Raw genomic sequence first — 113,417 nt, forward strand, 5'->3', positions numbered from 1 at the left:
TCGCCTACGTAACCAACCCCTTCCGGTGGTGCGACCCGCTCGGCCTCGCACCGTACGACCCGCTCCGTGAGGGCTACACCTCATCCCCGGGCTTTCAGAGGGACCCGTACCACCCTGACGTCGTCGAGAGACGCATCAAGGCGAATCGCGAGCTCTACGGCATCAAAGACCCCGATGCCAAGGGGATGATCGGGGCCAACGGCACCCAGATCACCAGCAAGACGTTGTGGAACCATGGACCGTACCGGATCGACGTGGAGAACCCGGACCCCGGCGGGCGACCGGGGCAGCTCCACTTCCAGGACCAGAGCAACAAGGGCGCGAAGTACCAGTACGACTTCGACACAGGCAAGTTTGAAGGGCTTCCCCGCAGCGTCGAGAAAGCCGTCGGAAGCAGTCCGGGCTTCATCGCAGGGATCAGAAAGGGGCTCGCCGCACTCGGCGAGGGATAGACATGCGAAGCAATCCACGGATGCGGGAGATCCTGCGGACGACAGATATCACCGACCTGAGCGATCGGGACATCCCCCCCACGTTCTTTGAGGTCATGGAGCGCGGGTGGTCCCTCACAGCCGCCGGTGGGCGCGTGCTGACCGACCTCTGTCCCGAGGCGCCCAGCACCTACGTCGACCGGCTCACGGAGGAGACGACGATCAACGGGAGAGGGATGACCGACTACGACCTCCCGGCAGCACCGGACGAACGTACGCCCCTTCTCGTCCGGAGGTGCCTGGCGTATGTGTGCGCCTGCCTTCGGAAAGCGCAGGAGGAGTTCGGTGACACTCAGGTGAAGGCGTACGTCTCCCTGTCCTTCGCCGATACCGAGGAGGCCCTCCTCACCTCCAACGTCACCTTCTGCACGCCGCTTCCCGACGTCCGCCCTTACATCCCGGACCTGGAGGCTGTTACGGACGCGGCCGTCGCGGAGATCTCGGTGGAGGACTGCTCGGCTTGGTCATGAGAGTCCCTTGCCCCCTTTCGCTCGTGCCCCATCTGTGCCCAGCGGAGCGGACAACAGCGGTCAGGTGCGGCTTCCACAGACCCTGGCCATCTCAACCGTCTCATGGGAAAGCGCAGGTCATGGCGTCTTGATGGCCCAAGCACCGCTGATTCCCAAGCTCAGAGCGCGAGTTCGATTCTCGTCACCCGCTCCACACTGAAGCCCCAGGTCGGAGACCTGGGGCTTCTTGGGTGTCAGGACCTGCTCACGGCCCTTCGTGGTCGTGTCGCCCGATTCAGCGCTGGGCCACGGCGGAACCCGGGCGGTTGTCCGCGATCAGATCAACGCGCGGGCCCTGCGCTCCCAGTCGGCGATTCGGGCCATCACGCCGCTGACCTGCTTGACCGCGGCCGTGAGGTCCCGGCCCGGCACCCGCAGTTCCCGGCTCATTTTCACCATCCACCGCATGCCGACCTCGATCTCTTCGAGCACGCCGACCACCTCGTGGGTGGACTCGGCGGTACTGATCATCTGCTCCAGGAAGCCGGTCGGCGAACCGGCGCGCTGCTCGGGCGGCATCGCCTCGATGACGTCGAATGCCGTCTGGACCGCCGCGTCCATCTCCACCATCTGCCCGGCGAAGCGGGTGCAGGCCTCCCGGAGACCGGAGGCCGGTTCGGCCATCGCCTTGGACAACTCGTGCATCGCCGGCAGCCACGCGCTCATCGGCGCCCCCGGCTGGGCGGCCCGCTCCATCACGGGACCGATCTGCACAGCAGATTCGGAGATCACCGTCATGAACCCGGCGATCGCCTCCGTGGTCTCGCCGATCGCCTCCGTCTGCGCCTCCACCCGGGCGAACTGATCGAACAGTCCGGGGGCCTCCAGGTCGTCCGGCTCCGCCTCGACCGCAGCTGCCGGTGGCGACGCCGCCGGCAGCCCGAACAGGATCCGGGCCGGGGTCAGCGGCTCGAACCGGTTGTCCAAGGCGCCCTTCAGCGCGGTCTCCAGGTCCCGTCGCGCACTGACCAGACCGCTCCGGCTGCGCTTGAACATGATCGTCCGGATCAGCGAGAGGTCGAACGGCAGCTGCCCGTGCTCGCCGATGTGGATGATCGGTTTGCCCGTCAGGTGCCGAATCCCGAGCTCGTAGGTGACGTTCGCGTTGCCCCCGGTGAGGTCGGCGATCACGATGTCGTCCTGCAACACATGGCGGCAGACCTGTTCGGTGATCTCACCCGTGTCGGCGATCCCGTCCGCCCTGACCGGGACGATGCCGTGCCTGGCGCAGGCGGGCAGGATCACCTTCTCGTAGATCTCCAGGTTCTCCTCGTACGCCAGGAGTTCCGGGCTCCCGTCCGGGGCGTGCTCATCACCGATGGGCGCGATGACGAAGCAGGTCGTCATCGGCGCTTCCTCGGGCTTCGGCTCGGCGACGGCCACGATGCTCATGCGTAGTCCTCCGTTTCGAACTCCGTTACGGAATCGCGCTGTTCCTGGAAGTCGGCACCGGCTCGCAGATCAGCCGGGTAGATGGGGCGCTCCTCGATCCCGAGCGCCCGGAGCAGGTCGGCGGTGGGAATCCGGTACTGCCACCCGAGGCGCAGGACCCGGCAAGGGAAAGCGCCCTGGTGAATGAGCTTGTACGCGGTACCTCGGCCGAGCCCGAGCGCCCGGGCGGCGGTGCGCAGGTCGACGATCAGCGGCAGGTCGAACGCCTCACCGAACGACAGCCAGGTCCTGGAACGTGGGGTCATCGTCGCCCTCCTGCCGGACGCAGCGACAGGGTGCCGATGCGGCTGCCCTCGCTCGGACGCCGCGCCCGGTGCACGATCGCTCCGAGACCCAAGTGGCCTGCCAGCTCGCCCAGTCGGAAGCTCTCCAGCCGGTCCGGCGCAACGCTGAACCGCACGGTCGCGGACAGGCCGTCGGGACGGGCGGGTGGCGACACCCGCAGCTCCCAGCCGTCGTGCCAGTCACCCGCCGGCGACTCCGCGGGAGACTCCACGGAGAGGTGAGCGGCGGCCAGCGCCTCGACATCCGCCACCGGTCGCTCCCGAGTGCGGGCCTCGGCGAACGCCCAGACTCGGTTGACGGAGGGGCGCAGCAGTGCGCGCCCCGCCTGCTGGGTCCGCAGGTCCGCGTCCGCGAGCACTGTCAGGAGGGCGAGCAGCGCTTCGGATTCGAGCTCCCGCCGGTCGATCGGCCACCGGATCGCGATCCGATAGAGGGCGCGCCGCATGGCGGGCAGGGCCAGCCAGAGCGCCAGCAGCCGTTCGGATCCGGCCGCGCCATTGTCACGCCGCGCCGCGTCGACGGCCCCGCTCCAGATCTCCTCGCGAAGCCGCGGATCCGACGGCCTGGCGTACAGCGCCCGCCTGGCCGTCAGGGCGGAGAGCCGGGTCGGGCCCTCGGCCGTCATGACCGGGAAGGGCAGTTCAGCGAGCCGGAATCGGTGCTCCAGCACATCGAACACCCGGTTGTAGGGGATCAGTCCCACGGTGAACCTCCCGAATCGTCACCCATGCTGTTCACGATGCGTGAGCAGGCCCGGGCGATCCGGTGCAACTCCTCGCGCAGCGTCTCGTAGGGGACCGGCGAGAAACCGGCCGTGTACCGCCTCGTGCTCGCGGCGGAGCGGTGGTCGCAGGCGGCGTAGTAGTACACGTCGCCGGTCCGGCCCTGGACCGAGAGGCCCTGGGTGTCCTGCTGGCGGTTGCCGCCTGCCGCGTTCCCGCACGAGGCGCAGCCTCCGGCAGGCGGGACGTCGTTCATCGGCCTGCCCCGCCGGGCACCACCCCGTGGACAACGGACCCGTGGACCACGCCCTGGACGGCGGTGCCGTGGACACCCTGCTGGACGAAGCTCGGCCGTTCCGCCTCCGCCGCTCGCGCCGGGGGCCGCGGCCCGCCCTCCGGGGCATCCGGCCAGGGCTCCTCCGCGTCCTGCGGGTCCACACCGGGCAACCGGACCCAGCCGTACCCGGCGAAACCCTTCTGCTCGACGTGGATACGGCGGTACTGCTCCGGGTCGTGTCCGTGGAACCCCGAGCGCACCACGTCCTGGTAGAGCCGGTCGGAGATCACCACGGCCAGGCTCGCCGACCCGGCAGCCGCCAGGGCCCGCTTCACCTCGGGTGCGTTCAGGTAGCGGGCCACAGCGATCGGGGCGGGGCCGGAGAAGCCCAGGGCTGCGGTGGCGGCCACGCCGGTGTCGATGGCCAGCCGAAGCCGCATCCGCCCGGCGGGCCTGCGGGTGGCGTTGTAGCCGCCGAGCTCGGCCGCGAGGTGGGTGACGTACTCACCCAGCACCACCTGTTCGGAGGTGCCGGCCGGGAGGACCGCGAACTCCATATCGCCCTGCGGCTGGACGGACCAGGTGCCGTGGTCCAGCCCGCTGCGTTCGGCTGCCGCCCTCAGTACCCGGGCGAGTTGAGCCTGTGCGGCCCGCTGGTCCGGGGTGTCGAAGCGGCTGTACTGCTCGATGTCCGCCGCCAGGCAGAGGCGGCGGTCGTCATTCGGCCAGGGCTTGTCCCCTGACCGGACGGTCGGCTGCGACGTCATGTGAACCATCACCTACTCGATGAGTTCGGATAGTCGGTGGTGCTGGTCGCCAACTGTGCTGCCGACGCGCTGGGCTCTCCGAACAGGCCGCAAAAATGCGGGATACCGGTTCCTGTCAGCGGCCGATGGGCGGCAGGTGTCCGATCGCCCGGAGGCGGTCCGGCTTGAGCACCCCGATCTCGCGGTTCCCGGTACTCACGATCCCCTCGTCACGGAACTCCGCCAGCGCCTGCTGCACCGCCCTCTCTCGCGATCCGATGAGCGCTGCGAGTTCGGCCTGCGTGAGCTCGACGCAGATCAGAGTGTGCGAGCCGATGAGCTCCCCGTGGTTCTCGGCGAGTTCGGCGAGCACCCGGGCGAGCCGTACGCGAACCGGGAACTCGCCGAACACGATGCGCCAGGAATTCGCGCTGTGCAGGCGACGGTTGCTGAGCCGCATGATGTGAAAGGTGGTCTCGGGATGCTTGCCGAGGAATTTCTGCACGGCTCGGCGTTGGATGACGTGTACGTCGATGTCCTCACCCGCCGTCACCGTGGCCGACCTGGGCGCGCCGTCGATCACGGCCATCTCTCCGACCACGTCTCCGCCGGCCCGGATGGCGATCAGGGCTTCATGCCCGTTGGCGCGCTTCCTGGTGACCTTGACGTAGCCGGTCTCCAGGAGCATCAGGCAATCGCCCGGTGCCCCCTCCACGAGGATCTTCGCTCCGGGCGGATACTGCCGCGGAAAACCGATACTCAGCAGTTCTTCCCTGGCCTCCTCCGACAGGCTGCCGAGGAAGCGGGAGGGCCGCCGTTCGCCGATACCATACGTACCACGCTGTGCCGTCCTCTGGGTCGTGCGCTCCATACCCCACCTCGTGGTCGAGTCCAAGTGCCTTCCCGACCAGGGAATCAGGCCCGGATTCGAGCGGAAAGAGCGTGCGAGGGGCAACCGATGTGGTGCGTGTGCACGGTGCGGCGCGGCGGGGCGAGGGCCTTTGTTGCGGTCGGGGCCGGACCTGGGTGTGGAGGCTGTGGGGACGGCTGGGAACTACGGGGTTGCCGCCGAGCGTGGCTTTCCAGCGTGTGCAGAAGTACGGCCGCGGCCGTCCAGGCTTGGGGAGAAACCCGAGCAAGCATGTGCATACTCCAGCATGCTGGCCTCCGAGGTCGCCGACCTGCACGGCTGCACCCTCGCCTCCACCAACAGTGCCCTGCATCGGGCCCGCGCCACTCCGGCCGAACGCCGGAGCAGGGCCGGCGGGCTCGGCTCCCCGGCGGTCGGCGGTGCCCAGCGGGTCCTGGCCGAGCGGTACGCCACGGCGTTCTCCCGGTACGACATGGAGGAGCTGAGGCTGTTGCTGCACGTCGACGCCACCCTGTCGCTGCCGCCGTACGCGAAGTGGATGCACTGAGTGGCCGACATCGAGTCGTGGCTGACCGGGCCGGCCGTCGGGTGCCGCGGATCGCGGCTCGTCCCGACCGTGGCGAGCGGGTCCCCCGCCTTCGGCCAGTGCCGGCCCCGTACGGACGGGACCGGCTACGAGCCCTGGGCGCTCCAGGTCGTCGAGTTCTCCGGCGACCGCATCGCGCGCATCACGGCCTTCCGCGACGCCACGCTCCTCTTCCCTCTGTTCGGCCTTCCGGAGCACCTGAGCGATGAAGCAGGCCTGGATGGCCCGGCCTGATCACTTGCCGCCCGCGGGAACGGCAGCCGACCGGTGGTCGGCCGGGGCGTCGGCCAGGCGGGCCGTCACCGCGCTCAGCCACAGCAGGCCGAGGCCGGCACCGGCGGTGAAAGCCAGCACCGTCGCGCCCGAGGCCATGAACCCGACGAGGACCGCCACGGTCATGGCACGCGACGCCACGGCCCAGCCGCGGAGTCCTCGGGCGGCGAGCGGGCGGGCCAGAACGACGAACGCGGCGCACAGGGCGAGGTAGCCGATCATTCCCGCGGCCATGTGGGCGGCACCGTGTCCGCTCATCACCGTCGCTTCGGGCGCTCCGGCGGGAAAGCCCGCCCCGGCGTCGGCCGGGAAGGCTGCCGCGGCCCAGAAGGAGACGCCGAACACGCCGACCAGGGCCGGTGCCCACGTCCCGGCGGGGCCGCCGTGCAGAGCCCGTCTCAGCCCGGCCGCACCGGCGAGCAGCAGCGCGCCGGTGACCACGAAGCTCAGCGTCTGAACCCAGCCGGCCTCGCCCAGGGCGAGTTGGCTGATCGCGTTCCGGGTGAAATGAAAGCCGTCGCGCGTGAGGCCTTGGGCGAGTCCGGCCGCGAGGAACAGCGGGCCTGCCACGACGCCGCCGGCCGTGAGCCACCACACCGTGCCTCGCGGCGTTGTGGCGACGGGACGGACTGCGCGGAGCGGGGTGAACGTGCTGGTCATCGGCGTGCCTTCCTCGTAACGACGGTGTCGTCCATATGACCGGCGCCAGGAAGCATAGTTATCGCCCTCGCGGGTGTGCCCTGGGTCACACTTGGGCTCGTTCGATTCTCGTCGGTATCAAGTCCGGGCTCTCCGCGGGACTGGCTGTACCGTTTCGACCCGGACGAGGACTCCCGGGGCCGGAGTGATGGGACGCCACTGTGGCCGGGTCGTCCCGCTGCCATCACCTCATTCCGGGAGAACCCATGACCGACAGCAAGAACATCAACAATCCCGTGGGCATGGGCGGAGGCCAGCGCAAGCGGCTGTCGCGCGCCGAACGGCAGAACAACGGGCCGCACCGCAATCTCGACCGCAAGAGCGCGGCCGAGCAGAAGGCGGAGCTGGTGCGCAAGATGCGGGAGAAGACGGGTGCGAGCGGGGGTGCCGGGCAGGCGGGCACGGCCGAGGGTGCCGGGCAGGCGGGCGATGGCAGCGCTCAGGGGTGACGCGGGCTCCGGAGAGCAGGGCGGCGATCGGCTTCCTGGTGGCTGGACCCTTGCGCGGGTCCGTGATGTCTCCGGGGACCGGGAGGCCGTGGTTCTCGACGCGGACCGTACGGCCACATGGCTGGGCGGCCCCGCGGGTGACGACGAGGCGCTGCGGCCGGAGATCGTGATCGGGTTCCACCAGCTCTGCCTGCTGAAGCCGATCGACAGCGACGACTGGTACATGGGCAGCCTCAACGACGACGGGACCGTCGACTGCTGGTCCGCCTACTCGGACTTCCACGAGGCGTTGAGGGGTTTGTAGCCCGGGGCGGGTGTCGGTTCGTCTTCTGCTGGGGTGAGGCTGGTGGCCCCTTCTCCGATGCTCCGCTCTGAACCCTCTGTACGGTCAAAGTCCTGGCAGGAAGGGGTTCCGGTGGCGAGCGGCACAACGGCGTGGACCGCCGCCGGCGGACGCGTGCTGACCAGCCTCCGGCCGGAGATGCCCGGTCGCTGACCTCCTCGCGGAGGACTGCCGGGCGTGGTGGTGACAGGAGTTCACGCTCACCGGTTCTTCATAGGCACCGTGTCCTTCGCCACCAGCCTGTCTCCCGACCAGCAGAGCCGGTAGAGGTCGACCTCGTCCAGCAGGTCCCGGCCCGAGCGGTAGAACTCGCATGTCGTGCCCGGTGGTTGGGGTGCCGAGCGGGCGTGGTCCGGGGGGTAGGGGTAGGTATGGTCCGGGAGCAGGGGAGCCAGTTCGGTGCGGGGTCGGCCCGGGGTCAGTTCGGCGAAACTGGACGGTGGTAGCGCGCTTGTCGTCAGTTGCCAGGCCAGGAGTACGGCAGCGGGTACGAAGAACGCGGCCGCTACGACCGGGGCCGCGATGGCGGCGGCGTACCGGCGGCGGGCCGCGCCTCGTACGGCGGCGAGCCGCCTCGCGGACTCCGGGCTCGGCTCGCGGGCGGCGCCCCGGTCCCGGGTGCGGGACGGGACCTGGTGCGGGAGGTCGGCCGTGACGCGGAACCCGCCTTCGTACGGGCCGGTCCGCAGGGTTCCGCCGAGGACCGTCACCCGTTCCCGGAGGCCCGTCAGTCCTCGTCCGCCGATGCCGGGCGGCGGTCCCTCCGCCGTCGTCACAGTACCTGTCGGGGCGTCGTTCACGACGCTCACGTGGGTACGGTCCGTCCGGTGGGTGATCCGCAGCCGGATCGCCCCGCCCGGCGCGTGCTTCAGGGCGTTGGTCAAGGCCTCCTGCACGATCCGGTACACGCCGCGTTCGACCAAGGGGGACAGTGCCGGGTCCGTACCTCGCCGCTCCCATCGGACCGGCACGCCGAAGGCGACCGCCCGGGCCACCAGGTCCTCCACCGTGTCGTGGGCGGGGTCGCCCGCAGCCGTACGGGTTCCCGGCTCCGTTCCCGGTTGCCGGTCCGCGTCCCGCGCGTCGTCGTGCAGGACCGCCACGGTCTCCCGCAGGTGTTCCACCGCGTCCGCGACCGTCCCGCGCAGCTCGGCCGGGTCGGCGCGGTCGCGGTCGGTGAGGTCCGGGGAGAGTTCCAGGGCCCCGGCGCGCAGGGCGACCAGGCTCAGGGCGTGGCCGAGCGAGTCGTGCATGTCGGCCGCGATGTCCGCCCGTTCGGCCAGCCGCGCCCGCTCCGCGACCAGGTGCTGCCGCTCCTCAAGCCGCCGGGCCAACTGCCAGCCCTCCCGTACGAGTTCGCGGCGACCACGCACGTACCGCCCGGCCAGCCACGGCAGCAGAAGCGCCGCGGGCAGCACGGCCAGCGTGTAGAACCACCACACGGGCTGGACCCGCAACACCGCGCACATCGCCACATCGACCGCGAGGCATCCGACGAGTACGAGAAGTGGGCCCCGGGCCTCGGCAACCCTGGCCCCCAGCAGGAAGCTCAGGGCGGCCAGCGACAGGACCTGGGCGTTGGCGGGCGTCGCCGCGTCGGCCAGGCCCAGCGCGCACAGCCCGTTGACCAGGACGACCGCGGTGCCCGGCCGAGGGCGCGACAGCGGCACCGCCACCGCCAGGACCGCCAGCGGGAGCAGCAGGTCCAGGAACGGTGACGGCGCGCCCGCGTCCCGGAACCCGTAGACGGTCGCGGCGGCGAGCGTTCCCCACAGCGCCACGTCGACCAGCACGTGCCTGGCCGGGGGCGTACCCAGGTGCGTGCGGATGTGCGGCATGGTGCGTCGACCGCCCCTTCCGATTCCGATGGGTCGCCTGGATCGCCCTAATGGGCCGAATTGCCCGAATCAGCTGATTCGGCTGACCTGTTCGGTCGATTCTGCGGGATCGAGCGCCTTGCCGGCTCCGCCGCGTGGTCCTCACGCGTCCCGGCTGCGCAGCACGTACAGGCCGGCCCCGTGCGCCACCGCCGCCCACCCCGCCACGATCAGCATCGCCACCACCGGCGCGTACGGGGCCTCGGCTCCGGCACGCATGAAGTGGTCCCCCGCACCGTGCGGCAAGTAGTCGTTGACGGGGGCGAGTTCCGGGCCGCCCAGCCCCAGGAGCACGGCCGGCAGCCCCCACAGCAGCGTGACGAGAATCGACAGCGCCCCGGCCGGGTGGCGCGTGGCGAAGGCCGTCCCGGCCGCCAGTACGGCGACGAGCGCCAGGTAGAGGCCGGCGGACAAGGCCTGCCGGAGCGTCGTACCGGCCTCGAACGAGGCGCGTCCGTCGAACGCTCCCCACGCCACCGCCGTGCCCACGACCGCGTACACGACACCCGCGGCGAACGAGACGACGGCCACCACCAGCGCCTTCGCGGCCTGGACCCGGTGGCGCCCGGGCACCCAGAGCAGCGTTGCCCGCACACTTCCCGTCGCGTACTCGGAGGTCACCGCGACCGTCGCCAGAATGACGACGGCGAACTGGATGAGGATGGCGGAAGAGGCCGCCGCGTTCCCGACGGGCTCCACCGGATGGGCGTTGATGCGGGCGATCGAGGCGTAGTAGAAGGTGAAGACCCCGGTGCCCGCCAGGCCTGCGAGGAGGCAGAGGTAGGCGGACCGGACCGACCAGAGTTTCGTCCACTCGCAGGCTACGGCCCCGGCGAAGCCACCAGGTGCCCCGGGGCTGGGTGTGCCGCCTGCGGTTCGAGGGGCGTCCGCCCGGCGGCCGGGGGCTGTCGTCGGCTCGGTCACGGGGTCTCCCCTTCGTGTGCCGCCTCGCTCGCGCCCGGCGTTTTCGTGGTGCTGGCGCCGGTGGCGTACTCGACGCTGCGCGCCGTCAGGTCCATGTACGCCTCCTCCAGCGAGACCCGGACATCGCTCAGCCCGTGCAGCCGGACCCCGCAGTGGTGGGCCAGGTCGCCGATCTCGGCGGCGGTGCGGCCCTCCACGGTGAGTTCGCCGGCCTCGGCCGTCCCGACTCTCACCCCGTCGGCCGCTGCCAGGCGACGGACGAGCGTCGCCCGCTCCCCGGGGTCGGGCACCACGGCGCGCGCCGACGCGGGAGACGCGGCGGCGAGGAACTCCGCCATGGGGGTGTCGCTCAGCAGCCGGCCCCGTCCGATGACAACGAGGTGGTCGGCCGTCAGCTGCATCTCGCTCATCAGGTGGCTGGCGAGGAACACCGTGCGGCCCTCCGCCGCCTGGTCGCGGACGAGCCGGCGGATCCAGCGCACCCCGTCCGGGTCGAGGCCGTTGACCGGTTCGTCCAGGACGAGCACCGGAGGGTCGCCGAGCAGCGCGCCCGCCACCCCGAGCCGCCCGCTCATCCCGAGCGAGTACGTGCCCGCCGGGCGGCGGGCCGCCTTTGCCAGGCCCACCGTCTCCAGCACCTCGTCCACGCGGCGTACCGGGATGCCGTTGGACCGGGCCTGGGCGACGAGGTGTGTACGGCCGGAGCGGGCCGGGTGGACGGCCCGGGCGTCGAGCATCGCCCCGACCGCGCACAGGGGGCGGCGCAGGCTCGCGTACGGTACGCCGGCGATCAGGGCTCTCCCCCGGGTGGGGTGGTCCAGGCCCAGGATCATGCGCATCGTGGTGGACTTCCCGGCCCCGTTGGGACCGAGGAAGCCGGTCACGCGGCCGGCCTTGATGTCGCAGGTCAGCCCATCCACGGCGACGGTTTCGCCGTAGCGTTTCGTGAGTCCTCGGAGGGTGATCACGGAGGCCCTTCGCTGGTGTCGGTCGCTTCGGTCGCTTCGGTTGCTGGTGCCGGTCTCTTCGGTCTCTTACGGAAGCGACGCTAGGAGGCCGCCGCGCCCACGCCCATCGGCCGGACGGCAGCGGTGTCCTGCCTTTCGTCAGGGGTGCGCTCCGCCCTGGGGAGGACCTGCGGGAGTTTCCGGTCCGTGCGGTGACACGTCGGCCCTAGGCTCGCTGTGCGGGAGCGAGGGGAAGGCGGCGAGATGATGTCGGGCAGTCGGCCGGTCCGGGTCCTGGTGGCCGACGACGAGGCGTTGGTCCGGGCAGGCGTACGGGCCATCCTGGCCAGAGATCCGCAGGTCGAGGTGGTCGCCGAGGCGGCGGACGGGCACGAGGCCATCGCTCTCGTACGTCAACACCGGCCGGACGTCGTCCTGTTGGACATCCAGATGCCCGGCCTCGACGGTCTGTCGGCGGTGGCACGGCTCCACCGGGAACCGACACCGGTCGGCGTGATCATGCTGACGACCTTCGGTCAGGACGAGTACGTCACCCGCGCCCTGGAAGAGGGCGCCGACGGTTTCCTGCTGAAGGCGGACGACCCGAGGGAACTGCTCAACGGGGTCCGGGCCGTGGGGGCCGGCGGGGCCTACCTGTCACCCAGGGTCGCCGGGCGGGTCATCGCCGGGATGCGCGCCCACCGGGCGGCCCATCCCCACCGCCCGCTGGAGCGGCTCACGGAACGGGAGCACGAGGTGCTGGCCGGGGTCGGGGCGGGGCTGTCCAACGCGGAGATCGCGGGGCGTCTGCACCTGGTCGAGGGCACGGTGAAGGCGCATGTCAGCGCGGTGCTGGCGAAGTTGGGCGTACGCAACCGGGTGGAGGCGGCGATCGCCGCCCATGAAGCCGGTCTGGTCGGGCCGCCGCCGGGGCAGCGCTGACTCTGTTCGCCGCTGCCCCGGCCGGGCTCGGCCGGGCCCGCCCCGGGCCGGCCGATTCCGTGGCGCCGCCCCCCCGTGGCGTTCCCGTGGCGTTCCCGTGCCCCGGCGGCGGCCCCCTCAGCCGTGCAGCGTCGCGTTGCTGTAGACGTACAGGCCGATCACCCCGACGACGCACAGGACGATCACCCACGAGCCGAGCCCGGTGTGCCGTCCCCTGCCCTTGCGGCGTGCGGCCTTTTCCTGGCGGCGGGCCCGGCCGGACCCGGTCGGCGTCCCGCCCTGCGGGGCCCGTGCCGCGTCGGACGCCGCCTCGGCCAGCAGGCGGCGGCAGGCCGCGGCGAGTACGTCCGTACCGGCGGAGAGCGGGACCACGGCCTCCGAGCGCGCCGGGGCGGTGGTGCCGCCGTCCAGGATGCGCCCGGCGCGTACGAGGATCTCGTCGCGGCCGCCCGCCGGGGCGAGGCTGATCCACCGCCGTACATGCTCGCCCCGGATGACCACTCCTCCGGACCGCTCCCGGTACACGGTGTGCTCGCGCCACAGCACGGCCGCCAATTCCGTAGCGGTGTCGCGCAGTTGTCCCCCCACGATCCCTCCCCCTCCGCTTCCCAGCGAATCGAACAAGCATCGCACTCTACTGGCGTGTGCAGGTTCTGTGTCCGTCAGGGGGCCAGGTGACCAGGGGGCCAGGGGATCGCGGGACTTCGTTCAGCGCACGGGGAAGCCGAAGGAGTAACCCTGCTCCTTCAGCCAGGGCAGGACCTCGCGCAGGGCCGCCACGGTCTCGGAGCGTTCGCCGCCCGCGTCGTGGAAGAGGACGGTCGGCCCGTTGGAGATCTCGCGCTTGACGGTGGCCACCATCGCGTCCGCGCCGGGGTGTTCGAAGTCCTTGGTGTCGACGTTCCAGCCGAGCGGCCGCATCCCGTGGGACGCGGCGAGGTGGCGGCTGTACGGGGTGAAGGCGCCGCCCGGGGCCCGGTAGTACTGCGACCGGACGCCCCCGGACGCCTTGGTGATCATGCGTTCGGCGTCCAGGATCTGCTGGGACTGGTAGGCCTCGGACTTGGTGTCCATGGTGGTGTCGTGCGAGACGGTGTGGTTGCACAGCCGGTGGCCGTCCGCCACGACCTTCTTGACCAGGTCGGGGTACGCCTTGGCCTGGGTGCCCACCATGCAGAACGTGGCCTTCACGCCTTCGTCCTTCAGCAGGCGCAGCACCTGCGGCGTCCAGACCGGGTGCGGTCCGTCGTCGATGGTGATGTTGACGCCCCGCGGGCCGCTTTCGGAGGCGTGCGCGATCTCCGCCGCCACCTTCTTGACCGGCCGTTCCTCGGCGGCCGGTGCGGAGTCGCCGCCCCGCGCCTGCCCGGCGGTGGTGTCGGCCTGGGCGGTCCACACCGAGGTGGCGGCGGCCAGCGCCGTCACGCCGAGCGCCGCCGCGAGGAGCCTGCTGTGCCAGGCCCGTCCCTTGTGCTTCGCCATGTCCGCCCGCCCCTTTTGCCGTCGCCACCCGATGTCGTGCACCCATCCAGACATGCGCGTGCCTGGATGGGATGCCTCGGTTACCGAGCGCGGACATGTCTGAAGGCAGGCGGCGACAAACGCCGAGCTTCTATGACTTCGGCGGTGGGGGCGGGCCGCCCGTGCGCGTCAGCGGGCGCTGTCCTCCGCGAGCGTGTGCGCCACCAGGGCGTTGGCGTGCCCGTGCCCCAGGCCGTGTTCGGACTTGAGCCAGCCGACCAGCTCCATGTGCTTGGTCAGCGGGGAGGCACGGATGAGGTCCTTCCACTCGGCGACCGGGCGGCCGTACTTCTTCTCGATCGAGGGGAAGTAACTGGCGGGGCCCTTCACGGCGTCGGTCATGGCGTGTCCCGTCTGTGGTGTGGATGTGGATGTGGTTCACATGGTGTCGCGCATATGACCGGTTCCGGGCTGCGAAGTCATCGGCGTCCGACTGTCGATCAGATTACGGATCGGTCTCGTCGACCGCCCCCGATATCCGCGCGCCCGTTCGACGCGGCTACGGCATGCTGTGCCGGTGTACGAAAGCCATCTGGCGGTCCTGTGCGAGGGCGACGAACTGCGCAGGCTGGAGCGCTGGGCCGCCCTCCGGCCCGAGGTTCCGCGCGACGACGCCGATGTGCCGAGGGGTGAACACTCGTATGAACCACGGCACTTCGAGCACCACGTGAAGCTTTCCCACGGTGGTGCCGGCCGCCGATCCCGTACACCCCTCCGCGGGGCTCGACGCCCGGCGCCCCTTCCTGGACGCCGTGCCGAGGGACGATGCTGCGGGTGATGGACGACGACGCCGTCCAGCGCACCGTCTTCGACCCCGCCCTCAAGCAGTTCCCGAACGCCTTCCGCACCACCGACCCCGTCTTCCCCTCCCCCGCGGCCACCCGGGCCTGGCAGCGTGCCCGGGCCACGGCGCTCGCCGCCGTACGGGACGGGGTGGCCGCGTCCCCGTGGGCCGAGGCGCTGGTGGTGCGCGGGAGCGTGCTCATGGCCCTGTGGTTCGGCGAGGAGGCGCGCGAGCCCGGTGATCTGGACTTCGTGGTCGCGCCCGCGTCGTGGCGGATGGAGGAGGAGCGGACCTCGGAGCTGCTGGCCGGTGTCGCGGCGCCGCCGAGGCGCGGGCCGCGCAGGGCGCTGGCGGAGTGCGGATCCGCGCCGCCGGGGCGGTGTGCGAGGACATCTGGACGTACGAACGGGTGCCTGGCCGCCGCATGATGCTGCCCTGGGAGGCTCCCGGCATCCCGGGCGGCTGGGTGCAGCTGGACTTCGTCTTCGGCGAGCAGCTGCCGGAGCCGCCCGAGCGGATCGTCCTGCCGTCCGGCGGAGTTCTGTACGGGGCCACCCCCGCGCTGTCCCTGGCCTGGAAGGTGATGTGGCTGATCAACGACGCGTACGCCCAGGGCAAGGACCTCTACGACGCGACCCTGCTCGCGGAGCGGCACCCGCTTCCCTCCGCCCTGCTCCAGGAGGTGTTCCGGCTGAGCGGGGAGTGGCCGGAGATCGGGCGGACACGGGTGGGGAGCCAGGATCTGGACGAGGCACTGGGCTACGTCGAGTGGCATCACTTCACCGGGGAGTACCCGCGGTTCGACGGCCGCGAGGAGGAGTTCGCCGGGCGGCTGCGGGCGGCGCTGGCCCCGACGTTCGCCGACGAACCCGAGTGCCCCTGAGGGCGGTGTCCCGGAGGGCGGTGACCCGGGGGCAGTGCCCCGGGGCGGTGACCCCGGAGAGCAGGGGCATCAGCGCCCTTGCTCACACTGGTACGGACATGGCGTACGGGCGAGCGGAGTGTGCTGCTGCGCGAGTACGTGTCCGCGTTCGCGGCGGATCAGGTACGGCGCGGGGCCTGCACGGACCTGAAGCTGCCGGAGAAGCCGGAGAAGCCGGAGCGGCCCGAGTCGGGGCGGGGATGAGTTCGGGGCGCGGATGAGTCCGGCGGGGATAAGTCCGGCGGGATGAGCCCGGCGGGGATGCGCCGCCCCCGAAGGGGCACCGGAGTCTGGCTCCGTTTTTTGCCTACCCTTTACCCGCATCCGGGGCGATGCCGGGATGGCGGCGCGGCTCAAGTGCGTTGGGGCGGGGTGACCACCCCCGTAACGGACAGGAACCCGACGTGACAGACGTGACAGACGTGACGGACCCGGCAGCCCCGGCGGACATGACGGCACCGGCAGGTGTGCGGGACACGGCGGACGAGGCGAGCGCCGCCGAGCGCGCCACGCGCGCCCTCTCCCGGCCGTTCTCGGTGCGCGGGCTCACCGCTCGGAACCGGATCGCCATGGCGCCCATGACCCGGCAGTTCTCCCCGGACGGCGTTCCGGGGCAGGACGTGGCCGACTACTACACCCGCCGCGCCGCCGCCGACGTCGGGCTGATCATCACCGAGGGCACCTACGTCGACCACGAGTCCGCCGGGACCAGCGACCAGGTCCCCCGCTTCCACGGCGAGGCCGCGCTCGCGGGCTGGGCACACGTCGCGGACTCCGTGCACCGGGCGGGCGGCGCGATCATTCCGCAGCTGTGGCACGTGGGCATCACCCGCACCGAAGGCGCCGGGCCCGTCCCGGACGCCGAGCCGGTCGGGCCCTCGGGGATCTCGCTGAGCGGCGAGCCCAAGGGGCGCGCCATGACGCAGAAGGACCTCGACGACGTCATCGCCGCCTTCGCCGACGCGGCGGCCGCCGCCGAGCGCCTCGGCTTCGACGGCGCCGAACTGCACGGCGCCCACGGCTACTTGATCGACCAGTTCCTGTGGTCCGGCAGCAACCGGCGTACCGACGCCTACGGCGGCGACCTGGTCGCCCGCACCCGGTTCGCGGCCGAGATCGTGGCCGCCTGCCGCGCCGCCGTGTCCGACGCCTTCCCCCTCTTCTTCCGGATGTCCCAGTGGAAGGCGGACGCGTACGACGCGAAGCTCGCCCGGACCCCGCAGGAGCTGGACGCCCTGCTCACGCCGCTGGCGGAGGCCGGTGTCGACGTCTTCCACGCGTCCACCCGCCGCTACTGGCTGCCGGAGTTCGAGGACTCCGACCTGAACCTGGCCGGGTGGGTGAAGAAGATCAGCGGCCGACCGACCCTCACCGTCGGCTCGGTCGGCCTGGACGGCGACTTCTTCAGCGCCTTCCAGGGCAACGGCTCCGACGTCACCGGCATCGAGCAGCTGCTCGACCGGATGGAGCGCGACGAGTTCGACATGGTCGCCGTCGGGCGGGCGCTGATCGCCGATCCCGAGTGGGCGGCGAAGACCCTGCGCGGGCGCACCGCCGACATCACCCCGTTCGGCGCGGAGATGCTGAAGACCCTCCACTGACGATCCCCAACTAGTCCGCTTCTACGCCCTGTTCGCCGCCGCCGGGAGTTCTGCCCGGATCGCGGCGATCAGGGCGCGGCTCGCCTCATGGGCGGCGGCGCTGCCCTCGGTGGGCGACGTACCGGCACGCTGGTGCAGCACGACACCGATGACCAGGCGGTCGGCCCCGGCGACCTTCTGCCGCGTGGCCCAGACGAGGTTGCCGCCCGCCGGGGTGGACGAGCCCGTCTTCAGACCGACGACCCCGTCGCGCCCGAGCAGCTTGTTCGTGTTGCGGAAGGTCACCCCGGCCCCCGGGGCCGTGACGGAGGCGGTCGCCACGATCCGCCGGAAGGCCGGGTCCTTCATCGCGGCGCGAGCCAGGGTCAGTTGGTCGGCCGCCGTGCTCCGCGTACTCGTCTCCATCCCGCTCACCCCGGTGTACGTGGTGGCCCGCATGCCGAGCCCGGCGGCGGTCCGGTTCATCTTCGCGACGAACGCCTTCTCGTCACCCGCGTCCCAACGGGCCAGCAGCCGGGCCACGTTGTTGCCGGACGGCACCATCATCAGCTCCAGCAGCCGCCGTTGGGTGTACTTCCGCCCGGCGAGCACCGGTGCCGTCGTCTCGACGGAGGAGTACGACTCGTCGGCCGCCCGCTGGTCGGCGACCACGGTCACGCCGGGCGCGTCGGCCCGCATCGGGTGGTCCTTGAGGATCACGTACGCCGTCATGACCTTGGTGACGCTGGCGATCGGAACCGGCTTCTGCTCGCCCCGGGTGCCGAGGCTGCCGATCCCCTCGACCGCCACGCTCGCCTGGCCCTCGCGCGGCCACGGCAGGTTCAGCGACCGGGCGAGCGGCGCCACCCCCTCCCCCGTGCCGCCGTCGCCGCCCGGCCCGACCGTGGACCGGCTGCCGCCCCCGGCCGCGTACCACCCGTACCACCCTCCCGTACCGGCCACGAGCACCACGGCGGCGGTCAGCGGTACGAGGACCGAGCGGCGGAGGAGGAGACGGAATCGAATCCGGTGTCGGAAGCGGGCACCCCTCCCAGGGGGAGCGGGGATAGTGGGCGCTGCGGGCATGGGTTCCTCCAGAGGGCACCGGTGCGGTTTCCCGTACCGGATTCACCTTCGAGGAGTCGTTCTTCCGGACCCGTACGGCACCGTTTCCACGGCCGCGAGACTGCGTTGCGGTTCCGTATCAGGCGACGGGTGAGCGCGGAGCCAGGTCGAGGGTCGCGACCGCTCCCCCGTCCGGGGCGTTCGCGAAGGTCAGCCGGGCGCCGAGCACCTCGGCCTGACCCTGGGCGACGGTCAGGCCGAGGCCGTGCCCCCGGCCGCGTTCGCTGGCACCGGTACGGAACCGCTGCGGGCCGCGCTCCAGCAGGTCGGGCGGGAAGCCGGGGCCGTGGTCGCGTACGGCGATCCGCGCGCCGGTCACGGTCACCTCGACGGGGGCCGCGCCGTGCCGGTGGGCGTTGGTGACGAGGTTGACCACGATCCGCTCCACCCGGCGCGGATCGGTCTCCACCACCTCGGCGTCCGCCGCGCCGACGCGGGTGTCCGTGCCCGTACGCCGCACCACGTCGGCGACCAGTTCGCCCAGCGGCACCGGATCGAGGCGGGCCCGCTCGGCGCCCGCGTCCAGCCGGGAGATCTCCAGCAGGTCCTCGACCAGCGCGTTCAGGGCCCGCAGCCGGTCCCGCACGAGATGGGCCGCCTCGTCGTCCTCGGGCAGCAGCCCGGCGGCGGTGACCAGGCCCATGAGCGGGGTGCGCAGTTCGTGCGCGACGTCGGCGGTGAACCGGCGCTCGTTCTCCAGCTTGCGCTGGAGGGCGGCGGCCATGTCGTCGACGGCCGCCGCCATCTCGGTGACCTCGTCGCGGGCCCGCCCGGCCGGGCCGATCCGGGCGTCCAGGTCGCCGTCGGCGATACGGCGGGCGGTACGGGCCCCGTGGCGCAGCCGCCGGTTGACCGGTTCCGTGGCGAGGGCGGCGAGCGGGACGACGAAGAGGAGGGCGGCGAGGACGGATTTCACGATGCTGCGGTCCAGGAGCTGGAGGCTGCGGACCTCGGTGCTCATGTCGTCCCGGACGACGAGGAACCGGTCGTCGGCGACGGCCACGGCACCCCACATCCAGTACCAGTTGGGGGGATCGGCGTCGTACCAGGTGGCGTAACCGCCCGTGTCCGGCCGGTCCGTCCCCGGCTGCTCCGCGAAGGTCGCGAGGTCGCGCGCCAGCGGTTCCGGCAGCTCGTCCCTGCTCCGTACGTCGATGTCGGCCGGAGCCTTCCCCGTACGGTCGTACTCGCGCTCGGCCGCGATCAGCCGGGTCAGCGTCCGGTCGGTGCCGACGCGCAGGCCGCGTTCCCGGGTCGCGTCGTGCACCAGGAAGCCGACGACGGCGGCGACCGCGCAGCACGCGGCGGCGGTCAGCGCGGCGATCTTCCAGCGCAGGGCGCGGGGGTTCAGCAGGGCGCGGGGGTTGAGGAAGTCCACGGCGGTCGGCGGCCGCTCAGCCGCGGACGAGCTTGTAGCCGAAGCCGCGGACGGTCTCGATCCGCCCGCTGCCGATCTTCTTGCGCAGCCGCAGCACGCACAGGTCCACCACCCGGGTGTCGCCCTCCCAGCCGTAGTCCCACACGTCGCGCAGCAGCCTGCGGCGGTCGAGGACCGAGCCGGGCGCGGCCGCGAACTCCAGCAGGAGCCGCAGTTCGGTGGGGGTCAGCGACACGGTCGCGCCGGCCCGGCGGACCTCCATGCCGAGGGTGTCGACGGTCAGGTCGCCGAAGGTCAGGATGTGGTCGGGGGCCCGGTCCCGGCCGGACTTCTCGGGTGTGGGGCCGTCCGGGCGGAAGGTCGCGCGGCGCAGCAGGGCGCGGATGCGGGCGACCATGACGGCCGTGTCGACCGGCTTGATCACATAGTCGTCGGCCCCCGCCTCCAGGCCCGCGACCACGTCGAGGGCGTCGCCGCGCGCGGACATCATCAGGACCGGGACGGAGCTCTCCTCGCGGATACGGTGGCAGAGGCCGATGCCGTCCAGCTCGGGCAGCATCACGTCGAGGATCAGCAGATCGTGCGCGCCCGCGCGGAAGGCCTCCAGCCCGCTGAGCCCGTCGGCGGCCACGTCGACCCGGTAGCCGTAGCGTTCCAGGGCGAGTTGGACGGCGCGGCGGATGGTGGCGTCGTCCTCGACCACCAGCACGCCGACGGGGGCGGGGCCGGGTGCCGGTCCTCGGGCTTCGGACACGCTGCCTACCTGGGCGTTCGAGGTCATCGGCCGGTCAAGTCGATCGGTCATCGGTCGGTCGCATCGTAGTCGGGGGAGGGCGGAGGACCCGGTCACCGGATCAGCGTGGCCGCGACCGGGAGGTGGTCGCTGCCGGTGGCGGGCAGGGTCCAGGCGGCGCGCGGGGTCATCCCCCGTACCAGTACGTCGTCGATACGGGCCACCGGGAACGCGGCGGGCCAGGTGAAGCCGAAGCCGTCGCCCGCCTCCCGTTGCGCGGAACGCAGCTGCGAGGTCACCGGGGCCAGCGCGCCGTCCTGATACGTACCGTTGAAGTCGCCCAGCACCACCACCCGGGGCGCGGGCTCCGCCCGGAGCGCGGCGGCCAGCTCGCGGGCCGCGTCATTGCGCCGGCCGGTCGTGAAACCGGCCGCCGAGACCCGTACCGACGCCAGATGCACCGCGTACACGGCGACGGGCGGCCCGTCCGGGGCCCGCACCGTGGCGCGCATCGCGCGGGTCCACGGCATGATCGGCACCTCCTTCACACCCGCCAGCGGGTGCCTGCTCCAGATGCCGACGCCGCCGAGCACGGCATGGTGCGGGTAGGCGGCGGCCAGCTCGCGGGAGTAGACGGCGGCCGACGCGTCGGACAGCTCCTCCAGCGCCAGGACGTCCGCCTTCGCATCGGCGAGCACGCGCGCGGTGCCGGCCGGGTCGGTGTTTCCCTCGTCCACGTTGTGGCTGACCACCGTCAGTCCGCCGGCGCCGGAACGCTTGTCGGGACGCTTGTCGGTGAGGGCTCCGCCGAAGAGCGTGACCCATACGACGGCGGGCGCGAGCACGGCCACGGCGGCGAGCCGGGACCGGAGTACGGCGGCGAGCACGAGCAGGACCGGTACGCCGAGGCCCGTCCACGGCAGCAGCGTCTGGAAGAGGCTGCCCGCGTTGACGCCCGCGTTCGGGATCCACGCGTGCAGCGCCATCGCCGCTGCCCAGACGAGGGCCGCTGCGGCGGCGAGCCAGGGGGCGGCGCGGCGGCGGGCGGCGAACCGAGTGGGAGCGGAGCCGTCGGAACCGGAGCCGCCGGGACCGGAGCCGGTGGAATCCGGCCCGGCGGGGTCGGAGCCGAGGTCGGGCGTCCTGTCCGTGGCAGGCACTGCGGCTTCCGGTGGGCTCTGCACGGCACTGGTCTCCTGACGGGCGGTCGCATACCTCGGGGATCGGGTACGTCGACAGCCTCCGGGAACGCCGCTTCCGGCCGGTCAGGGGCGTACTTCGAGCACCGCGCGACTCTGTTTCAGGTACGTATCGGTGCGGGGAGGCACCGGCCCGCGGGAGGCTCCAGCAGCGCCCGGACGCCGCGCACCGCGTCCTCCGTGCCCTCCGAACCCTCCCGGCCTCCCCGCTCCCCCGCCCCGAACGCCTCCGTGAACGCCGGTGCGCCCAGGACCGCCCTCGCCGCCGCCGTGACGCGGTCGACGTCGCCGCGTTCGGCGGGCGGCAGTGGGGCACCGGCCCGGCGGCGGGCGGCAGCGGCGGCGCCGAGGAGGCGGGCGGCGCAGACGGCGGCCGGTCCGTCCCCTATCAGGGCCGCCGCCCCGGCCAGGCCCTCCAGGGACAGGGCCAGGGCGCGCGGCTCGGCGAGGACGCGGGCGATGTCCAGGCCGCGCAGGTGGTGCGCGGCGGCGGCGCCCGCCTCGCCCCGGAGTTCGGCGATGAAGCCGAGCTCCGCGCAGAGCAGGTGGTCCCCCGCCCGGGAGGACACGGCGGCGAACCCGTCGCGAATGCGCAGGAGGTGTGCCTCGGCGGCGTCGAGGTCGCCGGAGCGGCGGGCGCCGAGGGCGAGGCCCATCCCGGAGTGGATCTCGCCGTACGTGTAGCCCTGCTCGGCGGCGATGCGCCGGGCCCGCTCGTGCAGATCGCGGGCCCGGTCCCAGTCACGGGCGAGCAGCGCCAGCCGGCCGAGCCCGGAGAGCCGGGCCGACACCTCGGCCTCAAGCCCCAAGTCCCGCGCTATTCGGAGCCCTTCGAGCTGGCGTTGCTCGGCCTCCTCGTACGCGCCCTTGATCTCGGCGAGCACGGCGAGCGGGGAGACCGTCTGCAACTCGCCCCAGCTGTCGCCCAGTTCATGGAAGAGCGCGGCGCTGCGCCGCCCGTCGCGGCCGAGTCCGTCGAGGTCCCCGCCGGTGAGTGCGAGCGTCGACCGGAGGCCGAGGGCGGCCGCGGTGCCCCACGGGTCGTCCTCGGCGGTGGCGAGGGCGAGCGCGCGGGCGTTCAGCGCCTCGGCCCCGGCCGTGTCGCCCGCACTGAACAGGCCGTACGCGCAGAGCCACAGCGCGCGGGCGCGGCGCACGGGGTCGGGGACGGCCTCGGCGACGGCCGCGATCCCGGTCGCGACCGCATCGGTGCCGGACACCCCTGTGGCACTGCCCGTCTCGCCCGTCTCACCCGCATCGCCCGTCAGCAGGGCGAACGCCCGGTGCAGGAGGACGAGTTCGGCGGAGTCCTCGGGCACGACCACCAGGACCGCGTGCAGGCTCCGGCGGGCCTCGGTGAGGCGGCCGCGGAGCAGCCACCACCAGGCCAGGGCCGTCGCCGACCGCACGGCCTCGTCCACCGCCCCCGGGGAGTCCGGCGCGCGGCGCACCGCCTCGTCGAGGGCGGCCCGCAGATTCCCGGCCTCGGTGTCGAGCCGGTCCAGCCAGCGGCGTTGCTCCGGACCGCGCAGCCGGGGTTCGGCGCGTTCGGCGAGGGTGAGGTAGTGGAGCAGGTGGCGTCGGCGTACGGCCGCGAAGCCATCCGTCGCGTGCAGGTGCTCCGCCGCGTACGCGGCGACGGACTCCAGGAGCCGGTAGCGCGGCCCGTCCGGACCGTTCGCCACGACCACGAGGGACCGGTCGACGAGCCGCCCGACGAGGTCGGGGACGTCCTCCCGTGCGACGCCGTCACCCGCGCACACCGCCTCGGCCGCCGCGAGATCGCAGCCGTCGCGGTGGACGGCGAGGCGGCGCAGGACGACGCGTTCGGGTACGCCGAGCAGCTCCCAGCTCCAGTCGATCATCGCACGCAGGGTCTGCTGCCGGGCCGGGGCGCCCCGCTGTCCGGTGGCGAGGACCCGGAAGCGGTCACCCAGCCGCTCCGCCAACTCCCGTACGCCCAGAGCTCGTACGCGGGTGGCGGCGAGCTCCAGCGCCAGCGGGATGCCGTCGAGGCGGCGGCAGATCTCGGCGACGGCCTCGCGTTCGGGCCCGTCCGGGTCGCGGGGGAAGCCGGGGGCCGAGGCCCCGGCCCGCTCCACGAACAGCCGGGCGGCCTCGGCGGGCGGCAGCGGGTCGACCAGGAACACGGCCTCGCCCGCCAGGCCGAGGGGTTCCTGACCGGTGGCGAGGATGCGCAGCCCGGGGGCCGTGCGCAGCAGCAGCTCGGCGAGCCGGGCGGCGGCGTCCACGACGTGCTCGCAGTTGTCCAGGACCAGCAGGGTCCGGCGGTCGCGCAGGACGGCGGCCAGCCGGTGCGGCAACGAAAGGTCCCCGGCGCCGGGGCCGGTACCTGCACCGGTTCCGACTCCCGCGCCCGGCACGGCGCTCGGGGCGTCGTCGCGAATACCGAGGGTGGCGGCGACGATCTGGGCGAGGTCGGCGGGCGTCCCCGTACGGACACCCGCGAACTCGACGAACCAGATGCCGTCCCCCGGGCCGTCCGCCGCGGGCCGGTCCCTCTCCGCGGTGGCGGCGGCGACCGCCAGCCGGGTCTTGCCGACCCCGCCGGGCCCGGTGAGGGTCACCAGCCGTTCTCCGACAAGGAGTTCAGCGATCCGGGCGAGCACGTCGTGACGCCCGACCAGGGGCGTGAGCGGAACCGGAAGGTTCTCCTGAGGACCAGGAACAACAGGAGGAACCGGAGGAACCGAAGGAACCGAAGCAACGGGAACGACGGGAGCAACAGCAGAAGCAACAGGCGGCATCAGCACCGGATCCTGCCGGAGCACCGCCCGTTGCAGGGCCGCGAGTTCGGGCCCGGGATCGACGCCCAGCTCCTCGACGAGGCGGCCCCGGAGGTCGTCGTACGACGCGAGGGCCTCGCTCTGGCGCCCCGCCGAGTACAGCGCCCGCATCTGCACCGCGCGCAGCCGCTCCCGCAGTGGATGCCGGGCCACGAGGTCGGCCAGCTCCCCGGCGAGCAGCACATGGTCCCCCGCCTCCCAGCGGGCCTCCGCCTGCTCCTCCAGCACCGACAGCCGCTGCTCCGCGAGGCGTTGGGCGGCCTCCCGGGCGAACGGGGCGTCCGCGAAGTCGGCGTAGGCGGGGCCCCGCCACAACGCGAGTGCCTGGGTGAGCAGTTCGGCCCGGGTGCCCGGATCCCGTACGGGGCGGGCTTCCGTCACCAGGGCACGGAACCGGTCGGCGTCCACCTCGTCCGTACCGCGCTCCAGCCGCAGCCGGTAGCCCGGGGGCTGCCGCACCACCCGGTCGCGGCCTAGCGCCCGGCGCAGTTGGGAGACCTTGGCCTGGAGCGCGCCCGCGGGGTTCCCGGGCGGCGCGTCGCCCCACAGGTCGTGGATGAGCCGGTCGGCGGAGACCGGGCCGCCGCCGTGGGCGAGGAGGTCCGCCAGCAGGGCCCGGACCTTGCGCTCGGGGACGGTGACGGTGTTCCCCTCGCCGTCCTCCACCACCAGTGACCCGAGCACCCCAAACCGCATACGCGCCACCGTACATGCGAGACATGCGAGGAAAACGCTGGTCGCGGGCGTTCCCGAAAGACTCCCGAAGGACTCCCGAAGAACTCCCGAAGGTTTTCCGAAGCCCTCCGGCGCACAGTCCTGCTCACCCGTAGAAGCCGATCACGTACCGGGAGACCAGGAGCCGACTCCATGAGCACCGCACCCGACACCACCACCGCCGCCACGTCTCCCGCGAAAGCTGATCCCCGGAACGGCAAGCTCCCGCTGCTCGCCCTGCTGGCCCTCGCCACCGCCGTCTTCGTCACCAGCCTCACCGAGACCCTTCCCGCAGGCCTGCTCCCGGCCATGAGCGACGACCTCTGGGTGAGCGAGTCCGCGACCGGGCAGACGGTCACGGTCTACGCGATCGGCACCGCCCTCACCGCGATCCCGCTGACGGCGGCCACGGCCGGATGGCGGCGCAAGCGGCTGCTGCTCGCCGCCATGGCCGGATTCGCCCTCGCCAACACCGTCACCGCCGTGTCGTCCGTGTACGAACTGACCATGGCGGCCCGGTTCGTCGCCGGGGTCGCGGCCGGGCTGGCCTGGGCGCTGCTCGCCGGATACGCGCGGCGGATGGCACCGGTTCACCTCCAGGGCAAGGCCATCGCCATCGCGATGGCCGGCATCCCGGTGGCGTTGTCGCTCGGCGTGCCCGCCGGGACCTTCCTCGGCGACGCGCTCGGCTGGCGGGTGGCGTTCCTCGCGATGACCGCGCTGACCGTGCTGCTCCTGCTGTGGATCTTCGCGGCCGTGCCGGACTTCCCCGGGCAGGGGCGCGGCGAGCGGCCGAGGATGCTGCGGACGCTGCGCATCCCGGGGGTGAGCCCGGTCCTGTTCGTGACGCTGGTCTTCGTCCTGGCCCACACCATCCTGTACGCGTACATCGCGGCGTACCTCGACGACCTGGGCCTGGGCGGTTCCACCGGGCTGATCCTGCTCGTCTTCGGCGCGGCCTCGCTGGCGAGCATCGGGATCACCGGCGTCCTGATCCACGACCGGCTGCGCGCCCTCACCGTCACGGGCGCCCTGCTGGTCGCCCTCGCCGCGGCGGTCCTGGCCGCCCTCTCCGACACCACCGCACTCGTCCACGCCGCCGCCGTGCTGTGGGGCCTGGGCTGGGGCGGGATCCCCACCCTGCTCCAGACCGCCGTGGCCGACGCGGGCGGCGAGTCCGCCGACGCGGCCCAGGCGATGCTGGTCACGCTCTGGAACGCCGCCATGGCGGCCGGCGGCATCGTCGGCGGGATCCTCCTCGACACCTTCGGCAGCGCGTCCTTCCCCTGGACCGTGCTGCTGCTCCTGCTGCCGGTGATCGCGGTGGTGCTGTACGCCCGCGGCGCGGGGTTTCCGGCCCGGCGGATCAGCGGGGCTCGGTGAGCGGGCCGTACGCGTCGGGGCGGCGGGTGGTCAGGAACGGGAACAGTTCCAGCCAGTCGCGGCGGGCGTCCAGGTCGAGGTCGGCGACGAGGACGGCGGGCTCGTCGCGGGGGGCCTGGGCCAGGACGCGGCCGTACGGGTCCACGATGAACGAGCTGCCGTAGAAGGTGAGGCCGTTCTCGGCGCCGATGCGGTTCGGGACGACCATGAAGGTGGCGTTGGCGATGGCGTTGCCGGTGATCACCTTCTGCCAGAGCGGCTGGGAGTCGAAGCCGGGGAAGCCGGGCTCGGAGCCGATGGCGGTCGGGTAGACGAGGACGTCGGCGCCGGCCAGCGAGTAGGCGCGGGCCAGCTCGGGGAACCACTGGTCCCAGCAGGTCGGCAGGCCGAAGCGGGCCTCGTCGACCTCGACCAGCGGGAAGGCGTCGTCGCCCGCAGGGCCGGCCCGGAACCAGTCGTCCTCGTAATAGCCCTCGGTGACCGGGATGTGGGTCTTGCGGGTGCGCTGGGCGAGGGTGCCGTCGGGGGCGACCAGGATCGCGGTGTTGTAGCCGAGGCCGTCGTCCTCACCGCCGGGCGCCGGGGCCTTCTCGTACAGCGAGGCGTGGACGTACACCCCGTGCTCCCGCGCGGCCTCGGCGGCGAAGGTGAAGGTGGGGCCCGTCAGCAGCTCCTCCGGGGCGGCCGGCTCGGGGTGGTCGGCGCGCCGGACGACCGCGAAGTACGGCGAGAGCGTCAGCTCCTGGAGGCAGACCACCCGGGCGCCCTCCGCCGCGGCGAGCCGGATGCCCTCCAGCAGGGCGGCGCGGTGCTCGGCCGGGTCGCGGTGCCACCGCTGCTGTACGGCCGCGACGCGCAGCGGGGCGCGCTCGGCAGGGCGGGTCCGGGTCGGGGAGGCGGGCGGGCTGTACGCGGTGATCAGACGCATGACCAGTTCCAGGGGCGAGGGGGGCGGGGGACGGGGAGGCTGAGAGCGGAGTGCCGGAACGTTCCGGCAACGGATCGAATCTAACTCTGCCGGAACGTTCCGGCAACCCTCCGGGCCGTACGGCCGCCGGCGTCGACGCACCCCCTAGACTTCACCCCCGTGACCTCCCGCACCGTGACCCTGCTCGACGTAGCCCGTGCCGCCGGGGTCTCCAAGAGCACCGCGTCGGACGCGCTCCAGGGGTCGGGGCGGGTCGCCGAGGCCACCCGGGACCGGGTCCGCGCGGTGGCGGAGCAGCTCGGCTACCGGCCCAACAGCGCCGCCCGACGGCTGCGGCGCGCCAGCACCGGGGCCGTCGGCCTGCATCTGCCGGCCACCGCGACCCGGCTGGACTACTACATGAACCTCGCCTTCGGGGCGGTCGAGCGCGCCCAGGAGGACGGGCTCGACATGGTGCTGCTCGCGCCGTCGGGAGCGGCGGGCGGGCGGATCGCCTCGCGCGTCGACGGGCTGCTGGTCATCGACCCCGAGGCGGGCGACAGCGCGGTGCCCGGGCTGCTCGACGCGGGCGTCCCGGTGGTGACCGGCGAGCGCTACCTCGGCCCGGCCACCGGCCCCAGCGCCGCCGTGATCTGCGACAACGCCGCCTCGCTGACCGCCCTCCTCGACCATGTCACCGAGCGCGGCGCCCGCCTCCCCGCCCTTCTCGCCCCGTCCGGGTCCTCCGCCTGGGCGACCGCCCTGCGCGCGACGGCCCGGTCCTGGGGGCGGGCCCACGGGGTGGAGGTGGCGCTGCGCACCGTGCCGTTCGCGGCGACCCCGGCGGAGGCCGAGGAGACCACCCGGGCCCTGCTCACCGCGGACCCCGCCGTCGACGCCGTGATCTGCGCCCCCGACGGCTCGGCCCCCGGCGTCCTGCGCGCGGCGGCCGCCCTCGGCCGGGAGGTCGGCGGCGGCGCGAAAAGCGGGAGCGGCCTGCTCGTCGCCGCCTGCGTCGACGGGCCCGCCACCCGAGGCGCCGAACCGCCCGTCACCGCCGTCGACCTGCGCCCCGCCGCGTACGGCCGCGCCTGCGCCGAACTGCTCTGCGACATCCTCGCGGACCGCGCCGCCCCCGACACCGTCCGCCGCCACGCCTGGTCCCTGGAGACCCGCGCCTCGACCGGGTCTCCGGGCTGAAGCGCCACGCGGCCGGCCGAACAGAGCATCACATCAGGCCGAACAGGCCATCGCCTTCTTGACCCGGGGAACGAAGTCGAGCATGAACGCCTCCATGTCGCTCCGCCTCTCGTTCACGTCCTTCGTGACCTTTTCGCCCACGATGAGGAACACCAGCAGGTGATCGGCCTTCGGCAGGCCGCACGGGGTGCTGATCATGACGTTCTTGTCGCCCATAGCGCCGGAGCCGTCGAACGGCAAGGGCTCCATCTTCTTCCGGTTCGTGAACCGGAAGCTTCCGAGCTCGCCCATCGGATCGTAAAACTTGTCGACCTGTTCAACAGCGAGCGAGACAGCCGGATAGTCATCGACGCTCAGGCCGCAGTAACTTCCACTGTTCGTCACGATGGAGTCACCGTTCACCTCGACCTTCTCACCATGAGGAAGAAGGGGCGTCAGCTCCTTTTCTCCCACTGGGACTCCGCACGCATCATTCGGTATCGCGTATTCCCGCGACGATCCGCACCCCGACAGGAGCAGAGCCAGCCCGACAGACACCACTGCGGCACACGCCCTGAGAGGTCCCCTCATCACTGGTCTCCCACAATCCCTTCGGCCTTGTCGTTCCCGTCGTTGGCAGCCGCTCCGATGGTGTCGTAGACGCCGAAGTCCTTCGAGTAACCCTCGTGGCTCGGGTCCTTGGCCCAGTCCTCGTTCGCCCGGTACCACTCATCAGCGATAGCCCGAAGCTGGCCGTTCCGAACGGCGTAGGCATCTTTGTGTTCCGCCTGGGAAGTTGCGTTGATCTCATTCTCCTTGTCCTTGACCCAGGCTGACGTGATGGCATCGATGCCTCGCTGGAGGGGGTCACCCAGAGTCCCGCCGCCGAGCGGCGTGAGGATGCCGCCCACGAGGTGGTACGTCCACATCTTCTTCCACGAAGCGTCGGTAAGATCTCCCTCCTTCTTGTCGTTGGTAGCCTGATATCTGGCCTCCTCCAGGAACCCAACAGTGCGGCCGGCCTTCTTGAGGCTGTCCTCGGGGCTTTTCTCCTCAGGGTCGGTCTTGGTTGCCTCGGTGTGGATGTCACCGAGGATGGCGATGTTCATCTGCTCCGTGAGCAGGCCGTACGTGTCCTTGTTACGGGAGATCTGCTTGCTCACTTCCATGAGCTGACCGGAATCGAGGCCCTTGGAACCCAGAGGATCGCTCATCGACTTGTGCACGGCTTCTCCGTGATTGCCCATGGCTCTGGCCATGTCGTCACGCAGCTCGGCCGGGAAGTCGTTCTTGGTCTGTGCGAGGAACTCCAGCGAGCGCTTCATCGCTTCGCTCTGCTCCGGGGTGTGATCCCCGAACCTCACACCGTCGACGTCCGGGTCGCTGACGCCCGAGACCGCCGCGAACATGGCCTTGCCCGTGGCCTCCAGCGCCGGATTGGGGCCATCGTCCAAGGGCGTGTCATCGAAGGACGGGCGTTCCTTGAGCACCCACTTCGCATTGTCCTGCGGTTCTTCGGTGTTGAAGAACTCCGTAGAGGCGTCCGGGCTGTTGGAGAGTGCCGTCATGAAGCCGGTCATCGGGTCGCGGCCGAAGTCCTTGTCGTCCATGAAGTTCATCTTCGGCATGTTCGGGCCACCGACCCCGCCGGACCAGTAGTTGCCCGGGGCCTTCATCTTCTTCTCGGTCTCGACCAGCGAGTTGCCGTACTTGTTCAGGAACTGGTCGTCGTAGTCCCCGACCCGCATCAGGTTGCTCATCAGCTGGAAGCCCCACACCTGCGAACCACGCGTCTGGTAGCGCTCGCCCGCCGACTTCACCATGTCGTTCTCCCACGCACGCATCGCAGGACTGTCCGACTGGGTGGCGCCGGCGAGAGTGAGGCTGAGGTTCTTCTGGAAGTCGCCGAGCTGGTTCAGTTGAGTGCGGGCGAGGTCGTTCGAGGTCGAGACGTCGGTGAGGTCCGCCCAGAAGTCCAGGGTTCCCTTCGCACCGAGGGTGGTAGCGAACTTCTCCTGGAACAAAGGGTCGTTCTTGTACGCGTCGAGGGTCGCGTTGAGCTTCCGAAACTCGGCGGGCGACATCTCATCACCCTTGTCCTTGATGACCTTCGCCGCCTCCTCCGCCTTCTTCAACGCATCTGCTGCGGAGTCGCGGTCCTTGTACTGCGCGCCGGAGAATCCCAGGTCGGCCTGATCGGCGATGGCCTTCAGAACCTTCGCGGCGCTGGTGTCGCTCTCGGTCGCCCGGTTCAGTATCCGCTGTACGTCGTCCCGCAGGTGGTCCACGTCCTGCTGCGAATGATCCGCGACCTCGGTGCCCTTGGCCGCCCGGTCGGGGTGGATGAGCATCGTGACGGTGAAGCCGCCGTTGCCGGTGGGCACCACCGTGATGTTCTTCTTACGGCCACGCTCCAGCGCCTGGTCCAGCTCTCCCTTGTACTCCACGAGCTCATCGCGGGTGTCCTTGAGGATGTTGTGGATCGTCGTCGCCTGGGTGTGGGCATCGCCGAACTCGCCCACGGTCTTCATGATGAACTCCCGGGACACCGTGGCGTTCACACCGGCCCAGCTCGCCTTGTCCGCCTTGGCCTTGAGATCGTCGCGGGCATCGCTCTCCAGCGTCTTGAGCTTGTCGACCACACCCTTCCAGGCACTGATGGCCTCGTTGAGCTTGGAGAAGTTCCCATCACGCAGCGTTTCGAGATCCATCAGCGCTGGGTCCTCTCGGTGAAGCCCTCATCGGCTCCCACTCGTCCCATGCCATCAAGCACCCTCCCCCGTCGGTAACGCCCCTCATTGAGCGATCTTCTTAACCTACCAATGGCTCCCGACCGCTCAGAGACTCCGTGCCGTACGGGAAATGCCCGAACTCCCGGCGAGGTCCCGGGCGGGGAACAACACCCCCCAGGGCGGGGGCGGAACCCGTCCCCGGGCGGGGGTGCCGCGCGGATCCGGTCCCTAGCGTTCAAGGGGTCAAGATCCATTCGGAACGGCCCGGCCCCACAGCCGCGCGCCGCTTCCTCGCGTGAAAGGTGTGAGCCTCATGGCGAACCCCAACGTCGGCATCCTCGAAGAGATCGACGACCAGAACCTCGACGCCGTCAGCGCCGCCGGTCAGGGCTGGGGAACCATCGTGTCCTCCCTGAGCTGCTACGGCGCCAGCTACGTCCTGGGGAACAACGGGAACTTCTGCACGGCCACCGCCGAGTGCCAGAACAACTGCAAGTGACCGTATGACGCCGGGACCCACCTCCCGGCGTCACCTCCCCCTCCCCTCCCGAGGGGCAGCCCTCCGAGGGCACTCCCCTCCCTTCCCTCCCGTCACTCCCCGCCCTCCCCGCCCCGTCCTGGATCCGGTGTTCATGAACAGTCACGACGTCTCCCCCGGCACCGCCGAAGCGCTGCGGACGTATCTGCCGGAGCTCACCGACCCCGAGCTGATCGCGCACGTCGAGGAACGGCTGCGGGCAGCGGCGGCAGCGGACGAGGGCGAGCAGGACCAGGAGCTGCCCGAAGCGCCCCCCGCCTACGACCCGTCCCTCGATCCCGACGGGCTCTTCCACGACTACTTCCGGCACTTCGTCGCGCCCTGGACCGGCCGTGTACGCCATGCCGCCGCGCAGTCGCCCACGATCGCCGCGCCGCAGCGGATCGTCGACGACTTCGTCACGCACCAGACCGGGCTCGTCTCCCGGCTGATGATCCGGACCCTGGTCGAGGAGCTGCACCGGCGGCGCACGGCCGGCCTGCTCGACGGCGAGACGCCCGAGGAGCGATACGCCGCCTTCCGGCGGTGGACCAACAGCCCTGCCGGGCATGGCGAGTTGACCGCGCGCTATCCGCACCTCTTCTCCCTCGTGGGCCGCCAGGTCGAGGCCTCCGCACGGTACGTCGTCGAGATCATCGATGAAATCGGTTCTGCCGCACAGCAGTTGGGCGCGCTCCTGTCGGACGGCGGTCCGGAACTCCCCCGCGTCGAGCGTCTCGTCCTCGGCGAGGGCGACACCCACAACGGCGGGCGCTCCGTCGCGCAGGTCCTGTTCACCGACGGCGGCCGTGTGCTCTACAAGCCGCACCCCATCGGCGCGGAGGCCGGCTACAGCTCCTTCGTGTCCTGGATGAACGGCCGGCTCGGCACCGATCTGCCGACCGTCGCCGTGGTCCCCACCGAGCACGGCGGGTTCGTGGAGTTCATCCCGACCGAGGAGTACGCGGGCGAGCAGAAGGACTACTTCGCCCGGATCGGCACCCTCGCGGGGATCCTCTTCCTGCTGCGGGCCACCGACATCCACTTCGAGAACATGGTGTCCTGCGCCGCCGGGCCCGTCGTCATCGACACCGAGACCCTGCTGTCGCCCCGGCTCAGTCTCCCCGAGGCGTACGACGACGGCGCGGCCTCGAAGATCGGGGCGCTCACGCTCCGGGAATCGATCATCGGGTCCGGGCTGCTGCCGCTCGTCGTGCGTTCGGGCAGCGACGACGAGGGCATGGACATCGGCGCGATCGGCTACGACACCGGTCAGCGTTCCCCGTACAAGTCGCTGAGCCTCCAGAACCCGGGGCGCGACGACATGTTCGTCGGGATGGTGACCACGACGACCACCGCCGCCAACGCCAACCTCGCCGTGCAGCGCGCCACCCAGCTGCCCGTCAACGACCAACGGGACATTGTCAAGCGCGAGTTCGGCCGGGTGCTGCGGTACGCGGCGGACCACCCCGACGCCGTCGCCCACGCCGTCGAGGAGTTCCTCGGCGATGTGCAGTTCCGGCACGTCAACCAGGCGACCATCTTCTACACGCAGTTGCTGCGCATGGCGACCCACCCGCACGCCATGGCCGACCCGGTCGTCCGCGCCGCCGTCCTGAACCGGGTCGTCCTGCGCACCGGCGACTCCCCCGAGATCGCCGACGCCGAGGTCCGGCAGATGGCCCGGGGCGACGTGCCGTACTTCTCGTACACCGCCAGGTCCCGCGCGCTGGGCTCGACGGACGGGACCGTACGGGCCGACGCCCTCGCCGAACCGCCGCTGACCACCGTGCGCGAGCGGATCCACGGGCTCGACGAGACCGTCATCGAGCGCGAACTGCGCCTGATCGACTTCTCGTTCGTCAACAAGCTGCCCACCGACCAGGAGGAGACCGGGTTCGTCCCCGTACGCCCGGCGGGGAAGCCCGCTGTCGCCGTGGACCGGGGCCGGTTCGTCGACGAGGCCGTACGGATCGGGGAGCGGCTGCTCGCGACCCGGGTGGCGAGCACCGAGTCCCGCCACCCGGCGACCTGGATCGCCCCGCAGGTCACCACCGACTCGCAGAGCCAGTGGAGCCCGGGGACCCTCGGCTACGACCTGTACGGCGGCAGCCCCGGCCCCGCCCTCGTCCTCGCCGCCCTCGCCCGCGAGACGGGCCGGGCGGACTTCGCGGCGGCGGCACGCAGCGTGCTGGACCCCGTCGAGGAGCAGCTGCGCGGCGGGCAGCTCGCCGAGCAGGGGGTGTCGGTGGGCGGGATGACCGGGATGGCCGGGACCGCGTACGCCCTCGTCGTGGCGCGCGGGCTGCTGGACGAGCCGGACGCCGGGCGTCTCGGCGAGCTGGCGCGGGAGCTGGCCCGCTGCTCGGGGGCCGAGGCCGGCACCGACTTCCTCAGCGGTATGGCGGGCGCGCTGGCCGTCGGGCTCGCGCTGCACGAGCGCGCCACCGACCCGGCCGAGCGGGCGGTCGTCGCCGAGGCGGTCCGCACGATCGCCGCCCGGGAGACCGAGGCGCTCGGCGGCCTCGGCCTGGCGGACCCGCGGGTCACCCCGTACACCGGTTACGCGCACGGGGCGATGGGCATCGCGCCCGTACTGCTGCGCTACGGAGCCGAGTTCGACGACCCGGGCGTGCACGGACTCGGCCTGCGGATCCTCGGCGCCGTGCTCGACGCGCAGGAGGACGGCGACCGCGACTGGCCGCGTGTCTGGGGCGAGCCGGAGCGCTCGTACGGCTGGTGCCACGGGGCCCCCGGCATGCTGCTGGGCGCGCTGATGAGCAACGAGTACGCGCCCGGCGCCGTCTCCCGCCCGGTCCTGGACCGGCTGGCCGGGCTGACCCTGGCCCGCGGCTTCGGCAACAACCCGACGTACTGCCACGGCGACCTGGCCTGCGCGGAGATCGTCGGGCTCGGGCAGCAGCTCGTCCCCGGCCTGTTCGGCGAGAGCAGCCGGGCGGGAAGCCACGGCGACGGCCTCGACGACCTGTATCCGCGGCTCTTCGACCAGGTCGTGGAGCGGTACGGGCAGCGCTCCGACACCAAGTACGCCTACACCAACAGCCTCATGGTCGGGGAGGCCGGACTCGCCTGGTCCGTCCTCCGCCACCTGGACCCGGGGAACCACCCTTCCCTGCTGCGCTTCGCCTAGGGCACGGCCACAACGCGACGGCGCACCCACGAACCGGGCCCGCATCCTGCCGGGCCCTGGCACCACCCATCCACGCAGGAAGAACAGAGAGGAACCGTCATGGGCGACATCGCCATGAACGACGCCACCGGATACGTCAGCGCCGACGAGCTCGTCGAGCTCGCGGACGCGCCGGACTCGCTGGCCGCGGGCATCACGCCCACCATCGTCCCGGCCACCGCCGTCACCACCGTCATCGTCGGCGCCAGCGCCGCGATGCAGGGCGGCTGCCCGACGAGCGGCTGCACCAAGCGCTGCTGAATCCGCTGAGCCGGTGCGGTGCGGGCGCCCCGGAACTGGTACTTCCGGGGCGCCCGCCCCCACCCTCCCACCTTCGACGACGGCAAGAGAGTCCCCGAGTGCAACTGAGCGACGCGTTCCTCGACGACCTGGTGCGGCGCATCACCGACGAGAGGTCAGACGTCTTCGGCGCGTTCTACACGCCGTATCTGCGGGACGGCGCCCAGCGCATCGCCGGGCTCGCCGCCACCCTCCGGGGCCCGGACACGATGGAGGACGTCGCCGACCTCGCCGGGGTCGCCGAGTCCGCGCTCCGCTCGCTCATGGGCCTCTGCGTCGAGACCGGCGTCCGCACCCTCATCGCCTCCTTCCGCGCCCAGGACACCGGGTACGAGGCGTTCCACGCCCACCTCGCCCAGGCCCCCGGCCGGCAGGCGGTGCTCGACCGCTTCCCCGAGCTGGACCGGCTGCTGCGCCTCGCCACCGCCCGTACCGCACGGACGGTGGCCGACGTGCTGCACGCCGCCGTCGCGGACCGGGCCGAGCTGGACGCGCTCCTCGGCGGACCCGGCCGGATCGTCTCGGTCACCCCGGGCCTCGGCGACGCCCACCGGGGCGGGCGGACCGTCTGCCTGGTGGTCCGCGACGACGGCGCGCGGGCCGTGTACAAGCCGCAGCAGGACAACTGCCAGCAGCTCCTGACCTCCCTGCGCACGCTCCTCGACGCCGACGGCTCGTTCTTCGGGCCGCTGCACCCCCGTACGCTCGTCCGGCCCGCCCACGTCTGGCAGGAGTTCGTGGTCCACGCCGACCTCGACGGCACGGCGGAGCACAGCGCCCGCTACTTCCGCCGCTTCGGCCGGTCCGCCGCGCTCCTGTCGATGCTGGGCGCCACCGACCTGCACCACGAGAACATCATCTCCACCCCGGACGGCCCGGTCGTCATCGACACCGAGACCCTGGTGTCGCTTCCCAACACCGCGCCCGAGCAGGGTCGTTCGGTGTCGGCCGCCGCCGCCCTCAATCTCGACATCGAGCACTCGGTGCTCAACACCCTGCTCTTTCCCGCCCGTTACGCCGGATCCAAGCTGGACGTCGACATCTCCGGGATCGGCTGTGTACGGCCGGGGGCCTCCGAGCACCTTCAGTCGTACCTGGTCGTGGACGCGGGCACGGACGACATCCGCTTCGACCGCAGCCAGGTCGTCGTCGAGCACGGCTCCAACATGGCCACCGTGGCGGGCGAGCCGCTGGACCCGCGCCGCTGGACGGACGAGCTCGTCGCCGGGTTCCGTGAGGCCCGCACCCTGCTCGCCGCCCACCGCGACGCCGTCGAGGCGGCCGTACGGGACTCCGCCGGCTGGGCCGTGCGCCAGGTCGTCCGCCCGACCTACGTCTACGCCCGGTTCCTGGAGGCCTCCACGCACCCCGTGCACCTGGGCAGCCGCCAGGACCGGGCCGACCTGCTCGGCAAACTGCCGCGCCACTACCGGGGCACCGCCGCCGAGTCGGCCGACGCCGTGCACCGGGAGGAGGTCGCCGCCCTGCTCGACCTCGATGTGCCGTTCTTCACCGTGGACTGCGACTCCGGGCTGCTGCGCGGCGACTTCGACGAGGAGATCCGCAGCGCCGCGCGCCTCACGCCCCGCGAGTCCGCGCTCGCCGCCGTACGGTCGTTCTTCGCCCGGCCCGCCGACCGCGACCCCCTCTACCTCCGTTACGCCCTGGCCGGTTCCGCCGACGACGTGTGGGAGCGGCGGGAGCCCGCCACCGGGCCCGCCCCGGCCGCCTCGCCCGTCCACCTCGCCGACCCGGCCGGCTGGCACGCCCTGCTCCGCGACCTCGTCGTCGGCGATGCGGACGCCCCGACCTGGCTGACGCCCCGCCTCCGGGGCGACGGGCTGCGCCTCGGCGGGATCGACGCGACGCTGTACGACGGCGGCGGGCTGCTGCTGCACCTCGCGCAGAGCGCGGCCCGCACCGGCACGTCCCCGGTCGGCGTGGATCTGGAGCGGGTCCGCGCCTCGGCCGTGCACTCGCGGCCGGCCGTGCTCGACGGTTCGCCGCTGTCGATGTCGCCGTTCACCGGCGTGCTCTCCGACCTGGTGACCGACTGGGAGATCCGGCGGCTGGCCTCGCCCGCCGCCCGGTTCCGCGCGGGCGACGAGCACGTCCGATTCCGCCCGGCCCAGGGCGCGTTCGACGTCGACAGCCTGTCCGCCGCCGACTTCGACCACCTCAACGGCTACGGCGGCTACCTCGTCCACCTCGCCGCCCACACCGCGCACGGCGCGACCGAGCTCACCGGGGCCGGGACCGAGCGGCTGCTGCGCCGCCTCGTGGCGGTGGACGGCGACCCGGCCGACCACCCCGAGGACGGCGAACTCGGTCTCGCCCACGGCAGGTTCGGCCGGATCACCGCTCTGTCCGCGATGGTCGCGGCGGGTCTCGACGAGGACAGCGGCGCCCGCGCCCATCTGGAGCGGTTCGCCGAGGCGTACGGCCGCCACCGCTGGCAGGACGCGGCCCTGCGCGACCCGGGAACGGGCAACGGCGGCTGGTGCAAGGGGTATGCGGGCATCGCGTACGCGCACGCCACTCTCCTCACCGCCCTCGGCGAACCCGTCGGCCGGATCGCGGAAGCCGTGGCCCCGGAGATCGATCGCGTCCTGGAGCCCGCCGGTTCCACGCGGAGCACCGCGATCGCCCCCGACCTCAGCCTCTGCCACGGGCTCGCCGGCCGCATCGCGGTCCTCTGCCATCTGGCGGACCTGCTCCACCGCCCCGACCTGCGCGAAGCCGCCGCCGCGCTGCACACCGCGTTCCTCGACCGGTACGGAAACGGCGGCTGGTCCTGCGGGATCGGCACCGAACCCCTCCTGCCGTCCTACTTCCTCGGCCTCTCCGGCTGGTTCGCCGCCCAGGCGATGCTCGACCACCCCGGAACCGGCCTTCCCCGCTGCCTCGGAGGCCGCTGATGGCATGGCGTATGCGCAGAGTCCGACGGGTCCGCGAGGTCCAGCAGTTCGCCCAGGCCGAATGCGGTCTGTGCTGCATCGCGATGATCCTCTCGGCGTACGGCTCCCGCGATTCGGTGGCCGGGCTGCGCCGGGACCACGAGGTGGGGCGCGACGGCCTCACCATCAAGCAGATCGCGGCCATCCTGCGCGGCCGTGGCTTCGAAGTGCGGGCGTTCCGGGCCGGGGTGGAGCGGCTCGATCAGCTGGCGCTGCCGCTCATCGCGTACTGGGACGACAGCCATGTCGTGGTCGTCGAGGAGATCGACGAGCACCGGGTGACCGTCGTCGACCCGGGCGGCGGGCGGCGCACCTACCCGGCGGAGGAGTTCGCCGAGCACTACTCCGGCCTCGCGCTCGAAGCCGTACCGACGCCGGAGCACCGGCCCGAGCAGCACCGGGAGCCCAGCGTCTGGCGGGAGTTCCTGCGCTCGCTGACCGGGGCCCGGAAGCCGCTGCTCCAGGCGTTCCTGATGTCGCTGGTGCTGTACTCGTTCACCATCTTCATGCCGATCGCCACCCAGTACGCGGTCAACGACTACGCGGGCTATCTGGAGAAGGCCCCGATCGCCCTCGTGCTGGTGGCGTTCACCGTCCCGATGGCGGTGTTCTTCCTGCTCTCGCTGCTCAGAACCGTGGCGCTGGCGTCCGTGATCCGGAGCCTGGGCGAGGCGATGATGGGGAAGACGTTCCGGCGGCTGCTGGACCTGCCGTACAAGTACTTCGCCAACCGCTCGCAGGGGGAGCTGTTCTACCGGCTCTCCAGCATCACGTCCGTACGGGACATGATCTCCAGCCAGCTGTCGGTCGTGCTGCTCGATCTCGGCAGCCTGATCGCGATCTTCAGCTATATGTTCTACCGCTCGTTCACCCTCGGTGCGACGGCGTTCGCGGTCTTCCTGACCATGCTCGCCGTGGCCGTGGCGACGTACCGGCCGATCCGGCGGATCACCGAGCGGGAGATCAGCGAGACGACGAAGTCCTCCTCGCTCCAGATGGAGGCGCTGTCCTCGATCGAGACGCTGAAGGTCTCCGGGATGACCGGCACGTTCTTCCGGGACTGGCAGAAGGTCTACGCGGCGGGGATGGAGCAGACCCGGCGGCGCATCGTCCTCCAGGGCGTGGCGACCAGCGGCTACGCGGTGTTCCAGGTGTTCGGGCCGCTGCTCGTGCTGGCGGTGGGGCTGTGGCTCGTGCTGAACGGTTCGCTGGACCTCGGTTCGGCGGTGGCGGCGCAGACGCTGACCGCGACGAGCCTCGGCATGGTGATGTCGCTGTCCGGCGCGTTCACCCAGCTGATCACGGCGAACGCGCAGGTGGCGCGGGTCGGCGACATCCTCCACCAGCCGGAGGACCCGGGGGCGTTCGGCGACCGGCAGGCCGCCGTGCGGGGCGCGGTGCGGCTGCGGAACGTGGGGTTCTCCTACCCCGGCTCCCGCACCCCGGCCCTGGCGGACGTCTCGTTCGACATCCGGCCCGGCGAACGGGTCGCGATCGTGGGCAGTTCCGGCTCGGGCAAGAGCACGCTGGGCAAGCTCCTCATGGGGCTGTACCCGATCCGGTCCGGTGACGTCCTCTACGACGGGGTGTCGATCCGCGAGATGGACGCCGACGCGTTCTACCGGAGCGCCGCGTACGTTCCGCAGGACATCGTCCTCAGCAACCGCAGCATCGCGGACAACATCCGCTTCGGGGTGCCCGACGCCACGATGGAGGCGGTCGTCGACGCCGCGCGCCAAGCGCATGTGCACGACGACATCGCGGCGATGCCGCTGGGCTACCACACCCCGGTCCGCGAGATGGGCAACAGCCTCTCCGGCGGCCAGCGCCAGCGGATCGCGCTCGCCCGCGCGCTCGCCCGGCGGCCCCGCGTCCTCGTGCTCGACGAGGCGACGAGCGCGCTGGACACCGTCACCGAGTCCCGGATCGCCGCCGCGCTGGACCGGCTGGAGTGCACGCGGATCATCATCGCCCACCGGCTGTCGACCATCGTGAACGCCGATCTCGTGGTGGTGCTGGAACACGGCCGGGTCGTCCAGACCGGCCGCCACGAGGAGCTGATCACCGAGCCCGGCCCGTACCGGGACCTGGTCCGCTCCCAGGTCGACCTCAACACCGTCTGAAAAAGGCCAGAGAGAAGGAGGAGGAGCCGTCGCATGGCACAGGACGAACAGCACGCACAGCAACAGCAGGTGATCTCGGTCCGGGATCTCCAGAAGGAGTTCCGGGGCACGAGAGCCGTCGACGGAGTCTCCTTCGACGTACGGCCCGGCCGGGTCACCGGCTTCCTCGGCCCCAACGGCGCGGGCAAGACGACGACCCTGCGCATGATCCTCGGGCTGATCCGCCCGACCGGCGGCAGCGCGCTGCTGTGGGGCCGTCCGTACGCCGAACTCGCCGCCCCCACACGGCGGATCGGGGTCGGCCTGGACGGCGGGGCGTTCGTCGGCCGCCGGACGGGGCGGGGCCATCTGCGCTGTTACGCCCCGGCCGCGGGCTGCGGTCCTGAGCGGGTCGACCAACTGCTCGCGGACGTCGGCCTGTCCGGGGCGGCGGACCGGCCGGTCGCCGGGTACTCGACCGGGATGAAGCAGCGCCTCTCCCTCGCCTCGGCGCTGCTGGGCGACCCGGAGCTGCTGATCCTGGACGAGCCGGCCAACGGCCTGGATCCCGAAGGGATGCTGTGGCTACGGGAGTTCCTGCGGGACTTCGCGGCCTCGGGCCGGACGGTGCTGCTCTCCAGCCATCTGCTCGGCGAGATGGAGCAGACGGTGGACGACGTCCTGCTGATGCATCACGGGCGGCTGCTGAACAGCGGCCCCCTCGACGGTCTGCTGGAGCCGGGCGAGCGCCTGGAGTCGGCCTTCCTGCGGCTGACACGGGCCGGGAACGGAGCACGGATATGAGCACGGGTACGAGCACGAGCACGGGTACGGTGGCGCGGACGGACCGGTCCGCGCGCCCGGCCACGGACTCCGGAGCCGGCTCCGGCGCGGTCTCCACGGCCGATCTCCTGCGGTCCGAGGTGCTGAAGCTGACCACGACCCGGCTGTGGTGGATCCTGCTGCTCGCCGCCCTCGCGGGCAGCGCGGGCCTCACCGCGCTGATCGTCTTCGGCGGCCTCAACGCCCCGCGCAGCCCGTTGAGTTTCGGCACGGCGGCCGACGCCGTACCGGCGTACAACATGGCGGTCGCGCTCGCGTACGTCTTCCCGCTGGCCATCGGCGTGATCACGGTGACGCAGGAGTACCACGCGCGCACGATCTCCGCGACGCTGCTGGCCGAGCCGCGCCGGGCCCGCGTCTACGGGGCCAAGCTCCTCGTCGGGCTGGGCACGGCGTTCGTGTACGGGACGGTGGCGGTGCTCTCCGGCGCCCTGGTGTCGGCGGCGCTGCTCGCGGGCCACGGGGAGCCGACGTACCTCACGGACGGCGCGGTGCTCGGCGCGCTGGGCGGCAGCATCCTGGTGATGACCCTGTGGGGCGCGATCGGCGTCGGCGTGGGCGCGCTGGTACGCAACCAGGTGGCGGCGATCGTCGGCATCCTGCTGGTCACGCAGTTCCTGGAGCCGACCCTGCGGATCCTCGCCTCCTCGCTCGGCAACGCGGAGCTGGGCAACCTGCTGCCCGGCGGGGCGGGCGACCTGGCGGGCGGCGGCACGATCATGACGGCCGCGGCGGAGGCGGACGGCGGCTCGCAGGGCCTCGGCTTCCTGGTCCTCGCCCTGTACGCGGTGGCGATCGGGGCGGTGGGCGCGGCGCGCTTCACCCGGTACGAGGCGTCCTGAGCGAGGCGTCCCGATCCACGAACGCCGGGGCCGCCGCACTGGTCAGGTGCGGCGGCCCCGGCGTTCTTCGTGACCGGTCCCCCCGGCCGGATCACTCAGCCGGATTCACTCGGCCCCGTGGGTCGAGCGCTCCTTCTTCTGCACCGTGACATTCACGCCCGCGAGCATCACCGCGAGCAGAAGCGGAATCACGACGCCGGTCGGGCTGTCCCCGAAGAGCGGCGCGATCAGCGCGAACACCAGCAGAATGACCACCGGCGCCCAGCGAAGGGCTTCCTTCTTCTTCCCCACGACGTTTCCCATGACGGTCTCCTTCATGTTGTGTGCGGCCGGTTCAGCCGGCCACCGGCATACGCGCCACGAGCTGACCGCGGTTACGGAATCCGGTCTTCTGCAAAATGTTCGACATATGGAACTTCACGGTGCTCTCCGCGATATAGAGGGCGCCGGCGATCTCGCTGTTGTTCATTCCCTTCGACACCAGAGAGACCACTTCGTACTCCCGTGCCGTCAGGGCCGGATCATGCGCCCGCCCCGGCCGCCGCGACGGCACGGGAACGGCGGTCGGCCGGAAGGCCCCCGCCGGTGCGGACGGCTGCCCGCGCAGCAGCGGGCGGACGAGCGTGGGCGAGATCCACCCGTGCCCGGCGGCGACCTCCTGCACGGCCTCCAGGAAGGCCTCGTCCAGGTCGTCCCGGTCCACGACCGCGCGGACGTCGGCTTTCACCGCGCCGAGCCGGTCGATCTCCGAGCCGTAGGTCAGCGCCACGACCGGTGTGGCGCCCCGTATCTCGTCGAGCCGGTCGATGTCGACGACCAGGACGTCGCACGGAACCCCGGACGCGACACCGGTCCGGTCGTCGGACGAAAGGAGCCCCCCGGCCCCCTCGCACGCGACGGCGTTCCAGCCACGATGGGCGAAGAGTCGGGTGAGTCTCCGCCGCAACGACAATCTGGCGACCATCAGCCCCACGGCTATACAGTCATCTGCCATTTCTGCCCTACTTCCCCCGTACGGCCGCCGGCGGGGCGGATCCGTCACGACGGCCCCCGCACGGCGTGCGCTGGTCAAGGCGCGCAGCGATCCTATCTTTCCCAGGGAAATGACAGCAAGCAGCCATACACTTAAGGGAGGCGGGTCCGAATTATCCGGCCAATTGACGGGGACACCCCCCGCCGGTCGGCGGGGTCCGGGATCACCGATCTCCTCCTGGAGAAGGACCGGAAAGACGGTTTCCGTTCCTGCGGACACACCCTCAGAAAGTCTGCCGGGACGGAAAGACCGCCTGGATCCGGAATCCGCCGTCCGGCTCGGGACCGGCCTCGAAGGTGCCGCCGAGGAGCAGGGCCCGTTCGCGCAGACCGATGAGACCGTGGCCGCCGCCGGGCAGACCGAGGGAGGCGGCGGAGCCGTCGTCGGCGGTGTTGCGGACGTCGACCCGCAGCCCGCCGTCCAGGGGCTGGACCCGTATGTCCACCGCGGCGCCGGGAGCGTGCTTGGTCACGTTGGTGAGGGCTTCCTGAACCGTGCGGTAGGCGGCCCGCTCCACTGCCTGGGACCAGTGGCCGGGGCCGTCCGGGGCGGCGAGCGTGACGCGCAGACCGCAGTCGCGGACCAGGGCGGGCAGGTCCGTGAGCCGGGGCTGCGGGTCGAGGCCGGGCGCGGGGCCACCGGCCGCGCGCAGGACGCCCACCATGTGCTGGAGCTCGGTGAGGGTCTTCACGGAGAGCTCGCGGACGATCCCGGCGGTCGACCGTACGGTGGCCGCGTCCGGTTCGCCGACCTGGAGCGCCCCGGCCTGGAGGCTGATGAGGCTGACCTGGTGGGCGACGACGTCGTGCATCTCCCGCGCCAGCCAGGCCCGTTCGGTGGCGAGGGTCCGCTCGGCGAGCAGCCGGTGCTCGCGCTCCCGGCCCTCCGCCAGCTCCCGCTGCCTCTCGCGCCGCACCCGGGCCGTACGCCCCAGGATCAGCGCCCCGGCGGCCAGGACGCAGGAGTCCATCGCCATGATCAGGGTCTCCCGGTCGACCGCGAGCTCCGGCAGGTCCGTGACCGGGTACGGCAGGAACTGCGCCAGGGCGACCGCGACGGCCCCCACGACTCCGACGACCACGTTGCGGCGGCGGTCGGCGAGGCAGTACAGCGCGATCAGCGGGGCGAACGCCAGGTGGCCGACGTACATCCCGGGCAGGCCGACGAGCAGCACCACCTCGGGGCAGCGCCGCCGCAGCACCAGCGCGCCCGCCGCGGCGAGCGCGACCCAGAGGCCGGGCCCGGGGCCGAAGCCGTTGACGAGGAGCCCGTCGACCACGGCGATCCCGACCGGCACGGCGGCACGGCCGAGGGCCCGCGTCCGGCGGGACGGGTTCCGAAAAGAGCCGGGGCGCCGGAGCGTACGGGAGAGGCGAAAGCGGGAGAAGCGCGGACCGGAGAGGCGCGGCGGTATGCGGGGGCGGAGGCGCTTCACGGCGCCCCGTCGATCAGGCCGGCCCGGTCGGCGAGGACCGCCGCCTGGACCCGGTTGACCCCGCCCAGCTTGGACAGCACCGAGCTGACGTGGTCCTTGACCGTGCCGTGGGAGAGCCGCAGCTCACGGGCGATCTCCCGGTTGGACAGGCCCGCGCCGACCAGCGCCAGCACCTGGCGTTCGCGGTCGGTCAGGGCCCCGGTGCGGTCGGCCGCACCGGTCTCCCGGCCCGCGGCGAGATAGCCCTCGATGACCGGGCCGACCGCCTCGGGCGCCAGGATCCGGCCCCCGGCGGCCAGTACGCGGACCGCGTGGACGAGCTGTTCCGGGGCAGTGTTCTTCATCAGTAAACCGACCGCGCCCGAACGCAGCGCGTCGTCGATGTGCCGGCCCGCGTCGAAGGTGGTCAGCATCGCCACGGCGGGCGGCGCGGTCAGCGCGCCCACCTGCCGCAGCACGGTCAGCCCGTCGACCTCGGGCATCCGGATGTCCAGCAGCAGGACGTCGGGGCGTACCTCCCGTACGCGGTCGACGGCGTCGACCCCGTCGCAGCAGGCGACCACCTCGATGTCCGGAGCAGCGCCCAAGATCAATTTCAGCCCGGACCGGACCAGCTGCTCGTCGTCCACGACGGCAACCCGAATCACGATGCGCCCCTTCACCCTGCCGACCAGGAATCACCGAAGGGTACGGCAGGAGCGGGGAGCGTTCCAGAGCAAGCGGAACGTTGAATTCCGGACCTCTCGGGCCGGCCTCGGGCCGACCGCCGGCCGTACCGGCGGCACCGTGAGCCCCTCCGCCACATCTCCGCAACGTGAACATTCTGCGTCAAGTGGCAACGGGCGTGGCGGCCTTGACATTTCGTCGCGCGGCCGATGATAAGATCATCTTACTTCCAGTGGGCTGATGGCGTATGGGGGCATTCCGGGAGGAATGGATTCCTCGGCCCCACCTTCGGAGGGGCACCTCCCGGAGCGGCGCACGGTCGTGGCGAACGAGGCCTGACTGCGTGCCGCCTGACGGGGTGTCAAGCCGTTTCCGCCATGGCACTTGAAGTGAGTCTCATGACATTTGCACAGGGCCCTGCCGTCTGGGCGCTGGTTGTCGTAGCCCTGGTCGCCGTGGGTGCCGTTCTGCGCGCTCGCGCGACCAACGTCAAGCTCCGCAGGAACCACGCCGAGCTGCGCCAGGAGCGCGACGCCCTCCTCCACCAGCGGGACGAACTCCACGTCGTCCACAACACTCTGCTCCAGCGTCAGTCCGCCGAACTCGCGGAGGTCCGCAAGGACGCCGAGGAGGAGACCAAGGCCGTCCTCAAGGCGGCCGTCCGGACCCTCCAGGGTCTCGCGGACGAACAGCAGGTTGTGATCGAGAAGGCCCAGCGCAAGTACGGCGACGACCCCGGGATCCTCGCCGACCTGATGGCCATGGACCACGCCAACAGCCAGTTCGGCCGGCGCGCCCAGGGCATCGCCGTGCTCTGCGGCGGCTGGCTCGGCCGCCGCGAGACCGTGGCCTCCGTCTTCGACGTGGCCCGCAGCGCCCAGGGCCGTATCCGGCACTTCGACCGGGTCCGGGTCAACGGCCAGGTGAACTTCTCCGTCGTCAGCCGCGCGGTCGAACCGGTCGCCGTGGTCCTCGCCGAGCTGCTCGCCAACGCCACGAACTACTCCGCCCCCGGCACCCCGGTCGAGATCAACATCCAGGCCGTGCCGACGGGCGTCTGCCTCATCGTCGACGACGCCGGTCTCGGCATGGGCCAGGAGGAGAAGGACCGCGCGGCGGCCCTCCTCTCCCCCCAGGCCGCGATCAGCGTCTCCAGCCTCGGTATTCCGCCGCAGTTCGGGTTCGCCGTCTCCGGGATGCTCGCCGCCCGCTACGGCTTCCGGGTCTCGGTGGACTCCGTTTCCCCCTATGGAGGCGTACGCGCGGTGGTCCTCATCCCCGACGAACTGCTCACCACCGAGGCGCCGCCCGCAGCCGCGCCGGCCGAGGCGCCCGAAGCGGCGCTCGCCCCGCAGCCGCAGGTCCGGCAGCCCGACCAGTGGCAGGCCCGGGCACACACCCAGGCCCAGCCCGAGCCCCAGCCCCAGGCGCAGGCCCCGGCCCCCGCGCCCACCCCGCTCTTCCCGCCCGCCCCCCGGCCGGACACCGCCACCCAGCCGCTCGCACAGATCACCACCACCGCCGGCGGGCTGCCGAAGCGTCGTCGCAAGAGCCCGGTCACCGCGGTGCCGTCGGCCGAACCGGGGCCCGTGCGCAGCAACGAGGAGACCGCGTCCCGGCTCGGCGCGTTCCAACGCGGCACCCGGTCCGGGCGCGACACGACGACGACGGAAGGACCCGAGTTCCAGTGAACCCCGATCTGTCCTGGGTACTCAACGACCTGCTCCAGGTACCCGGCGCCCGGCACGCGATCCTCGTGTCCGCCGACGGCCTGCTGCTCGCCAACTCCAGCGAGATCGGCCGGGACGACGCGGAGACCGTCGCCGCGGCCATGAGCTCCATGCAGTCCCTCAGCCGGGCCGTCGCCCCCTTCATCGGGACCCGTGATCCGGGCAGATGGCGGCAGACGCTCCTGGAGTACGAGGACGGCTGGATCTTCCTCATCGCCGCGGGCACCGGCGCCTACCTCGCCGCCACCGCCGCCGCCGACGTGGACATGGAGGCCATGTCCTTCCGGATGCAGCAGCAGGTCACGGCCCTGGGCAAGGCGATGACCACACCGCCCCGCCGCACCGCGGACAGCGAGATATGACGGCGCCGGGCGAGGAGCAGCAGGTCAGCAGCGGGTTCGTCCGGTCCTATGTCATCACCGGCGGGCGGGGGCTGCCCGACGCGGAGGATCTCTCCCTCGTCACGCTGGTCACCCTCGCTCCCGACCGCCAGCCGCCGCCGAATCCGGGCCCCGAGGTCAAGGCGATCTGGGAGCTGTGCTCCGGCGGCTATCTCTCGGTGGCCGAGGTCGCCGGCCACCTCGGCCTGCCGGTCGGGGTGGCCCGTCTCCTGCTCCAGGATTTACACCAGCAGGGACACCTCCTGCGCCGGAAGGCGCCGCCGCCGGCCCAGCTCGTTGACAGGAAGATCCTCGAAGAGGTGTTGCATGGACTCCAAGTCCGGTTCGGCTGAGAGCATCTATGTTCCGGAAGCGGTCCAGCGCGCGGCGAAGATCCTCGTCGTCGGGCACTTCGCGGTGGGCAAGACGACGCTGATCGGCACCCTGTCCGAGATCACGCCGCTGCGCACCGAGGAGCGGATGACCCAGGCCGCGGCCCAGGTCGACGATCTGCGCGGGGCGCCCGACAAGAAGACGACGACGGTCGCCCTGGACTTCGGGCGGCTCACCCTCAGCGACGAGCTGGTGCTCTACCTGTTCGGTACGCCGGGGCAGCAGCGGTTCGTGGAGCTGTGGGAGGACATGGCGCGCGGTTCGCTGGGCGCGCTGCTCCTGGTCGACCCGGCGCGGCTCGCCGACACGTTCCCCGTCATCGACCTGGTGGAGACGTACGGGCTGGAGTACGCGGTCGCCGTCAACAGCTTCGACCCGTACTCGCAGCACGCCGAGGACGAACTGCGCGAAGCGCTCGACCTGCTGCCCGACACCCCGGTCGTCTTCTGCGACGCCCGGGACCAGAAGTCCTCCGCGCACGCCCTGATCACCCTGGTCCGCCACCTCCTGACGCACGCGTCCTGACGCGGCACACGGTCCGGCGCGACACCACGACGCAGACGTAGACGTATACGAAGCCGGGGCCCCGACGGCCCCGCGATCACACCGAGGAAGCCGACATGGATCCGCAGCCGGGAGCCACCCCGTACAGCGCCCCCGCCGGGTGCCCCATGCACCAGCAGCAGACGTCGCTGTACGGACCGGAGTTCGCCGCCGATCCGCACCGCTTCTACGACACGGCCCGCACCCACGGCCCCGCCGCGCCCATCGAGCTGGCCCCGGGGGTGGACGCCACGCTGATCGTGCAGCACGAGGCGGCGCTGCGGGTGCTCCAGAACCCGGCGCTGTTCGCCCGCGACTCGCGGCGCTGGGCCGCGCTGCGCGAGGGCGCCGTCCCGATGGACAGCCCGGTGCTGCCGATGATGATCTACCGGCCCAACTGCCTGTTCACCGACGGTGCGGAGCACCTGCGGCTGCGCAAGGCGGTCACCGAGTCGCTGGCCCGGCTCAACAGCAGCCGGCTGAGCCGGGACGTCGAGCGGATCGCCGACTATCTGATCGACCAGTTCATCGAGCGCGGCACCGCCGACCTGCTCAACGAGTACGCCAAGCTCCTGCCGCTGCTCCTGTTCAACCAGCTCTTCGGCTGCCCCGGCGACATCGGCGACCGGCTGACCCGCTCGATGTCCGCGATCTTCGACGGCGAGGATGTGCTGCGCGCCAACGCCGAGCTGACCGAGTGCCTGATGGAGCTGGTCTCGATCAAGCGCCGCCAGCCCGGCGACGACATCACCTCCTGGCTCATCCAGCACCCGGCGGGGCTGCGGGACGAGGAGCTGAAGGACCAGCTGGTGATGCTGATGGGCGCGGGCGTGGAGCCGGAGCGCAATCTGATCGGCAACGCGCTGCTGCTGATGCTCGCCGGGGAGCAGCCGGGCGCGCCCGAGCGGCGCGGTTCGGGGATGCTCGTCGAGGACGCGCTCGACGACGTCCTGTGGAACAACCCGCCGATCGCCAACTACGCCACGCACTACCCGGTGCGGGACATCGAGCTGGACGGGGTGGTGCTGAAGGCGGAGACGCCCGTGCTGATCAGCTTCGCCGCCGCGAACAGCGACCCGGGGCTCACCGACGCCCGCCAGACCCTCAGCAAGGGCGCCCATCTCGCCTGGGGCGCGGGCCCGCACGTGTGCCCGGCCAAGTCGCCCGCGACGCTGATCGCGCTGACCGCGATCGAGAAGATCCTCAACACCGTCCCGGACCTCTCGCTGGCCGTGCCCGCCTCGGGGGTCGCCTGGCGTCCGGGCCCCTTCCACCGGGCCCTGATCGCGCTGCCCGTACGGTTCACGCCGACGGCCGCGCGGCGGGCCTCGGCCGGGGTGCAGCCGCCGGCCCAGACCTCGGCCCAGCTCCCCGACCCGTACCGCAACGCCCCCTCCGCAGGCCCGGTGACGCCCCGTCACACCCCGGAGCCGGCCAAGAAGCAGAGGGGCTGGTGGAGTTCGTTCCTCGACGTGTTCCGCGTATGACTCACAGCCCGACAATTCGCTGGTGACAACGGGCATTTGTGACGATCGCATGTGACGGGGGCAACAAAGATCGATGCTTGGCGCAGATATCCGGAGGGGTAGGTTCAGTTCGGTAACCATGGGCCTAGGTCAAGGAACTCTGCGTGAGCATCACTGGCGGTACAGGCAGGAACCCGGACGGCCGTCGTGCGGTCATCGCTCTGCTCCGCAGACTCAATTCACCCGAAGGACAGGCCGAGCCGTACGGAATACTCGCGGAGCTGCGGACGATGGGTGACGTCGTCCGCGCTCCGTGGAACGGCTATTTCGTCACCGGATTCGACACATGCAGCACGGTGCTCCGGGGCCGTAACTGGCTCGCACCGGACCTCGCCTGGCAGGAGCGGCAGGACGACTCCAAGCAGTGGGACGCGATCGCGACCCGGGAGATGACCACCACCCTCGCCCGGCTCAACGCCCCCGAGCACACCTGCCAGCGCCGCTCGCTCGGCAACCTCTTCGACCGCTCCACCATCGAACGCCTCGCCCCCGACGTCGAGCGCGACGCCGACCGGCTGCTGGACGAGCTGGCGGAGAAGCTCCGCTGGGGCGAGGCCGACTTCGTCTCCACGGTCAGCGAACAGCTGCCGGTCAGCACCGTCGGCTCCTGGCTGGGGATCCCGCCCGAGGACTACCCGCACATCCTGGAGATCACCCACAACCAGGTGTACGCCCAGGAGTTGCTGCCCACCAAGTCGCAGCTGGCCGTCTCCGCCGAGGCGACCCTGGCGCTGCGCGCCTATTTCACCGAGCTGGTCGCCCGCCGCCGGGCCGAGCCCCGCCACGACGTGCTGACCGAGTGGATCCACACCTGGGACGCGATGGAGCCGGACCGGGAGCGGGCGGACGAGATCCTCTACCGGCTCACCATGTTCGTCACCATCGCCTCGCTGGAGACCACCGCGACGCTGCTCACCTCGATGACCCGTCTGCTGACCGAGCCCGCCCGGTGGGCCTGGCTGCGGGAGCACCCGGAGCACGTCGACGCGGCCGTGGACGAGGTGCTGCGCTACGACCCGCCCATCCACATCAACACCCGGATCGCCGCCGAGGACACCGTCCTGGCCGGGGTCCCCATCAAGAAGGACAGCATGATCCACGTCCTGTACGGAGCGGCCAACCACGATCCGCGGCGGAACCCGGACCCGGCCGGCTTCGACATCCTGCGCGGCGGCAGCCACCTCACCTTCGGCGGCGGGGTGCACTATTGCCTGGGCGCGGCGCTGGCCAAGCTGGAGGCGCGGACGCTGCTGGCACGGATGCTGGACCGTTTCCCCACCCTGCACACCGTCGCGCCGCCGGAGTACGCCGCCCGGATGGTCTTCCGGCGCATCACCTCGCTGGGCGTGGCGCTGTGAAGCTCTCGCTGCCCGACTTCCTGACCTCGAACGACCGCGCCACGACGGTACGCACCCGGCGCGAGGGCGCCGTCCTGCACGTGGAGCTGAACGCGCCCGCGAGCGGGAACGCGGTGACCGAGGCGATGCTCGACGAGCTGCTGGCCGTCGTCGCCGCCCCGGACCCGGAGGTGCGGGTGCTGGTGCTCGGCGCGGCGGGGGACGACTTCTGCCTGGGCGGGGACCGCACCGAGTTCGGCCAGTGGCTGGAGGAGGACCCGACGGGCCGGGGCATCCGGGTCGCCGGGGAGAAGGCCCGCCGGGTCTGCGAGGCGCTCTCCGGCGGCCGGGCGGTGACCATCGCCCGGGTCCAGGGCAAGGCGGTCGGCGCGGGGTTCGCGCTGGCCCTGGCCTGCGATCTGCGGGTCGGCGCGGAGAACGCCTCCTTCCGGCTGCCGGAGCTGGCGCTCGGGCTGCCGACCGCCTGGGGCGGGCTGCTGCCCCGGCTGATCCACGAGGTGGGCGCGGCCCGGGTTCGCGAGCTGATCCTGACCGGCCGGGCGTTCGGCGCCGCCGAGGCCCGCGAGCTGTCCGTGCTCCAGCGGGTGGTGCCCGCTGCGGAGCTGGACGACGCGGTCGCCGCCTGGGCGAAGCCGGTGGTCCGCCGCCCGGAGGCCGCGCTGCGGGTCACCAAGGCGCTGCTGAACTCCTATGCCGCCGCCACCCGGCTGGCCGACCCCTCGTTCCTCGACGCGGAGCTGATGGCCTCGGTGGCGGCCGCCACCCGGCGCTCTCCGGCGGGCGGCGGGGGAAGGGGCGGGTCACACTCGTAAAAACCCGAGTGAGAGGTCTCCGGCGTGGACGTACCGGTGTGGCTGTGGATCGTGTTCGCCGTGACCGTGATCGTCTCGCTGACGGTCGACCTCCTGGCGCACCGCAAGGCCCATGTCATCGGCTTCAAGGAGGCCGGGCTGTGGAGCGCGCTGTGGGTGGGGCTCGCACTGGTCTTCGGCGGGGTCGTCTTCCTGACGCTCGGGACGACCGCCGGAACGGAGTACACGACCGCGTGGCTGCTGGAGAAGAGCCTGTCGGTCGACAACCTCTTCGTCTTCGCGCTGATCTTCGCGTATTTCAAGGTGCCCCGGGAGTATCAGCACCGGGTGCTTTTCTTCGGCGTCATCGGCGCCCTGGTGTTCCGGGCGCTCTTCCTGACCGCCGGTGTGGCGGTCGTGAACCGCTTCACGTTCGTGCTGTTCGTCTTCGCCGCGATCCTCTTCTACAGCAGCTACAAAATCCTCAGCGGCCAGGAGGAGAATTTCGACCCGGGCAAGAGCTTCGCGGTGCGGCTGCTGCGGAAGGTCATGCCGGTCCAGGACGACTATTCCGGCACGCATTTCATCGTCCACAAGGAGGGGCGGCGCATCGCCACGCCGCTGCTCGCGGTGGTCGCCGCGATCGAGGCGGCCGACCTCATCTTCGCGGTCGACAGCGTGCCCGCGGTGCTCGCGGTCAGCGACGACCTGTTCATCGTCTACACCAGCAACGCCTTCGCGATCCTGGGGCTGCGGGCCCTGTACTTCCTGCTGGCGGGGCTGCTCGACCGGTTCCACTACCTGAGCCACGGGCTGGCGGTCATCCTCGCCTTCATCGCGGTGAAGCTCGTCCTCCAGGCCTGCCACAAGATGATCAGCACCTCGATCCCGGAGATCCCGTCGCCGGTGAGCCTCGCCGTGATCGTCGTCATCCTGGCCGTTTCGGTGACCCTGAGCCTGCGCCGTCCGCCGCAGGACAAGAGCGGTCCGGACGCCTCCGGCACCGACACGAACGCGTAAGACGAAGGCAAAGCACAGGGAAAGACTTTCCCAAATCCTCCGCCGGACCTATCGTGAGTAAATGGACAGGAAAAAGCGTGACCTTCACCAGCGGGCCGCTTTCATGTGCCCCACGTGCAAACAGCCCGTCTCCTCGGAAATCCACCGCCACAAGTCCCTCGGGATCTTCGTCCCGGTATGGCGCGCGGGCCCCTGCGAGAACCCCGAGTGCCCGGAATACGCCGCCGCCCGGGAGTGGCGCGCCCGGCACCGCTCCCGCCACTGACGCTCCCGGCCGGTCCGGCCCGGTCCGCCCGACGCGCGGACCGGCCCCCGGCTGACTAGCGTGGGCCGTGACGGGTGGGGGCCGAAGACAGAACTCGGGGACCGAGGGAAGGACCGGCACGCCATGGCTGTACAACCCGAGGGCACCCCGTGCTGGGCGGACGCCATGTTCGCCGACGTCGAGAGCGCGAAGAGCTTCTACGCGGACGTGCTCGGCTGGACGTTCGGCGAGAGCCAGGCGGAGTTCGGCTACTACACACAGGCGTACGCGAACGGCCGGGCGGCCGCCGCCGTCTCCCCGCCCATGCCGGGCGAGGAGGGCACCCCCTCCTCCTGGTGCCTCTACCTCGCCTCGCGGGACACCGCCGCGTCCGCCGCGAAGGTCCGCGAGAACGGCGGCGAGATCCTGGTCGAGCCGATGGAGGTCGGTGCGTTCGGCACGATGGCCCTGGCCCGCGACCCCGGCGGAGCCGTGTTCGGCATCTGGCAGGGCAACACCCACGAGGGGTTCGAGACGGAGATGGGCGCGCCCGGCGGGTTCTGCTGGAGCGAGGTCTTCACCCGGGACGCGAAGGCGGTGGACGCGTTCTACCCGGCGGTCTTCCCGTACACGGAACAGAAGATGGACGAGGCGACGATGGACTTCGCCGTCTTCGAGGCCCAGGGGCAGCCGGTCCTCGGCCGGATGGTGATGAACGGGGACTTCCCGCCCGAGCTGCCCCCGTTCCTGATGGTGTACTTCGCGGTGCCGGACTGCGACGCGGCGGTGGCGAGGGCGACCGGGCGCGGCGGGGTGCTCCAGTTCGGGCCGACGGACAGCCCGTTCGGCCGGTTCGCGGCGATCACCGACCCGCAGGGCGCCGCGTTCTCCGTGATCGACGTGACCACCACCAAGGGCGAGATGCCCGGGATGAGCCCGGTGAGCTGACCCGGGCCGACAGCCGCCGAGCGGGCCGCGACCGGAGGAGGACCGGCGCGGCCCGTCCGCCTGCCCGCTGCCCCGTCGACCGCCGCGCGGCGGGCCCCGTAGATTCCTCCGACGCCCCTCGCATCTGCGATGGAACATCGTCCAGAGAATGGCACCTGCCACCCGAAATGGCCTAGCGTGTCGCACATGCAGTCCTACACAATCGGCCAGGCAGCCCGGCTGCTCGGGGTCAGCCCCGACACCGCCCGCCGCTGGGCGGACGCCGGCCGGGTCGCGACCCATCGCGACGAGGCCGGCCGCCGTCTCATCGACGGCCGCGCGCTGGCCGCCTTCTCGATCGAGGTCGGCCAGGGTGCGGGCGGCGAGGACGAGGCCCCCTACACCTCGGCCCGCAACGCGTTCCCGGGCATCGTCACCGCGGTGAAACTCGGCGACGTCGCGGCCCAGGTCGAGATCCAGGCCGGGCCGCACCGGCTCGTCTCGCTCCTGACCCGGGAAGCGGTGGAGGAGCTGGGCCTTGAGGTCGGCATGCAGGCGACCGCCCGCGTGAAGTCGACCAGCGTGCACATCGACCGCACCTGAGCCCGGCCGCCGGGCGCCGGCGAAGGCCCGCCGCCGCCCGCCCCGTACCGCACCCGCCGCCGCCGTTCCGTACCGCACCCGCATGTACGCACGTACGTCCATGTCCTACGCCCACGCCCCACGCCCTCGTATCCAAGGAGCCTCACCCTCATGTCTCTCCTGCTCACCCGCCGCCGCGCCGCCTCCGCCGTCCTGACCGCCGCGCTCCTCGTCCCGCTCGCCGCCTGCGGCAACGACGACTCCGGCACCGCGAAGGACAAGGAGACGGGCAGCGGCTCGGGCACCGCGTCGGCCGCCCCGAAGGCCGACCTGACCGTGCTGGCCGCGTCCTCCCTGACGGACGTCTTCAAGGAGGCGGGGGCCGCGTACGAGAAGGCGAACCCCGGCACCAAGGTGACGTTCTCCTTCGCCGGCTCCCAGGAGCTGGCCGCCCAGGTCAAGCAGGGCGCCCCCGCCGACGCCCTGGTCACCGCCGACACCAAGACGATGGACGGCCTCTCCGGCGACACCGGCAAGCCCACCGTCATCGCCAAGAACCGCCTGGTCATCGCGACCGGCGAGGGCAACCCGGAGAAGGTCGAGAACCTCAAGGACCTCGCCGACCCGAAGCTGAAGGTCGTCCTGGCCGCCCCCGAGGTGCCGGTGGGCCGCTACAGCCAGCAGATCCTCGACGCGCAGAAGATCGAGGTGAAGCCGGTCTCCCAGGAGCCCAACGTCCGCGCGGTCCTCAGCAAGGTCGAGCTGGGCGAGGCGGACGCCGGGCTCGTCTACAAGACCGACGCCGCGACCGCCACCGACAAGGTCGACGCGATCGAGATCCCCGACTCGGAGAACGCCATCGCCTCCTACCCGGCCGCCACCCTGAAGGCGTCCAAGCACAGCGAGGCGGCCGCCGCGTTCGTCGCCTGGCTCTCCACGCCCGAGGCGCAGAAGATCCTCCAGGGCGCGGGCTTCCAGCAGCCGTAACCGCACCCGCCCGGCGGCCCGCACGCCGCCGGGCGGCCAGGCCCGTCCCGGCGGGGGCCCGTACACCGCCGGAAACCCCGTACGTCCCGGCGGGGCCCGTACCGTCCTACGGGCCCCGCCGGGCACCGTTCACCCCCGCCGCCGCCCGACGAGGTCACCATGAAACGACCGGCACTCCGCCGTACGCCCGGGGCCCGCGCGCCCCTGCTGCTGACGGTGCCCGCCCTGCTGGCCGTGGCGTTCCTGATGCTGCCGCTCGTCGGGATCCTGGTCCGCACCTCCTGGGGCGAGCTGGGCGACCACCTCACCGCCGAGGCCACCACCCAGGCGCTGCGGCTCTCCCTGCTGGTCTCCGGGTGGGCGCTCGGGCTCTCCCTGCTGCTCGGGGTGCCGCTGGCCTGGCTGCTGGCCCGGGTGCCGTTCCCCGGCAAGGCGTTCGTCCGCTCGCTGGTGCTGCTGCCGATGGTGCTGCCGCCCACGGTCGGCGGCGTCGCGCTGCTGCTGGCGTTCGGGCGGCGCGGGCTGCTCGGCCCCTGGCTGGAGGACACCTTCGGCATCACGCTCCCCTTCCACACCTCGGGGGCCGTGCTCGCGGCGACGTTCGTCGCGATGCCGTTCCTGGTCATCTCGCTGGAGGGCGCGCTCGGCGGACTGCGCCCCCGGTACGAGGAGACCGCCGCATCCCTGGGGGCCTCCCCGATCCGGGTGTTCCTCACCGTGACGCTGCCGATGGTCGCCCCCGGGCTGATCGCCGGGGCCGCCCTGACCTGGGCGCGGGCGCTCGGCGAGTTCGGCGCGACCATCACCTTCGCCGGGAACCTCCCCGGCACCACGCAGACCCTGCCGCTCCAGGTCTATCTGCTGCTCCAGGACTCGCCGGAGGCCGCCACCTCCGTGTCGCTGCTGCTCCTGGCCATCGCGATGATCGTGCTCATCGCGCTGCGGGGCCGCTGGACCGGCACCCCGGGCGACCACCGGAACCTCGCGAGCCGCGCGGCGGCCGCCCGCCCCGACGACCCGGCCGGCACGGCCCCGGACCCGCTCCCCGAACCCACCGCCGACCTGGTCAAGAAGAGCCCGCCCGAGCCCTGGCCGCTGCACGCCGACGTCACCGGCTTCACCCGCCTGACCCTGGACGCCGGACCCGGCACCACCATCGCGGTGGTCGGCCCGAACGGCGCGGGCAAGACGACGCTCCTGCGGGCCCTCCTCGGCCTCACCCCCCGCGCCCACGCCGAACTCCGCCTCGGCGACGACGACGTCACCGGCCTCCCCCCGCACCGCCGGGGCGTGGCCTGGGTCCCCCAGGACGGGGCCCTCTTCCCGCACCTGAGCGCCCTCACCAACACGGCGTACGGGCTCCGCGCCCACGGTGTGCCGCGCGCCGAGGCCCGCCGCGAGGCCCAGGGCTGGCTGGACCGGCTCGGGGTGGGCCACCTCGCCCACCGCAAGCCCGCCCAGCTCTCCGGCGGGCAGGCCCAGCGGGTCGCCCTGGCCCGCGCGCTCGCCGCCCGCCCGCGCCTCCTGCTGCTGGACGAACCGCTCGCCGCCCTCGACCAGACCACCCGGGCCCGGGTGCGGCACACCCTGCGCGGGCACCTCGCGGAGTTCGGCGGGGTCTGTCTGATCGTCACCCACGACCCGGTCGAGGCGGTCTCGCTGGCCGACCGGGTCCTGGTGCTGGAGGACGGCCGGGCCCTCCAGGACGAGCCGCCCGCCGAGGTCACCCGGCACCCGCGCTCGCCCTGGGTGGCCCGGATGCTGGGCCGCAACGCCTGGCCCGGCACCGCCACCGCCGACGGCCTAGCGCTGGAGGGCGGCGGCCATCTCGTGGTCGCCGAGCCCCTCCCGGCAGGCACGGACGCCCTCGCGGTCATCGCGCCCGAAGCCGTCTCCGTACACCGGGAGCGGCCCACCGGATCCCCGCGCAACGTCTGGCCGGGCACGGTCCGCGAGATCACCTCGGGCGGCAGCCGGCTGCGGCTGCTGATCACCTCGGCCGAGGCCCCGGACCTGGTCGCGGAGATCACCCCGGGGGCCGCGGCCGAGCTGGGCATCGCCGACGGGAGCGCCGTCTGGACCAGCGTGAAGGCGACGGAGGCGACGGTCGTACCGCTCTGAGCCCGCAGCCGGGTCCGGGGCGCGAGGGAACCATCGCTGCTGTCGGCGCGTACTTCTGTACGTACGCGACAACCGGGAAACGGGGACCTCATGGCACTGTTCGGCAACGCCCACACGATCAACCCGGCCACCGCCCAGCAGGACTACGCGAAGCTGCTCGGCCAGGGCGAGCAGGTGCACGCCGCGTTCCTGCTGATCCGCGACACCATCCTGTTCACGGACCGGCGGCTCATCCTCGTCGACAAGCAGGGCATCACCGGCAAGAAGACCGAGTACCACTCCGTTCCGTACCGCAGCATCACGCACTTCGCGGTCGAGACGGCCGGGACGTTCGACCTCGACGCCGAGCTGAAGATCTGGATCTCGGGCAGCGCGACCCCGCTCCAGAAGACGTTCACCAAGGGCGTCGACATCTACGAGGTGCAGGCGATACTCACGCAGTTCGTCGCCCGGTAACCCCGCGGCTCAGAGGGACGGGCGCAGCCGGGCCGCCGCCGAGTGGCCGGGGACGGCGGCGCGCAGCCTCGCGGCGCGCTCCCGCAGTTCGGGCAGCAGCGCGTAGAGCGCGTCGCCGGGGCAGCGGGTCTCGAAGCTGTCGCGGTGGCCGGAGATGACATGCAGGTGGGCCACCTGCCCCTCGTCGAAGCGGCTCTCGTCGTTCGTCGAGACCAGGTCGACGCTGCCCAGCGGGTCCGCCCCGGGCCGCAGCTTCCAGGCGGCGAGCTTCACCAGCGCGTCCATCATCGGCTCCGGCACCTCGGCCCCCTCGCCGAAGTTCCCGATCGCCGCGATGCCGACCGTGTCGGCGTTGAACCCCTTGGTGTGCGCGCCGAGCACCGAGCGGCCGACGCCGCCGGCCCGGCCCTCGTAGATGGTGCCGCAGCGGTCGACGAGGAAGTTGTAGCCGATGTCGTCCCAGCCGTCCTGCCGGATGTGGTCGCGCTGGACGGCCCGGATCAGCCGGGGGGCGTCCGCGCAGTCGTAGTCGTTGGGGTTGCCGGTGTGGTGGACGAAGACCGCCCGCGCCGCGCCCGTGTAGTGCGGCCCCTCCCGCACCAGCTTCTCGTCCGCGTGCCAGTCCCGGCGGCTGACGACGGCCGGCTGCGGGAGCCCGCGCGGCGGCCGGGGTCCGGTGGCCGGCTCCGACCCCGGCGTACGGAACGCCGGACCGTCCCCGAACACCAGGAGGGCCAGGGGCAGAACCAGAGCGCCCAGGACGAGTCGGCGGGACCACATGGACTCCACCCTGCGCCCTGACCTCCGGGTTCGCAGAGGAGCGGGCCGATCGGGTGACAGGGCGCCGGGCCTGCGCGCCCCCTCCCGCCCTCTCCCCGGACCCTCCCCGCAGCCCGGTCGATCCATCCGGAATGCGCGTTATGTCGGGTGTTCTTACGATGAGATCCGCATCATCGCCCGCTCCCTGCGGGGATGCCCGGCGGAGCGAGGAACCATGGCCCACGACCGTGTGCTCGACAAACCCGATGTCGGCCTCAAGCCGAACGCGATCGGATTCGTCGACGCCCTTGTCATCGGTCTGAACGCGACCTCTCCGGCGTACTCGCTGGCCGCCGTCATCGGCCCGATCGTCGCCCTGGTGGGGATCTACGCCCCGGGCGTCATGTTCGCCTCGTTCGTGCCGATGCTGCTGATCGCCTCCGCGTTCTACTACCTGAACAAGGTCGACCAGGACTGCGGTACGACGTTCTCCTGGGTGACCCGGGCGATGGGCCCGTGGGCGGGCTGGCTGGGGGGCTGGGCGATCACCATGACCGGCGTCCTGGTGGTGGGCTCGCTGGCCGATGTGGCGGTGAGCTTCACGCTGCTGGCGGTGGGTCTGGACGGCTGGGTCGAGAACGACTTCGCGCGCCAGGCGCTCACCGTGCTGCTGATCATCGTGATGACCGGGCTCTGCGTCATCGGCACCGAGCTCTCCGCCAAGGTGCAGAACGTCCTGATCCTCCTCCAGATCGCGTTCCTGCTGGTCTTCGTCGGGGTGGCGCTCTACCGGGTGTACGCGGGCACCACCGGCTTCGACTCGATCGAGCCGGCCATCGGCTGGCTCGACCCGTTCGGCGCGGGCGGTGCCGCGCTGACCGGCGGGCTGCTGCTCGGGGTGTTCATCTACTGGGGCTGGGAGTCCGCGGTCAACCTCACCGAGGAGACCGAGGACTCGGCCAGCGCGCCCGGCAAGGCGGGCCTGTGGTCCACCGTCGTGCTCCTGGTGACCTACCTGTCGGTCGCCATCGCGGTCGTCGCCTTCGCGGGTACGGCGTTCCTGGCGGAGAACGCGGGCGAGGAGGAGTTCATCTTCGCCCAGCTCGCCGGGGACGTCCTGGGCGGCTGGGACTGGATCCTGCTGCTGGCGGTGGCCACCTCCGCGATCGCCTCCACCCAGACGACGATCATCCCGGCGTCCCGGACCGCCCTGTCCATGGCCCGACGCCAGGCGCTGCCGCAGCACTTCGGGCACATCAGCCCCCGGTTCCGTACCCCGGACGTGAGTACGTGGTGGGTCGCCGGGATCGCCATCGCCTGGTACCTGGTCGTCAACCAGATCTCCACCAACGCCCTCTTCGACTCGCTCACCGCGCTGTCCCTGCTGATCGCCTTCTACTACGCGCTCACCGGGGTGGCCTGCGCGGTCTACTACCGGCGTCATCTCACCGAGAGCCTGCGCAACTTCCTGCTCATCGGGCTCGGCCCGGTCGTCGGCGCCGGACTGCTGACCTGGCTGCTGGTGCGGTCGGTGATGGACATGTCCGACCCGGCCAACTCCTACAGCGGCACCTCCTGGTTCGGCCTCGGCCCGCCGCTCGTCATCGGCATCGCGATCTCCGTGGTCGGCGTGGTCCTCATGGTGGTGTGGCGGCTGTGCGACGCGGCGTTCTGGCAGGAGCGGCCGGGGGTCGCGGACCCGGACCTGGTGCACGCCACGACCCGGAAGGGGCCGTGAGATGTCGGTCGTCCTCGGTTACGACGAGTCCCCCGGCGCCGCCCGCGCCCTGCGCATCGCCATCGAGGTGGCGGCCGCGTACGGGGAGGAGCTGGTGATGGTCTACGGGGCCGCCGCCCCCGGGCTGCGCGACGGCGCGGAGTACCGCAGCCACTACGACGCGATCCGGCAGGCCGGGCGCACCGGCCTGGAGCACGCGCTGACGTCCGCCGAGGAGGCGGGCGTCCCGGCCTCGGTCGAGGTGCTGGACGAGAAGCCCGCCCAGGCCCTGCTGGACGCCGCCGAACGGCACGGGGCCCGGGTCATCGTGGTCGGCACCTGGGGCGAGAGCCCGATGCGCGGGGCCCTGCTGGGCTCGACCCCGCACAAGCTGCTGCACATGTCGACGGTCCCGGTGCTGTGCGTACCGACGGAGGAGGACCCGGAACAGCCGCAGCCGTAGGCGACCGTACGGGCCGGAGCAGCCACAGCCGTAGGAGGCCGGGTCACCACACCTCCCCGTTCTCCGCCCCCCGCCCCGGAACGGCCCTGCCTCCGTCGCCGCCGGCCTCCTCCCCGCGCAGCAGCCGGAACGCCAGCAGCGGGAACACCAGCACGGACACCATCGCGCCCGCGACCAGGGCCGCCGCCTCCCCCGCCCCGATCACCTTCTCGTCCAGGCCGATCGCGGTGATCGCGACGACCAGCGGCAGACACGTCGAGGTGAAGAGGCCGAGCGCGGCCCGCGGGGCCCGCCCGGTCAGGTCGCGCGGGGCCAGCAGATACGCCGGAACGCCGCGCACCAGCAGGAACAGCAGAAGGAAGACCGGCAGGAGCGCCAGCGGGCGACCGCCGTCCAGGAGCGCCGCCAGGTCGAAGTCGATGCCCGTGACGATGTAGAAGAACGGCACGAGGAAGCCGAAGCCCATCGCCTCGACCCGCTCCAGGATCGCGTCGCTGCGCTCGGGCACCGCCCCCTGGAGGACGAGCCGGGTCAGCATCCCCGCCGCGAACGCGCCGAGCAGCGTGTCCAGGCCGAAGACATGGGCGAGCCCCAGCATCCCGGCCAGCAGCAGCATCACGAAGCGCACGGCGAACTGGCCGCTGGAGTGCAGGGTCACCGCGATGATCCGGGCGAACCACGGCGGCCTCGGCCGCATCGCCCAGAACACCGCGCCCGCCGTGACGACCGCGAACACGGCCAGCACCGCGCTCGCCGCCCCCGGGCTGCGCCCGCTGAACAGCAGGGCCATCGCGATGATCGGCCCGAACTCCCCCACCGACCCGAACGCCATCACCACCGACCCGAACCGCCCCTCAAGGCGCCCCGAGTCCCGCAGGATCGGCAGCACGGCGCCCAGCGCGGTGCTGGTCAGCGCGGTACCGATGACGAGGCTCTTCGCCAGGTCCGCCCCGCTCAGCAGCAGGGCGACGCCGAGCCCGGCGGCGAACGACAGCACCCAGGCCCCGCCCGCCCGGCGCAGCGTGTCGCCGCGGACCTCGGCGAACTTGATCTCGTACCCCGCCAGGAAGATCAGCATCGAGAGCCCGAGGTCGGACAGGGTGTCGATGACCTGGTCGTGATGGGCCCAGCCGAGCACATCGGGCCCGACCAGGATGCCGAGCACGATCTCGAAGATGACGACGGGGACCGGCAGCCACCGCCCGGTCGCGTAACCGAGCAGCGGGGCGAGAACCGCCAGGGCCATGATCAGAACGAGGGTGCCCGGGTGCTCCATCGCTCGTGTATAGCAAGGAACGCCCCGGAATCACCCGCTATGACACCCTCGGCCGGCCCCGCCCCCCGTCACCCGTTCTCCCGCACCGGAGTGCCGGCCGGCGGCCGGGGCCGTTGAATGCGAAGTCAGCGAGCCCCCGAAGGCGTCCCTGCCGGGAACACCGTCGCGACCAGGGCGGAAGGCAGGAGAAGCAGATGCCGTCGTCACAGGCCCGCACGGCCCGGGAAGCCGCCCCGCGCCGCCGGGGAGCGCTGCGCGCCACCGGCGAGTGGTGCGCCCGGCACTTCGTGACCGTCCTGGTCCTGTGGGTGGCCGCGCTCGCCGGGCTCCAGGTCCTCCAGCACGCGTACGGCGGCGACTACTCCGACGACTTCTCGCTCCCCGGCACCCAGTCCCAGGACGGCCTCGACGTCCTGAAGGCGCACGCCCCGCAGGCGGGCGGGTACAGCGCTCAGGTCGTCCTGCACGACCCGGACAAGCCGCTCACCTCCGTATCCGACCAGGTCGCGACCGCCGTCACCGACATCGAGAAGCTGCCGGACGTGCTGTCGGCGCAGAACCCGCTGCCGTCGTCCGGGTCCGCCCCGCCCCCGCCGCCCGACCCGAACACCGGGCCGCTCTCCACCGACCAGAAGACCGCCTACATCACCGTCCGGTTCAGCGTGCAGCCCTCCACGCTCGACCCGTCCTATCTGGACGGGGTCGACGACGCGGTGCGGCCGCTGCGGTCGGCCGGGGTGACGGTGGAGTACGGCGGTTCGCTCGGCGAACTGGCCCGGCCCGAGCCGAGCGACCGCACCAGCGAGGCGATCGGCTTCGGGGTGGCGATCGTGGTCCTGCTGATCGGCTTCGGCAGTCTGCCGGCCGCCGTGCTGCCGCTGGTCACCGCGCTGGTCTGCGCCCTGTGCGGGCTGGCGCTGCTGGGGCTGCTGGCCGCCGCCGCGACCTTCGCGACCGTCTCCCCGACGCTCGCCACGATGATCGGGATCGGCGTCGGCATCGGCTACGCCCTCTTCCTGGTCACCCGGCACCGGCAGAACCTCGTCGACGGCCAGGACCCGGTGACCGCCGCCGGGAACGCCGCCGCCACCAGCGGGCACGCCGTGCTGCTCTCCGGCTGCACGGTGATCATCGCGCTGTCGGGCCTCTGGGTCTCCGGGATCGGGTTCATCGGCAAGCTGGGCCTGGCCGCGGCGGTCACCGTCGTCACCGCGGTGGCGGGCGCCCTCACGCTCGTACCGGCGGTCCTCGGTCTGATCGGCCGCCGTATCGACCGCGTACGGGTACGGAAACCGGTGGCCGAGACCGTACCGGCCCCCGAGGGCGCGGAGCCCGGCGGCTGGCACCGGTACGCGCAGCGGGTGGAGCGGCGGCCCTGGTGGTTCCTGGCCGGCGGGGTGGTGCTGCTGGCGATCCTGTCCTTCCCGGTCCTCTTCATCCAGCTCGGTCACATCGGGGAGGGCGCGGACCCCAAGTCGTTCACGGACCGGCGCGCCTACGACCTGATGTCGAGCGCCTTCGGCCCCGGCTCCAACGGCCCGCTGACCGTGGTCATCGACCAGAGCAAGGTGTCGTCCGGCGACCGTTCCGCCCTCGCCGACCAGGCGCAGAAGGCGCTGACCGGGGTGCCCGACGCCGAGGTGATCACCCAGCTGACCGCCACGTCGGACGGCGACGTGCTGACCGCCACTGCCTACTCGGTGGCCGCCCCGCAGGACGAACGGACCACCTCGCTGACGAACCGCCTCACCGACGACGTCCTGCCGCAGGCGGTCTCCGGCTACGACGCGAGCACGTACGTCACCGGGACGACCGCCGCCCAGGTCGACTTCCTGGACATCGTCTCCAGCAGGCTGCCGCTGATCATCGCGGTCGTCGTGGGCCTGGCGTTCCTGGTGATCCTGGCCGTCTTCCGGGGCCTGCTCGTCGCGGTGAAGGCCGCCGTCCTCAATGTGCTCTCGATCGCCGCCTCGTACGGGGTCGTGGTCGCGGTCTTCCAGTGGGGCTGGGGCGGCCCGGCGCTGGGGGTGTCGGGGAAGGTGCCGATCGAGAGCTATGTCCCGATGATGATGTTCGCGATCGTCTTCGGGCTGAGCATGGACTACGAGATCTTCCTGCTCTCCCGCATCCACGAGGCGTGGGTGCGCACCGGGGACGCGCGCGCGAGCGTGGCGCACGCGCTGGAGATCACCGCCCGGGTCATCACCTGCGCGGCGCTCATCATGGTGAGCGTCTTCGCCGCGTTCATCATCAGCGACAACATCGTGGTGAAGATGCTGGGCCTGGGGCTGGCGGCCAGCGTGCTCATCGACGCCACCGTCGTCCGGCTGCTGCTGGTCCCGGCGGTGATGACCCTGCTCGGCCGGGCCGCATGGTGGATCCCGGGCCCGCTGGACCGGATCCTGCCGCACCTGGACGCGGAGGGAAGCGCGCAGCCGCCCCGTACGCGCACGTGATGCGGGACACAGTGGGTTGAGGGAACCTCCTGGCGTTCTAGGGTGTCAGGATGTCTCAGCCGCCCCCCACAACCACCTCCGAGCAGCCGCGCCCGATAGCCGCTGCCGGCGCCCCCGAGACCGGAAAGCCCTCTTCCGGCGGCCGGGATCACTTCTTCGACAACGCGAAGTATCTGGCGATCGTGCTGGTGGCGATCGGACACGCGTGGGAGCCGCTGCCCCCCGGCCGCCTCGTGGAAGCCTCGTACACCTTCATCTACACGTTCCACATGCCCGTGTTCATCCTCATCGCGGGCTACTTCTCGCGGAACTTCGAGCTGCGGCCGGACCGGGTGTGGAAGCTGGTCACCAGCCTTCTGGTGCCGTACGTCCTGTTCGAGGTGGCCTACACGCTCTTCGAGCGGGCGACGGACCGGCCGGACTACTCGCTCTCGCTGCTGTCGCCGTACTGGCTGCTGTGGTTCCTGCCCGCCCTGTTCTTCTGGCGGCTGTCCACCCCGGTCTGGCAGGCCGTGCGCTTCCCGGTGCTGGTCTCCCTCGCGCTCGCCGCCCTCGCGACGCTGTCCCCGGCCGCCGACGGGTCCCTCCAGGTCCAGCGGATGCTCCAGTTCCTGCCGTTCTACGTCCTCGGCCTGCGGCTGCGCCCGGAACACTTCCAGCTGGTGCGCTCCACCTGGGTGCGGGTCGTCTCGGTGCCGCTGTTCGCCGTCGGGATGCTCGTGGCGTACTGGCTGGTGCCCCGGACGTCCACCTCGTGGTTCTTCCGCAAGAGCAGCACCGACCGGCTGGACACCGCCCAGTGGACGGGCCCGACCGCCACCGTGCTGCTGTTCGTGGCCGCGCTCGTGCTGGGCGCCTGCTTCCTCGCCTGGGTGCCGAAGGGCAGGAGCTGGATGACCGTGCTGGGCACCTGCACGCTGTACGGGTATCTCCTCCACGGCTTCGTCGTGCGGGGCCTGGAGTACGGCGGCCTCTACGACGACCCGTTCTTCGACACCACGCTGGGCACGGTCGCCGTGACCCTGAGCGCGATCGCCGTCATCACCCTGCTCTGCACGCCCCCGGTCCGGCGGCTGCTGCGCCCGGTGCTGGAGCCGCGCATGGCGTGGGCCCGGCAGAAGCCGCCGGCCGCCGGGGCGTCCTGAGACGCACCGGACGGCCGGGCGCCTGAGCCGTACGGCTCAGGCGGCGCGGTTCTTCCGGCGCTGCGCGGCGGCCGCCCGGGCCTCGGGCGTCGGCGTTCCGGGGCGGCCGCGCCGGGCCGGGGCCCCGCCGCCGCGCTGCGTACCGCGGCCCATGAACGCGCCGCCGCCACCGCGCCCGGAGCGCTCCTTGGGCGGGGCGATACCGGCGACCGGGACGCCGGAGGGCGCCTGCGCACCGGTGATCCGGCTCAGCTCGGCCTCACCGGAGCGGACCTGGGCGATCTGCGGCCTGATCCCGGCATCCGCCATCAGCCGCGTCATCTCGCGGCGCTGGTTGGGCAGCACCAGCGTGACGACGCTGCCGGACTCCCCGGCCCGGGCGGTGCGGCCCCCGCGGTGCAGGTAGTCCTTGTGGTCGGTCGGCGGGTCCACGTTGACGACCAGGTCGAGGTTGTCGACGTGGATGCCGCGCGCCGCGACGTTGGTGGCGACCAGCACCGTGACCTGCCCGGACTTGAACCGCTCCAGGGTGCGGGTGCGCTGCGGCTGGGACTTGCCGCCGTGCAGCGCCGCCGCCCGGACCCCGCTGTGCAGCAGATGGTCGGTGAGCCGGTCCACGGCGTGCTTGGTGTCCAGGAACATGATCACGCGGCCGTCGCGGGCCGCGATCTCCGTCGTGGTGGCGTACTTGTCGGCGCCCTGGACGTACAGCACGTGGTGCTCCATCGTCGTGACCGCGCCGGCGGCCGGGTCGACGGAGTGCACGACCGGGTCCTTCAGATACGTACGCACCAGAAGGTCGACGTTGCGGTCCAGGGTGGCCGAGAAGAGCATCCGCTGCCCGTCCGGGTTCACCTGGTCGAGCAGCTCGGTGACCTGCGGCATGAAGCCCATGTCGGCCATCTGGTCGGCCTCGTCGAGGACCGTGACGGTGACCCGGTCCAGCTTGCAGTCGCGGCGCTCGATCAGGTCCTTGAGGCGGCCCGGCGTGGCGACGACGACCTCGGCCCCGCCGCGCAGCGCGCTCGCCTGACGCCCGATGGACATGCCGCCGACGACGGTGGCGAGGCGCAGCTTCAGCGACCGGGCGTACGGGGTGAGCGCGTCGGTGACCTGCTGGGCCAGCTCCCGGGTGGGGACGAGGACCAGGGCGAGCGGGCGCTTGGCGTCGGCGCGGCGGCCGGCCGTGCGGGCCAGCAGCGCGAGGCCGAAGGCGAGGGTCTTGCCGGAGCCGGTGCGGCCACGGCCCAGGACGTCCCGGCCGGCCAGCGAGTTCGGCAGGGTGGCCGCCTGGATCGGGAAGGGCACGGTGACGCCCTCGGTGGCCAGTGCCTTCTTCAGCGGTGCGGGCATCTCCAGCTCGTCGAAGGTCTCGGCGGCGGGGAGGGCCGGGGTGAGCGTCACCGGCAGGGCGAACTCGCCCTTGACGCCAGAGGCGGAACGGCGGCCGTGGCCACCGGACCGGCGGGGGGTGCGGGTGTGTTCGCGATGCATGCAGAACCTTTCCTCGATGAGCGCGTATCGGATGGGCGCGTATCGAGGGATTCTTTTTCGGGAAGCGAAGATGAACAGCACCCGGAATCGCAAGAACGAGCCGATGAAATGACAGAGAAAACGGAGCCGGGGCGCCGGGAACAGGATCCGGCCGCGGCTCCGCCGACGGCCGCGCGCGGCGGCCCCCCGAAACGACAACGAGCTGGGGCCCGCACCCCAAGGTGCGGGCCCCAGCTGCGTCGTGCTGCCCGAGTGATCAGGCGGGGGTGATGTTCTCGGCCTGCGGGCCCTTCTGGCCCTGCGTGACGTCGAAGGAGACCTTCTGGCCCTCCTGGAGCTCACGGAAGCCCGAGGCGTTGATGTTCGAGTAGTGGGCGAAGACGTCGGCGCCGCCGCCGTCCTGCTCGATGAAGCCGAAGCCCTTTTCCGCGTTGAACCACTTCACGGTGCCGGTAGCCATGTCGTATCTCCTTAAAGGGCGCAGAGCCCGTGGGCCCGCACTGTGCGGACCCCACGTCGCCGCGATGATTACCCCGTCCGGAGGAACACATGAACACCGGAAAGACAGAAATGCGCCCACCGACATCCGGCCGGCAGGGGCACTTGAAGTTTCGGGAACCACAACTGCAACTGCGATCAAGCCTAGCACGATGACCCCGGACAGGTGGTGCTCAATATCACCGGCCGGACCGGAACATAAAGAGGCGTCGCCGCACATTGACCGAAATTCTGTGCCACCGAATGCGGATATTCGGCGGGGGCGGACGGCGGCGCGCAGCCTGCGGCGGGGCCGCCCGCGGGGCCGTCGGCGGTGGCCGCGAAGGGCAGCGCGGATCTGCCCTCGCGGCCCTTCCGCGGATCACTGACCGACCGGTCAGTTGTCGTCGGGAGGACCGCGGGGCCATAATGCACGCGTAGCCCTTCACGCATCCCCCGTCGTGAAGGGCTACACCCCTGTCGGGGCACAGGATCGTTCACGGGCAAGGGACTCCCCTCGTGGTCCCCTGCCCGTGTTTTTTCGAGTTAACAGTGACGTAGAGTGTTTGCGCAAGCTCAGTTCCGACTCCGAGGTGATCGTGGAGGCCCGGATGGCCATGGACGACGGCGACGAACGCGGTCCGGAACCCGTCGGCGCCCCCGCCCCGGACGAGCTGCCCCGCCTCGACTCGCTGCGGGAAAAGGTCGAGTACATGGTCGAGAAGACCTTCCCCGGCCAGAAGATCTCGGGCCGGGTCTTCGCCGAGCTGGTCCGCGACCGCGGCGGCTCGCTGTCGCACAGCTACTTCTCCAACATCCTGGCCGGCAAGGTCACCCAGCCCTCCGAGGACATCCTCAAGGCCCTCGGGCTGGGGTTCGGCGTGGACTGGCGCTTCTTCAAGGAGGAGTCCGAGGTCGTCGACGACGTCGTCGCCGGGCTCCAGTTCCTGGCCAAGCGGCGCACCGGGGAGATCAGCGGCCTGGCCGGCCGGGGCCTGGACGACGACGGGCTCCCGCCGGAGCTGCTGCGGTTCGCCCTGTCCCTGCTGGAGGACGCCGCCCGCGAGAAGGACGGCCCCGGGAACGGGGGACCGGGCGGAGCGGGCGGGGAGATTCCGCGGTGAGGCACCCTCCCGCGGGCCCGGCAGCGTAGCGTCGTCGTCATGTCCCTGCGGAAACTGCGGAAAGAGTGCGAGGCCGGGCTCGCCGACCTGCCCATCCCGGTTCCCTTCACGGTGGACGGGCTCGTCGCGAACATGGAGGAGGCGAGCGGGCGCACGATCCGGCTGCACGAGATGCCGGACCGCCTCGCCCGCGTCAACGCCGCCTGCGGACTGCGCCTGAAGGCGGGCGCCACCAGCCTCGTCCTCTACCGCCGCAGGCCGACCGCCTACCAGACCCAGCACGTGATCCTGCACGAGCTGTGCCACGAGTGGTTCGACCACGGCACGACGCTCGACGCGGAGCAGCTGCGCACGCTCCTCCCGGTCTTCGACACCTCGCTGATCGCCCGGATGATCTCCCCGGCCGCCGCCGCGTCCTTCGCCTCCGGCGGCGGCACCGTCCAGGCCCGCGCCCAGTACGACACCCACGACGAACGCATGGCCGAATTCGGTGCCTCCCTGATCCCCCGAATGGCGCGGGACCTCACCACCGATGACATGGTGGGGCGGCTGGACAACTCCCTGTCCCGCCCGGTGGCCCACCGGCGGCGCGGCCTCTTCCCCGGAAGACGGTCCGGCGACACCTGACACGTGCCACCGGCCTCCGCCCGCGGGCCCCACCCCCGCACCCCCGATCCCGAGGACGAACACCGCCGTGACCCCCCTCGATCTCGCCGGCTACCTCATAGCGGGCCTGATGACGACCGTTGCCCTGTGGCGTATGCCCGCCGCCCTGTGGGGAGACGAGGAGGACCGCAGACGCCGGGCCCTGTGGGGCTGCTACGCCGGATTCGCCATCGCCCTGTGGACGAAGACCGAGGCGGTCCGCACCGGCCTCAACAACAGCGCCGTCACCGACCTCGCCGTCCTCATCAAGCACTACACCGCCACGGTGGCAATTCTGGCCATCCTCAGCTACATCGTGGCCATCTACGGCAGCTACCCCGAAGAGGGCGCGGTCCCCCGCCACGTACGGTTCGCGCGGCTCGTCCAGAAGCTGGCGGCCAAGGCCTCCGTCGCCACGCTGATCCTGCTGACCGTCCTGTTCTTCACCGTCGTCGACCGCTCCGAGCCCTCGGACCGCTTCGTCTCCGACCACGCCGGGGAGTGGGGCGCCACGCTCTACATGAGCGTCTTCTACCTCTACCTCGGGGCCGCGTCCGCCGTCTGCGCCTTCCAGTGGGCGCTGGCCACCCTCGACGCCCGCCGCCGCCATCTGCGCATCGGGCTCGGGATGATGACGTTCGCGATGTTCATCGGCGTCGGCTACACCGTCAGCCGCACGCTCTTCCTGTGGATCAGCGTGGCCGACGAGCCGACCGAGGCGTTCGCCCTGCGCTTCGACCAGATCACCGAGGCCGCGCAGCTGGTGCTGTTCGCCTTCTTCGCCCTCGGCGCGTCCGTCCCGGCGTTCGCGGCCGGGGCGCGCCGGGCCAGGCTGTGGCGGGCCCAGGTCCAGCTGCACGCCCTCTGGTACGAGTTGATGACCGCGTTCCCGGAGCAGCCGTTCGACCCGCCCGCGCCCCTGGCCCGCGAGCTGACCCGGTTCAACGTCCCGGCCGACCTGCGGGTGGACCGCTGGGCCGCCGACATCGCGGACGCCGCCGAGAAGCTGCGCCACTACGTGCCCGACGGGCTGCTCGCCGCCGCCGGCCGGGCCGCCGCCCGCGACACGGACGACCCGCGCCGCGCCGCGTCCCTCACGGACGCCTACTGGATCCGGGCCGCCCTGCTCGCGAAGGAGTCCGGCGCACCCGCGGGGAGCGCCGCGCCGGTCGCCTCCCAGCACGCCGCGGACCAGGACGGCGAGGTGGCCCGGCTGGTCCGGGTCGCCGCCGCGTACCGCACGGTCGACGCGGAGCGCGCCCGCGCCGTCCTCGCCGCCGCGACGGCCGAACCCGCGCGCACGACGACCACGCCCACGACGGAGACGAGCGCATGACCGGCGGCACGGCCCGAGGCACGGACACGACGCACCCGACCACCGGCGAGGGGATCCCCACCACATCCCCCCGCACCGCGTCCGTGGCGCGCACCGTCACCGACGCCCTCCAGCCGCGCAACGTCCTGCTGGCGGGCATGCTCGGCATCGGCCTCGCGGCGGCGGGCGGCGACTGGACCGGGCTGCTCTGGGGCTTCCTCGGGGCGCTCTGCGCCGGGCTGATCCCGGCGGGGTACATCGAGTGGGAGCGCGGACGCGGCACCTGGGGCGACCGCCATGTGGTGGACCGTACGAAACGGGCGCCGATCTTCTTCGTGATCCTGGGCTCGATCGGCGCCGGCTCGGTGGTGATGGTGCTGGGGAACGCGCCGACCGGGATCCTCGTCGCGATGCTCGCGCTGTGGCTGATGACGATCGGTCTGCTGGCCGTCAACACGGTGTGGAAGATCTCGGTCGACTCGGCGGTGGCCTCGGCCTCCGTCTCGCTCCTCGCCGTCGTGCACTCCCCCTGGTGGACCGCCGCGTACGCGCTGACCGCGGCGGTCTGCTGGTCCCGGGTCGCCCTCGGCTACCACACCGCCGCCCAGACCCTGGCGGGCGCGGGCCTGGGGGCGGCGACGACGGTGGCGTACGTGTTCGCCTGAGGGGTTGTTCAGCTTGCGGCGTTGCCGCTGAGCACCACCGGTCCTTCGACCGTGTTCGCGGTGCAGCCCGGCCCGCCGATCCGTACGGGCCCGGAGCTGCGGGTCACCACGACGGGCCCGCTGACGCGCGAACCGCACAGGTGGACCGCCGTCGCCCCGTCGGCCTGGAGCGGGCCGTCCACCGTGGACCCGGTGACCACGAGGGCCGCCCCCGGGCGGACGACGACGGGCCCGCGCTGGGCGGCCCTGTCCAGGCAGGTGACGCCGGCCGACACGACCAGGGGCCCGTTGCGGGGCCCGGTGACCGTGGTGGTGCAGGCGGGCAGCGGCAGGACGCGGGCCTTGTACTCCAGGGCCTCGGCGAGCTTGCCCGGCTTGGGGTCGCTCAGCGGCTTGCCCAGCTTGGCGAACTCCCCGCCCGTCTCCTTCTTCCCGCCGTTCCACTCGTCGATCCGGCCGAGCTGGGCGGCGGTCTTCCCGTCGTCCACGACCGCGTCGGCGTCCAGCGCCGCCATCGACTTCGAGGCACGCTTCACCAGGTCGAGGTAGGGGCCCGGGGCGGTCAGGTCGTACGCGGACACGTCGTGCTCGCCGCGCAGCCACGACCCCCAGGAGAACTCCAGGAACTCCGTGGCCCCGTCCGGGACTTCGTAACCGATGTCGCGGGTGAAGTAGACGAGGCTGCGGTACGGGTCGTCGCGGAAGTGCGTGATGCCGAGCCGGTCGGGAAGCTGCTCCACGCCGAGCGGCCGGTTGTTCTCGTCGCGCAGCCACACCTTCTTCTCGGCGGTCATCCGCTGCCAGAAGGCGGCCGGGGACAGCGAGCTGAAGTTGTCGGTGACGCGGAGCCGGATGTGCAACCGGGGCGAGCCGTCGGGGCCTTCCAGGAAGGACGTCAGCGTGTGGTGCCCGTCGGTGAGGTACAGCTTGCCGCCGGGCCCGATCACCGCCGTCTTCATCGGCGCGATCGTCTCGGCGGTCTCCTGCCCGACCGGCACGGTGCAGGTGAAGCTCGACGGGTCGTCCAGCCGGGCGCCGGGACCGGCCGAGGCCGCCTCCTCCTGGCCGTTGGTCTCGCACCAGTCGTCGAAGCGCTTGTTGACGTCGCCCGCCGCCTCGTCGCGGCCGCTGCCGTACCGGCCGAGCTTGTAGAAGACCTGGTCGAAGCCGAGTACGGCCTGGGTGGGGTGGAGTTCGCCGAGCGTGACGTCGATCAGGTCCCCCGGCTGCGCGCAGGCCCGCGGCAGCGGCCCGCTCCCGGCGCACGGATCGGCCGCCGCCGCCCCGGTGCCCGCCCCGGCCACGACCGTGCCCGCCGCCAGCGCCCCGGCCACCAACAGCGCTTTCGATCTGTTCATGAACGTCCCCTCCCGCGAAATGGTCTTCCGCCGGGGACCATCGCAAGGCCCGACGACCCCCGCGCGGACGCCATGTGAACGAGGGATGGCGCCGGGGTGCCGCACCGGGAGCTCCCCCCTTCGCGGGGACGGCCCGTCAGGACCGGTCGCGCGTTTGCGGGGGTGGCGGACACCCGGTTACGTGGACGGGGAGGGCGCGCCCGCGAACGGACGGGCCCCACCGGCTGGAGGTGTCCCGATGGCGAAGAACCGGTCCGCGACGCCCGCGAAGGGCCCGCGCGGCAGCACGGCCGGGCTCGTCCTGAGCCTGGGCAGCAGCGCGCTCGCGGTCATCAGGGCGTCGAAGCAGGTCCGCCGGGCCAGGAGCACGCACGACAGGCTGAACACCGCCGACGCGGTGGCGGGGCTGCTGCCGCTGATCACCTCGGCCGCGCTCGTCCTGCGGCAGCTGCGCGACCGGAAGCAGGAGACCCCGGAGGCGGCCTGACGTACACCCGAAAGGCCGGAAATCACCCTGCTTCCGGCCACTGAACGAGGCCTGTCCGGGGTACGAAGGTGCCGTGCCGAACCCTTTCGAGATCACCGCGGACCACCCGGAGGGCTTCGCGGTCACCGCGGCCCGCGCCGAGGACATCGTGACGCTGGGCGCGTGGGCCCACGAGGAGGGCTGGAACCCCGGCCTGCACGACGGCGGGGTGTTCTTCGCGACCGATCCCGGCGGCTTCCTGTTCGGCCGGCTGGACGGCGAACCGGTCACCTCCGTCTCCGTCGTCCGCTACGGCGGCGCGTACGGCTTCCTGGGCTTCTATCTGACCCGCCCCCACCTGCGCGGACAGGGTTACGGGCTGCGGACCTGGCAGGCCGGCACGGCCCGCCTCGCCGGGCGCACGGTCGGCCTCGACGGGGTGCCCGCCCAGCAGGACAACTACCGCCGCTCCGGCTTCCGTACCTGCTGGAGCAACGCGCGGTACGAGGGAACGCCCCCGCCGGACATCGCGCCGCCGCCGGGGACCACCCTGACCGACGCCCGCAGCGTGCCGTTCGACCTGCTCGCCGCCTACGACCGCCGGTACTTCCCGGCCGCCCGGGACACCTTTCTGGCCGCCTGGATCACCGCCCCCGGCCGTACGGCCCTCGCGGCGGTCGGCGACGGCCGGCTCCAGGGCCTCGCGGTGCTGCGGGCCTGCCGCGCGGCGTCCCGGATCGGCCCCCTGTACGCCGACTCCCCCGCCGTGGCGGCGGCCCTGGTCAGCGCGGTCGCGGCCACCGCACCGGAGACCGCCGTCGCCGTCGACGTACCCGACATCAACCCGGCGGCGGTGCGGCTGGCGGAGGAGCTGGGCCTGACCCCGTCGTTCGACACGGCGCGGATGTACAAGGGCGCGGAACCGGCGATCGACCGGCCGGGCCTGTACGGCATCACCAGCCTGGAACTGGGCTGAGGCCGGGGCCCTTACACCGGATCACTCCGCCGGGCAGCGAGAAGCACTCCGCCGGGGTCACTCCGCCGGGGTCGGCCGCACCACCGGCGGGCCTTCCCGGATCCGGGAGGCGAGGACGGCGATGTCGTCCTCCGCGTCCTCGCCGAACCGGTCCAGCACCCGGTCCAGCAGGTCTTCCAGGCGCCCGCCCGGCGGCATGGTCAGCGAGGCCAGCCGCCGCACGGACACATCGATGTCCTCGCCCCGGCGCTCCACCAGCCCGTCGGTGTACATGAACAGCACGGTCCCGGGACCGCAGGCGACGGAAGCGGTCCGGTATCCGCCGAACCCGGTGCCGAGCGGCGGCCCCACCGGCACCGGCACGACCCGGGCCCCGGCGGCGCCCGGGTCGATGAAGACCGGGGGCAGATGGCCCGCGCTGGCCACCTCGCACACCCCGCCGAACCGGTCGACGACGGCGAGCAGACAGGTCGCCGCCCGGTCCAGGCCCGACCGCTCCACCATGGTGTCGAGCTGCTCCAGGATCCGGTGCGGCGGCAGGTCCTCCCCGGCCAGCAGCCGCAGCAGCGAGCGGTACTGGCTCATGGCGACGGCCGCCTCCACGCCGTGGCCCATCACATCGCCCATCGCCTTGAGGTGCCGGCCGTCCTGGAGCGGTACGACGTCGAACCAGTCCCCGCCGACCAGGACGCCCCGGTCGGCGGGGAGGTAGCGGGTGGCGATCTCCACGTGCGGGTGGGGCCCCCAGGGCTCGGAGAGCAGGGAGCGCTGGAGTTCGCGGGCGATGCTGTGCTCGTGGTCGTAACGGCGGGCGTGGTCGAGCCCTACGCCCGCCCGGACGGCGAGTTCGCGGGCGACGGCCACGTCCTGGTCGCCGAAGGCGGGGGACCCCTCGGCCCGGATGAGGCTGAGCGTGCCGAGCGGCCGGCTCCGGGCGGTGAGCGGGACGACGAGCGCCTGGCGCAGCCCGAACGCCCGGGATGCGGCGATCCGTTCGGCCGTGAGGGCGCTGCGCTCCTTGTCACGGTCGTCCCAGTCGTCGATGACCGGCTCGTTCTCCGTCAGGCAGCGGGTCACCGCGGAGTCCGCGGCGAAGTCGACGTACTCGCCGGGGTGGCCGAACCGCTGCACCTGCTCGTCGAGTGCGCCGTCGCCCCGCAGCGCGGCCCGCCGCAGCCGTACGACGCCGGGGGCCGGGCGGCGTACGGCGTGCCCCACGTCGGCGGGGAACACGTCGACCACCGCGACGTCGGCGAAGTCGGGCACCACGAAGTCGGCCAGCTCCCGGCAGGTGGTGTCCATGTCGAGCGTGGTGCCGATGCGGACGGCGGCGGTGGAGAGCAGGGCGACATGGCCGCGGGCCCGCTCCAGCTCCTCGCGCTGCCGGGCGATGTCGGTGATCTCGACGACGATCGCCATCAGCCCGCAGCCCTCCCCCGCCACGTCGAGCCGGTGGTACGTGGCCCGCCAGAGCTGCTGCTCCTCCTCGGTCGGCGCCCAGGTCCGCCCGCTGATCGTCACTTCCCGGGGCGTGCCGTCGGTCAGCACGTCGCGCAGGGCGGCGGCCTGGCCGTGCAGCCCGGGCAGCACCTGGGAGAAGGTCCGTCCGATGTGGGAGCGGGCGGGGAGGCCGTTGAGCCGTTCGAGGGCGGGGTTGACGTAGGTGTAGCGGAGGTCGTGGTCGAGCACCGCTACGGCGGCGGGATTGCCGTCGAACAGGGCCGCGACGGTCTTCGGGTCGAAGAACGACGGCATGCCGTCGTCGCACGTGTCGGCCTGCAAGAGCATGCCTCCCACCGTTCGTCGGCTCCCGAACCTCCATCGTCGGTTGCCCGTTCCCGTACCGCATCCGCAGGACGGCAGGCGGGTCCCTCCGGGTCAGTACGCCCGGGAGCGCGTCCGGACCCGGGCCCGGAACCTCCCGGGATCCGGCCCCGGACCGAGGCCTAGATCGAGGCCCAGATCGAGATCCAGATCGAGGGTGCCGTCGGTGGCCTCGGCGGTGGGCGGCAGGGCGAGGGCCGCGCCGACGGACCCCGGCAGACTGCCGGAACCCAGCAGTCCGGTGACCAGCCCGGTGGTGAGCCGGTGCCAGGCGGAGGCCCGCCGGATCATGGCGTGGTCGCCGCCCCGGACGGTGACCATGCACGTACGGGCGCCGGCGCGGCGGGCCCGGGCGGTGAGGGACTTGGTGGCCCGGGGGCTGGTGAGCCGGTCCCGGTCGCTGTGGACGAGGACGATGTCACGGCCGGCGAGCTGGGTGACGGGGTCCTCCGGCGGACACCAGGGGGCGAGCCCGACGACGCCCCGTACGAGGGGGTGCCCGGCGGCGCGGAGGGCGGCGCGCGCCCCCATGGAGTGGCCCAGGAGCACCACGGGCAGCTCGTCGCCCGCGTCCTCCCGCAGCGCGTCGAGGGCGGCCACGGCGTCGTGGAAGGGGTCCGCGCGGTCGCCGTTCCAGCCCCGGTGGCCGTACCGCACCTGCGTCACGAGGACGTCGCCACCGGTGGCGCGGGCGGCGCGCTCGACGGCCCGGACGAAGGGGCGCATGCGGGTGCCGGGCAGATTGAGGAGCCCCGGCGGCGGGGGCTCCGTACCGTTCTCGCGCCCTCCGTGCAGAACGAGAACCGCTGCCGACGGCGGTCGTTGGGCCACGCGTACCTCCAGGTCCGGGGGGCGGGGTGCGGTGCCCCTCTCCCCGTATTCGGCGCCGGGACCGCTCCGGATGGGTGCAGTGCCGTCCACTGTACGGTCACGGCCACGGAACCATCCGTGCCGTCCGCGCCATCCCCGTATACGACACCGAAGGAGCCTTCCATGGCATCTGGCCCTCAACTCAACAGCACAGCACCGGACTTCACTCTCCCGGGCGGAGTCCTGTCCGCCTCGGGCGACACCTTCGAACGCTCCGAATACCGGCTGTCGTCCGCCCGTGGCCGGTCCGTGGTCCTGGCGTTCTACCCGGGGGACAACACCATGGTCTGCACGAAGCAGCTGTGCTCGTACTCCTCGGGCATGGAGGCCTTCGAGGGGCTCGGCGCCGACGTCTGGGGCATCAGTCCACAGGGTGTGGACAGCCATGAGTCGTTCGCCCGCGCCTACGACCTGCGCATGCCGCTGCTGGCCGACGAGGGCCGGGAGATCGCCAGGGCGTACGGAGTCTCCGCGCCGGGCATCGGGGTGCGGCGGGCGGTCTTCCTCATCGGCCCGGACGGGGTCCTGCGCTGGAAGCACGTGGCGTTGCTGGGAGCGACCTTCCAGTCACTCGACACCCTCACGAACCATCTGTCCGGCATCAAAGACGCGTAAAGATTGCCGTATCCCGGCAGTGACCGATGCGGGTGGCGTATGGGATCATCCAGCCAGATCGACGAAAAACACTCGGGGGAAAGTCGACAAGCAGGGGAGTGATCGCGTGACCTTCTTTCTCGGTCTCGGCATTGCGGGAGTCGTCCTGCTGGCCCTCTCCCTGATCTTCGACGGGGTCCTCGAAGGACTCTTCGACGGTGTGGTGGACGGCCTCTTCGACGGGCTGCTCTCGCTTCCCGTGATCGCCGGTTTCCTCTCGATGCTCGGCTTCGGCGGGGCGATCGTGCTCGGCGCGACGAGCGCCGGACCGCTCGTGGCCACCGTGGTCGGCGTCGGCGCCGGCCTGGCGGCGGGCTGGCTGACCTGGAAACTCAGCAAGGCCCTGATGCGCGACCAGACGCACGCGACGCCGCGCGGCTCCGACCTGGTCGGCACCTCGGGTTCCGTGGTGACGGCCATCCCGGCCGAGGGCTACGGCGAGGTGCTGCTGAGCCTGGGCGGCCAGCCGGTGAAGTACGCGGCCAGGTCGGCCACGCCCGTCGCGCGCGGCACCGAGATCTGGGTGGAGGAGACGCTGTCGACCACGTCGGTGGCGGTCCGCCCGGTGGAGCGCTGACCACGCACCACGGACGCCGCCCGAGGCCCCACCCCCACAGCCCCACGCCCACCGACCCATCCGATCAACTCCACAGCACCGCCCGCTCCACAACGATCTGCCGTCCCCCAAGGGAGGCAGGGGGGACAAACCCATGAGTCCAGTAGTCATCGCCGTCATCGGCATCGTCGTACTCCTCGTTCTGCTCGGCCTCGTCGTCATCACGCGCTACAAGGTGGCCGGGCCCAGCGAGGCGTTCATCATCACCGGCCGCCGCGGCAAGAAGTCGACGGACCCGGTCACCGGACGTATCAGCATCGACAACAGCGGCCAGAAGGTCGTCGTCGGTGGCGGCGTCTTCGTCGTGCCGTTCGTCCAGCAGAAGTTCACCCTGGACCTGTCCAGCCGGCACATCCCGGTCGCCGTGCGCGGCGCGGTGACGCTGCGCGGCGTCAAGTCGAACCTCGAAGGCGTCGCGATCGTCAAGGTCGGCGGCAGCGAGGACGCGATCCGGGCCGCGGCCCAGCGCTTCCTCCAGCAGCAGGACGGCATCGTCGGCTTCACCCAGGAAGTGCTGTCCGGCGCGCTGCGCGCGATCGTCGGCCGGATGTCGGTCGAGGACATCATCCGGGACCGGGCCGCGTTCGCCGGCCAGGTCGCGGAGGAGGCCGAGGCCAGCCTCTCCGGCCAGGGCCTGATCCTGGACGCGTTCCAGATCCAGGACATCACCACCGAGGGCTCCTACCTGGAGGACCTCGGCCGCCCGGAGGCCGCCCGCGCCAAGCAGGAGGCGGACATCGCCGAGGCCATCGCGAAGCGGGCCTCGGAGCAGGCCCGGCTGAAGGCGGCCGAGGAGATCGCCATCGCCGAGCGGACGTACTACCTGAAGCAGGCCGAGATCAAGGCCGAGACGGAAGCCGCGGCCGCCAAGGCCAACGCCGCCGGTCCGCTCGCCGAAGCGGCCCGCCAGCAGGAAGTCCTCACCGAGCAGGAGAAGGTCGCCGAGCGCCAGGCGGCGCTGACCGACCGCGAGCTGGACACGAAGGTCCGTAAGCCCGCCGACGCCGCCCGCTACCAGGCCGAGCAGGAGGCGGAGGCCCGCCGCATCGCCCTGGTCAAGGAGGCCGAGGCCGACGCGCAGCGCTCGCGCCTGACCGGTGAGGGCGAGAAGCTGCACCGTTCGGCGCTGGCCGACGCGGTCCGCATCGAGGGTGAGGCGGAGGCCGCGTCCATCGCCGCCAAGGGTGCGGCCGAGGCCGAGGCCATGCAGAAGAAGGCCGACGCGTTCGCGCAGTACGGCGACGCGGCCGTCCTCCAGATGCTCGTCGAGGTCCTCCCGAGCGTCGTCGCGAAGGCCTCGGAGCCGCTGAGCGCCATCGACAAGATGACGGTCATCTCCACGGACGGTGCGAGCCAGCTGGCCCGCACGGTCACCGACAACGTCTCGCAGGGCATGGAACTGCTCAGCTCGACGACGGGCGTGGACCTCGCGTCCCTCCTGGAGAACCTGAAGAACCGCACGACGACGGTCCCGGCCCCGACCACGACCCCGGACGAGTCCGCGGCGAACGGCGAGATCGAGATCAAGGGCTGACGCGCAGCACGAACCGCGCACCCGTGCCCGGGAGCCACACGGTGGCCCCGGGCACACCCTTGTCCGCCGGACACCCCCTACGCCTCGGCGGCACCCCGGGCCTCGTGCAGCGCAAGGATCTCGTCGAGGTCATGGGCCACCATGACCTGCGCCAACCGCCCGGCCACGGCTACCACTTCTCCCCACCCCTCGACGCGCAGCATCTCCTCGTCGGATCCCCCCGGAGCCTGAGCCTCGGCGACGGTCAGGGCACGGTCCAACTCCCGCAGGAGCACGACCTCTTCCTCACCGCGCAGACCGATCCCGAGATAGCGCTCAGGGTGCTCGGCATCGCAGAAGTCGTCGAACAGTGTGTGGATGACCGACCCCAAGTCCTCGAACACCTCCGGATCCAGCCACACATCCCGCTGCCAGGGCGGATTGGCCAGCGCCAGCACCGCAGGCACCAGATGCACCCGGGCCCGCGCCATGATCACCCTGTCGTCGTCCACGGAACGGACCCTACGCGTCCTCGGACGGGTCCGTGACACGTCGGGCAGTCACCAGGTAGCCCGCGAACTCGACGTCCGGCCGGGCCTTTGCCCAGCCGGTAGCCCGGTCGACCGGAAGCACCACGGCCGTGCCCGGAACCGGACAGTTCACCTTCTCCGTGGACCCCGGAGGCGCCGCGTAACGGCAGTGCACCTCAGCGATCGAGAGCACCTCCAGCGACGTGGGCTCCCGCTCCTCCCGGCCGTGGTGCTCCTCGTGGAAGTCGATCCCCTCCGCACGTTCTTCACCGACGATGTCGGCGTAGTCCTCCGGATCGGCCTCCACGAGCGACCAGGAAACAAGGCCCCCGGGCGCGAAGTCCTCGCCGCAGCACTGCATCTGCCAGTCATCGACCCAGATCGTCACCGTCACGGCGCCATTGTCACCGACAGCCCTCGGCGCAGGCACTCGGTGAGGCGGGCTGCGATCGCCCCTCCGGGGTCCCGGCGGGGGTTGAAGATCGTGACGTCCAGCCCGACGGCTCGCTTGTCGGCCAGCGCGGTCCGCAGCACGCTCTCCAGTTCCGCCCAGGTCAGCCCGCCGGGGAGGCGGTAGTCGACCGCGGGCATGATCGCGTCGTCCAGGACGTCGACATCGAGGTGGACCCAGTACCCGGCACGTGAGCCACCGGTGAGCCGGTCGACCGCGTGACGCGCTGCCGTCCGGGCCCCGGCCGCCCGCACATCGTCGAGGCCGGTCGCGCGCAGTTGGGGCGGCAGCGGCTGCATCCCGTCCTTGGCGGACTCCGCGGAGTCGCGGAAGCCGAAGGCGACGACATCCTCGTCCCGGACCAGGGGCCCACGGCCTTCGAGATCGGTGAGCACCCGAGGCCCGCGGCCCGTGGCCAGGGCGAGTTCCATCGAGGCCGCCTCACCGGCCGGATCGGCCGACGGCTGGTAGAAGTCGGTGTGCCCGTCGAGGAACAGCAGGCCGTACCGCCCCCGGCGGCGCAGGGCGAGGAGGTTGCCGAGCAGGATGGTGCAGTCACCGCCGAGGACCAGGGGAAAGCGGCCGGAGTCCAGGACGCCGCCGACAGCGTCGGCCAGTCGCACGGAGTACCGCGCGATGCCGTCGGGGTTGAGGATCCCCGTGTCGGGGTCCCGCGTCGCGTCGTACGCCGGCGGCTCGACCCGGCCGGCCCGGACCACTCCGGGGTGGTCCGCCAGACCGGCGTCGAGCAGAGCCGCCGGAAGGTCCTGGACACCGGACGGCCACAGCCCGAGCACGGACGGCGCCTCGATGACCGCGATGTCCCGCACGCTGCGCTCCTTCACCCGCGACCGCCTGCCGAGCGGCGCCGGCCCCGGCACACCTCTCCGGCACGGCTCAGCCATCACCGCCCCCACAAGGACATAGTGCCGCATAACGGGCACGACGCCGAGCCGACCGGGGCGGGTGCAGCAGCCGCCCGATGTGAGCCACACGGCCCCGGGACAGCTACGCCAACGGAAGCGTGAACACGTAGGCGCGCTGCGCGGCGCATCCTTGGCAGGTGCCGGCGAACCGGGAGAGAAGGTGACCGTCCACCCGGGAGAGGTTGTTGCGCCAGAAACAGCGGAACTCCCCGCAAGCACAGGACCGGTGGCTGACATCGATGAACGCGCTGGTGTTGGAGTCGTGACCGCCCTCGGCCGCCGCCCGCGGGAAGGCGTCGCCGCTGTCGTCATCGGACAGTCCGTACCGCCTCCGCTTCCACGAAGCCTCCTCGGGGGTGAGAAGTCCCTGCCCGGCGCATTCGATACACCGGCCGGGCCCCGCGTTGTTCGCCGCACACCAGCATCTCCCGTAGCCGCCGCTGCCGCCGCTGTAGGGCCTGCCTTCGCAGATCATGCACACCCCCCACCCGTGGCAGTCGGCGCACAACACACCACGGGACGTGCTGCGGGTGAAGGGCGGCTGACCCAGCCGGCCTTCGGTGTACACGACCGGCGTCCATCCGGTGAACGACAGGATTCCGGGCCCCTTGCCCTCGTGGATCCTGGCCTCGAAATCTTCGCGCCGGACCGTCGCCGCACTCTCGCCGGGGTGGTCCGAAGTCCGTCGGTGCAGGTTCCATCCGGCCGCATCGAAGGCGTTCAGGGCGTCGTCGAAGCCGGGAGACGAGAGGTGATCGTCCCTGCCGGCGCAGACGAGGAACAGAAAGCGGTGGCCGACCGGCGCCGGGTCGCGCAGCCGTACCGGGTCGGTCCACTCACGGACCACCACCGGGCGGCGGTCCGGATACAGCGCGGAAGCGATCTCCAGCAACTCCCCTTTGAGCCACGCCGCGCTTTCCGGGACGGCAGGCGCGCCCTCATGGCCCGGTTCATCGGCCGTACCGGTCATGGTGGGTGCCACCCCTCTCCCGCTCGGAGGAGTTCATGATGGCAGCGGACGGTGGTTCTGGGGGGGACTGGTCCACACCCATGCGGTGTCCCTTGATCCGACGCCGCCTTCAAGGTAGTTGACCGTCAAGGCATTTGACCGTCAAGGTAGTTGACCGCCCCCTCAGCACTCCCCCCGGTCCCGCCCCGCCGAGTACAAGTAGCTGTCCCGGAACTGCTCCGCGCCCAGCGTGCGGCCCACCATGATGACCGCCGTCCGGATCACCCCCGCCGCCTTCACCTGTTCGGCGATCGAGTCCAGCGTGCCGCGCAGGACGATCTCGTCCGGGCGGGACGCCATCGCCACCACCGCCGTCGGGCAGTCCGCCCCGTAGTGCGGGAGCAGTTCGTCGACCACGCGGTCCACGTACCGCGCCGCCAGGTGCAGCACGATCAGCGCGCCGCTGCGGCCCAGGGTCGCCAGGTCCTCGCCCTCCGGCATCGCCGTGGCGCGCTGGGCGACGCGGGTCAGGATCACCGTCTGGCCGACCGTCGGGACCGTCAGCTCGCGCTTCAGGGCGGCGGCGGCAGCGGCGAACGCGGGGACGCCGGGGACCACTTCGTACGGTACGCCCGCCTCGTCCAGGCGCTTCATCTGCTCGTTCACCGCGCTGAACACCGACGGGTCCCCCGAATGCAGCCGCGCCACGTCATGGCCGTCCGCGTGGGCCCGGACCAGCTCCTCCGTGATCCGGTCGATGTCGAGGTTCGCCGTGTCGATCAGGCGGGCGTCCTTCGGGCACTCGGCCAGCAGTTCCACCGGGACCAGGCTGCCCGCGTACAGGCAGACCGGGCTGGCGGCGAGGATCCGGGCGCCGCGCACCGTGATCAGGTCGGCGGCGCCGGGGCCCGCGCCGATGAAGTACACGGTCATCGTCTGTCTCCCATGTGCGAACTTACGTCTGAGGATGAGGGTTTGGTCACCGACCACTGCGTCACCGGCATCGCCTGCCGCCACCCCGTGAACCCGCCGACCGGCACGGCGTGCGCGACCGACAGCCGCACCAGCTCGCCGCCGTACGCCGTGTGCCGTTCGGCCAGCAGCGCCTCCGACTCCAGCGTCACCGTGTTCGCGACCAGCCGGCCCCCCGGCCGCAGCGCCTCCCAGCACGCGTCCAGCAGGCCGGGCGCGGTCAGCCCGCCGCCGATGAACACCGCGTCCGGAGTGTCGAGTTCGGCCAGGGCCATGGGCGCCGGGCCCGTGACGACGCGCAGGCCGGGGACGCCCAGGCGTTCCGCGTTACGGGTGATCCGCTCGGCCCGCACCGGGTCCCGCTCCACGCTCACCGCCCGACAGGACCGGTGGGCCCGCAGCCACTCGATCGCGATCGAGCCCGATCCGCCGCCCACGTCCCACAGCAGCTCCCCCGGCGCGGGCGCCAGCGTGCCCAGGGTGGCGGCCCGGATGTGCCGCTTGGTGAGCTGGCCGTCGTGCTCGTACGCCGCGTCCGGCAGACCGGGCACCGTACCGAGCCGCAGCGCCTCCGCCGACGCCCGGCACTCGATGGCGATGACGTTCAGCCGGTCCCCCGGCTCGTGCGCCCACTCCGACGCGATGCCCTCGACGTACTCCTCGCCCTCACCGCCCAGCTGCTCCAGCACCCGCAGCCTGCTCGGGCCGAATCCCCGGTCCGTGAGCAGCGCCGCGACCGTGGCCGGAGTGCTCGCGTCCGCGCTCAGGACGAGCAGCCGCCGGCCCTCGTACAGGGAGGCGGCCAGGCGCGCCGCCGGGCGGCCCACCAGCGTCACGACCTCCATGTCCTCCAGCGGCCAGCCGAGGCGTGCGCAGGCGTACGAGACGGAGGACGGATGCGGCAGCACGCGCAGCCCCTCGGGCCCCAGCTCCTCCGCGAGCGCGCGCCCGATCCCGTAGAACATCGGGTCCCCGCTCGCCAGCACCGCGATCCGGCGCTCCCCGTGCTCGGCGAGCAGCCGGGGGACGGCCGGCCGCAGCGGGGACGGCCAGGCCACGCGCGCCCCGGCGCACTCCGGCGGCAGCAGGTCCAGCTGGCGCGCCCCACCGATCAGCACCTCCGCCCCGCACAGCGCCTCCCGCGCCGTCCCGGACAGCCCGGACCAGCCGTCCGCGCCGATCCCCACGACGGCGACGGGGTACGGAAACGGGGCTGGGGAGGGCGATGCGGGCACGGGCCGGAACCTCGTCGTTCGGAGGGGAGGAAGCGGGCGCGACGAGCGGAAACGAGGCGCAGCCGCACTTTACTGAACGGCCCGCTCCGGCCACCCCGCCGGGTGAATCCGAGAAAACTTCGCGCGTGGTGTCGAGAAGCCCGCGCCGGCCCCGACGTCCCCTGTGTAAGAGGAAGAGCAACCACAGAGCGACCGCAGAACACCCACGAACGAGCGCACGAGCGATCAGGAGGCGACGGTCATGAAGTATCTGGTGATGGTCCAGGGCAGCCAGGCGGACTACGAGGCGCAGACCGGCAAGGGCAACGCCACCAGCCCGGCCTGGGACGAGAAGGCCATGCAGGAGATGTTCGCCTACATGGGCAGCATCAACGACGACCTCGCCGAGTCGGGCGAGCTGGTGACCGCGTACGGGCTCACGGAGCCCGCGCAGGGCCGGGCCGTGAGCGTCGACGGCGAGGGCCGTCCGGTGATCTCGGACGGGCCGTACAGCGAGACGAAGGAGCTGCTCGCCGGGTTCTGGATCCTCGACTGCGAGAACCTGGAGAGGGTGACCGAGATCGCCGCCCGCGTGGCACGCTGTCCGCAGCCGCCCGGGGCACCCGAGTACCCGGTGCTCATCCGCACCATCGGCGGCGGGATCGACTAATCGACTAGGAGCGACGGCTGAAGCCGGACCGTACGACCGACGACGACATCGAGGACCTGCTGCGCCGCCACGCGCCGCAGGTCCTCGGCGCGCTCGTCCGCCGGTACGGGCATTTCGACCCGGCCGAGGACTCCGTCCAGGAGGCCCTGATCGCGGCCGCCGAGCAGTGGCCCGGGGACGGGATCCCCGACAACCCGCGCGGCTGGCTCATCCGGGTCGCCTCCCGCCGCCTCACCGACCGGCTGCGCAGCGACGAGGCCCGGCGGCGGCGCGAGGAGACGGCGGCGGCCCTCACCCCGGCGGACGCGTTCGTCGCCCCGCCACCCGGGGAAGACCACTCCGGAGCGGGCCCCTCCGGCCTGGGCCGGGCCCCCTCCGAGGACGACACGCTCACCCTGCTCTTCCTCTGCTGCCACCCCGCGCTCTCCCCCGCCGCCCAGATCGCGCTGACCCTCCGCGCGGTCGGCGGCCTCACCACGGCGGAGATCGCCCGCGCCCATCTGGTGCCCGAGGCGACGATGGCGCAGCGGATCAGCCGGGCCAAGCGGACGGTGCGCGGTACGCAGTTCCGGCAGCCGGACGCCCAGGACCGCGACCAGCGGCTCGCCGCCGTCCTCCAGGTCCTCTACCTGATCTTCAACGAGGGCTACACCTCCACCGCGGGCCCCGACCTCCACCGCACGGACCTGGCCCGCGAGGCGATCCGGCTGACCCGCGCCGTCCGCCGGCTCCTCCCCCACGAGGGGCGGGTCACCGGGCTGCTGGCGCTGATGGTCCTCACCGAGGCGCGTACCCCGGCGCGCACCGGGCCGGACGGCGAGCTGATCCCCCTCGACGAACAGGACCGGGCCCTCTGGGACCGTACGGCCGTCGCCGAAGGCACCGCCCTGGCCGAGGAGGCGCTCGCCCAGGGGCCGGCCGGGGACTACCAGCTCCAGGCCGCGATCGCCGCCCTGCACGACGAGGCACAGCGCGCCGAGGACACCGACTGGCCGCAGATCCTCGCCCTGTACGACCTCCTCGTGCGGCGCTCCCCCGACCCCGCCGCCGCCCTGGGCCGGGCGGTCGCCGTGGCCATGGTGCACGGGCCCCGGGCGGGGCTGGCCGCGGTGGACGCGCTCGCGGAGGCGGAGGGGACGGCAGGTGCGGCGGCGACGGCCGGGCAGCGGAACTACCGGCTCGACGCCGTACGCGGCCACCTCCTGGAACGGGCCGGGGAGCCCGACGCCGCCCGTACCGCCTACCGCGCGGCCGCCGACGCCACCCTCAGCGAACCCGAGGCCCGCTACCTGCGCCGACGCGCGGACCGGCTGGAGCACCCCGACGGATAGGGGGTTACTCCCTTCGGCCGACAGGGAAGAGGCCATCGGCGCAGTCCCGGTCGCCGCCGCCCGCCGCGCTCGCGATGATCGGCAGCATGACCACGAGCGGCAACGGCAGCGACAGCACCGGCGGCAAGGGCAAGGGGACAGGGAAGGGCGGGGCCAAGGCCACCACCCTGCGGATCGCCCAGAATCCGGAGGCGGACGAGCTCCTGGGCCGCAGCCCGCTGGCCGCCCTGGTCGACATGCTGCTGGACCAACAGGTGCCGATGGAGTGGGCGTTCACGGGCCCGTACACCCTCGCGGAGCGGATGGGCTCCGACGATCTGGACGCGGGGCGGATCGCCGCCTACGACCCGGACGCCTTCACCGAACTGTTCACCACCAAACCGGCCCTGCACCGCTACCCCGGCTCGATGGCCCAGCGGGTGCAGCAGCTGTGCCAGTTCCTGGTCGCGGAGTACGGCGGCGACGCGAGCGCGGTGTGGCGGGACGCCGCGACCGGCGACGAGCTGCTGGCACGCCTCAAGGCCCTGCCCGGCTTCGGCGCCCAGAAGGCCCAGATCTTCCTGGCGCTGCTCGGCAAGCAGTTGGGCGTACGTCCCCCGGGGTGGCGGGAGGCGGCGGGCCCGTACGGGGAGGCCGGATCGCATCGGTCGGTCGCCGACATCACGGGCCCGGAGTCGCTGGTCGAGGTGCGTGCGTACAAACAGGAGGCCAAGGCGGCGGCCAAGGCGGCGGCCAAGGCGGCCAAGGCAGCCAAGGCGGCGAAAAAGCCTGGTACTTCACGGAAGAAGTAACACGGATCAGACATCACCCGGGCGGGCGGAAGTGACATGCCCATGCACTGGAACAGGCCGACACCCCCACCCCACCGATCAGAATCAGCCACATCGGTTCACAGGCGCCACCCCACTCGCTAGCTTTCGCAGCACATTCGTTCAGCCGTTCAGCCACTGAGCCGTTCGAAGTACCGGCGGCTCGGGGCCTCAGCCGTTCAGACCGGAAGGACTCCTGTGCACGCAACACGTCGCAGAGCCATGGCTGTCGTGGCCGCCACCGCCCTGGCCACACCGCTCCTCCTGGCCGCGTCCCCGCACCACGGGCGCCCCGCGCCGCACGACCCCGGGAAGGAAGCGGCCAAGCTGTCACGGGAGTTGGTGAGGACCGCGTCCGCGCGCGACGCCTACCGCCACCTCCAGCAGTTCCAGGCGATAGCCGACTCCGCCGACGGCCACCGCGCCGCCGGCTCGCTGGGTCACGACGCCTCGGCGGCGTACGTCTACCGGCAGCTCCAGCGCGCCGGGTACAAGGTCTCGTACGAGAGCTTCCGCTTCACCTACACGGAGACGCTGGCCGAAAAGCTCGCCGTGGTGACGCCGACGCCCCGCGACGTGACGATCAAGGCCATGACGTACACGCCGTCGACGAAGGAGGGCGGCCTGACGGCGGCGCTCGTCGCCGTGCCCGTCGACGACACGACGGGCTGCGAGGCCGACGACTACGCCGCCGCGGACTTCACCGGCAAGATCGCGCTGATCAAGCGCGGCGGCTGCACCTTCGCCGAGAAGCAGGCGGCCGCGGCCGACGCGGGCGCGGCCGGAGCGGCCATCTACAACAACGTCGAGGGCGCGCTGTCCGGCACGCTCGGCGAGGTCGCCGCCGGGAAGATCCCGACCGGCGGACTCACCCAGGAGGAGGGCGAGAAGCTCGCCGCCGACCTCGCGGCCGGCGAGGTCACGGTCTCCTTCGAGATCCGCGAGCTCCAGGAGGACCGCCCCACCCGCAACGTCATCGCCGAGACGCCCGGCGGGAGCGCGGCGCGGACCGTGATGCTCGGCGCCCACCTCGACTCGGTGACCGAGGGCCCCGGCATCAACGACAACGGCTCCGGTTCCGCCGGTCTGCTCGACGTCGCCCTGAAGCTGGCGAAATCGAAGAGCAAGCCGGCCAACAAGGTCCGGTTCGCCTGGTGGTCGGCCGAGGAGAACGGCCTGATCGGCTCGGAGAAGTACGTGGAGGCGCTCTCCGAGAAGCAGCGCAAGCAGATCAAGCTCTATCTGAACTTCGACATGATCGCCTCGCCGAACGGCGTCCAGTTCGTCTTCGACGGCGACGACTCCGACCAGGTCGGCGAGGGCCCCGGCCCGGAGGGCTCGGCCCAACTGGAACGGGACATCAACGAGTTCCTCGACCGCAAGGGCAAGCCGCACGAGGGCACGGACTTCACCGGCCGCTCGGACTACGGTCCGTTCATCGAGGCGGGCATCCCGTCCGGCGGTACGGACACCGGGGCCGAGGGCATCAAGACGGCGGCCCAGGCCGAGGTGTTCGGCGGCGAGGCGGGGATCGCGTACGACCCCTGCTACCACGCGGCCTGCGACGACCTGGACAACATCGACATGGGTCACTTCGACACCAACATCGACGTGATCGCCAACGCCGTCGGGACGTACGCGCACGACCTGCGCTCGCTGACCCGCCCGGTCGACCCCGACACCGGCAGCGGAACGCCCGGCAGCGGAGGCAGCGGAGGCGGCCTGCGCGAGGGCCACGGCCACGTCACGGAGTAGCGACCCGCTTGCGGGCTCCGGGGACCGGCCCCGGAGCCCGTAAGCACGCGGGGCGGAAACACGCGGCGGAAAGCCGTGGCGGGAGCGGGCAGAAGCGGTGCGGGAGCGGACGGGAGCAGGCCGGAGGCAGGCCGGGAGCGGACGGGAGCAGGCGGAGGCGGGCGGGAGCCAGCCGGACGGAAGCAGGCGGAGGCGGGCGGGAGCAGGCTGGCCGGAAGCCGCACGAGAGCACCCCTGCCCCGGTATCCCGCCCTATCCAGCGCTATACGCCCTTTGCCCCCGCCCAGCGGTGAGCTTCCGTGGCTGCGCCCGGTGGCTCTTGACCGGTAGGCTTTCCGTGTGATCTTCAAGCGCATCGGAAATGGGAAGCCGTACCCCGACCACGGCCGGGAATCCACCCGCCAGTGGGCGGATGTCGCGCCGCGTCCGGTTCGCCTGGACCAGCTCGTGACCACCAAGGGCCAGCTGGACCTGGAGACCCTCCTCGCCGAGGACTCCACGTTCTACGGGGACCTGTTCGCGCACGTCGTGAAGTGGCAGGGCGACCTCTACCTGGAGGACGGGCTGCACCGGGCGGTCCGCGCCGCGCTACAGCAGCGCCAGGTACTGCACGCGCGCGTCCTCGACCTGGGCTGACAGGCTCCGGGACCGGGACCGGCGGCCCTCCGCCGCGGCACCACACCCCACTGGGGTTTACGCATCTCGAGGCGTCCCCCCGAGACCCTGATTCGGGCTTTCGGGTGCTTTCACGCTCATCCGGGTGCCATACGTTGATCATTTAGTACGCATCATCACCGGGTCGCATTACGCTGCCTCCATGAGCATGCTCACTCCCCCCGGCATGGGCGGAAAGTACCGCATCACGGGCGACACCTACCCCCGCATGCGCCGCCCCCGGCACCGCCGCAGGCTCGTCCTCGCGGGCATCGGAGCCGTCGTCGTCCTCGGCCTCGTCGGCTGGGGCACTTTGCAGCTCATCGATGTGTTCACCGGCGGCGACAAGAGCGCCAGCGCGGCCGACCACAAGCGGGACTGCCCCACCGCGAAGCCGTCCGTGGCCCCGGTCAAGGCGCTGCCGAAACCGGCCAAGATCAAGGTGAACGTCTACAACGCGACGACGCGCACCGGACTGGCCAAGGCCGCCGCCGAGGAGCTCAAGAAGCGCGGTTTCACCATCGGCGAGGTGGGCAACGCGTCGAAGGAGTACGACAAGAAGGTGCCGGGCGCGGGCGTGCTGCTCGGGGCGCCGGCCGCGAAGAACGGCAGCTTCACGGTGCTCGGCACCCAGCTGGCGGGCACGGTGCAGAAGACGGACACCCGGAAGACGGGCGAGGTCGACCTGATCCTCGGGGAGAAGTTCAAGGCGTTCAGCACGCCGAAGGAGGCCACGGCGGCGATGACGGCCCTGACGAAGCCGGCCCCGGCCCCGTCTCCCTCCTGCTGACGAAAGCGCCCCGTTCCCGCGCGTACGCACGAGGCCGTGCGTACGCGCGGGAACGGGGCGCAAAGCCGTAAAAGAAAGTGGCGCGGGGGCCCTAATCGGCCGTCCCGTACATCCGGTCGCCCGCGTCGCCGAGGCCCGGCACGATGTACCCGTGGTCGTTGAGCCGCTCGTCGACGGAGGCGGTGACGACGGTGACCGGGGTCCCGGCCAGCTCGCGCTCCATCACCTCGACGCCCTCGGGCGCCGCGAGGAGGACGACGGCGGTGACATCGTCGGCGCCGCGCTTGATCAGCTCCTGGATGGCCGCGACGAGGGTGCCGCCGGTGGCCAGCATCGGGTCGAGGACGTAGACCTGGCGGCCGGAGAGGTCCTCGGGCATCCGGGTCGCGTACGTCTCCGCCTGGAGCGTCTCCTCGTTGCGGATCATGCCGAGGAAGCCCACCTCGGCGGTCGGCAGCAGCCGCACCATGCCGTCCAGCATGCCCAGCCCGGCCCGCAGGATCGGCACGACGAGCGGCCGGGGGTGCGAGAGCTTGACGCCCGTCGTGGGCGTCACCGGGGTCTCGATGTCGACCTGCTCGGTACGCACATCCCTGGTGGCCTCGTAGGCGAGGAGGGTGACCAGCTCGTCGGCGAGCCGCCGGAAGGTCGGGGAGTCGGTGCGCTTGTCGCGCAGCGTGGTGAGTTTGTGCGCCACCAGCGGGTGGTCGACGACGTGGATCCGCATGCGTCAACAGTAACCGCGCCGCCCGGCACTCTGCGCTGGCATCAACCACCTGTTCGGGGGGAAGGTGGGGGCATACGGACCCAGCACTGGGGTGGTGTGTCGATGGCTGACGGGGATCTGCGGGACGACCGGGCCTCGCGCGGGCCGCGCGAGGGGCGCGACGCCGAGGGCTTGGCGGGCGCGGCGGGCGATGCCGAGGACGCGCAGGAGAGTGACGCGGCCCGCCGCCGCCGACGCGCCCAGTTCCTCCGTGAGCTCCATGAGGCCAAACAGCTGCGGGACCGGGTGCAGCCACGCCGGGCGAGGGCCGCCCGGATGAGGCAACAGATGCGGATGCGTACGTTCCGCTGGTGACCGGCGGAACGGCGACGGGCGGACCATCCGCCGCCCCCCCTGACGAAAGCCCTGACGAAAAGCCCTGGTGAACCCCGGGCGAGCCCTCCGAGTACCACCGGCGCACTCCCCCGCCGGTCGGCGCGTCAGGGTGAGGGCCGACCAGGCACTCCTGGAACTGATGGACGACGCAACGGTCGAAGAGGTCTCGGACAGCGCTTGTTTCTGCCACGATGCCGATTGGGCGGGGCTCAGGACGGACGGATCACCGTTCGCCCTCCCGTCGGACCGATTCGCCTATGACCAGTGGGAGAGTCACGGTGTACTTCGCCGCACTGCTCGCGCGCACCGAAGACGGGTGGGAAGCGAGCGATACAGAGCTCGACGATGTGGAGACCCTGTCCGATCTGACGGATCTGGCCCGGGAGGCCTCGGTGGACGAGGACACGGTCCTGGTCTACATCGAGCAGGAGGACGCCTGGTTCGGCGTCGTCCGGGTGGACGGTGAGGAGGACCCCCGAATCTACGTCTCGGACGCGTCCGCCGCCGCCCGCTCCTCCTACGGGGAGATCCTGCTCACCGACGAACTGCTCGGCCGCGAACCAGGGGCCGAGGACGAGATCGCCGCCCTGGAGGAGCTCGTCGACCTCGACGGCACGGAGGACGGCGAACCGGAACGCACCGCCCCCGCGGCCGACGACCAGGACGACGCCCCCGACCCGGACGCCGTCCCGGCGGGCCCGATCGGCGAGCTCGGAGTCCTGGCCGACCTCGGGATGTCCGAGAAGGAGCTGCTGACTCTCCAGACCGACGCACTCGCCGAGATCGCGGAGGCAGTGGGAGCGGCGGAGGTCCTGGAGTCGGTCCGCTAGGGCATGTCCGGCCCTGATCCGCCGGACACGCCCTAGGGGCGCGCGAGCCCCTGCCAGGCCCTGAGCCCCACCCCTCATCCATCCCCCCTCTCCCACAACCCGCCCCACACCACCCCGTCCGCTAGGGTCCGCGAGTGACCGCACGACCACCGGACCCCTCACCCGACCCCACCTCCGAGCCCGCCCCGGATCCCGATCCCGTACGCGATCCCTGGCAGGCCCCGATGCGCCGCGCGCTGGCCGAGGCCGCGCGAGCGGCGTCGGCCGGCGATGTGCCGGTCGGCGCCGTCGTGCTCGGCCCCGACGGTACGGAGCTGGCGACCGGACACAACGAGCGCGAGGCCACCGGCGACCCGACGGCACACGCCGAGATCCTGGCCCTGCGCCGGGCGGCCGAGGCGGTCGGCGAGTGGCGCCTGACCGACTGCACCCTGGTGGTCACCCTGGAGCCCTGCACGATGTGCGCGGGCGCCCTGGTCCAGTCCCGCGTGGCCCGCGTCGTCTACGGAGCCCGCGACGAGAAGGCCGGCGCGGCAGGCTCCCTCTGGGACGTGATCCGCGACCGCCGCCTGAACCACCGCCCGGAGGTCATCGCGGGCGTCCTGGAGCGGGAGTGCGCGGAGCAGCTGACGACGTTCTTCAGATCTCTCTGACCAGGTGAGACGTGGCTGCCTGGCCACGCTGGGCTCCTCCCCCGAGAACCGATTTCTGTCCACGCCCCGGGATGGTCTAAGCTCTCTCTCGGTAGCGTGTCCGAGCGGCCGAAGGAGCTCGCCTCGAAAGCGAGTGTGGCGTAACCCGTCACCGTGGGTTCAAATCCCACCGCTACCGCTGGTGAACGAAGGGCCCGGCTCAATGAGCCGGGCCCTTCGTCGTCGCTCTAGGAGCTGCGCGGCCGGACCCTGCCGAAGTCACCGGGCCGGTGGCTCGGGGTCCGATCGGAACGCGGTTGGGGGATCTCGTGGGTGTTGGTGGACGCAGACCGGAGAGAGTGCGCATCGCGCGCGACAGCATGTTCGTCGCTGCTGGGTTCGTGCTGGTGTGGGCTGTCGCCGACGTGACCGGCTTCTTGCATTGGCTGGGCATGGGGTGAGCCCGAGCCCCGGCGCTCAGGCGGCGGATGCGTTGAGCCGACCGGTGAGGCGGTCTGCCATCCGGTGCGCCTCGCTCTCGTGATCCTTGAGCTGGCGGTCGTAGCGGCGCTCCTGTCCGCGGCTCACTGACTGGGTGCCGCCCTTGCCACCCACGTGACCTCGTTGTCCGACAACATCTGTTTTTGCAGAGCTGGGGTAGGCGCCTGAAATGACGGAACCTCAGCAGAACGGCAGAAGACCGGTTGCGTCGTGGCGTCGACGTGGGTGGCGGCGTTGGCTCGCCCTACTGGTCTTCTCAAGCGTCGTCTTCGGGTTGTGCACCGTGTTCCGGCATGTGGTGCTGGAGCGGCCCTGGGAGGATTCGTTCACTGCGGCACTGACCGCCTGCCAGGCCGGATGACCTCGCTCGGCTTCCGGAGCCATACCTGCTGCCCTCGGCCGGTGACGGTGAGCCCGAACTGGTCGGCGTCGGGCCGCCCGGCAGCCTCGTACTCCCACCAGGTCTGCTCGATCTCCTCCCACAGGAACCCGGGCCCGTACTGCCATACCTCTTCTCCGGTGGCGGCTGTTGCGGCGCTTCCGTTCTCGCGGGTCACCCACACCTGGACACCTTCGTCGGTGTTCTGGTGGATGAGCCGCACACCGGGCAGCCGTGCCCCGGCGTACAGGGCGAACCCGAGGTCGAGGAGCCGGGCGGGATCCAGGCCGGCTGCCCGGGACCGTCCCTTTCCCCGTACGTCGTGGAGGTCGGGGACGCGATGGGCGCGCATCGGCATGTACGTCGCCCCGCCGCAGAACCGCCCCACAGCAGTGCCGTCGTCCTGAACCCGGAGCTGAACCAACGCTCCGGACCAGAACTCCCGTGCGAGCGGGGCCACGACGATCCCGCCGGGCCGGACCTGCCGCAGCAGGGCGTACGAGACGTACCGCAACGCACACGTGGCGATCAGCCGGTCCACCAAGCCCAGGCCGGGCCAGGGCTGTTCACCGTCCCCGACCCGCAGATGCGGCCGATACCCGGCTTGCGCGAGAGCCTCGGCCGCCTGCCGCGCCACAACCGGATCCAGCTCCACGCTGTGGACCAGGTCGCCCCCGAGCCGTTCGCAGAGCAGCGCGGCGACGTATCCCGTGCCGGTCCCGATCTCCAACACCCGCTGCCCGTCCTCAACCTCGAGCAGCCCGAGCATCCGGGCCACCATCGACGGCATCGAGTTCGACGACGTCGCCACACCGGGCCCTCCCTCGGCCCCGTCGTCGAGCTGGGTCACCACCGGCTCGTCGCTGTTCACCAGCGCAAGCCAGTCGCCCACCCCGACGACCGGCTCACACCGGTCCGAGAGTTGCCGCCAGACATCGGCCGGTACGAACCGGCTGCGCGGCACAGCCTCAAACACCTCCCGCCACCGGCCGGTGAGCAAGCCCCGATCAGCGAGATCCCGCACCAGATCCGGGTACGTCGGTGCCTGCGATGCGCCGCTCACGACTGCGGCACGAACTGGGGACGGCTGCCGTCCGGCGACGGCTTCGGCTCCTGCGGCGGAGTCCACGGCTTGTCCGACGGAGCCCCGCCATGCTTCCCGGCCTCAACCGAAACGTAAGTAGTGGTCATCGTCCAACTCCTCTGATCGGCAATGCTGTTTGAGTGTCATCCGGCGTTCCGGCGAGCGGTGGCCGCCGCATGGCACGGGCAGGCGCACCCCGGCAGGCGGCACAGGACGTGCACGTCGGCCAGGTCCGTCACCAAAGCACTTCGGCAGACAACGCTGCACGGCTCATCCGGCCCCGCCGACAGGGCGTCCAGGGCAACGACCGGCCCTCCGGCCTCCTCGGCGATGGTGATCGGATCGCCCCGCCACAGCAACGTCACCCCATGCTTCACGCAGTAAGCCACCGGCTGGTCCTCGACGGAAAGCTCGTGCGCGTCCCTCTCCTCCTCGTAACACCTCATCCGCGCCGCGCCTCCCGCCAAGCACGCCCCAAACGCACGGCCGTCGGACAGGAGACTCCAGCGCGACAGGAAGCACAGGCCGTGGTGTGGCCAAGGAGTCTGCGGTAGGCAGCTTCGGGCCTGGGTGAGGGCATGGTCAGTGCGCTCATAGCTCTCCTTCGCGCAGATGTGGGCAGGGACGCCACGCGTCCGCGTGGCCGTGACCAGCACGTTAGAGAGCTGCGGAAGGAACGCGCTGGGCGATTGCGTCGGGTTGCGAATACCGGGCACCGGGTTGGGCGCAGTTGTTCAATCTCGCTCCAGCGACGCCCGCGCGCGGGCGATCAAACGCCGCGCCTGCGGCCCCTGGACCGCTGCTTCGGCCATCAGATCCCACGCCCGCTCATAGAGAACGACGTTCTCCTCGTCGTCGAGCCACATCTCGGTGTTGATCGTCTCGACGATCACGCGACGCCGGTCGTAGATCCAGAACCCGTGGCCCGGCGCACGTCGCAGTTGCACGCCGAGGGGAAGGACGCTGATCTCGACGGTGTCCAGGCCGATCAGCCCGGCCAGGCGGTCCAGTTGTACGGCCATGACCTCGCGGGGGCACGTCAGTACGTACAGTGCCGCTTCCCACACCACGAACCGGAAGAGCTTGCCCGCCTCGTACAGCGCCTCTTGACGGCGCATGCGTGCCCGGACCGCTGCCTCGATGTCCCGAGGGATCCGGCGGAACTCCGCGTTCGCCTCGAACGTGTGCCTGGCGTAGTCCGCAGTCTGGAACAGGCCCGGGATGCGGGACACTTCCACGCCTCGGATGAGCTGCGTAGTCGTCGTCTCGGTGACGGCCAGTTCCTGGCGCGCCCGATGACCACCGGCGAGCTGCCTTCGCCAGGACCGGTACTGCGATTCCAGTCCGACGAGCCGCCCCCGCAACTCGGTTGCCACGTCGGGCCGCCCCACCGCCTGGGACCACTGCGTGAGGTCGCTCGCGGTGGGGGTCTGCTTTCCCGTCTCCAGGCGCGAGACCTTCGAGCGTTGCCAGCCGAGCGCCTCGGCCACGCCCTTGCCGTTGAGACCGGCTTCGCTCCGTAGCTCGCGGAGCCGTGCTCCGAGAGCGACCCGCGCAGTCTGGAAGTCGGTGCTCACCCGGCCGAAGCTACCGCCTTGACGAAGTCCGCGGTGCGCGTCGCGTGGTGCCAGGCCGCGTCTCGCGCCTGGCATGCGAGAGCGACCTCGGCCGGGTCCTCACTCAGGACGACGCCGAGGGTCGTGTCGTCCTCGTCGAAGACGAACCGGGCGACCAGCCGGGAGTCGAACAGCCAGAAGTCGTGGTCCGGCAGGCCAAGTCGGTCCGCTTCGGCCCGTGGCAGGTTACGGATGTCCTCGCCGGCGGCCACGTTGCTGTGGCCGCTGGCCAGAAGGAACTGCTACCCCTCGGTCAGGGGCTGGTCGACCAGCCGGACCCGCTCGAACCGCTTGCCCTCAGCTGTCTGCGCCCGGACGTTCTCGCGCCACGCGTTGTCCGGCTCGGCCGAGATGTCCGCACCGCTCTTCCACCGCCCCCACTTCGGACCGTTGCGGTCGGAGGCGTATCCGCGCCGGGTCTCCAGCCGGAACGCAGTGTGCTTGAACTCGCGGAACAGCGAGGCGATCTCGGAGAACGGCACCATCCCGGGAGCGGTGGCGCGTGGGGAGAAGCGGACCAGGAGTTCGCGTGGCACCAGCACGAACGTCTCGCTGTCCTTCACGTCCCGGAGCTGAGCAAGCTGTTCGGGATCGGTCACGCGATCGCCCTGAACAAGGATGTCGGTGCTGCCCGCGACCTCGTAGAGCGTGGGGCAGTCCCCGTCGTCGCTGGTCGTACCGAGAAACCTGAGGCGCGCCATAGAGTCCTCCGTCTACGCCGGGTGGGAATCCAGGATGCGGCGAATAGCACGAGACCGCCGAAGGATTGCACCGAATTGCAGATCGCCATCGAGGTAGGGCAGTTGCGTGCAACTGCCGGTAGATCGCCACCGAGTGAGGCCATGAGCGTGGCGATCAGTCAGCCCAAGCCCTGCACCGACTCCGAAGCTCGGGTCCCGAGGCCCAAGACCCGGGCTTCGGGGACGGTCGGGTCACTCTTTCGGGGGTACGTGAACGGGGCTCCGGCCCGAAGCTCGGGACCGGGGACTCGGGCGTCGGGACGCGAGACCCGGGGTTCGAGCGCCTTCTTTAACCGGGGGGTAGATAAGGGGGGTTGGGGAAAACTCCCCTCCCTCCCCACCCCGTCACCGCCAGCCAGTATGACTAATCGTGACAGCTTGCGGCGGAGCGTGACGGCCGCTTACGGTGCGAGAACTGAACGACCCCGACACGGTGTTGGAAGCACCAGCCGGGGTCTCACCACAAGATCCAGCACTAAGAAAGACGATCCCGTGGCTGCACAGCACTTTAGCTCCGTCCTGCCCGTCCCCGCAGTCTCCGCCGCGTACCCGATGGCCAAGCCCGGATACGGCAAACGCTCCGCGCCCGGCCAACAACCCCGCACCCGCGATGACTTCGCCTTGCTCCCGGCCCGCGAACGGTACGTTGCCGGATTCGTCGACCACCTCCCTGAAGGTGCCGCGATGGGCGTCAAACAGCTGGCCAAGCAGCTCCCGCTCTACGGGCAGCAGGCCGTCTCCACGTCTCTGAACGCCTTGTCCGTCGCCGGGCACCTGCGGCGCGTACGGCGTGCCGTCGGCGTGGGCGACGAAACCCGGTGGGTCTTCCGTACTTTCTGGTCCCGCACCGCGCGCGACAACGAATGGTGGAATGCCTACCTCGCCACCGAGAACGACTCCCCGGACACAGCACCTGCCCCTGACTCGGCTCCGCCGCCGCCCTGGGTCCCGGCCGAGGAACCGCCGTTGCCCGCGCAGCCAGAAGGCCCGGCTGCGGCCGAACAGGTCCCCGTTCCCGCCGCCGTACCGCACCAGCCCACCCCGACCCAAGCCCCGGACGCCGAACCCCCATCGCCGCCCACCCGGGAGGCGGCTCCCTTCTCCCCCGCCTACCTCGCCCTCGCCCGTCTCGGCCGCGACGATCACCGCCTGGGCCTCTCCGCCGACGACTGCACCACCCTCGAACCACTCGCGGCCCAATGGCTCGACCGAGGCGTCACCGTCGACTACCTCACCAGCACCCTGAAAGCCGGACTCCCCGCCCAGGTCGACTCACCCATCGGCCTGATCCGCCGCCGCCTCACCGACAAAATGCCACCCCGACTACCCACCACCGCAAGCACCCCGGCCGACACCCCCACCCCCACCCGCCGCGTCCTCGTCGAATGCACCGACTGCGGCCGCCCCGGCCAACCCGAGGCCCTCCCCGACGGCCTCTGCCGCCCCTGCCACACCATCCACACGGCAGGCAGCCAGCCCTCGCCCGACCCCACCCAGATCGCCGCCGTCAAAGCCCACATGGCCAACCTCCGCGACCTCCTCAAACCCGTCTGAGGGCCCGGACCACAACCGACAAACCCACCGCCGCCCGGTCACGGAAACGCAGAGCGAAACGCACTCTCAGCACGACCAACACGTCTGCCCCGAAGAGACCATGAGCTTGCCTCTTCCGAGGAGACCGCGCCGTACGGCCAGTAGAGGGCAGAATCACCAGGGACGAACGTCAACCGCGACCGCCGCAACGACAGGTTCGATATGTCCTTTTCTGAAGAAGTGAGCAAAAACCGCTCCCTGACCACATAAAGCCGCAGGTCACGAAGGGGTGGTCCCCGCACCCGCGGGGATGTTCCCGGCACCGAGATGGAAGGCCTCGTCATGGAGGCGTGGTCCCCGCACCCGCGGAGATGTTCCCAGCTCGGCACGCGCGTACCAGGTCGCCCCGTAGTGGTCCCCGCACCCGCGGGGATGTTCCCGGGCCAGCTCCCCGTACCGAGGTGCCTCACCAGTGGTCCCCGCACCCGCGGGGATGTTCCCTCCTTGGGAATCCACGAGGTGGAGTGCGAGACGGTGGTCCCCGCACCCGCGGGGATGTTCCCGCGGTGAAGCGCCGCCGTACCGCCCGGTTCGGGTGGTCCCCGCACCCGCGGGGATGTTCCCGGTACGAGCGTGCGTTGTCGGTGAGCTGCCCGGTGGTCCCCGCACCCGCGGGGATGTTCCCTGCTCACGCTCGCCCGCACCGCCGCGCAGTCCGTGGTCCCCGCACCCGCGGGGATGTTCCCCGGGTCCTCCTCCGGCGCGGGCTCGATCGCCGGTGGTCCCCGCACCCGCGGGGATGTTCCTGAGGGGTCCTCATCGGGCGTGACCTGCGGCGTGTGGTCCCCGCGCTGAGCTCCCGCTCGGACGCGAACGGGTGGTTTCCGCGCCCCGCGGGGGTGTTTCCTTCAGCTCGTTGAGAACGGCTGCGTACTCTGGGCGGCCCCCGCGCACGCGGGGGTGTTCCCGCCATGTAGTGCGGGACGGGCTCAGCCTTCACGTAGTCCCCGCGCACGCGGGGGTGGCCCCTAGGGTGAGAAAGACTGCGTGAGAACTCACGCGTGATCCCCGCACACGCGGGGATGTTCCCAGGCCACGCCATCCGCCTTTGTACGAATCGGCGTTATCCCCGCGCACGCGGGGCTAGGCCTGGTGCCAGAAAGGCAGCAGATCGACTTCTCTGAACTAGGGAGAGAATGACTGCGTGAGTCAGGACTCGTCCGACACACCCGTTTGCGTCAACAAGGAACCCCGAAGCTCCCTCATTCTGATAATTTCCAGCGCAAGCGGCGTCAACTCAGCCCAATCCGAGTTGAGGCCCCGTCACGCGTAGGCCGACCACTAAGGAGCCTCTGTTGAGCAAGAGAACCTCGATCGTGCCGTCAGACCATGACAGCCAGCCACTGCTCGCCGTCCTGGTCTCAGTCAGGTTGACCGTGCAGCCGGCACTGGCTACGCGGCTCCGTATCCCGCTTGCAGCAATGGTCACCGCAATCGCTGTGACCATCGGGGTGCATGGATGGATGCGATAGGCCCGCACCCCGAGGCAGTGCGCGTTCGGCCGAGCATGCCCGCGATAGCCAGTTCGAGTCACCCTGTGCGACCAGAGACGTTCACATGGCCGCACAGGGCGGCATCGAGAATCACGCGAGCGTGATTCTCCGAAGTGATCGAAATTCAGTCCCCCTTGAAGACAGACTAGGAACCGCCACAGCCTACATTTGATCAAACTCTCTCAAATTCGAATCAGATTTGAGCAGTTACTGCCTGTAGGCGATTTCCTGACGTGAAATGGTCACATGACCTTGCTCGACACGGAACGCCTCGCGGCGTTCCGTCACCTGTCCCCCGCCTCCCGCACCGCCTGGGGCAAGCACGACCGGCAGACCGAGCAGTGGCTCCCTCTCTGGCGGCACATGGCCGACAGCGCCGCCGTCGCCGGGCGGCTCTGGGATGCGTGGGTGCCCGACAGCGTCAAGGCTCTCGTCGCCGATGCCTTTCCCCAAGGGGCCTCGGACGCACGGCAGGCCGCCGTCTTTCTCGCCTGTGTCCACGACATCGGCAAGGCCACCCCCACCTTCGCCTGCCAGGTGGACGGGCTCGCCGATCGGATGCGGGCTGCCGGGCTCGACATGCCGTACCAGAAGCAGTTCGGGCTGGATCGGCGGATGGCACCGCACGGGCTCGCCGGGCAGTTGCTGCTCCAGGAGTGGCTGGGGGAACGGTTCGGGTGGAGTGAGCGGGTCTCCGGGCAGTTCGCCGTGGTCGCGGGCGGGCATCACGGCACGCCCCCGGATCACCAGCAGATCCATGATCTCGGGCTACGGCCCCGGCTGTTGCGTACGGGAGGGGAGAGCGAGGCCGTCTGGCGAAGCGTCCAGTTCGAGTTGATGGATGCCTGTGCCGAGCGGGCCGGCGTGGAGCAGCGGTTCGCCGAGTGGCGGTCCGTCCGGTTGCCTCAGCCCGTACAGGTCGTGCTCACCGCGATCGTCATCGTCTCCGACTGGATCGCCAGTTCCTCCGAGCTGTTCCCGTACGACCCCGCATCCTGGTCGCCCCAGGGGCCGGAGGGGGAGGGGCGTCGACTCGCGGCCGCCTGGGCGGGGTTGGACCTTCCCGGGCCCTGGCGGGCCGAGCAACCGACCGGCAGTGCGGCCGAGTTGTTCCGCCACCGGTTCGATCTTCCACAAGGTGCCGAGATCAGGCCCGTACAGGAAGACGCCGTACGCGTGGCTCGGGAGCTGCCGGGGCCCGGGCTCCTGATCATCGAGGCGCCCATGGGTGAGGGCAAGACCGAGGCGGCCTTCGCGGTGGCGGAAGTCATGGCCGCCCGGTCGGACTCCGGTGGGTGTCTTGTGGCGCTGCCGACCCGGGCCACCGGGGACGCCATGTTCCCGCGGCTCATCAATTGGTTGCAGCGGCTGCCCTCGGACGGGCCCCGGTCCGTCGTCCTCGCCCACGCGAAGGCCGCCCTCAACGAGGTGTGGGCCGGAATGACCAAGGCCGACCGGCGGACTATCGCGGCCGTCGATCTGGACGGACCGGACGAGGGCGTCTCTCACGTCGGAGGTGCGCGCCGCGTCAGCCCCGCATCCCTCCATGCCCACCAGTGGCTGCGCGGACGCAAGAAGGGCCTGCTCTCCTCCTTCGCCGTCGGCACCATCGACCAGGTTCTCTTCGCCGGGCTCAAGAGCCGGCACCTGGCTCTGCGGCACCTCGCCGTCGCGGGCAAGGTCGTCATCATCGACGAAGTGCACGCCTACGACGCGTACATGAACGCCTACCTCGATCGCGTACTGGAGTGGCTGGCCGCCTACCGGGTCCCCGTCGTGATGCTCTCCGCCACACTGCCCGCCCATCGTCGGCGCGAGCTGGCCGCAGCGTACGCCGGGGAGACTACGCCTGAACTCGCTGCTGTTCTTGAACTGCCCGACGATGCATATCCGTTGATCACTGCCGTCGCGCCCGGCGCCACCGTCCCCATAGCCCGGCCGGCACCGGCCTCCGGGCGGCGTACGGAGGTTGCTGTCGAGCGTCTCGACGACGAACTGCGCGCGCTCGTCGCGAGGTTGGACGAAGAGCTGCGCGACGGCGGCTGCGCCCTCGTCGTACGCAACACCGTAGACCGGGTCCTGGAGGCGGCGCAGCACCTGCGTGCACACTTCGGCGCGGAGGCCGTCACCGTGGCGCACTCGCGGTTCATCGCGGCCGACCGGGCGCGCAAGGACACCGAGTTGCGCGAACGGTTCGGGCCCGGCGGCGACCGTCCCGCCGGGCCGCACATCGTCGTGGCCAGCCAAGTCGTCGAACAGTCACTGGACATCGACTTCGATATCCTGGTCACCGATCTCGCCCCCGTCGACCTGGTGCTCCAGCGCATGGGGCGGCTGCACCGCCATCCGCGTACCCGGCCGCCCCGCCTCGCGCAGGCCCGCTGTCTGATCACCGGCGTGGAGGACTGGTCGGCTGATCAGCCTGTGCCCGTCCGGGGCTCCCTCGCCGTGTATCAGGGGCCGCACACCCTGTTGCGGAGCCTTGCCGTGCTGGCCCCGCACCTCGACGGCGTACCGCTGGTGCTGCCCGATCACATCAGCCCGTTGGTGCAGGCCGCCTACGACGAACGGCCCGTCGGGCCCGCGCACTGGGCCCCCGCGTTGGCCGATGCACGCAAGAACCATCTGGCCCGGCTGGCCGAGAAACGGGAGCGAGCCGACGTGTTCCGGCTGGGGCCGGTACGGCGCGCGGGGCGGCCCCTGTTCGGCTGGCTCGACGGCAACGCGGGGGACGCGGACGACAGCCGGAGCGGGCGCGCGCAGGTGCGGGACAGCGAGGAGAGCCTTGAGGTGCTGGTCGTCCAGCGCCGTGCGGACGGACGCCTGACCACCGTGAGCTGGCTCGACGGCGGTCGTGGTGGGCTGGACCTGCCCGAGCACGCTCCTCCCCCGCACCGGACCGCCGAGATCGTCGCCGCGTCCGCGCTGACGCTGCCCAGGACTCTGACCCACCCGGGGACGATCGACCGGACCATCGCGGAGCTGGAACGCTTCGTCGTGCCCGCCTGGCAGGTGAAGGAGTGCCCCTGGCTGGCCGGGGAGTTGCTGCTCGTCCTGGACGAGGACTGTCGTACCCACCTGTCGGGCCAGGAGGTCCACTACAGCGCTGACGACGGGCTCCGGGTGGGTCCCGTCGGTACGCACCACGTAGGCGGGGTGAACGAACTCGAAGCTGTGATGTCCAGGGTGCCCTCTTTCGACCTGGTGTCGCGGCCGTGGCTGCCCGTTCAGTACACGGATGGTTCCACCGGAGAGCTCTCGTTGCGTGACGTCTTCGCGCGTGCGGCGGACATCCGTCGGCTGGTGGGAGACCTGCCGACGCAGGAACTGGCCCTGCTGCGGCTCCTGCTGGCGATCCTGTACGACGCCTGTGACGAGGCCGACGGCCGGTCAAGCGGCGCGCCCGCTACGTTGGAGGACTGGGAGGCTTTGTGGGAGGCGTCGGACTCCTTCGACATCGTCGGCGGCTACCTCGACCGGCACCGCGACCGCTTCGACCTCCTCCACCCCGAGCGCCCGTTCTTCCAGGTCGCGGGATTGCATACGCAGAAACACGAAGTTGCTTCGCTGAACCGGATCGTGGCCGACGTGCCGAACGGCGAGGCGTTCTTCTCCATGCGCCGGCCGGGTGTCGACCGGCTCGGGCTCGCGGAGGCGGCGCGCTGGCTCGTCCACACCCATGCGTACGACTCGTCCGGCATCAAGTCCGGGATGGTGGGCGACGACCGGGTCAAGGGCGGAAAGGTCTACCCGCAGGGCGTCGGCTGGGTGGGCAACCTCGGCGGTGTCTTCGCGGAGGGCTCGGATCTGCGTGAGACGCTCCTGCTGAACCTGGTCCCGACGGACGAGGACATCCTCGCGGCGGAGCCGAAGGCAGACCTGCCGGTATGGCGGCGTGATACACCGCCCGGGCCCGGCGTGCAGGAAGGGGACCCTTCCGTTCCCCGGCCTGCCGGCCCCCGCGACCTCTACACCTGGCAGTCCCGACGGGTGCTCCTGCACACGGAAGGCCCTGAAGTCACCGGGGTAGCCCTCGGATACGGTGACCCGCTCGCTCCCGCCAACCGGCAGAAGAGGGAGCCGATGACCGGCTGGCGGCGCAGCCCGGCCCAGGAGAAGAAGCTCGGCCGGTCGTTGATCTACCTGCCGCGTCAGCACGATCCGGCACGAACGGCTTGGCGAGGTCTCGCCAGCCTCCTGGAGGCCCAGAAGCAGGACGGAGACACGACCGGACGCGGCGCGGACCGGACCCTCCCGTCCGGCATCGTGCGATGGCTGACCCTGCTCACCTCCGAGGGCGTACTGCCGAAGCGGTCCCTGATCCGTACAAGGCTGGTCGGCGCGGTCTACGGGACGCAGCAGTCCGTGGTGGACGAGGTGACGGACGACTCCATCGCTCTCCCGGTCGTTCTGCTCGACCAGGACCGCGGCCTGCACAGGGCGGTCGCGGTCGGCGCGGTCAGCGACGCCGAGCAGGCGGTCTCCGCACTCGGCCGACTGGCCGGGAACCTCGCGCGCGCGGTCGGCTCGGACACCGAGACCGCCACGTCCGCCGCCCGGGACCTCGGCTTCGGGGCCTTGGACGGGCCGTACCGCGGCTGGCTGGCGGGTCTCGCCGAGCACAGCGACCTGGACCGGGCGCGGGCGGAATGGCACGGCATCGCGCGCCGCGTCGTGCTCGACCTGGGGCATGAGCTCCTGGGTTCGGCGGGCGAGGCAGCGGCGGAGGGCCGTGTGGTCGACCTTCCGGGCGTCGGCAAGCGCTGGGTGGACAGTTCCCGCGCGGACCTGTGGTTCCGGTCCCGGATCAACAAGGTGCTGCCCACGCCACCGTTCGGGACTCCCGGGCCCACCGGTGCCGGGTCCGGCCCCGCCGAGGACGCATCCGGCGGGCCCGACGCCGACCACTCCGACTCAGCTTCCCCGAAGGGAACCGCATGACCACCACCACGACGACCGGCGACGACGCTTCACCGCCTCCCCCGCCGGACAGCGAGCCGGTGACGGAACGGCTCCCGGCCCCCCGGCTGGTCGCCCGGGCGACGGGCACGTACATCGCACGGATGCAGCCCCGGTACCTCGCCGACGTCCCGTCCGCCGTGGCGGAGCTGGCGCGGCTGCGGCGCGGCGCCGGAAAGCGGGCTCACCAGGTCCCGGACCTGTGGGGCATCGGAGGCACGGACGAGCTGGCCGACCTGCTCGACGGCCACGAGGGCTTCTTCCGCCCCGAGTACGCGGAGGAGGCCGTCTTTCTGGCGGCCACCCTGTGGGCTCTGCACCAGCAGTCCAGCCGCGATCACGGCATGTACAGCCGGGGTCAGAACCTCGGCGGGGCGGTGCGCACCCTGATCCGGTTGAAAGGGGCCGCAAGCGCGGACGAGGAGGACTCTCCGCTCCGCAAGCGCCTGGTGCGGGTCGGGACGGCCGAATCCCTCGACTCCGTCGCCGTACGGCTCAGAGAGATCGTGCTCCTGCTGCGCGGCGCGAAGGTGCCCCTCGACTACGCGCGTCTGGCGGGGCAGCTCTACCGGTGGCAGCACCGCCCCGACCGGGCAGGCGTGCAACGGGAGTGGGGGCGCGAGTTCCACCTGGCCGCCGTCTCCGCCGCGAGGAAGGCGAAGGCGGGCGCCGACAGCGGCTCCGGTGACGCGATCGACGGGACGCTGCGTCCGGACGAGGACTTCGGCGGCTACGCGGCGGGGGAATAGCCGCCCCCGCCCGGCCCGCAGCGTCGGCCGCCCTCACGAGGCGCACGGCCTCCAGAACAGACATCGCACGATGACCGAAGGAATTGAGCACGCGTGACCCTCACCCGGACGATCCTCGACATCCACATCCTTCAGACCGTTCCGCCGAGCAACCTCAACCGCGACGACACGGGCGCCCCGAAATCGGCGACGTACGGGGGTGTGCGGAGGTCCCGGGTGTCCAGCCAGGCGTGGAAGCGGGCCACGCGCAAGGCGTTCGCGGGGTTGCTCGACGCGTCCGAACTCGGCATCCGTACCAAGAAGGTCGTGGAGGTCCTCGCCGAGCGGATCGTGGACCTCGATCAGTCGATGACGCGGGCCGCCGCGCAGAGCCTGGCCGCGGAGACGATCACCACGGCGACCGGCTCGAAGGTCGCCGTCCCCGGCCGGAAGAGCAAGCAGGACGTGGAGGACCCCGCGGCCGAGTCCACGTACCTGATGTTCCTGAGCGGACGGCAGTACGACGCGCTCGCCGCGATGACGGTCGAAGGCGGGAAGGGCGGTGACCTCAAGGCGCTCAAGGACTACTTCAAGGACAGGGAGAACAAGGCGCGCGCCAAGCAGTTCGTCCTCACCGAACACTCGGTGGACATCGCGCTGTTCGGTCGTATGGTCGCGGACTCGACCGACCTGAACGTGGATGCTGCGGCCCAGGTCGCTCACGCGTTGAGCGTGCACGCCGTGGAAGTCGAGTCGGACTACTACACAGCGGTCGACGACGAGAACACCGACGCCGAGACCGGTGCCGGGATGATCGGCACCGTCGACTTCAACTCGTCGACGCTGTACCGGTATGCGGCACTCGACGTGAACCGCCTCCAGGAGAACCTGGGTACGGGCCATGACGACGCCCGTCCGGTGGAGCCCACGCGGCGGGCCGTGACGGCGTTCCTCGAAGGGTTCGTCACGTCTCTCCCCACCGGGAAGATCAACGCCTTCGGCAACCAGACGCTGCCCGCCGCGGTGATCGTCAAGATGCGCTCACGCCGCCCGGTCAGTTATGTCGCTGCGTTCGAGGAGCCCGTCCGGGCGGGCGAGGGGGGCGGTTTCCTACGGAAGAGCTGCGAAAAGCTCGCCACGTTCGTTCCTGACCTGGAGAAGAGCTTCGGTCTGGACGACGGCCCGGAAGCGTGGGTTCTGCGGGTCGGCGAGGAGACGGAAAGGCTGGCGTCCCTCGGGAAGTCCGTGAGCCTGTCCGAGTTGCTGGCCTCCGTGGGCGAGGCCGTGGTCGCCCGGCTCACCTCGGAGGACGCGGACGCCGGGCGCGGTGCCGGCACCCGCGCCGGAGGTACGGACAGTGGAGCGGGCGTCGCGTCGGGGTCCGGGGCATGAGCGTGCTGCTGATGCGGCTCGCGGGGCCCCTCCAGTCCTGGGGGTCGGCGGGCCGGTTCACGCGCCGCACCACGGAGAACGCGCCGACCAAGAGCGGCGTCGTGGGCCTCCTCGCGGCCGCGCAGGGACGCAGGCGGGACGCCGACCTCTCGGATCTCGCAGCGCTGGAATTCGGCGTCCGCGTCGACCAGCCCGGTACGAGGCTGCGCGACTTCCAGACCGCCCACCACAGCGACACACTCAAGGCGATGCCGCTGTCGGAGCGCTTCTACCTGGCCGACGCGGTGTTCGTGGCCGGTGTGAGCGGCGAGGCCGGGCTCGTACAGCGGCTGTACGAAGCACTGTTGGAGCCTGTGTTCCTTCCGTACCTGGGCCGCCGCTCCTGCCCGCCCTCGCGGCCCATCACGATCGCGGAGCCGCTGGACGCGAAGCTGGAGCAGGCGTTGCGGGGGGCTCGGTGGGAGGCGTCGGCCTGGTACAGAAAAAGGCACGAGACGAACTTCCGGCGGGGCAGGCCCGTCCCTGGGGAGGTGCGGCTGAATCTCCTGCTGGAAAGCCTGCCCGGTGCGGTCCCGGAGATGACCTTGCGCGACCTACCGGTGAGCTTCGACGCGCGTCACCGACGTTACGGGCTGCGGGGGCTGCGGAGCGCCGAGGTCCGCGTACCCGTCACGGCCGGGGGCACGGCGCCGCCACCGCCGCACGAACCCACCGCCCTGCTCACTCCTGTCACACCGAGGAGCGACTGATGTACCTCACCCGATTCCGTGTGAACACCGGCCGGTCCGAAGGCCGTCGGCTGCTCGGTTCGCCGCACCGCGTCCACGGAGCGGTGAACGCCTCCTTCCCCACACCGCCCTCCCGCGACGGTTCGGGGCCCAGGGTGCTGTGGCGGGTGGACCGCAACGGGATCTCCGAGACCCTGCTCTACATCGTCAGCCCCAGCCGCCCCGACCTGACCCATCTGGTCGAGCAGGCCGGGTGGCCTGCCTCGGACGAACCCGGGTGGAAGACATTCGCGTACGCCGACTTCCTCTCCGCGCTGTGCCCGGGCGACACCTGGGGGTTCCGCCTCACCGCCAACCCGGTGCACAACATCCGCCACCAGTACAGCGAGGAGGGGGAGCCGACGAAGCGAGCCGCGCACCGGACTCCTCGGCACCAGATGCGCTGGCTGCTGGAACGCCAGGAGAAATCGGGCTTCGAGATCGTGCAGAAGCCGGAGGACCGGCGGCTGCTGCCGGTCGGGGACGAGTACGAGCTGGTCGTACGGGACCAGACTCCCCTACAGTTTCAACGGCCTTCGACGCAGAAGCAGGCGCAGACCGCGCATCCTCCGGCGCAGACGCCGCGGAGGGCCGGAAGGAACGGCGGGGGCGATGTGCAGATCACCAAGGTCACCTTCGACGGCCGGCTGCGGGTCACGGACCCGGATGTCTTCCGCCGGACGCTCACGCACGGGCTGGGCAAGGCCAAGGCGTACGGGTGCGGTCTGATGACCCTGGCCCCGGTGCGGAGGGAGGGGGCGACGTGACCACGGTCGGACGCCGGGGCGCGTCCACTCCCCACGAGCTCACGCGCGTCGGCGACCGGCTCTCGTTCGTCTACCTGGAGCGGTGCACGGTCCACCGGGACTCGAACGCAATCACCGCCGAGGACGCGGACGGCGTCACGCACATCCCGTCCGCCACGATCGGAACCCTCCTGCTCGGCCCCGGCACCCGCGTCACCCATCAGGCGATGGCGCTCCTCGGCGACTGCGGTGCGGGGGTGGCCTGGGTCGGTGAGCACGGAGTCCGGTATTACGCGGGCGGCCGGGCACTCACCCGTTCCTCGGGCCTGATCGAGGCGCAGGCCACGGCCTGGGCGAACCGGCGCACCCGGCTGGACGTGGCACGTGCCATGTACCGGCTGCGGTTTCCGGGCGAGGACACGGCAGGCCGCACCCGGCTGAATCTCCTCGGCATGGAGGGCCGCCGGCTGAAGGAGTGCTACAGACGGGAATCCGTACGCACAGGGGTCCCTTGGCGGCGGCGCGAGTACGACCGTGCTGACTTCTCGGCCGGCGACGCTCCCAACCAGGCCGTTACGGCCGCGGCTCAGTGCATGTACGGGGTTTCCCACTCCGTGGTCGCGGCCCTCGGCTGCTCCCCCGGACTGGGCTTCGTCCACTCGGGCCACGAGCGCTCGTTCGTCATGGATGTCGCGGACTTCTACAAGACGGAGATCGCCATTCCCGCGGCCTTCGACGCCGCGGTCGAGGGGACGGACGACATCGCGGCCCGGACCCGCCGGATGCTCCGGGACCGCATCAACCGGACGGGGCTGCTCGACCGCTGTGTCCAGGACATCAAGGGCCTGCTCGGGTACGACGGCACCCGCGACACGACCCAGGGGGCGGACGGTACGTCGTCGGACCGGGTCACGCTCCAGTCGGACGGAGACGTCCTGGTCGAAGGCGGCCACAACTACGGGGACGAGATCATCTGGTGACCGTCATCATCCTCACCAACTGCCCGGCGGGCCTGAGGGGCTTCCTCACCCGCTGGCTGCTGGAGATCTCCCCGGGCGTCTTCCTCGGCTCCCCGTCCACCCGTATCCGCGACCTCCTGTGGGCCGAGGTACGCGAGTACGCCGGCCAGGGCCGCGCCCTGCTCGCCTACCAGACGGACAACGAACAGGGCTACGCCTTCAAAACCCACGACCACACGTGGCACCCGACCGACCACGAGGGCCTGACCCTCATCCACCGCCCGACCGCCCGCGCCCCGCGCACGGGAAGTCCGGGGAGCGCAGCGGCCGATGTTCCCCGCCAGGGCTGGAGCAAGGCGTCGAAGCGGCGGAGGTTTGGGGGCGGGAGGTAGTTGGCGGGTGCGGGGACGGGATGTCTTCGTGGTCCCTGAAGAACAGAAGGATCCGTTATGCCGGAATTTCAGGAAGTGAGTGAAACCAGGCTCCTGCCCGCATAGAGCACCAGGTCAACGACTGTCGTCCCCGCGCGTGCGGGGCTGTTCCTGGTCCCGTCGTTGTTCCGGAAGCGTGGGCGGAGTCGTCCCCGCGCGTGCGGGGCTGTTCCCGTACCCGACCCCGACCCGCTCATCGAGCAGGCGTCGTCCCCGCGCGTGCGGGGCTGTTCCCTTACCCCTCGGCTCCCGCACCCATCCGGTCTTGTCGTCCCCGCGCGTGCGGGGTTGTTCCCCTGTCGCTGTCCACCGCAGACACGTGGCTGGCGTCGTCCCCGCGCGTGCGGGGTTGTTCCCGTGTCCCCGGACGTACCGGCGTGCTCGACGATGTCGCCCCCGCGCGTGCGGGTTGTTCCCATCTCCCCGCACAACGTCAGGTCCTTGCGGATGTCGTCCCCGCGTATGCGGGGTTGTTCCCCACGAAGTACACACCGACCCGCACCTCGTCGCTTCGTCCCCGTGTATGCGGGGCCGCTCTCTCAGTGGTGCACGCCCTGTGGGCCTGACCCCGCCGGGGATCGTCAGCTCGGAGGGTCCATGAGCGGGTGGCCCCTGGAGTCCCCGCGACCTCTGCCGACCCTGCCACGCCACCCACTCCAAGAACGAACAGGACTCACCCGACCCCACCCAAATCGCCGCAGTCAAAGCCCACATGGCCAACCTCCGCGACCTCCTCAAACCCGTCTGAGACACGGCGAGCCGGTTCGTTCCGCCGTCGTCCCGTCGAACCCTCGAACCGGTGCCGGACTGACTAGGAGCCGTGTCGGGGGGGATAGCCCCCGGGTCGATCCGGGGGTGCGCCGGATCGACCCCGCTCGCGGGCGTAACTAGCGTTCAGACATGGCTCTGACTCTGCGCACGCACCTCATCACGGCTCTCTGCTGTGCCGCTGCTCTGCTCGCCACCGGTATCGCCCCCGCCCTCGCCTCGCCCGTCGGGCCCTCCCCCGCCGAGCAGTTACGCCGGGACACCGTGGCGATACGAGACCTCGGCATCAGCGGTGTGCAGGCTCGTGCCGTAGGGGCTGACGGGCGGCCGTCCGTCGCCACCAGCGGTACCGCCGATCTGAGGACCGGCCGGCCTGTCTCCGCCGATGGGTACTTCCGGATGGCCAGCACCGCCAAGACGCTGGTCGCCACCGTCGTGCTCCAGCTGGAGGCCGAAGGCAGGCTGTCCCTGGACGACACCGCCGATCGGTGGCTGCCCGGGGTGGTGGACGGCAACGGCAACGACGGCAGGCGGATCTCCCTGCGCCACCTGCTTCAGCACACCAGCGGCATCCGCGACGCCATGCCCGGGTACACCACGCCGGAGGAGTACTACCAGCAGCGCTACACCGTCTACGAATCCCAGCAGCTGATCGACCTCGCCATGGAACAGGCACCGGAGTTCCCACCCGGCGAGGGATGGGCGTACTCCAACACGGGTTACGTCCTGCTCGGCATGGTCGTCCGGGAGGCCACCGGCAGTCCCGCGCGCCGAGAGATCGAGAGGCGCATCCTGCGCCCGCTCGGCCTCCACCGGACGAAGTGGATGGGCACCGCACCCACCCTGCCCAGGCCCCATGCCCGGGCTTACGAGTACTACGGCCCCGGTTCCCGCGTGGACGTCACCGACCAGATATCGGTGGACCACGAGAACTATTCGTGGGTCACGACGACCGAGGACGAGAACCGCTTCTTCCGCGCGCTGCTCGGCGGCCGCCTGCTGCCTGCACGACAGCTGGCCGCGATGAAGGAGACCGTCCCCGTGGACGCGGCAACCGAAGAGATGTGGCCCGGCGGCCGCTACGGGCTGGGCCTGGTCGAACGGCCGCTGGGCTGCGGAGGGTCCTACTGGGGCCATGAGGGTGGGGACGGTGGCTACATCACCCTCAACGGCGTCACCGACGACGGCCGGCGAAGCGTCGTGGTGTCCATGTCCGAGGCGCGCGGCGACTCCCTGGAGCACATCCTGGAACAGGAGAACGCCGCCAGCGCTCTGGTGGAGAACGCCCTGTGCACCGCCGGAGGCTCCAAGGCCCCGTAAGCCGCGGGTCTCGCGCGCCTGCCCCGGCAGGCGTACAGCAGAGCGCCCGGTCGCCGGTACAGAGGAGGTACGGCGACCGGGCGCTCCGGTCCACAGGCCAGGCACAGGTCAGGCACAGGTCAGGTCGGGGGAAGCGGCATCGGGGGGACAAGCCGCTTCCCCCGGTGAGAACAGGGCCTGCTGGTCGTCCGTCGCGGTCAGGGGGGAAATCGC

The 113,417-nt window shown here is 71.6% G+C and carries 102 protein-coding genes, 1 tRNA gene, 4 pseudogenes and 2 CRISPR repeat arrays (1 of these 109 only partly in view); of the genes and pseudogenes, 65 read left to right on the plus strand and 42 right to left on the minus strand.

What is annotated here, in order from left to right:
* Nucleotides 1-452, plus strand: the final stretch of a protein-coding gene (locus A3Q37_RS19560) for a putative T7SS-secreted protein (protein ID WP_065486397.1). It extends 4,282 nt beyond the left edge of the window; 452 of the gene's 4,734 nt are visible here — the last part of the coding sequence; its start codon lies off the left edge, out of view; its stop codon occupies nt 450-452.
* A 20-nt stretch (nt 453-472) separates the two neighbouring features.
* The gene (locus tag A3Q37_RS19565; RefSeq protein ID WP_065486399.1) at nt 473-961 is read left to right on the plus strand and encodes a hypothetical protein; all 489 of its coding nucleotides are present in this window, start codon (nt 473-475) and stop codon (nt 959-961) included.
* Nucleotides 962-1,276: 315 nt separating this feature from the next.
* On the opposite strand, the gene A3Q37_RS19570 is transcribed toward A3Q37_RS19565, so the two are convergent.
* From A3Q37_RS19570 to A3Q37_RS19595, 6 genes are all read right to left on the minus strand, one after another.
* Nucleotides 1,277-2,392 carry a hypothetical protein gene (locus A3Q37_RS19570; RefSeq protein WP_065486401.1) on the minus strand — a complete coding sequence of 372 codons (1,116 nt, stop codon included), beginning with the start codon at nt 2,390-2,392 and terminating at the stop codon, nt 1,277-1,279.
* A complete protein-coding gene (locus A3Q37_RS19575) occupies nt 2,389-2,697 on the minus strand; it encodes a helix-turn-helix domain-containing protein (RefSeq protein WP_065486403.1) in 309 nt (102 codons plus the stop codon). The genes A3Q37_RS19570 and A3Q37_RS19575 overlap by 4 nt, the downstream gene beginning before the upstream one ends.
* Entirely contained in the window at nt 2,694-3,440 is a 747-nt protein-coding gene (locus A3Q37_RS19580; RefSeq protein WP_065486405.1) for a hypothetical protein, read from the minus strand. The genes A3Q37_RS19575 and A3Q37_RS19580 overlap by 4 nt, the downstream gene beginning before the upstream one ends.
* Nucleotides 3,431-3,715: a hypothetical protein gene (locus A3Q37_RS19585; protein ID WP_065486407.1), complete on the minus strand. Its 285-nt coding sequence runs from the start codon at nt 3,713-3,715 to the stop codon at nt 3,431-3,433. The genes A3Q37_RS19580 and A3Q37_RS19585 overlap by 10 nt, the downstream gene beginning before the upstream one ends.
* A complete protein-coding gene (locus tag A3Q37_RS19590) occupies nt 3,712-4,503 on the minus strand; it encodes a hypothetical protein (RefSeq protein ID WP_255311869.1) in 792 nt (263 codons plus the stop codon). The genes A3Q37_RS19585 and A3Q37_RS19590 overlap by 4 nt, the downstream gene beginning before the upstream one ends.
* Nucleotides 4,504-4,618: 115 nt before the next feature.
* Nucleotides 4,619-5,353: a Crp/Fnr family transcriptional regulator gene (locus A3Q37_RS19595; protein WP_079137875.1), complete on the minus strand. Its 735-nt coding sequence runs from the start codon at nt 5,351-5,353 to the stop codon at nt 4,619-4,621.
* A gap of 286 nt (nt 5,354-5,639) precedes the next feature.
* Between A3Q37_RS19595 and A3Q37_RS37860 the strand changes: the two genes are divergently transcribed.
* Both A3Q37_RS37860 and A3Q37_RS37865 read left to right on the plus strand, forming a co-directional pair.
* The gene (locus A3Q37_RS37860; protein WP_255311870.1) at nt 5,640-5,900 is read left to right on the plus strand and encodes a hypothetical protein; all 261 of its coding nucleotides are present in this window, start codon (nt 5,640-5,642) and stop codon (nt 5,898-5,900) included.
* The gene (locus tag A3Q37_RS37865) at nt 5,901-6,173 is read left to right on the plus strand and encodes a hypothetical protein (RefSeq protein ID WP_255311871.1); all 273 of its coding nucleotides are present in this window, start codon (nt 5,901-5,903) and stop codon (nt 6,171-6,173) included.
* On the opposite strand, the gene A3Q37_RS19605 is transcribed toward A3Q37_RS37865, so the two are convergent.
* Nucleotides 6,174-6,872: a DUF998 domain-containing protein gene (locus A3Q37_RS19605; RefSeq protein WP_065486412.1), complete on the minus strand. Its 699-nt coding sequence runs from the start codon at nt 6,870-6,872 to the stop codon at nt 6,174-6,176.
* 245 nt (nt 6,873-7,117) lie between these two features.
* On the opposite strand from A3Q37_RS19605, the gene A3Q37_RS19610 reads away from it, so the two are divergent.
* Together A3Q37_RS19610 and A3Q37_RS19615 are read left to right on the plus strand one after the other, a co-directional pair.
* Nucleotides 7,118-7,360, plus strand: coding sequence for a DUF6243 family protein (locus tag A3Q37_RS19610; protein WP_065486415.1), 243 nt, complete (start codon nt 7,118-7,120; stop codon nt 7,358-7,360).
* Nucleotides 7,341-7,664 (plus strand): hypothetical protein, encoded by a 324-nt coding sequence (locus A3Q37_RS19615; protein WP_079137876.1) that lies wholly within the window; start codon nt 7,341-7,343, stop codon nt 7,662-7,664. The genes A3Q37_RS19610 and A3Q37_RS19615 overlap by 20 nt, the downstream gene beginning before the upstream one ends.
* A gap of 239 nt (nt 7,665-7,903) precedes the next feature.
* Here the strand turns inward: A3Q37_RS19615 and A3Q37_RS19620 are convergent, their stop codons facing one another.
* From A3Q37_RS19620 to A3Q37_RS19630, 3 genes are all read right to left on the minus strand, one after another.
* Complete coding sequence (locus tag A3Q37_RS19620) at nt 7,904-9,541, minus strand: sensor histidine kinase (RefSeq protein ID WP_065486419.1); 1,638 nt, start codon at nt 9,539-9,541, stop codon at nt 7,904-7,906.
* A gap of 141 nt (nt 9,542-9,682) precedes the next feature.
* The gene (locus A3Q37_RS19625) at nt 9,683-10,504 is read right to left on the minus strand and encodes an ABC transporter permease (protein ID WP_065486421.1); all 822 of its coding nucleotides are present in this window, start codon (nt 10,502-10,504) and stop codon (nt 9,683-9,685) included.
* Nucleotides 10,501-11,472, minus strand: coding sequence for an ATP-binding cassette domain-containing protein (locus tag A3Q37_RS19630; RefSeq protein WP_065486423.1), 972 nt, complete (start codon nt 11,470-11,472; stop codon nt 10,501-10,503). The genes A3Q37_RS19625 and A3Q37_RS19630 overlap by 4 nt, the downstream gene beginning before the upstream one ends.
* 243 nt (nt 11,473-11,715) lie before the next feature.
* Here A3Q37_RS19630 and A3Q37_RS19635 point away from each other — a divergent pair, with 243 nt between their 5' ends.
* Complete coding sequence (locus A3Q37_RS19635) at nt 11,716-12,393, plus strand: response regulator transcription factor (RefSeq protein ID WP_065486428.1); 678 nt, start codon at nt 11,716-11,718, stop codon at nt 12,391-12,393.
* Between the two features lie 117 nt (nt 12,394-12,510).
* On the opposite strand, the gene A3Q37_RS19640 is transcribed toward A3Q37_RS19635, so the two are convergent.
* The 3 genes from A3Q37_RS19640 to A3Q37_RS19650 all read right to left on the minus strand — a co-directional run bounded on the left by A3Q37_RS19640 (nt 12,511) and on the right by A3Q37_RS19650 (nt 14,256).
* Nucleotides 12,511-12,981 (minus strand): hypothetical protein, encoded by a 471-nt coding sequence (locus A3Q37_RS19640; protein WP_255311872.1) that lies wholly within the window; start codon nt 12,979-12,981, stop codon nt 12,511-12,513.
* 120 nt (nt 12,982-13,101) lie between these two features.
* A complete protein-coding gene (locus tag A3Q37_RS19645; RefSeq protein ID WP_065486432.1) occupies nt 13,102-13,875 on the minus strand; it encodes a polysaccharide deacetylase family protein in 774 nt (257 codons plus the stop codon).
* A gap of 168 nt (nt 13,876-14,043) precedes the next feature.
* The gene (locus tag A3Q37_RS19650) at nt 14,044-14,256 is read right to left on the minus strand and encodes a DUF4287 domain-containing protein (RefSeq protein ID WP_065486434.1); all 213 of its coding nucleotides are present in this window, start codon (nt 14,254-14,256) and stop codon (nt 14,044-14,046) included.
* A 401-nt stretch (nt 14,257-14,657) separates the two neighbouring features.
* Between A3Q37_RS19650 and A3Q37_RS19660 the strand changes: the two are divergent.
* The 3 genes and pseudogenes from A3Q37_RS19660 to A3Q37_RS19665 all read left to right on the plus strand — a co-directional run bounded on the left by A3Q37_RS19660 (nt 14,658) and on the right by A3Q37_RS19665 (nt 17,221).
* Nucleotides 14,658-15,581 (plus strand): annotated as a pseudogene (locus A3Q37_RS19660) (nucleotidyl transferase AbiEii/AbiGii toxin family protein).
* Between the two features lie 78 nt (nt 15,582-15,659).
* Complete coding sequence (locus tag A3Q37_RS37280) at nt 15,660-15,824, plus strand: hypothetical protein (protein WP_176711461.1); 165 nt, start codon at nt 15,660-15,662, stop codon at nt 15,822-15,824.
* Nucleotides 15,825-16,069: 245 nt separating this feature from the next.
* Nucleotides 16,070-17,221 carry an NADH:flavin oxidoreductase gene (locus A3Q37_RS19665; RefSeq protein WP_065486589.1) on the plus strand — a complete coding sequence of 384 codons (1,152 nt, stop codon included), beginning with the start codon at nt 16,070-16,072 and terminating at the stop codon, nt 17,219-17,221.
* Nucleotides 17,222-17,242: 21 nt separating this feature from the next.
* Here A3Q37_RS19665 and A3Q37_RS19670 read toward each other — a convergent pair whose 3' ends face one another.
* The 5 genes from A3Q37_RS19670 to A3Q37_RS19690 form a co-directional block, all read right to left on the minus strand.
* Nucleotides 17,243-18,172 carry a D-alanyl-D-alanine carboxypeptidase family protein gene (locus A3Q37_RS19670; RefSeq protein WP_176711468.1) on the minus strand — a complete coding sequence of 310 codons (930 nt, stop codon included), beginning with the start codon at nt 18,170-18,172 and terminating at the stop codon, nt 17,243-17,245.
* Nucleotides 18,173-18,404: 232 nt separating this feature from the next.
* Nucleotides 18,405-19,703 carry a HAMP domain-containing sensor histidine kinase gene (locus A3Q37_RS19675; protein WP_176711462.1) on the minus strand — a complete coding sequence of 433 codons (1,299 nt, stop codon included), beginning with the start codon at nt 19,701-19,703 and terminating at the stop codon, nt 18,405-18,407.
* A gap of 16 nt (nt 19,704-19,719) precedes the next feature.
* Nucleotides 19,720-20,484, minus strand: a complete 765-nt coding sequence (gene cseB / locus A3Q37_RS19680) for a two-component system response regulator CseB (RefSeq protein WP_065486438.1) — start codon at nt 20,482-20,484, stop codon at nt 19,720-19,722.
* 65 nt (nt 20,485-20,549) lie between these two features.
* Nucleotides 20,550-21,596, minus strand: a complete 1,047-nt coding sequence (locus A3Q37_RS19685) for an endonuclease/exonuclease/phosphatase family protein (RefSeq protein WP_079137877.1) — start codon at nt 21,594-21,596, stop codon at nt 20,550-20,552.
* A 140-nt stretch (nt 21,597-21,736) separates the two neighbouring features.
* Nucleotides 21,737-25,138, minus strand: a complete 3,402-nt coding sequence (locus A3Q37_RS19690; RefSeq protein ID WP_176711463.1) for an AfsR/SARP family transcriptional regulator — start codon at nt 25,136-25,138, stop codon at nt 21,737-21,739.
* 171 nt (nt 25,139-25,309) lie between these two features.
* Between A3Q37_RS19690 and A3Q37_RS19695 the strand changes: the two genes are divergently transcribed.
* Nucleotides 25,310-26,539, plus strand: coding sequence for an MFS transporter (locus tag A3Q37_RS19695; RefSeq protein ID WP_065486442.1), 1,230 nt, complete (start codon nt 25,310-25,312; stop codon nt 26,537-26,539).
* On the opposite strand, the gene A3Q37_RS19700 is transcribed toward A3Q37_RS19695, so the two are convergent.
* The gene (locus A3Q37_RS19700; RefSeq protein WP_065486444.1) at nt 26,523-27,467 is read right to left on the minus strand and encodes a carbon-nitrogen hydrolase; all 945 of its coding nucleotides are present in this window, start codon (nt 27,465-27,467) and stop codon (nt 26,523-26,525) included. The two genes, A3Q37_RS19695 and A3Q37_RS19700, sit on opposite strands and share 17 nt — an antisense overlap.
* Nucleotides 27,468-27,626: 159 nt before the next feature.
* Here A3Q37_RS19700 and A3Q37_RS19705 point away from each other — a divergent pair, with 159 nt between their 5' ends.
* A complete protein-coding gene (locus tag A3Q37_RS19705) occupies nt 27,627-28,646 on the plus strand; it encodes a LacI family DNA-binding transcriptional regulator (RefSeq protein WP_065486446.1) in 1,020 nt (339 codons plus the stop codon).
* Nucleotides 28,647-28,679: 33 nt separating this feature from the next.
* Here A3Q37_RS19705 and A3Q37_RS19710 read toward each other — a convergent pair whose 3' ends face one another.
* Both A3Q37_RS19710 and A3Q37_RS19715 read right to left on the minus strand, forming a co-directional pair.
* Nucleotides 28,680-29,099 carry a hypothetical protein gene (locus tag A3Q37_RS19710; RefSeq protein WP_255311873.1) on the minus strand — a complete coding sequence of 140 codons (420 nt, stop codon included), beginning with the start codon at nt 29,097-29,099 and terminating at the stop codon, nt 28,680-28,682.
* A gap of 116 nt (nt 29,100-29,215) precedes the next feature.
* Nucleotides 29,216-31,336, minus strand: a complete 2,121-nt coding sequence (locus A3Q37_RS19715) for a hypothetical protein (RefSeq protein ID WP_065486448.1) — start codon at nt 31,334-31,336, stop codon at nt 29,216-29,218.
* Nucleotides 31,337-31,670: 334 nt separating this feature from the next.
* Here A3Q37_RS19715 and A3Q37_RS19720 point away from each other — a divergent pair, with 334 nt between their 5' ends.
* The 7 genes from A3Q37_RS19720 (at nt 31,671) to A3Q37_RS19745 (ending at nt 42,108) form a co-directional block, all read left to right on the plus strand.
* Nucleotides 31,671-31,856, plus strand: a complete 186-nt coding sequence (locus tag A3Q37_RS19720; RefSeq protein ID WP_030075698.1) for a plantaricin C family lantibiotic — start codon at nt 31,671-31,673, stop codon at nt 31,854-31,856.
* A gap of 133 nt (nt 31,857-31,989) precedes the next feature.
* Entirely contained in the window at nt 31,990-35,025 is a 3,036-nt protein-coding gene (locus A3Q37_RS19725; RefSeq protein WP_176711464.1) for a type 2 lanthipeptide synthetase LanM family protein, read from the plus strand.
* Between the two features lie 99 nt (nt 35,026-35,124).
* A complete protein-coding gene (locus tag A3Q37_RS19730) occupies nt 35,125-35,325 on the plus strand; it encodes a class II lanthipeptide, LchA2/BrtA2 family (RefSeq protein ID WP_065486453.1) in 201 nt (66 codons plus the stop codon).
* Nucleotides 35,326-35,423: 98 nt separating this feature from the next.
* Complete coding sequence (lanM, locus tag A3Q37_RS35820; protein ID WP_079137879.1) at nt 35,424-38,282, plus strand: type 2 lanthipeptide synthetase LanM; 2,859 nt, start codon at nt 35,424-35,426, stop codon at nt 38,280-38,282.
* A gap of 11 nt (nt 38,283-38,293) precedes the next feature.
* On the plus strand, nt 38,294-40,444 hold the full coding sequence (locus A3Q37_RS19735; RefSeq protein WP_079137880.1) for a peptidase domain-containing ABC transporter: 2,151 nt from the start codon (nt 38,294-38,296) through the stop codon (nt 40,442-40,444).
* Between the two features lie 33 nt (nt 40,445-40,477).
* On the plus strand, nt 40,478-41,227 hold the full coding sequence (locus A3Q37_RS19740) for an ABC transporter ATP-binding protein (RefSeq protein WP_079137881.1): 750 nt from the start codon (nt 40,478-40,480) through the stop codon (nt 41,225-41,227).
* Complete coding sequence (locus A3Q37_RS19745) at nt 41,224-42,108, plus strand: ABC transporter permease (protein ID WP_079137882.1); 885 nt, start codon at nt 41,224-41,226, stop codon at nt 42,106-42,108. Before A3Q37_RS19740 ends, A3Q37_RS19745 begins: the two co-directional genes overlap by 4 nt.
* Nucleotides 42,109-42,213: 105 nt before the next feature.
* On the opposite strand, the gene A3Q37_RS19750 is transcribed toward A3Q37_RS19745, so the two are convergent.
* The 4 genes from A3Q37_RS19750 to A3Q37_RS19765 form a co-directional block, all read right to left on the minus strand.
* Nucleotides 42,214-42,411 carry a hypothetical protein gene (locus tag A3Q37_RS19750; protein ID WP_065486611.1) on the minus strand — a complete coding sequence of 66 codons (198 nt, stop codon included), beginning with the start codon at nt 42,409-42,411 and terminating at the stop codon, nt 42,214-42,216.
* 31 nt (nt 42,412-42,442) lie between these two features.
* A complete protein-coding gene (locus A3Q37_RS19755) occupies nt 42,443-43,102 on the minus strand; it encodes a response regulator transcription factor (protein WP_141693581.1) in 660 nt (219 codons plus the stop codon).
* 262 nt (nt 43,103-43,364) lie between these two features.
* Nucleotides 43,365-44,438 carry a sensor histidine kinase gene (locus A3Q37_RS19760; RefSeq protein WP_065486458.1) on the minus strand — a complete coding sequence of 358 codons (1,074 nt, stop codon included), beginning with the start codon at nt 44,436-44,438 and terminating at the stop codon, nt 43,365-43,367.
* Between the two features lie 134 nt (nt 44,439-44,572).
* A complete protein-coding gene (locus A3Q37_RS19765) occupies nt 44,573-45,223 on the minus strand; it encodes a response regulator transcription factor (RefSeq protein WP_065486613.1) in 651 nt (216 codons plus the stop codon).
* Nucleotides 45,224-45,640: 417 nt separating this feature from the next.
* Between A3Q37_RS19765 and A3Q37_RS19770 the strand changes: the two genes are divergently transcribed.
* The 13 genes from A3Q37_RS19770 (at nt 45,641) to A3Q37_RS19830 (ending at nt 58,300) form a co-directional block, all read left to right on the plus strand.
* Nucleotides 45,641-46,933 (plus strand): ATP-binding protein, encoded by a 1,293-nt coding sequence (locus A3Q37_RS19770; RefSeq protein ID WP_065486460.1) that lies wholly within the window; start codon nt 45,641-45,643, stop codon nt 46,931-46,933.
* Nucleotides 46,930-47,334 carry a roadblock/LC7 domain-containing protein gene (locus A3Q37_RS19775; protein WP_010063113.1) on the plus strand — a complete coding sequence of 135 codons (405 nt, stop codon included), beginning with the start codon at nt 46,930-46,932 and terminating at the stop codon, nt 47,332-47,334. Before A3Q37_RS19770 ends, A3Q37_RS19775 begins: the two co-directional genes overlap by 4 nt.
* Nucleotides 47,331-47,705: a DUF742 domain-containing protein gene (locus tag A3Q37_RS19780; protein WP_065486462.1), complete on the plus strand. Its 375-nt coding sequence runs from the start codon at nt 47,331-47,333 to the stop codon at nt 47,703-47,705. The genes A3Q37_RS19775 and A3Q37_RS19780 overlap by 4 nt, the downstream gene beginning before the upstream one ends.
* A complete protein-coding gene (locus A3Q37_RS19785; protein ID WP_065486464.1) occupies nt 47,680-48,270 on the plus strand; it encodes an ATP/GTP-binding protein in 591 nt (196 codons plus the stop codon). Before A3Q37_RS19780 ends, A3Q37_RS19785 begins: the two co-directional genes overlap by 26 nt.
* 95 nt (nt 48,271-48,365) lie before the next feature.
* Nucleotides 48,366-49,775 (plus strand): cytochrome P450, encoded by a 1,410-nt coding sequence (locus A3Q37_RS19790; protein WP_079137883.1) that lies wholly within the window; start codon nt 48,366-48,368, stop codon nt 49,773-49,775.
* 269 nt (nt 49,776-50,044) lie between these two features.
* Entirely contained in the window at nt 50,045-51,172 is a 1,128-nt protein-coding gene (locus A3Q37_RS19795) for a cytochrome P450 (protein WP_065486466.1), read from the plus strand.
* Nucleotides 51,169-51,984, plus strand: a complete 816-nt coding sequence (locus A3Q37_RS19800) for an enoyl-CoA hydratase/isomerase family protein (RefSeq protein ID WP_065486468.1) — start codon at nt 51,169-51,171, stop codon at nt 51,982-51,984. Before A3Q37_RS19795 ends, A3Q37_RS19800 begins: the two co-directional genes overlap by 4 nt.
* 24 nt (nt 51,985-52,008) lie before the next feature.
* Nucleotides 52,009-52,983 (plus strand): TerC family protein, encoded by a 975-nt coding sequence (locus A3Q37_RS19805; protein ID WP_065486473.1) that lies wholly within the window; start codon nt 52,009-52,011, stop codon nt 52,981-52,983.
* A gap of 388 nt (nt 52,984-53,371) precedes the next feature.
* Nucleotides 53,372-54,175 carry a VOC family protein gene (locus tag A3Q37_RS19810; RefSeq protein WP_065486474.1) on the plus strand — a complete coding sequence of 268 codons (804 nt, stop codon included), beginning with the start codon at nt 53,372-53,374 and terminating at the stop codon, nt 54,173-54,175.
* A gap of 186 nt (nt 54,176-54,361) precedes the next feature.
* Nucleotides 54,362-54,757 (plus strand): molybdopterin-binding protein, encoded by a 396-nt coding sequence (locus A3Q37_RS19815; protein WP_006126196.1) that lies wholly within the window; start codon nt 54,362-54,364, stop codon nt 54,755-54,757.
* Nucleotides 54,758-54,907: 150 nt separating this feature from the next.
* Nucleotides 54,908-55,723 (plus strand): molybdate ABC transporter substrate-binding protein, encoded by an 816-nt coding sequence (gene modA / locus A3Q37_RS19820; protein WP_065486476.1) that lies wholly within the window; start codon nt 54,908-54,910, stop codon nt 55,721-55,723.
* A 159-nt stretch (nt 55,724-55,882) separates the two neighbouring features.
* Nucleotides 55,883-57,844: an ABC transporter permease gene (locus A3Q37_RS19825; RefSeq protein ID WP_065486477.1), complete on the plus strand. Its 1,962-nt coding sequence runs from the start codon at nt 55,883-55,885 to the stop codon at nt 57,842-57,844.
* A 90-nt stretch (nt 57,845-57,934) separates the two neighbouring features.
* Nucleotides 57,935-58,300, plus strand: a complete 366-nt coding sequence (locus A3Q37_RS19830; RefSeq protein ID WP_065486479.1) for a PH domain-containing protein — start codon at nt 57,935-57,937, stop codon at nt 58,298-58,300.
* Between the two features lie 9 nt (nt 58,301-58,309).
* On the opposite strand, the gene A3Q37_RS19835 is transcribed toward A3Q37_RS19830, so the two are convergent.
* On the minus strand, nt 58,310-59,080 hold the full coding sequence (locus A3Q37_RS19835; protein WP_065486480.1) for a peptidoglycan recognition protein: 771 nt from the start codon (nt 59,078-59,080) through the stop codon (nt 58,310-58,312).
* Nucleotides 59,081-59,294: 214 nt separating this feature from the next.
* On the opposite strand from A3Q37_RS19835, the gene A3Q37_RS19840 reads away from it, so the two are divergent.
* Both A3Q37_RS19840 and A3Q37_RS19845 read left to right on the plus strand, forming a co-directional pair.
* The gene (locus A3Q37_RS19840; RefSeq protein WP_065486481.1) at nt 59,295-60,797 is read left to right on the plus strand and encodes an APC family permease; all 1,503 of its coding nucleotides are present in this window, start codon (nt 59,295-59,297) and stop codon (nt 60,795-60,797) included.
* 1 nt (nt 60,798) lies between these two features.
* Nucleotides 60,799-61,239, plus strand: coding sequence for a universal stress protein (locus A3Q37_RS19845; protein WP_065486483.1), 441 nt, complete (start codon nt 60,799-60,801; stop codon nt 61,237-61,239).
* Between the two features lie 43 nt (nt 61,240-61,282).
* On the opposite strand, the gene A3Q37_RS19850 is transcribed toward A3Q37_RS19845, so the two are convergent.
* Nucleotides 61,283-62,515: a cation:proton antiporter gene (locus tag A3Q37_RS19850; RefSeq protein WP_065486484.1), complete on the minus strand. Its 1,233-nt coding sequence runs from the start codon at nt 62,513-62,515 to the stop codon at nt 61,283-61,285.
* Nucleotides 62,516-62,709: 194 nt separating this feature from the next.
* On the opposite strand from A3Q37_RS19850, the gene A3Q37_RS19855 reads away from it, so the two are divergent.
* Together A3Q37_RS19855 and A3Q37_RS19860 are read left to right on the plus strand one after the other, a co-directional pair.
* A complete protein-coding gene (locus A3Q37_RS19855; protein WP_065486486.1) occupies nt 62,710-64,971 on the plus strand; it encodes an MMPL family transporter in 2,262 nt (753 codons plus the stop codon).
* A gap of 50 nt (nt 64,972-65,021) precedes the next feature.
* A complete protein-coding gene (locus A3Q37_RS19860) occupies nt 65,022-66,116 on the plus strand; it encodes an acyltransferase family protein (protein ID WP_065486487.1) in 1,095 nt (364 codons plus the stop codon).
* A gap of 36 nt (nt 66,117-66,152) precedes the next feature.
* On the opposite strand, the gene A3Q37_RS19865 is transcribed toward A3Q37_RS19860, so the two are convergent.
* Nucleotides 66,153-67,610 (minus strand): DEAD/DEAH box helicase, encoded by a 1,458-nt coding sequence (locus A3Q37_RS19865; RefSeq protein WP_255311874.1) that lies wholly within the window; start codon nt 67,608-67,610, stop codon nt 66,153-66,155.
* Between the two features lie 256 nt (nt 67,611-67,866).
* Nucleotides 67,867-68,070 (minus strand): cold-shock protein, encoded by a 204-nt coding sequence (locus A3Q37_RS19870; protein ID WP_065486489.1) that lies wholly within the window; start codon nt 68,068-68,070, stop codon nt 67,867-67,869.
* Nucleotides 68,071-68,653: 583 nt separating this feature from the next.
* Here A3Q37_RS19870 and A3Q37_RS19875 point away from each other — a divergent pair.
* From A3Q37_RS19875 to A3Q37_RS19890, 4 genes and pseudogenes are all read left to right on the plus strand, one after another.
* Nucleotides 68,654-69,240: pseudogene (locus A3Q37_RS19875) on the plus strand (hypothetical protein).
* 10 nt (nt 69,241-69,250) lie between these two features.
* Nucleotides 69,251-69,838, plus strand: a complete 588-nt coding sequence (locus tag A3Q37_RS19880) for a toxin (protein ID WP_065486492.1) — start codon at nt 69,251-69,253, stop codon at nt 69,836-69,838.
* Between the two features lie 67 nt (nt 69,839-69,905).
* The gene (locus tag A3Q37_RS19885; RefSeq protein WP_065486494.1) at nt 69,906-71,192 is read left to right on the plus strand and encodes an MAB_1171c family putative transporter; all 1,287 of its coding nucleotides are present in this window, start codon (nt 69,906-69,908) and stop codon (nt 71,190-71,192) included.
* Complete coding sequence (locus tag A3Q37_RS19890) at nt 71,189-71,836, plus strand: hypothetical protein (protein WP_065486496.1); 648 nt, start codon at nt 71,189-71,191, stop codon at nt 71,834-71,836. The genes A3Q37_RS19885 and A3Q37_RS19890 overlap by 4 nt, the downstream gene beginning before the upstream one ends.
* A gap of 8 nt (nt 71,837-71,844) precedes the next feature.
* On the opposite strand, the gene A3Q37_RS19895 is transcribed toward A3Q37_RS19890, so the two are convergent.
* On the minus strand, nt 71,845-73,194 hold the full coding sequence (locus A3Q37_RS19895; protein ID WP_065486498.1) for a ParB-like protein: 1,350 nt from the start codon (nt 73,192-73,194) through the stop codon (nt 71,845-71,847).
* 238 nt (nt 73,195-73,432) lie between these two features.
* Between A3Q37_RS19895 and A3Q37_RS19900 the strand changes: the two genes are divergently transcribed.
* Together A3Q37_RS19900 and A3Q37_RS19905 are read left to right on the plus strand one after the other, a co-directional pair.
* A complete protein-coding gene (locus A3Q37_RS19900) occupies nt 73,433-73,681 on the plus strand; it encodes a hypothetical protein (RefSeq protein ID WP_065486500.1) in 249 nt (82 codons plus the stop codon).
* A gap of 73 nt (nt 73,682-73,754) precedes the next feature.
* A complete protein-coding gene (locus tag A3Q37_RS19905; protein ID WP_079137884.1) occupies nt 73,755-74,636 on the plus strand; it encodes a GNAT family N-acetyltransferase in 882 nt (293 codons plus the stop codon).
* A 57-nt stretch (nt 74,637-74,693) separates the two neighbouring features.
* Here A3Q37_RS19905 and A3Q37_RS19910 read toward each other — a convergent pair whose 3' ends face one another.
* Nucleotides 74,694-76,424, minus strand: a complete 1,731-nt coding sequence (locus A3Q37_RS19910; protein ID WP_079137885.1) for a SpoIIE family protein phosphatase — start codon at nt 76,422-76,424, stop codon at nt 74,694-74,696.
* A 90-nt stretch (nt 76,425-76,514) separates the two neighbouring features.
* Nucleotides 76,515-77,291 carry an alpha/beta fold hydrolase gene (locus A3Q37_RS19915; RefSeq protein ID WP_065486502.1) on the minus strand — a complete coding sequence of 259 codons (777 nt, stop codon included), beginning with the start codon at nt 77,289-77,291 and terminating at the stop codon, nt 76,515-76,517.
* 162 nt (nt 77,292-77,453) lie between these two features.
* Between A3Q37_RS19915 and A3Q37_RS19920 the strand changes: the two genes are divergently transcribed.
* The 3 genes from A3Q37_RS19920 (at nt 77,454) to A3Q37_RS19930 (ending at nt 80,134) form a co-directional block, all read left to right on the plus strand.
* On the plus strand, nt 77,454-77,945 hold the full coding sequence (locus A3Q37_RS19920) for a peroxiredoxin (RefSeq protein ID WP_065486505.1): 492 nt from the start codon (nt 77,454-77,456) through the stop codon (nt 77,943-77,945).
* A gap of 106 nt (nt 77,946-78,051) precedes the next feature.
* Nucleotides 78,052-78,561, plus strand: a complete 510-nt coding sequence (locus A3Q37_RS19925) for a hypothetical protein (RefSeq protein ID WP_065486508.1) — start codon at nt 78,052-78,054, stop codon at nt 78,559-78,561.
* A gap of 133 nt (nt 78,562-78,694) precedes the next feature.
* Nucleotides 78,695-80,134: a flotillin family protein gene (locus A3Q37_RS19930; protein ID WP_065486510.1), complete on the plus strand. Its 1,440-nt coding sequence runs from the start codon at nt 78,695-78,697 to the stop codon at nt 80,132-80,134.
* Nucleotides 80,135-80,211: 77 nt separating this feature from the next.
* On the opposite strand, the gene A3Q37_RS19935 is transcribed toward A3Q37_RS19930, so the two are convergent.
* The 6 genes from A3Q37_RS19935 to A3Q37_RS19960 form a co-directional block, all read right to left on the minus strand.
* The gene (locus A3Q37_RS19935) at nt 80,212-80,625 is read right to left on the minus strand and encodes an SCO4402 family protein (RefSeq protein ID WP_065486512.1); all 414 of its coding nucleotides are present in this window, start codon (nt 80,623-80,625) and stop codon (nt 80,212-80,214) included.
* A gap of 10 nt (nt 80,626-80,635) precedes the next feature.
* Nucleotides 80,636-81,037, minus strand: coding sequence for a DUF6578 domain-containing protein (locus A3Q37_RS19940; RefSeq protein ID WP_065486514.1), 402 nt, complete (start codon nt 81,035-81,037; stop codon nt 80,636-80,638).
* Nucleotides 81,034-81,924: an arginase family protein gene (locus tag A3Q37_RS19945; protein WP_065486516.1), complete on the minus strand. Its 891-nt coding sequence runs from the start codon at nt 81,922-81,924 to the stop codon at nt 81,034-81,036. The genes A3Q37_RS19940 and A3Q37_RS19945 overlap by 4 nt, the downstream gene beginning before the upstream one ends.
* Before the next feature lie 178 nt (nt 81,925-82,102).
* Nucleotides 82,103-82,990, minus strand: coding sequence for a hypothetical protein (locus tag A3Q37_RS19950; protein WP_255311875.1), 888 nt, complete (start codon nt 82,988-82,990; stop codon nt 82,103-82,105).
* Nucleotides 82,991-83,152: 162 nt separating this feature from the next.
* Complete coding sequence (cobM, locus tag A3Q37_RS19955; RefSeq protein WP_065486518.1) at nt 83,153-83,902, minus strand: precorrin-4 C(11)-methyltransferase; 750 nt, start codon at nt 83,900-83,902, stop codon at nt 83,153-83,155.
* Nucleotides 83,899-85,176, minus strand: a complete 1,278-nt coding sequence (locus A3Q37_RS19960) for a bifunctional cobalt-precorrin-7 (C(5))-methyltransferase/cobalt-precorrin-6B (C(15))-methyltransferase (RefSeq protein WP_065486519.1) — start codon at nt 85,174-85,176, stop codon at nt 83,899-83,901. Before A3Q37_RS19960 ends, cobM begins: the two co-directional genes overlap by 4 nt.
* 241 nt (nt 85,177-85,417) lie before the next feature.
* Here A3Q37_RS19960 and A3Q37_RS19965 point away from each other — a divergent pair, with 241 nt between their 5' ends.
* The 6 genes from A3Q37_RS19965 (at nt 85,418) to A3Q37_RS19990 (ending at nt 91,164) form a co-directional block, all read left to right on the plus strand.
* Nucleotides 85,418-85,825, plus strand: coding sequence for a YciI family protein (locus tag A3Q37_RS19965; RefSeq protein WP_065486520.1), 408 nt, complete (start codon nt 85,418-85,420; stop codon nt 85,823-85,825).
* Nucleotides 85,826-85,842: 17 nt separating this feature from the next.
* The gene (locus A3Q37_RS19970) at nt 85,843-87,156 is read left to right on the plus strand and encodes an RNA polymerase sigma factor (RefSeq protein ID WP_065486523.1); all 1,314 of its coding nucleotides are present in this window, start codon (nt 85,843-85,845) and stop codon (nt 87,154-87,156) included.
* Between the two features lie 86 nt (nt 87,157-87,242).
* Nucleotides 87,243-87,947, plus strand: coding sequence for an HhH-GPD-type base excision DNA repair protein (locus A3Q37_RS19975; protein WP_304364742.1), 705 nt, complete (start codon nt 87,243-87,245; stop codon nt 87,945-87,947).
* A gap of 240 nt (nt 87,948-88,187) precedes the next feature.
* Entirely contained in the window at nt 88,188-89,720 is a 1,533-nt protein-coding gene (locus A3Q37_RS19980; protein ID WP_065486524.1) for a M28 family metallopeptidase, read from the plus strand.
* A 339-nt stretch (nt 89,721-90,059) separates the two neighbouring features.
* Nucleotides 90,060-90,356, plus strand: coding sequence for a type II toxin-antitoxin system VapB family antitoxin (locus A3Q37_RS19985; RefSeq protein ID WP_003967677.1), 297 nt, complete (start codon nt 90,060-90,062; stop codon nt 90,354-90,356).
* A gap of 205 nt (nt 90,357-90,561) precedes the next feature.
* Entirely contained in the window at nt 90,562-91,164 is a 603-nt protein-coding gene (locus tag A3Q37_RS19990; protein WP_065486525.1) for a LytR C-terminal domain-containing protein, read from the plus strand.
* A 91-nt stretch (nt 91,165-91,255) separates the two neighbouring features.
* Here A3Q37_RS19990 and upp read toward each other — a convergent pair whose 3' ends face one another.
* Complete coding sequence (upp, locus tag A3Q37_RS19995) at nt 91,256-91,891, minus strand: uracil phosphoribosyltransferase (protein ID WP_065486529.1); 636 nt, start codon at nt 91,889-91,891, stop codon at nt 91,256-91,258.
* A 102-nt stretch (nt 91,892-91,993) separates the two neighbouring features.
* On the opposite strand from upp, the gene A3Q37_RS20000 reads away from it, so the two are divergent.
* The 4 genes from A3Q37_RS20000 (at nt 91,994) to A3Q37_RS20015 (ending at nt 93,927) form a co-directional block, all read left to right on the plus strand.
* Nucleotides 91,994-92,245 carry a hypothetical protein gene (locus tag A3Q37_RS20000; protein ID WP_065486623.1) on the plus strand — a complete coding sequence of 84 codons (252 nt, stop codon included), beginning with the start codon at nt 91,994-91,996 and terminating at the stop codon, nt 92,243-92,245.
* Between the two features lie 299 nt (nt 92,246-92,544).
* Nucleotides 92,545-93,096, plus strand: a complete 552-nt coding sequence (locus tag A3Q37_RS20005) for a hypothetical protein (RefSeq protein ID WP_065486533.1) — start codon at nt 92,545-92,547, stop codon at nt 93,094-93,096.
* A 224-nt stretch (nt 93,097-93,320) separates the two neighbouring features.
* A complete protein-coding gene (gene tadA, locus A3Q37_RS20010; RefSeq protein ID WP_065486535.1) occupies nt 93,321-93,749 on the plus strand; it encodes a tRNA adenosine(34) deaminase TadA in 429 nt (142 codons plus the stop codon).
* A 90-nt stretch (nt 93,750-93,839) separates the two neighbouring features.
* Nucleotides 93,840-93,927 (plus strand) — tRNA-Ser (locus A3Q37_RS20015).
* Nucleotides 93,928-94,555: 628 nt separating this feature from the next.
* Here A3Q37_RS20015 and A3Q37_RS20020 read toward each other — a convergent pair.
* The 3 genes and pseudogenes from A3Q37_RS20020 to A3Q37_RS20035 all read right to left on the minus strand — a co-directional run bounded on the left by A3Q37_RS20020 (nt 94,556) and on the right by A3Q37_RS20035 (nt 98,009).
* A complete protein-coding gene (locus A3Q37_RS20020) occupies nt 94,556-95,671 on the minus strand; it encodes a methyltransferase domain-containing protein (protein WP_065486537.1) in 1,116 nt (371 codons plus the stop codon).
* Nucleotides 95,672-96,426: 755 nt separating this feature from the next.
* Nucleotides 96,427-97,269: a helix-turn-helix transcriptional regulator gene (locus tag A3Q37_RS20030; protein ID WP_065486541.1), complete on the minus strand. Its 843-nt coding sequence runs from the start codon at nt 97,267-97,269 to the stop codon at nt 96,427-96,429.
* Nucleotides 97,266-98,009 (minus strand): annotated as a pseudogene (locus A3Q37_RS20035) (DUF6879 family protein). Before A3Q37_RS20035 ends, A3Q37_RS20030 begins: the two are co-directional and overlap by 4 nt.
* A gap of 531 nt (nt 98,010-98,540) precedes the next feature.
* On the opposite strand from A3Q37_RS20035, the gene A3Q37_RS20040 reads away from it, so the two are divergent.
* The 10 genes and pseudogenes from A3Q37_RS20040 (at nt 98,541) to A3Q37_RS20080 (ending at nt 113,204) form a co-directional block, all read left to right on the plus strand.
* A complete protein-coding gene (locus A3Q37_RS20040; protein WP_255311876.1) occupies nt 98,541-99,602 on the plus strand; it encodes a MarR family transcriptional regulator in 1,062 nt (353 codons plus the stop codon).
* A 268-nt stretch (nt 99,603-99,870) separates the two neighbouring features.
* Nucleotides 99,871-100,449: a CRISPR direct-repeat array (repeat unit 28 nt; unit sequence GTGGTCCCCGCACCCGCGGGGATGTTCC).
* A gap of 931 nt (nt 100,450-101,380) precedes the next feature.
* Nucleotides 101,381-106,075 carry a type I-E CRISPR-associated protein Cse1/CasA gene (gene casA / locus A3Q37_RS20045; protein WP_065486547.1) on the plus strand — a complete coding sequence of 1,565 codons (4,695 nt, stop codon included), beginning with the start codon at nt 101,381-101,383 and terminating at the stop codon, nt 106,073-106,075.
* Complete coding sequence (gene casB / locus A3Q37_RS20050; protein ID WP_065486549.1) at nt 106,072-106,842, plus strand: type I-E CRISPR-associated protein Cse2/CasB; 771 nt, start codon at nt 106,072-106,074, stop codon at nt 106,840-106,842. Before casA ends, casB begins: the two co-directional genes overlap by 4 nt.
* Before the next feature lie 93 nt (nt 106,843-106,935).
* Nucleotides 106,936-108,213, plus strand: coding sequence for a type I-E CRISPR-associated protein Cas7/Cse4/CasC (gene cas7e, locus A3Q37_RS20055; protein ID WP_065486551.1), 1,278 nt, complete (start codon nt 106,936-106,938; stop codon nt 108,211-108,213).
* Nucleotides 108,210-108,962, plus strand: a complete 753-nt coding sequence (gene cas5e, locus A3Q37_RS20060) for a type I-E CRISPR-associated protein Cas5/CasD (RefSeq protein ID WP_065486553.1) — start codon at nt 108,210-108,212, stop codon at nt 108,960-108,962. Before cas7e ends, cas5e begins: the two co-directional genes overlap by 4 nt.
* Nucleotides 108,962-109,747 (plus strand): type I-E CRISPR-associated protein Cas6/Cse3/CasE, encoded by a 786-nt coding sequence (gene cas6e, locus A3Q37_RS20065; RefSeq protein WP_065486555.1) that lies wholly within the window; start codon nt 108,962-108,964, stop codon nt 109,745-109,747. The genes cas5e and cas6e overlap by 1 nt, the downstream gene beginning before the upstream one ends.
* Nucleotides 109,744-110,706, plus strand: coding sequence for a type I-E CRISPR-associated endonuclease Cas1e (cas1e, locus tag A3Q37_RS20070; protein ID WP_065486557.1), 963 nt, complete (start codon nt 109,744-109,746; stop codon nt 110,704-110,706). Before cas6e ends, cas1e begins: the two co-directional genes overlap by 4 nt.
* Complete coding sequence (cas2e, locus tag A3Q37_RS20075; protein WP_065486559.1) at nt 110,703-111,077, plus strand: type I-E CRISPR-associated endoribonuclease Cas2e; 375 nt, start codon at nt 110,703-110,705, stop codon at nt 111,075-111,077. Before cas1e ends, cas2e begins: the two co-directional genes overlap by 4 nt.
* A gap of 123 nt (nt 111,078-111,200) precedes the next feature.
* A CRISPR array of direct repeats spans nt 111,201-111,647; the repeat unit is 21 nt; unit sequence GTCGTCCCCGCGCGTGCGGGG.
* 97 nt (nt 111,648-111,744) lie between these two features.
* Nucleotides 111,745-111,864: pseudogene (locus A3Q37_RS37880) on the plus strand (MarR family transcriptional regulator); the annotation flags it as partial.
* Between the two features lie 152 nt (nt 111,865-112,016).
* Nucleotides 112,017-113,204 (plus strand): serine hydrolase, encoded by a 1,188-nt coding sequence (locus A3Q37_RS20080; RefSeq protein ID WP_065486561.1) that lies wholly within the window; start codon nt 112,017-112,019, stop codon nt 113,202-113,204.
* Nucleotides 113,205-113,417: the final 213 nt, after the last annotated feature.

Origin of the sequence: Streptomyces sp. PTY087I2 (assembly GCF_001687325.1) — a bacterium.
Classification (GTDB): domain Bacteria; phylum Actinomycetota; class Actinomycetes; order Streptomycetales; family Streptomycetaceae; genus Streptomyces.

Excerpts from the sequence above, each read along its gene's own strand:
- A3Q37_RS19565 (WP_065486399.1), top strand. The coding sequence starts at position 473 with ATGCGGGAGATCCTGCGGACGACAGATATCACCGACCTGAGCGATCGG.
- A3Q37_RS19570 (WP_065486401.1), bottom strand. The coding sequence starts at position 2,392 with ATGAGCATCGTGGCCGTCGCCGAGCCGAAGCCCGAGGAAGCGCCGATG.
- A3Q37_RS19575 (WP_065486403.1), bottom strand. The coding sequence starts at position 2,697 with ATGACCCCACGTTCCAGGACCTGGCTGTCGTTCGGTGAGGCGTTCGAC.
- A3Q37_RS19585 (WP_065486407.1), bottom strand. The coding sequence starts at position 3,715 with ATGAACGACGTCCCGCCTGCCGGAGGCTGCGCCTCGTGCGGGAACGCG.
- A3Q37_RS19590 (WP_255311869.1), bottom strand. The coding sequence starts at position 4,503 with ATGACGTCGCAGCCGACCGTCCGGTCAGGGGACAAGCCCTGGCCGAAT.
- A3Q37_RS19595 (WP_079137875.1), bottom strand. The coding sequence starts at position 5,353 with ATGGAGCGCACGACCCAGAGGACGGCACAGCGTGGTACGTATGGTATC.
- A3Q37_RS37860 (WP_255311870.1), top strand. The coding sequence starts at position 5,640 with ATGCTGGCCTCCGAGGTCGCCGACCTGCACGGCTGCACCCTCGCCTCC.
- A3Q37_RS19605 (WP_065486412.1), bottom strand. The coding sequence starts at position 6,872 with ATGACCAGCACGTTCACCCCGCTCCGCGCAGTCCGTCCCGTCGCCACA.
- A3Q37_RS19610 (WP_065486415.1), top strand. The coding sequence starts at position 7,118 with ATGACCGACAGCAAGAACATCAACAATCCCGTGGGCATGGGCGGAGGC.
- A3Q37_RS19615 (WP_079137876.1), top strand. The coding sequence starts at position 7,341 with ATGGCAGCGCTCAGGGGTGACGCGGGCTCCGGAGAGCAGGGCGGCGAT.
- A3Q37_RS19620 (WP_065486419.1), bottom strand. The coding sequence starts at position 9,541 with ATGCCGCACATCCGCACGCACCTGGGTACGCCCCCGGCCAGGCACGTG.
- A3Q37_RS19635 (WP_065486428.1), top strand. The coding sequence starts at position 11,716 with ATGATGTCGGGCAGTCGGCCGGTCCGGGTCCTGGTGGCCGACGACGAG.
- A3Q37_RS19645 (WP_065486432.1), bottom strand. The coding sequence starts at position 13,875 with ATGGCGAAGCACAAGGGACGGGCCTGGCACAGCAGGCTCCTCGCGGCG.
- A3Q37_RS19650 (WP_065486434.1), bottom strand. The coding sequence starts at position 14,256 with ATGACCGACGCCGTGAAGGGCCCCGCCAGTTACTTCCCCTCGATCGAG.
- A3Q37_RS19665 (WP_065486589.1), top strand. The coding sequence starts at position 16,070 with ATGACGGCACCGGCAGGTGTGCGGGACACGGCGGACGAGGCGAGCGCC.
- cseB (WP_065486438.1), bottom strand. The coding sequence starts at position 20,484 with ATGACCTCGAACGCCCAGGTAGGCAGCGTGTCCGAAGCCCGAGGACCG.
- A3Q37_RS19690 (WP_176711463.1), bottom strand. The coding sequence starts at position 25,138 with ATGCGGTTTGGGGTGCTCGGGTCACTGGTGGTGGAGGACGGCGAGGGG.
- A3Q37_RS19695 (WP_065486442.1), top strand. The coding sequence starts at position 25,310 with ATGAGCACCGCACCCGACACCACCACCGCCGCCACGTCTCCCGCGAAA.
- A3Q37_RS19700 (WP_065486444.1), bottom strand. The coding sequence starts at position 27,467 with ATGCGTCTGATCACCGCGTACAGCCCGCCCGCCTCCCCGACCCGGACC.
- A3Q37_RS19715 (WP_065486448.1), bottom strand. The coding sequence starts at position 31,336 with ATGGATCTCGAAACGCTGCGTGATGGGAACTTCTCCAAGCTCAACGAG.
- A3Q37_RS19720 (WP_030075698.1), top strand. The coding sequence starts at position 31,671 with ATGGCGAACCCCAACGTCGGCATCCTCGAAGAGATCGACGACCAGAAC.
- A3Q37_RS19725 (WP_176711464.1), top strand. The coding sequence starts at position 31,990 with ATGAACAGTCACGACGTCTCCCCCGGCACCGCCGAAGCGCTGCGGACG.
- A3Q37_RS19730 (WP_065486453.1), top strand. The coding sequence starts at position 35,125 with ATGGGCGACATCGCCATGAACGACGCCACCGGATACGTCAGCGCCGAC.
- A3Q37_RS19735 (WP_079137880.1), top strand. The coding sequence starts at position 38,294 with ATGCGCAGAGTCCGACGGGTCCGCGAGGTCCAGCAGTTCGCCCAGGCC.
- A3Q37_RS19740 (WP_079137881.1), top strand. The coding sequence starts at position 40,478 with ATGGCACAGGACGAACAGCACGCACAGCAACAGCAGGTGATCTCGGTC.
- A3Q37_RS19745 (WP_079137882.1), top strand. The coding sequence starts at position 41,224 with ATGAGCACGGGTACGAGCACGAGCACGGGTACGGTGGCGCGGACGGAC.
- A3Q37_RS19750 (WP_065486611.1), bottom strand. The coding sequence starts at position 42,411 with ATGGGAAACGTCGTGGGGAAGAAGAAGGAAGCCCTTCGCTGGGCGCCG.
- A3Q37_RS19755 (WP_141693581.1), bottom strand. The coding sequence starts at position 43,102 with ATGGCAGATGACTGTATAGCCGTGGGGCTGATGGTCGCCAGATTGTCG.
- A3Q37_RS19770 (WP_065486460.1), top strand. The coding sequence starts at position 45,641 with ATGACATTTGCACAGGGCCCTGCCGTCTGGGCGCTGGTTGTCGTAGCC.
- A3Q37_RS19780 (WP_065486462.1), top strand. The coding sequence starts at position 47,331 with ATGACGGCGCCGGGCGAGGAGCAGCAGGTCAGCAGCGGGTTCGTCCGG.
- A3Q37_RS19785 (WP_065486464.1), top strand. The coding sequence starts at position 47,680 with ATGGACTCCAAGTCCGGTTCGGCTGAGAGCATCTATGTTCCGGAAGCG.
- A3Q37_RS19790 (WP_079137883.1), top strand. The coding sequence starts at position 48,366 with ATGGATCCGCAGCCGGGAGCCACCCCGTACAGCGCCCCCGCCGGGTGC.
- A3Q37_RS19795 (WP_065486466.1), top strand. The coding sequence starts at position 50,045 with ATGGGTGACGTCGTCCGCGCTCCGTGGAACGGCTATTTCGTCACCGGA.
- A3Q37_RS19810 (WP_065486474.1), top strand. The coding sequence starts at position 53,372 with ATGGCTGTACAACCCGAGGGCACCCCGTGCTGGGCGGACGCCATGTTC.
- A3Q37_RS19815 (WP_006126196.1), top strand. The coding sequence starts at position 54,362 with ATGCAGTCCTACACAATCGGCCAGGCAGCCCGGCTGCTCGGGGTCAGC.
- modA (WP_065486476.1), top strand. The coding sequence starts at position 54,908 with ATGTCTCTCCTGCTCACCCGCCGCCGCGCCGCCTCCGCCGTCCTGACC.
- A3Q37_RS19825 (WP_065486477.1), top strand. The coding sequence starts at position 55,883 with ATGAAACGACCGGCACTCCGCCGTACGCCCGGGGCCCGCGCGCCCCTG.
- A3Q37_RS19830 (WP_065486479.1), top strand. The coding sequence starts at position 57,935 with ATGGCACTGTTCGGCAACGCCCACACGATCAACCCGGCCACCGCCCAG.
- A3Q37_RS19835 (WP_065486480.1), bottom strand. The coding sequence starts at position 59,080 with ATGTGGTCCCGCCGACTCGTCCTGGGCGCTCTGGTTCTGCCCCTGGCC.
- A3Q37_RS19840 (WP_065486481.1), top strand. The coding sequence starts at position 59,295 with ATGGCCCACGACCGTGTGCTCGACAAACCCGATGTCGGCCTCAAGCCG.
- A3Q37_RS19845 (WP_065486483.1), top strand. The coding sequence starts at position 60,799 with ATGTCGGTCGTCCTCGGTTACGACGAGTCCCCCGGCGCCGCCCGCGCC.
- A3Q37_RS19850 (WP_065486484.1), bottom strand. The coding sequence starts at position 62,515 with ATGGAGCACCCGGGCACCCTCGTTCTGATCATGGCCCTGGCGGTTCTC.
- A3Q37_RS19855 (WP_065486486.1), top strand. The coding sequence starts at position 62,710 with ATGCCGTCGTCACAGGCCCGCACGGCCCGGGAAGCCGCCCCGCGCCGC.
- A3Q37_RS19860 (WP_065486487.1), top strand. The coding sequence starts at position 65,022 with ATGTCTCAGCCGCCCCCCACAACCACCTCCGAGCAGCCGCGCCCGATA.
- A3Q37_RS19865 (WP_255311874.1), bottom strand. The coding sequence starts at position 67,610 with ATGCATCGCGAACACACCCGCACCCCCCGCCGGTCCGGTGGCCACGGC.
- A3Q37_RS19870 (WP_065486489.1), bottom strand. The coding sequence starts at position 68,070 with ATGGCTACCGGCACCGTGAAGTGGTTCAACGCGGAAAAGGGCTTCGGC.
- A3Q37_RS19880 (WP_065486492.1), top strand. The coding sequence starts at position 69,251 with ATGTCCCTGCGGAAACTGCGGAAAGAGTGCGAGGCCGGGCTCGCCGAC.
- A3Q37_RS19890 (WP_065486496.1), top strand. The coding sequence starts at position 71,189 with ATGACCGGCGGCACGGCCCGAGGCACGGACACGACGCACCCGACCACC.
- A3Q37_RS19895 (WP_065486498.1), bottom strand. The coding sequence starts at position 73,194 with ATGAACAGATCGAAAGCGCTGTTGGTGGCCGGGGCGCTGGCGGCGGGC.
- A3Q37_RS19900 (WP_065486500.1), top strand. The coding sequence starts at position 73,433 with ATGGCGAAGAACCGGTCCGCGACGCCCGCGAAGGGCCCGCGCGGCAGC.
- A3Q37_RS19910 (WP_079137885.1), bottom strand. The coding sequence starts at position 76,424 with ATGCTCTTGCAGGCCGACACGTGCGACGACGGCATGCCGTCGTTCTTC.
- A3Q37_RS19920 (WP_065486505.1), top strand. The coding sequence starts at position 77,454 with ATGGCATCTGGCCCTCAACTCAACAGCACAGCACCGGACTTCACTCTC.
- A3Q37_RS19930 (WP_065486510.1), top strand. The coding sequence starts at position 78,695 with ATGAGTCCAGTAGTCATCGCCGTCATCGGCATCGTCGTACTCCTCGTT.
- A3Q37_RS19950 (WP_255311875.1), bottom strand. The coding sequence starts at position 82,990 with ATGACCGGTACGGCCGATGAACCGGGCCATGAGGGCGCGCCTGCCGTC.
- cobM (WP_065486518.1), bottom strand. The coding sequence starts at position 83,902 with ATGACCGTGTACTTCATCGGCGCGGGCCCCGGCGCCGCCGACCTGATC.
- A3Q37_RS19965 (WP_065486520.1), top strand. The coding sequence starts at position 85,418 with ATGAAGTATCTGGTGATGGTCCAGGGCAGCCAGGCGGACTACGAGGCG.
- A3Q37_RS19975 (WP_304364742.1), top strand. The coding sequence starts at position 87,243 with ATGACCACGAGCGGCAACGGCAGCGACAGCACCGGCGGCAAGGGCAAG.
- A3Q37_RS19980 (WP_065486524.1), top strand. The coding sequence starts at position 88,188 with ATGGCTGTCGTGGCCGCCACCGCCCTGGCCACACCGCTCCTCCTGGCC.
- A3Q37_RS19990 (WP_065486525.1), top strand. The coding sequence starts at position 90,562 with ATGGGCGGAAAGTACCGCATCACGGGCGACACCTACCCCCGCATGCGC.
- upp (WP_065486529.1), bottom strand. The coding sequence starts at position 91,891 with ATGCGGATCCACGTCGTCGACCACCCGCTGGTGGCGCACAAACTCACC.
- A3Q37_RS20000 (WP_065486623.1), top strand. The coding sequence starts at position 91,994 with ATGGCTGACGGGGATCTGCGGGACGACCGGGCCTCGCGCGGGCCGCGC.
- tadA (WP_065486535.1), top strand. The coding sequence starts at position 93,321 with ATGCGCCGCGCGCTGGCCGAGGCCGCGCGAGCGGCGTCGGCCGGCGAT.
- casA (WP_065486547.1), top strand. The coding sequence starts at position 101,381 with ATGACCTTGCTCGACACGGAACGCCTCGCGGCGTTCCGTCACCTGTCC.
- casB (WP_065486549.1), top strand. The coding sequence starts at position 106,072 with ATGACCACCACCACGACGACCGGCGACGACGCTTCACCGCCTCCCCCG.
- cas5e (WP_065486553.1), top strand. The coding sequence starts at position 108,210 with ATGAGCGTGCTGCTGATGCGGCTCGCGGGGCCCCTCCAGTCCTGGGGG.
- cas6e (WP_065486555.1), top strand. The coding sequence starts at position 108,962 with ATGTACCTCACCCGATTCCGTGTGAACACCGGCCGGTCCGAAGGCCGT.
- A3Q37_RS20080 (WP_065486561.1), top strand. The coding sequence starts at position 112,017 with ATGGCTCTGACTCTGCGCACGCACCTCATCACGGCTCTCTGCTGTGCC.